Annotated in this window: 101 protein-coding genes and 1 tRNA gene (2 of these 102 running past the window's edge); 61 read left to right on the top strand and 41 right to left on the bottom strand. The window is 65.3% G+C overall.

Going from position 1 to position 114,766, the window contains the following annotated elements:
- From U8330_RS02670 to U8330_RS02660, 3 genes are all read left to right on the top strand, one after another.
- On the top strand, positions 1-1,022 hold the 3' portion of the coding sequence (locus U8330_RS02670) for an MFS transporter (RefSeq protein ID WP_323103616.1). Its footprint begins 292 nt before the window's first position; only the last 1,022 of its 1,314 coding nucleotides appear in the window; its start codon lies beyond the left edge, outside the window; it ends in the stop codon at positions 1,020-1,022.
- A complete protein-coding gene (locus U8330_RS02665; protein WP_323103615.1) occupies positions 1,019-1,207 on the top strand; it encodes a DUF1192 domain-containing protein in 189 nt (62 codons plus the stop codon). The genes U8330_RS02670 and U8330_RS02665 overlap by 4 nt, the downstream gene beginning before the upstream one ends.
- Positions 1,208-1,617: 410 nt before the next feature.
- Positions 1,618-2,136: a DUF1465 family protein gene (locus tag U8330_RS02660; protein WP_323103614.1), complete on the top strand. Its 519-nt coding sequence runs from the start codon at positions 1,618-1,620 to the stop codon at positions 2,134-2,136.
- A gap of 155 nt (positions 2,137-2,291) precedes the next feature.
- On the opposite strand, the gene rpmE is transcribed toward U8330_RS02660, so the two are convergent.
- The gene (gene rpmE, locus U8330_RS02655) at positions 2,292-2,513 is read right to left on the bottom strand and encodes a 50S ribosomal protein L31 (RefSeq protein WP_023516320.1); all 222 of its coding nucleotides are present in this window, start codon (positions 2,511-2,513) and stop codon (positions 2,292-2,294) included.
- 244 nt (positions 2,514-2,757) lie between these two features.
- On the opposite strand from rpmE, the gene U8330_RS02650 reads away from it, so the two are divergent.
- Positions 2,758-4,578: an ABC transporter transmembrane domain-containing protein gene (locus U8330_RS02650; RefSeq protein WP_416236804.1), complete on the top strand. Its 1,821-nt coding sequence runs from the start codon at positions 2,758-2,760 to the stop codon at positions 4,576-4,578.
- Between the two features lie 201 nt (positions 4,579-4,779).
- The gene (locus tag U8330_RS02645) at positions 4,780-5,745 is read left to right on the top strand and encodes a tripartite tricarboxylate transporter substrate binding protein (protein ID WP_323103612.1); all 966 of its coding nucleotides are present in this window, start codon (positions 4,780-4,782) and stop codon (positions 5,743-5,745) included.
- Between the two features lie 188 nt (positions 5,746-5,933).
- Here the strand turns inward: U8330_RS02645 and U8330_RS02640 are convergent, their stop codons facing one another.
- The 5 genes from U8330_RS02640 to U8330_RS02620 form a co-directional block, all read right to left on the bottom strand.
- Positions 5,934-6,962: a peptidoglycan -binding protein gene (locus U8330_RS02640; protein WP_323103611.1), complete on the bottom strand. Its 1,029-nt coding sequence runs from the start codon at positions 6,960-6,962 to the stop codon at positions 5,934-5,936.
- A gap of 3 nt (positions 6,963-6,965) precedes the next feature.
- On the bottom strand, positions 6,966-8,030 hold the full coding sequence (locus U8330_RS02635; RefSeq protein WP_323103610.1) for a flagellar motor protein MotA: 1,065 nt from the start codon (positions 8,028-8,030) through the stop codon (positions 6,966-6,968).
- Between the two features lie 180 nt (positions 8,031-8,210).
- Positions 8,211-9,011, bottom strand: a complete 801-nt coding sequence (locus U8330_RS02630; protein WP_323103609.1) for an inositol monophosphatase family protein — start codon at positions 9,009-9,011, stop codon at positions 8,211-8,213.
- 201 nt (positions 9,012-9,212) lie between these two features.
- Positions 9,213-10,379, bottom strand: coding sequence for a tetratricopeptide repeat protein (locus U8330_RS02625; RefSeq protein ID WP_416236896.1), 1,167 nt, complete (start codon positions 10,377-10,379; stop codon positions 9,213-9,215).
- 137 nt (positions 10,380-10,516) lie between these two features.
- Positions 10,517-11,170 (bottom strand): thiamine phosphate synthase, encoded by a 654-nt coding sequence (locus U8330_RS02620; protein WP_323103607.1) that lies wholly within the window; start codon positions 11,168-11,170, stop codon positions 10,517-10,519.
- A gap of 256 nt (positions 11,171-11,426) precedes the next feature.
- Here U8330_RS02620 and U8330_RS02615 point away from each other — a divergent pair, with 256 nt between their 5' ends.
- On the top strand, positions 11,427-11,687 hold the full coding sequence (locus U8330_RS02615; protein WP_323103606.1) for a metalloregulator ArsR/SmtB family transcription factor: 261 nt from the start codon (positions 11,427-11,429) through the stop codon (positions 11,685-11,687).
- 708 nt (positions 11,688-12,395) lie between these two features.
- Here the strand turns inward: U8330_RS02615 and U8330_RS02610 are convergent.
- A complete protein-coding gene (locus tag U8330_RS02610) occupies positions 12,396-12,569 on the bottom strand; it encodes a YdcH family protein (protein ID WP_323103605.1) in 174 nt (57 codons plus the stop codon).
- 304 nt (positions 12,570-12,873) lie between these two features.
- Here U8330_RS02610 and U8330_RS02605 point away from each other — a divergent pair, with 304 nt between their 5' ends.
- From U8330_RS02605 to U8330_RS02580, 6 genes are all read left to right on the top strand, one after another.
- Positions 12,874-13,077 carry a YdcH family protein gene (locus U8330_RS02605; RefSeq protein WP_323103604.1) on the top strand — a complete coding sequence of 68 codons (204 nt, stop codon included), beginning with the start codon at positions 12,874-12,876 and terminating at the stop codon, positions 13,075-13,077.
- 122 nt (positions 13,078-13,199) lie between these two features.
- Positions 13,200-13,700 (top strand): 5-(carboxyamino)imidazole ribonucleotide mutase, encoded by a 501-nt coding sequence (gene purE, locus U8330_RS02600; protein ID WP_416236803.1) that lies wholly within the window; start codon positions 13,200-13,202, stop codon positions 13,698-13,700.
- On the top strand, positions 13,697-14,746 hold the full coding sequence (locus U8330_RS02595) for a 5-(carboxyamino)imidazole ribonucleotide synthase (protein WP_323103603.1): 1,050 nt from the start codon (positions 13,697-13,699) through the stop codon (positions 14,744-14,746). The genes purE and U8330_RS02595 overlap by 4 nt, the downstream gene beginning before the upstream one ends.
- A gap of 180 nt (positions 14,747-14,926) precedes the next feature.
- Positions 14,927-15,052 (top strand): type B 50S ribosomal protein L36, encoded by a 126-nt coding sequence (ykgO, locus tag U8330_RS02590; RefSeq protein ID WP_034855034.1) that lies wholly within the window; start codon positions 14,927-14,929, stop codon positions 15,050-15,052.
- A gap of 94 nt (positions 15,053-15,146) precedes the next feature.
- Positions 15,147-15,767, top strand: coding sequence for a tetratricopeptide repeat protein (locus U8330_RS02585; protein WP_323103602.1), 621 nt, complete (start codon positions 15,147-15,149; stop codon positions 15,765-15,767).
- Between the two features lie 145 nt (positions 15,768-15,912).
- Entirely contained in the window at positions 15,913-16,917 is a 1,005-nt protein-coding gene (locus tag U8330_RS02580) for an alpha/beta hydrolase (protein ID WP_323103601.1), read from the top strand.
- Positions 16,918-16,985: 68 nt separating this feature from the next.
- Here U8330_RS02580 and pyk read toward each other — a convergent pair whose 3' ends face one another.
- Both pyk and U8330_RS02570 read right to left on the bottom strand, forming a co-directional pair.
- Entirely contained in the window at positions 16,986-18,425 is a 1,440-nt protein-coding gene (pyk, locus tag U8330_RS02575) for a pyruvate kinase (protein ID WP_323103600.1), read from the bottom strand.
- Complete coding sequence (locus U8330_RS02570; protein ID WP_323107113.1) at positions 18,425-18,871, bottom strand: DUF1036 domain-containing protein; 447 nt, start codon at positions 18,869-18,871, stop codon at positions 18,425-18,427. The genes pyk and U8330_RS02570 overlap by 1 nt, the downstream gene beginning before the upstream one ends.
- A 221-nt stretch (positions 18,872-19,092) precedes the next feature.
- Here U8330_RS02570 and U8330_RS02565 point away from each other — a divergent pair, with 221 nt between their 5' ends.
- The 3 genes from U8330_RS02565 to U8330_RS02555 all read left to right on the top strand — a co-directional run bounded on the left by U8330_RS02565 (position 19,093) and on the right by U8330_RS02555 (position 20,773).
- The gene (locus tag U8330_RS02565; protein ID WP_323107112.1) at positions 19,093-19,902 is read left to right on the top strand and encodes an N-formylglutamate amidohydrolase; all 810 of its coding nucleotides are present in this window, start codon (positions 19,093-19,095) and stop codon (positions 19,900-19,902) included.
- A gap of 168 nt (positions 19,903-20,070) precedes the next feature.
- Positions 20,071-20,376 carry a DUF1244 domain-containing protein gene (locus tag U8330_RS02560; RefSeq protein ID WP_323103599.1) on the top strand — a complete coding sequence of 102 codons (306 nt, stop codon included), beginning with the start codon at positions 20,071-20,073 and terminating at the stop codon, positions 20,374-20,376.
- Positions 20,377-20,509: 133 nt separating this feature from the next.
- On the top strand, positions 20,510-20,773 hold the full coding sequence (locus U8330_RS02555) for a DUF2312 domain-containing protein (RefSeq protein WP_323103598.1): 264 nt from the start codon (positions 20,510-20,512) through the stop codon (positions 20,771-20,773).
- Positions 20,774-20,866: 93 nt separating this feature from the next.
- Here U8330_RS02555 and U8330_RS02550 read toward each other — a convergent pair whose 3' ends face one another.
- The gene (locus tag U8330_RS02550; protein WP_416236802.1) at positions 20,867-22,894 is read right to left on the bottom strand and encodes a DUF882 domain-containing protein; all 2,028 of its coding nucleotides are present in this window, start codon (positions 22,892-22,894) and stop codon (positions 20,867-20,869) included.
- Positions 22,895-23,094: 200 nt separating this feature from the next.
- Positions 23,095-24,618, bottom strand: a complete 1,524-nt coding sequence (locus tag U8330_RS02545) for a sigma-54 dependent transcriptional regulator (protein WP_323103597.1) — start codon at positions 24,616-24,618, stop codon at positions 23,095-23,097.
- A 215-nt stretch (positions 24,619-24,833) separates the two neighbouring features.
- Here U8330_RS02545 and U8330_RS02540 point away from each other — a divergent pair, with 215 nt between their 5' ends.
- From U8330_RS02540 to U8330_RS02495, 10 genes are all read left to right on the top strand, one after another.
- On the top strand, positions 24,834-26,702 hold the full coding sequence (locus U8330_RS02540; RefSeq protein WP_416236801.1) for a M3 family oligoendopeptidase: 1,869 nt from the start codon (positions 24,834-24,836) through the stop codon (positions 26,700-26,702).
- Positions 26,703-26,801: 99 nt separating this feature from the next.
- Positions 26,802-27,959, top strand: coding sequence for an aminodeoxychorismate synthase component I (locus U8330_RS02535; RefSeq protein ID WP_323103596.1), 1,158 nt, complete (start codon positions 26,802-26,804; stop codon positions 27,957-27,959).
- Positions 27,956-28,648 (top strand): aminotransferase class IV family protein, encoded by a 693-nt coding sequence (locus U8330_RS02530; protein WP_323103595.1) that lies wholly within the window; start codon positions 27,956-27,958, stop codon positions 28,646-28,648. Before U8330_RS02535 ends, U8330_RS02530 begins: the two co-directional genes overlap by 4 nt.
- A 149-nt stretch (positions 28,649-28,797) precedes the next feature.
- Positions 28,798-30,249: a homospermidine synthase gene (locus U8330_RS02525; RefSeq protein ID WP_323103594.1), complete on the top strand. Its 1,452-nt coding sequence runs from the start codon at positions 28,798-28,800 to the stop codon at positions 30,247-30,249.
- A gap of 202 nt (positions 30,250-30,451) precedes the next feature.
- On the top strand, positions 30,452-30,823 hold the full coding sequence (gene omp10 / locus U8330_RS02520) for an outer membrane lipoprotein Omp10 (protein WP_323103593.1): 372 nt from the start codon (positions 30,452-30,454) through the stop codon (positions 30,821-30,823).
- Between the two features lie 153 nt (positions 30,824-30,976).
- Entirely contained in the window at positions 30,977-33,169 is a 2,193-nt protein-coding gene (locus tag U8330_RS02515; protein ID WP_323103592.1) for a 5'-nucleotidase C-terminal domain-containing protein, read from the top strand.
- 159 nt (positions 33,170-33,328) lie between these two features.
- Entirely contained in the window at positions 33,329-34,408 is a 1,080-nt protein-coding gene (gene hemH / locus U8330_RS02510; RefSeq protein ID WP_416236895.1) for a ferrochelatase, read from the top strand.
- 65 nt (positions 34,409-34,473) lie between these two features.
- A complete protein-coding gene (locus U8330_RS02505; RefSeq protein ID WP_323103590.1) occupies positions 34,474-35,472 on the top strand; it encodes an SPFH domain-containing protein in 999 nt (332 codons plus the stop codon).
- A gap of 3 nt (positions 35,473-35,475) precedes the next feature.
- Entirely contained in the window at positions 35,476-35,931 is a 456-nt protein-coding gene (locus U8330_RS02500) for an NfeD family protein (RefSeq protein ID WP_323103589.1), read from the top strand.
- Positions 35,932-36,098: 167 nt separating this feature from the next.
- Positions 36,099-37,541 (top strand): outer membrane beta-barrel protein, encoded by a 1,443-nt coding sequence (locus U8330_RS02495; RefSeq protein WP_323103588.1) that lies wholly within the window; start codon positions 36,099-36,101, stop codon positions 37,539-37,541.
- Between the two features lie 86 nt (positions 37,542-37,627).
- Here the strand turns inward: U8330_RS02495 and galU are convergent, their stop codons facing one another.
- The gene (gene galU, locus U8330_RS02490) at positions 37,628-38,509 is read right to left on the bottom strand and encodes a UTP--glucose-1-phosphate uridylyltransferase GalU (protein WP_323103587.1); all 882 of its coding nucleotides are present in this window, start codon (positions 38,507-38,509) and stop codon (positions 37,628-37,630) included.
- Between the two features lie 286 nt (positions 38,510-38,795).
- On the opposite strand from galU, the gene U8330_RS02485 reads away from it, so the two are divergent.
- Complete coding sequence (locus tag U8330_RS02485; protein ID WP_323103586.1) at positions 38,796-40,013, top strand: lytic murein transglycosylase; 1,218 nt, start codon at positions 38,796-38,798, stop codon at positions 40,011-40,013.
- Positions 40,014-40,106: 93 nt separating this feature from the next.
- Positions 40,107-41,336, top strand: coding sequence for a DUF459 domain-containing protein (locus tag U8330_RS02480; RefSeq protein ID WP_323103585.1), 1,230 nt, complete (start codon positions 40,107-40,109; stop codon positions 41,334-41,336).
- Between the two features lie 18 nt (positions 41,337-41,354).
- Here U8330_RS02480 and U8330_RS02475 read toward each other — a convergent pair whose 3' ends face one another.
- Positions 41,355-42,089, bottom strand: coding sequence for an SDR family oxidoreductase (locus U8330_RS02475; RefSeq protein WP_323103584.1), 735 nt, complete (start codon positions 42,087-42,089; stop codon positions 41,355-41,357).
- A 73-nt stretch (positions 42,090-42,162) separates the two neighbouring features.
- Between U8330_RS02475 and U8330_RS02470 the strand changes: the two genes are divergently transcribed.
- Positions 42,163-43,089 (top strand): AraC family transcriptional regulator, encoded by a 927-nt coding sequence (locus U8330_RS02470; RefSeq protein WP_323103583.1) that lies wholly within the window; start codon positions 42,163-42,165, stop codon positions 43,087-43,089.
- 113 nt (positions 43,090-43,202) lie between these two features.
- Here the strand turns inward: U8330_RS02470 and U8330_RS02465 are convergent, their stop codons facing one another.
- The 3 genes from U8330_RS02465 to gltB all read right to left on the bottom strand — a co-directional run bounded on the left by U8330_RS02465 (position 43,203) and on the right by gltB (position 50,753).
- Positions 43,203-44,657 carry a glutamate synthase subunit beta gene (locus U8330_RS02465; protein WP_323103582.1) on the bottom strand — a complete coding sequence of 485 codons (1,455 nt, stop codon included), beginning with the start codon at positions 44,655-44,657 and terminating at the stop codon, positions 43,203-43,205.
- A gap of 151 nt (positions 44,658-44,808) precedes the next feature.
- Positions 44,809-45,882 carry a polysaccharide pyruvyl transferase family protein gene (locus U8330_RS02460; RefSeq protein ID WP_323103581.1) on the bottom strand — a complete coding sequence of 358 codons (1,074 nt, stop codon included), beginning with the start codon at positions 45,880-45,882 and terminating at the stop codon, positions 44,809-44,811.
- A 149-nt stretch (positions 45,883-46,031) separates the two neighbouring features.
- Positions 46,032-50,753: a glutamate synthase large subunit gene (gltB, locus tag U8330_RS02455; protein ID WP_323103580.1), complete on the bottom strand. Its 4,722-nt coding sequence runs from the start codon at positions 50,751-50,753 to the stop codon at positions 46,032-46,034.
- A 564-nt stretch (positions 50,754-51,317) separates the two neighbouring features.
- Here gltB and U8330_RS02450 point away from each other — a divergent pair.
- Positions 51,318-52,364 (top strand): low specificity L-threonine aldolase, encoded by a 1,047-nt coding sequence (locus tag U8330_RS02450; protein WP_323107107.1) that lies wholly within the window; start codon positions 51,318-51,320, stop codon positions 52,362-52,364.
- Positions 52,365-52,470: 106 nt separating this feature from the next.
- Here the strand turns inward: U8330_RS02450 and U8330_RS02445 are convergent, their stop codons facing one another.
- Complete coding sequence (locus U8330_RS02445; RefSeq protein WP_323103579.1) at positions 52,471-52,947, bottom strand: Hsp20 family protein; 477 nt, start codon at positions 52,945-52,947, stop codon at positions 52,471-52,473.
- A 532-nt stretch (positions 52,948-53,479) separates the two neighbouring features.
- On the opposite strand from U8330_RS02445, the gene U8330_RS02440 reads away from it, so the two are divergent.
- Positions 53,480-54,514, top strand: coding sequence for an alpha/beta hydrolase (locus U8330_RS02440; RefSeq protein WP_323103578.1), 1,035 nt, complete (start codon positions 53,480-53,482; stop codon positions 54,512-54,514).
- A gap of 6 nt (positions 54,515-54,520) precedes the next feature.
- Here U8330_RS02440 and hisN read toward each other — a convergent pair whose 3' ends face one another.
- Both hisN and U8330_RS02430 read right to left on the bottom strand, forming a co-directional pair.
- The gene (hisN, locus tag U8330_RS02435) at positions 54,521-55,294 is read right to left on the bottom strand and encodes a histidinol-phosphatase (RefSeq protein ID WP_323103577.1); all 774 of its coding nucleotides are present in this window, start codon (positions 55,292-55,294) and stop codon (positions 54,521-54,523) included.
- 372 nt (positions 55,295-55,666) lie between these two features.
- A complete protein-coding gene (locus U8330_RS02430; RefSeq protein WP_323103576.1) occupies positions 55,667-56,542 on the bottom strand; it encodes an N-formylglutamate amidohydrolase in 876 nt (291 codons plus the stop codon).
- 220 nt (positions 56,543-56,762) lie between these two features.
- Here U8330_RS02430 and cpdR1 point away from each other — a divergent pair, with 220 nt between their 5' ends.
- The 5 genes from cpdR1 (at position 56,763) to U8330_RS02405 (ending at position 58,355) form a co-directional block, all read left to right on the top strand.
- A complete protein-coding gene (cpdR1, locus tag U8330_RS02425; RefSeq protein WP_323103575.1) occupies positions 56,763-57,125 on the top strand; it encodes a response regulator CpdR1 in 363 nt (120 codons plus the stop codon).
- A 96-nt stretch (positions 57,126-57,221) separates the two neighbouring features.
- Positions 57,222-57,296 (top strand) — tRNA-Val (locus U8330_RS02420).
- A gap of 230 nt (positions 57,297-57,526) precedes the next feature.
- Positions 57,527-57,709: a hypothetical protein gene (locus U8330_RS02415; protein WP_323103574.1), complete on the top strand. Its 183-nt coding sequence runs from the start codon at positions 57,527-57,529 to the stop codon at positions 57,707-57,709.
- A gap of 118 nt (positions 57,710-57,827) precedes the next feature.
- The gene (locus tag U8330_RS02410) at positions 57,828-58,016 is read left to right on the top strand and encodes a hypothetical protein (RefSeq protein WP_323103573.1); all 189 of its coding nucleotides are present in this window, start codon (positions 57,828-57,830) and stop codon (positions 58,014-58,016) included.
- Between the two features lie 114 nt (positions 58,017-58,130).
- Positions 58,131-58,355, top strand: coding sequence for a hypothetical protein (locus tag U8330_RS02405; RefSeq protein WP_323103572.1), 225 nt, complete (start codon positions 58,131-58,133; stop codon positions 58,353-58,355).
- A gap of 73 nt (positions 58,356-58,428) precedes the next feature.
- Here the strand turns inward: U8330_RS02405 and U8330_RS02400 are convergent, their stop codons facing one another.
- Both U8330_RS02400 and U8330_RS02395 read right to left on the bottom strand, forming a co-directional pair.
- Positions 58,429-58,626: a hypothetical protein gene (locus U8330_RS02400; protein ID WP_323103571.1), complete on the bottom strand. Its 198-nt coding sequence runs from the start codon at positions 58,624-58,626 to the stop codon at positions 58,429-58,431.
- Positions 58,627-58,652: 26 nt separating this feature from the next.
- On the bottom strand, positions 58,653-59,408 hold the full coding sequence (locus tag U8330_RS02395; RefSeq protein ID WP_323107106.1) for an endonuclease/exonuclease/phosphatase family protein: 756 nt from the start codon (positions 59,406-59,408) through the stop codon (positions 58,653-58,655).
- Between the two features lie 183 nt (positions 59,409-59,591).
- Between U8330_RS02395 and U8330_RS02390 the strand changes: the two genes are divergently transcribed.
- Positions 59,592-60,566: a lysylphosphatidylglycerol synthase domain-containing protein gene (locus U8330_RS02390; RefSeq protein WP_323103570.1), complete on the top strand. Its 975-nt coding sequence runs from the start codon at positions 59,592-59,594 to the stop codon at positions 60,564-60,566.
- Positions 60,567-60,664: 98 nt separating this feature from the next.
- Positions 60,665-61,078 (top strand): hypothetical protein, encoded by a 414-nt coding sequence (locus U8330_RS02385; RefSeq protein WP_323103569.1) that lies wholly within the window; start codon positions 60,665-60,667, stop codon positions 61,076-61,078.
- A 35-nt stretch (positions 61,079-61,113) separates the two neighbouring features.
- Here U8330_RS02385 and U8330_RS02380 read toward each other — a convergent pair whose 3' ends face one another.
- Positions 61,114-62,607, bottom strand: coding sequence for a phospholipase D-like domain-containing protein (locus U8330_RS02380; RefSeq protein WP_323103568.1), 1,494 nt, complete (start codon positions 62,605-62,607; stop codon positions 61,114-61,116).
- A 79-nt stretch (positions 62,608-62,686) separates the two neighbouring features.
- Positions 62,687-65,317, bottom strand: coding sequence for a malto-oligosyltrehalose synthase (gene treY / locus U8330_RS02375; protein WP_323103567.1), 2,631 nt, complete (start codon positions 65,315-65,317; stop codon positions 62,687-62,689).
- Positions 65,318-65,716: 399 nt separating this feature from the next.
- Between treY and ilvD the strand changes: the two genes are divergently transcribed.
- From ilvD to U8330_RS02330, 9 genes are all read left to right on the top strand, one after another.
- Entirely contained in the window at positions 65,717-67,555 is a 1,839-nt protein-coding gene (ilvD, locus tag U8330_RS02370) for a dihydroxy-acid dehydratase (protein WP_323103566.1), read from the top strand.
- Between the two features lie 185 nt (positions 67,556-67,740).
- Positions 67,741-71,067, top strand: a complete 3,327-nt coding sequence (locus tag U8330_RS02365) for a transglutaminase family protein (RefSeq protein ID WP_323103565.1) — start codon at positions 67,741-67,743, stop codon at positions 71,065-71,067.
- A 158-nt stretch (positions 71,068-71,225) separates the two neighbouring features.
- Positions 71,226-73,649 carry a circularly permuted type 2 ATP-grasp protein gene (locus U8330_RS02360; protein ID WP_416236800.1) on the top strand — a complete coding sequence of 808 codons (2,424 nt, stop codon included), beginning with the start codon at positions 71,226-71,228 and terminating at the stop codon, positions 73,647-73,649.
- A 1-nt stretch (position 73,650) separates the two neighbouring features.
- On the top strand, positions 73,651-74,547 hold the full coding sequence (locus U8330_RS02355; RefSeq protein ID WP_323103563.1) for a transglutaminase family protein: 897 nt from the start codon (positions 73,651-73,653) through the stop codon (positions 74,545-74,547).
- Positions 74,548-74,811: 264 nt separating this feature from the next.
- Positions 74,812-77,277, top strand: a complete 2,466-nt coding sequence (locus tag U8330_RS02350; protein ID WP_323107103.1) for a glycogen/starch/alpha-glucan phosphorylase — start codon at positions 74,812-74,814, stop codon at positions 77,275-77,277.
- A complete protein-coding gene (glgB, locus tag U8330_RS02345) occupies positions 77,274-79,481 on the top strand; it encodes a 1,4-alpha-glucan branching protein GlgB (protein WP_323103562.1) in 2,208 nt (735 codons plus the stop codon). Before U8330_RS02350 ends, glgB begins: the two co-directional genes overlap by 4 nt.
- Before the next feature lie 85 nt (positions 79,482-79,566).
- On the top strand, positions 79,567-80,826 hold the full coding sequence (glgC, locus tag U8330_RS02340) for a glucose-1-phosphate adenylyltransferase (RefSeq protein WP_323103561.1): 1,260 nt from the start codon (positions 79,567-79,569) through the stop codon (positions 80,824-80,826).
- A 4-nt stretch (positions 80,827-80,830) separates the two neighbouring features.
- Positions 80,831-82,270, top strand: a complete 1,440-nt coding sequence (gene glgA / locus U8330_RS02335; protein WP_323103560.1) for a glycogen synthase GlgA — start codon at positions 80,831-80,833, stop codon at positions 82,268-82,270.
- A 3-nt stretch (positions 82,271-82,273) separates the two neighbouring features.
- Positions 82,274-83,902: an alpha-D-glucose phosphate-specific phosphoglucomutase gene (locus U8330_RS02330; protein ID WP_323103559.1), complete on the top strand. Its 1,629-nt coding sequence runs from the start codon at positions 82,274-82,276 to the stop codon at positions 83,900-83,902.
- A 297-nt stretch (positions 83,903-84,199) separates the two neighbouring features.
- On the opposite strand, the gene U8330_RS02325 is transcribed toward U8330_RS02330, so the two are convergent.
- Entirely contained in the window at positions 84,200-84,637 is a 438-nt protein-coding gene (locus U8330_RS02325) for a MerR family DNA-binding protein (protein ID WP_323103558.1), read from the bottom strand.
- Between the two features lie 87 nt (positions 84,638-84,724).
- Here U8330_RS02325 and U8330_RS02320 point away from each other — a divergent pair, with 87 nt between their 5' ends.
- A complete protein-coding gene (locus U8330_RS02320) occupies positions 84,725-85,483 on the top strand; it encodes a glutaredoxin (RefSeq protein WP_323103557.1) in 759 nt (252 codons plus the stop codon).
- A gap of 50 nt (positions 85,484-85,533) precedes the next feature.
- Here U8330_RS02320 and U8330_RS02315 read toward each other — a convergent pair whose 3' ends face one another.
- The 3 genes from U8330_RS02315 to U8330_RS02305 all read right to left on the bottom strand — a co-directional run bounded on the left by U8330_RS02315 (position 85,534) and on the right by U8330_RS02305 (position 88,807).
- A complete protein-coding gene (locus U8330_RS02315) occupies positions 85,534-86,397 on the bottom strand; it encodes a tetratricopeptide repeat protein (RefSeq protein WP_416236894.1) in 864 nt (287 codons plus the stop codon).
- Positions 86,398-86,783: 386 nt separating this feature from the next.
- Complete coding sequence (gene rpsU / locus U8330_RS02310) at positions 86,784-87,017, bottom strand: 30S ribosomal protein S21 (protein ID WP_323107101.1); 234 nt, start codon at positions 87,015-87,017, stop codon at positions 86,784-86,786.
- Between the two features lie 176 nt (positions 87,018-87,193).
- Positions 87,194-88,807 (bottom strand): adenylate/guanylate cyclase domain-containing protein, encoded by a 1,614-nt coding sequence (locus U8330_RS02305; RefSeq protein WP_323103555.1) that lies wholly within the window; start codon positions 88,805-88,807, stop codon positions 87,194-87,196.
- 277 nt (positions 88,808-89,084) lie between these two features.
- Here U8330_RS02305 and U8330_RS02300 point away from each other — a divergent pair, with 277 nt between their 5' ends.
- From U8330_RS02300 to U8330_RS02285, 4 genes are all read left to right on the top strand, one after another.
- The gene (locus U8330_RS02300) at positions 89,085-90,338 is read left to right on the top strand and encodes a sarcosine oxidase subunit beta family protein (protein WP_323103554.1); all 1,254 of its coding nucleotides are present in this window, start codon (positions 89,085-89,087) and stop codon (positions 90,336-90,338) included.
- Between the two features lie 72 nt (positions 90,339-90,410).
- Positions 90,411-90,755 (top strand): sarcosine oxidase subunit delta, encoded by a 345-nt coding sequence (locus U8330_RS02295; RefSeq protein ID WP_323103553.1) that lies wholly within the window; start codon positions 90,411-90,413, stop codon positions 90,753-90,755.
- Positions 90,752-93,745 (top strand): sarcosine oxidase subunit alpha, encoded by a 2,994-nt coding sequence (locus tag U8330_RS02290; protein ID WP_323103552.1) that lies wholly within the window; start codon positions 90,752-90,754, stop codon positions 93,743-93,745. Before U8330_RS02295 ends, U8330_RS02290 begins: the two co-directional genes overlap by 4 nt.
- A complete protein-coding gene (locus tag U8330_RS02285; RefSeq protein WP_323103551.1) occupies positions 93,738-94,307 on the top strand; it encodes a sarcosine oxidase subunit gamma in 570 nt (189 codons plus the stop codon). The genes U8330_RS02290 and U8330_RS02285 overlap by 8 nt, the downstream gene beginning before the upstream one ends.
- A gap of 48 nt (positions 94,308-94,355) precedes the next feature.
- Here the strand turns inward: U8330_RS02285 and U8330_RS02280 are convergent, their stop codons facing one another.
- From U8330_RS02280 to U8330_RS02270, 3 genes are all read right to left on the bottom strand, one after another.
- Entirely contained in the window at positions 94,356-94,814 is a 459-nt protein-coding gene (locus tag U8330_RS02280; RefSeq protein WP_323107099.1) for a MaoC family dehydratase, read from the bottom strand.
- Positions 94,815-95,078: 264 nt separating this feature from the next.
- On the bottom strand, positions 95,079-97,049 hold the full coding sequence (gene glgX, locus U8330_RS02275; RefSeq protein WP_323103550.1) for a glycogen debranching protein GlgX: 1,971 nt from the start codon (positions 97,047-97,049) through the stop codon (positions 95,079-95,081).
- A 78-nt stretch (positions 97,050-97,127) separates the two neighbouring features.
- On the bottom strand, positions 97,128-97,352 hold the full coding sequence (locus tag U8330_RS02270) for an aa3-type cytochrome c oxidase subunit IV (RefSeq protein WP_323103549.1): 225 nt from the start codon (positions 97,350-97,352) through the stop codon (positions 97,128-97,130).
- Between the two features lie 164 nt (positions 97,353-97,516).
- Between U8330_RS02270 and U8330_RS02265 the strand changes: the two genes are divergently transcribed.
- Entirely contained in the window at positions 97,517-98,293 is a 777-nt protein-coding gene (locus U8330_RS02265; protein WP_323103548.1) for a gamma-glutamyl-gamma-aminobutyrate hydrolase family protein, read from the top strand.
- Here the strand turns inward: U8330_RS02265 and U8330_RS02260 are convergent.
- The 3 genes from U8330_RS02260 to U8330_RS02250 all read right to left on the bottom strand — a co-directional run bounded on the left by U8330_RS02260 (position 98,274) and on the right by U8330_RS02250 (position 100,934).
- Positions 98,274-99,248: a 2-hydroxyacid dehydrogenase gene (locus tag U8330_RS02260; protein ID WP_323103547.1), complete on the bottom strand. Its 975-nt coding sequence runs from the start codon at positions 99,246-99,248 to the stop codon at positions 98,274-98,276. The two genes, U8330_RS02265 and U8330_RS02260, sit on opposite strands and share 20 nt — an antisense overlap.
- A 15-nt stretch (positions 99,249-99,263) precedes the next feature.
- Positions 99,264-100,292 carry a LacI family DNA-binding transcriptional regulator gene (locus tag U8330_RS02255; RefSeq protein WP_323103546.1) on the bottom strand — a complete coding sequence of 343 codons (1,029 nt, stop codon included), beginning with the start codon at positions 100,290-100,292 and terminating at the stop codon, positions 99,264-99,266.
- A gap of 123 nt (positions 100,293-100,415) precedes the next feature.
- Positions 100,416-100,934, bottom strand: coding sequence for a MarR family winged helix-turn-helix transcriptional regulator (locus U8330_RS02250; protein ID WP_416236799.1), 519 nt, complete (start codon positions 100,932-100,934; stop codon positions 100,416-100,418).
- Between the two features lie 132 nt (positions 100,935-101,066).
- On the opposite strand from U8330_RS02250, the gene U8330_RS02245 reads away from it, so the two are divergent.
- From U8330_RS02245 to U8330_RS02225, 5 genes are all read left to right on the top strand, one after another.
- Positions 101,067-101,858, top strand: a complete 792-nt coding sequence (locus U8330_RS02245) for a creatininase family protein (RefSeq protein ID WP_323103545.1) — start codon at positions 101,067-101,069, stop codon at positions 101,856-101,858.
- Between the two features lie 66 nt (positions 101,859-101,924).
- Positions 101,925-102,221, top strand: a complete 297-nt coding sequence (locus U8330_RS02240; protein WP_323103544.1) for a type II toxin-antitoxin system prevent-host-death family antitoxin — start codon at positions 101,925-101,927, stop codon at positions 102,219-102,221.
- Positions 102,218-102,610, top strand: a complete 393-nt coding sequence (locus tag U8330_RS02235; protein WP_323103543.1) for a type II toxin-antitoxin system VapC family toxin — start codon at positions 102,218-102,220, stop codon at positions 102,608-102,610. The genes U8330_RS02240 and U8330_RS02235 overlap by 4 nt, the downstream gene beginning before the upstream one ends.
- Before the next feature lie 110 nt (positions 102,611-102,720).
- A complete protein-coding gene (locus tag U8330_RS02230; RefSeq protein ID WP_323103542.1) occupies positions 102,721-103,830 on the top strand; it encodes a GTP-binding protein in 1,110 nt (369 codons plus the stop codon).
- The gene (locus U8330_RS02225; protein ID WP_323103541.1) at positions 103,830-104,819 is read left to right on the top strand and encodes a WD40 repeat domain-containing protein; all 990 of its coding nucleotides are present in this window, start codon (positions 103,830-103,832) and stop codon (positions 104,817-104,819) included. The genes U8330_RS02230 and U8330_RS02225 overlap by 1 nt, the downstream gene beginning before the upstream one ends.
- A 3-nt stretch (positions 104,820-104,822) precedes the next feature.
- Here U8330_RS02225 and U8330_RS02220 read toward each other — a convergent pair whose 3' ends face one another.
- The 4 genes from U8330_RS02220 to odc2 form a co-directional block, all read right to left on the bottom strand.
- Positions 104,823-105,839 (bottom strand): serine hydrolase, encoded by a 1,017-nt coding sequence (locus tag U8330_RS02220; RefSeq protein ID WP_323107096.1) that lies wholly within the window; start codon positions 105,837-105,839, stop codon positions 104,823-104,825.
- Between the two features lie 102 nt (positions 105,840-105,941).
- Positions 105,942-106,385, bottom strand: a complete 444-nt coding sequence (locus U8330_RS02215) for a glyoxalase superfamily protein (protein ID WP_323103540.1) — start codon at positions 106,383-106,385, stop codon at positions 105,942-105,944.
- Between the two features lie 242 nt (positions 106,386-106,627).
- Positions 106,628-107,218, bottom strand: coding sequence for an N-acetyltransferase (locus tag U8330_RS02210; protein WP_323103539.1), 591 nt, complete (start codon positions 107,216-107,218; stop codon positions 106,628-106,630).
- An 89-nt stretch (positions 107,219-107,307) separates the two neighbouring features.
- Positions 107,308-108,441: an ornithine/lysine decarboxylase gene (gene odc2 / locus U8330_RS02205; protein WP_323103538.1), complete on the bottom strand. Its 1,134-nt coding sequence runs from the start codon at positions 108,439-108,441 to the stop codon at positions 107,308-107,310.
- A gap of 754 nt (positions 108,442-109,195) precedes the next feature.
- On the opposite strand from odc2, the gene U8330_RS02200 reads away from it, so the two are divergent.
- The 3 genes from U8330_RS02200 (at position 109,196) to U8330_RS02190 (ending at position 111,878) form a co-directional block, all read left to right on the top strand.
- A complete protein-coding gene (locus U8330_RS02200; RefSeq protein WP_323103537.1) occupies positions 109,196-110,095 on the top strand; it encodes a LysR family transcriptional regulator in 900 nt (299 codons plus the stop codon).
- Between the two features lie 89 nt (positions 110,096-110,184).
- The gene (locus U8330_RS02195) at positions 110,185-110,826 is read left to right on the top strand and encodes a DUF1007 family protein (RefSeq protein ID WP_323103536.1); all 642 of its coding nucleotides are present in this window, start codon (positions 110,185-110,187) and stop codon (positions 110,824-110,826) included.
- On the top strand, positions 110,820-111,878 hold the full coding sequence (locus U8330_RS02190; protein WP_323103535.1) for a nickel/cobalt transporter: 1,059 nt from the start codon (positions 110,820-110,822) through the stop codon (positions 111,876-111,878). Before U8330_RS02195 ends, U8330_RS02190 begins: the two co-directional genes overlap by 7 nt.
- Here the strand turns inward: U8330_RS02190 and U8330_RS02185 are convergent, their stop codons facing one another.
- The 4 genes from U8330_RS02185 to U8330_RS02170 form a co-directional block, all read right to left on the bottom strand.
- Positions 111,879-112,085, bottom strand: coding sequence for a hypothetical protein (locus U8330_RS02185; protein WP_323103534.1), 207 nt, complete (start codon positions 112,083-112,085; stop codon positions 111,879-111,881). It lies immediately after the preceding gene.
- Complete coding sequence (locus tag U8330_RS02180) at positions 112,082-112,777, bottom strand: GNAT family protein (RefSeq protein ID WP_323103532.1); 696 nt, start codon at positions 112,775-112,777, stop codon at positions 112,082-112,084. The genes U8330_RS02185 and U8330_RS02180 overlap by 4 nt, the downstream gene beginning before the upstream one ends.
- Positions 112,778-112,917: 140 nt before the next feature.
- Complete coding sequence (locus U8330_RS02175) at positions 112,918-113,778, bottom strand: tellurite resistance TerB family protein (RefSeq protein ID WP_323103531.1); 861 nt, start codon at positions 113,776-113,778, stop codon at positions 112,918-112,920.
- A 111-nt stretch (positions 113,779-113,889) separates the two neighbouring features.
- Entirely contained in the window at positions 113,890-114,528 is a 639-nt protein-coding gene (locus U8330_RS02170; protein ID WP_323103529.1) for a 2-dehydro-3-deoxy-phosphogluconate aldolase, read from the bottom strand.
- 127 nt (positions 114,529-114,655) lie between these two features.
- Between U8330_RS02170 and U8330_RS02165 the strand changes: the two genes are divergently transcribed.
- Positions 114,656-114,766: the beginning of a CYTH domain-containing protein gene (locus U8330_RS02165; protein WP_323103527.1), read on the top strand. The gene runs 363 nt beyond the window's last position; 111 of the gene's 474 nt are visible here — the first part of the coding sequence; the start codon lies at positions 114,656-114,658; the stop codon falls past the right edge of the window.

The following is a 114,766-nucleotide window of genomic DNA, read 5'->3' as shown; positions in this document are numbered from 1 at the left end:
CGTTGCGGGCCGTTACCGGGTTTTCCACGGCCGGAACGTCGATGATCATCGAAAGCTGGCTGAACGAGCGGGCGACGAACGAGAGCCGCGGGGCGATCTTCTCGCTCTATATCGCCATCACCCTGTTCGGCGTCGTCGGCGGCCAGTTGATCGTGCCTTTCGGCGATATCGGCACCACCGTGCTCTTCATGATCTGCGGCATCGTCTACTGCCTGTCGATGCTGCCGACGTTGGTTTCCACCGCCGTTTCACCCCAGCCGTTGAAGCAGGTGAAGCTCGACCTCGGCGGGCTCTATCGCAACTCGCCGGTCTCCTTCCTCGGCATCCTGATGGTGGGCATTGCCAATGGCGCCTATGGCACGCTGGCGGCGGTCTTTGCCAAGCGCGCCGGCTTGCCGGATGCCGATGTCGCGCTCATGGTCTCCGCCGTCATCTTCGTCGGCGCCATGGCGCAGTTTCCGGCCGGCCGGCTTTCCGACCGCATGGACCGGCGCTACGTGCTGGCGGCGCTGGCAAGCGTCGCTGCGCTGGCGGGCCTGTTGATCTTCTTCCTGGAACCCTCGAACACGACGATGCTCTTCACGCTCGTCTGCCTCTATGGCGCGGCAGCCAATGCGCTCTACCCGATCGCCGCCTCGCATGCGAACGACTTCGCCGCGCCTGAGGATTTCGTCAAAGTCTCCGGCGGGCTGCTGCTGCTCTATGGCGTCGGCACCATCATCGGCCCGACGCTTGGCGGCCCGATCATGAGCGCCATGGGGCCCTATTCGCTGTTCATGATTACCGCCTGCGCCCATGTGCTGGTGGCGGGCTATGCAATTTTCCGCTCGCGCCGCCGCGCGCCCGTTCCCGTCGAAGCGCGCGACAGCTATGCGACCACCATGTCCGCCACCGGCACGTTGAGCACGCCGGAGAGTCTCAAGCTTTCGCCGCGCTCCGTCACTGCGGAAACGGCCACACCGGACGACGCCGCCGCAACGACTGTTAATCCGGACGAGACCTTGGAGGATAGACGGCCATGACGCTGTTCGACGACGACCGCCAGCCCAGAAAGACCGCGCACGAGATCGGCGCCGACCTGACACTGCTCTCCGCCGACGAGCTTTCGACGCGCATCGACCTCCTCAAGGCCGAGATCGAACGGCTGAACGCGGAGCGCGAGCGGAAAGCCGGAAGCCGCGCGGCCGCCGAGCGCTTCTTCAAATAAGCAATGTCCGATTAACCGGGCGTTAAGCATTCTGCTTTATAGATGGGGACATCCAGATCGCTCTGGACGCAGACACTTCTCCTTCCGGGGAACCGTCTGATTTCTCCCTGTTTTACCTTGAGAGCCGCCTTCCAGCGGCTCTTTTTTTGCCGTAATTTGGCCCAAGAGGGAGCCCACACCTTATTAAAGGCGCCCACGGAAAGGGCCGTCGGCGCCGGGTTGCCGTTCCTGTTGGGGATCAGGAGGGAGCGGCGGACCCCGACTGTGGAGATTAACCCTTCTTTAAGAATAGACTTGCGTCATCAGGGCGAGAGGACCATTCTTCGTTCCTGCAAGGCCGCTCGTTAGAAACTTTTTATCGAGCCGTCCGTTACCTGAACAAGTCGATGCGTCTAACCAGGGAATGCGCCATGTCCGACCGCGGATTGAACACCGTCAGCTTTGCAGGCCACGCTGCCTCTTCGGCGCAGTTCAAGGCGCTCTATGCCGAAGGCATGGGCCTGGTCGAGGAAACGGCGAGCTATCTCGACGGACCGGGCCGCGCAGCCTCCAAGGTTCTGCCGCGCATGGCCTCCGTTCTCTACGCCGCTGAATCCATGCGGCTGACGACGCGGCTGATGCAGATGGCCTCCTGGCTTCTTCTGCAGCGCGCCGTCAACAATGGCGAGATGACCCGCGACCAGGTTCTCTCCGAAAAGAACAAGGTCCGTCTCGACAGTTTCAATGTCGATCGCACCGCGCCCGGCTGGAACGAATTGCCGGAAGGGTTCCGCGACCTGATCGACCGCTCGCTGCGCCTGCAGAACCGCGTCGCCCTGCTCGACCGCGAAATCTACCGCCCCCAGGAAGCGTCCACCTTCGTTCCCGACAATCAGAATGGCGTGAAGGCGCAGCTGAACCTGCTGCAGACTGCCTTCGGCGCCAACTGATCGTCCATTCAGGCCCATCTGCTTCTGCACAAGCCCGGCTTCGACCGGGCTTTTTGCTGCGCTGTTTCAGCGAGATCGGCAAGCACCAAGTAGAGCCAAAACAGCAAAAAGCCCGGTCGAAGCCGGGCTTTTCGATATGCGAACCGAAATTGGTCTTAGAGGCCGAGGCCTTCGAAGCGCTTCTTGAACTTGGAAACGCGGCCGCCGCGATCCATCAGCTGCTGGTTGCCGCCGGTCCAGGCCGGATGAGACTTCGGGTCGATCTCGAGGTTCATGGTCGCGCCTTCCGAACCCCAGGTCGAGCGGGTTTCGTATTCGGTGCCGTCGGTCATGACCACCTTGATCGTGTGGTATGCGGGATGGATATCAGCCTTCATGATGCTCTTCCTAAGAGAGTTCCTGGGTCTTCTTGTCGCAACCCGTTGCGGCAGAGGGACCGAACACGATAAGGAAGCCGCAGACCTCTTTCCGGACCGCGGCTTTTCAATGGGATGGCGTGCCTATACATGAAGGCCTCCGGGATAACAAGACCTGTCGCGGCGCCCGGCGCCGATCACACAGGCCTCGTCCTCCCCTGCCCCGCAGCCTGTGGCGCGCCGCAGGGACGGGCGAAGAAGCAGGATGGAGTTTGAGGTGGCAGACAGCGCGGAGAAGACCACACGGGAACGGGCTTCGCTTCGTCCGCTGGCGAGCCTTGGCCGCTACGTGAAGCGATACCGTGGATTGGTCGCAGGCGCCGGCATCGCCCTCGTCACGGCGGCCGTCACGACGTTGACCTTGCCGCTCGCGGTACGCCGCATGGTCGATCACGGCTTCACCGCCGCAGACGGGCAGTTCATCGATACCTATTTCTCCATGCTCGTGGTGCTGGCGATCGTGCTCGCGCTCGCCAGTGCGGCGCGCTACTACTTCGTCATCACGCTTGGCGAGCGGGTGGTGGCCGATCTCCGGCGCGAGGTCTTCGACCACGTCACGCGGCTGTCTCCTTCCTTTTTTGACGTCAACCAGTCCGGCGAGATCGTGTCGCGGCTGACGGCCGATACGACGCAGATCAAGTCCGCCGTCGGTGCAACGGCCTCGGTCGCGCTGCGCAACATGATTCTCTGTCTGGGGGCCATCGTCATGATGGTCTATACCAGCCCGAAGCTTTCCAGCCTTGTTCTGCTTGCCATCCCGCTCATCGTCTTTCCGCTGGTGGGGTTCGGCCGTTCGGTGCGCCGCCGCTCGCGCGAGGCGCAGGACCGGCTGGCCGGAGCGGCAGCCTATGCTGGCGAGGCGATCGGCGCCATGCGCACGGTCCAAGCCTTCACTGCCGAACCTCAGGCCCGCATGCGCTATGGTGCGGCGGTGGAAGAAGCCTTCGGCGCGGCCAAGGCAGCGATCACGGCGCGCTCGGCCCTTACGGCCTTTGCCATCACCATGATCTTCGGCAGCGTCGTCGCCGTTCTCTGGTTCGGCGCAAAAAGCGTGCTGGCCGGCACGCTGTCGCCGGGCACGCTCGGTCAATTCCTGCTCTACTCGGTCTTTGCCGCCGGCAGCCTCGGCGCGCTCTCCGAGGTGTGGGGTGAACTGTCGCAGGCAGCCGGCGCGGCCGAGCGTATCCGCGAACTGATGCGGGAAGAGCCGGCCATTGCCGCGCCGCCCCTGCCCGTTGCCCTGCCGGAGCCGGCCTCCGGGGCCCTCTCCTTCGAGGCCGTGCAGTTCGCCTATCCGAGCCATCCAGGCGAGAAGAGCCTGCGCGGGCTGAGCTTCACCGTCAGGCCGGGCGAGACGGTGGCGATCGTTGGTCCGTCGGGCGCCGGCAAGAGCACGGTCTTCGCGCTGCTGCTGCGCTTCTACGATCCGGTCTCGGGCAGGATCATCGTGGACGGCGCGGATCTGCGCATGCTGTCGCCCGAGGCGCTGCGCCGCCGCATCGCTATCGTCCCGCAGGACGTGACGATTTTCGCCGCCTCGATCCACGACAACATTGCCTTCGGCAGCCCCGGCGCAACCCGGACCCAGGTGGAGGCGGCCGCACGCGCCGCGCAGGCCGACGAGTTCATCCGCCGCCTTCCGCAGGGATACGAGACGCTGGCCGGCGAGCGCGGCATCACGCTGTCCGGCGGCCAGCGCCAGCGCATCGCCATTGCGCGCGCGATCCTCAAGGACGCGCCGATCCTGCTGCTCGACGAGGCGACGTCGGCGCTGGATGTCGAGAGCGAGACGCTGGTGCAGCGTGCGCTGGACGGGCTGATGGAGAACCGCACGACGCTGGTCATCGCGCATCGCCTGGCGACGGTGCTGAAAGCCGACCGCATTCTGGTCATGGAGGGCGGGCGGATCGTCGAGGAAGGCACGCATGCGACATTGAGCCGCCAGTCCGGCCTCTATGCCCGGCTGGCACGCTTGCAATTCGACCACGGTCGCGGCGAACCCGAGCGGAGCGCTGCCGGCCAATAGGCCGTCGATGGGTGGAAAGCCACCCACCGGATCTCGACACTGGGGTGGTATGGGGACATTGCCGCCCCTCGCCGTCCGGTCTTGATGCCGTGACGGACGCGCCGCCATTGTCAGGGCTGCGCCCTCACCCTCAAATCCTCCACGACGCACCGGCCATGGAGGTGGCCGGGCGTCATCCAATGACAAATGGGAGGATTTGCCATGTCATTCCTATCGCGGGTCTTTGCCGGCACCGCTTTGGCCGCTGCCCTGTTCGGGCCGGCCCATGCCGAATTTCCGGAACGCACGGTGACCATGGTCGTGCCCTTTGCCGCCGGGGGCTCCACGGATGTCGTCGCGCGGATCGTCGCGCAGAAAATGTCCGATGACCTTGGCCAGCAGGTGATCGTTCAAAACGTGGCCGGGGCCGGCGGCAATCTCGGTGCCTCGAATGTCGCCCGCGCCGAGGCGGATGGCTACACGATCCTGATGGGCACCGTCGCCACGCACGCCCTGAACCCGCTGATCCTCAAGACCAAGCCCTACGATCCCGAAAAGGACTTCGCGCCGGTCTCCCTCCTCGTGCTTGTTCCCAATGTCCTGGTCGTCAACCCGGACTTCCCGGCCAAGACGGTGGCAGAGCTGGTGACCCTGCTCAAGGCGGAGCCGGAGAAATATGCCTATGCCTCGTCCGGCAACGGCACGCCGCTGCATCTCTCCGGCGAATTGTTCAAGACGCTCGCCGGGGTCGAGATGCAGCATATCCCTTACAAGGGCGCCGGGCCGGCGCTGAACGACGTCATCGGCAACCAGGTGCCGATCATGTTCGACAACCTGCCCTCCTCCTCCGGCCATATGACCTCCGGCACGCTGCGCGCGCTGGGCGTGACCACGGCCAAGCGCGCGCCGTCCTTCCCCGATGTCCCGGCCATCGCCGAGACCATCCCCGGCTACGAGACCTACACCTGGAACGCGCTCTTTGCCCCCGCCGGGACACCGGCCGAGGTCGTGACCCGCCTCAATGCCGCCGCCAAATCGGCAATGGCCGATGCGGACGTCGTCAAGCGCATGACCGACTTCTCGGCCACCATCGTCGCCTCCTCTCCGGAGGAACTCGGCACGCATGTGAAGGCGGAGCTCGAGAAATGGACGCCGATCGTGCGCGAGGCGAATGTCAGCCTCGACTGAGGCCCCTAGAGCATTTCCGGCGATCACGGGATCACCTGCAATGCTCCATGTCTTTGTTTTGGCCGCATTGTCCGACGCCGAAGCGACCACGCTTCGGCTGGAAATGCTCTAGCGCCGGAACAGGCCAAGACGACGAAGGGCCGGTGGAGAGATCCACCGGCCCTTCGTCGTCTGACGTGGGAAGACGCCTATTTCTCGGTGAGCTTCAGCTCGATACGACGGTTCTGGTCGCGGGCTTCCTTGGTGTCGCCGGGTGCGATCGGCTGGAATTCGCCGAAGCCTGCCGCCACCAGCCGGTCAGCCGGCACGCCCTTGGAGATGAGGAACTTGACGACCGACACGGCGCGCGCGGAGGAAAGCTCCCAGTTGTCGGCATAGCGCCCTGTGCCTGAGAGCGGCACGTTGTCCGTATGCCCGTCCACCCGCAAGACCCAGTTGATCTCCGGCGGGATCTCCTTGGCGAGGTCGAGAAGGGCGGTGGCGAGCTTCTCCATCTCCTGCTGACCCTGCGGGTTCAGCTCGTTGCCGCCGGAGGGAAAGAGCACTTCCGACTGGAAGACGAAACGGTCGCCGACGATGCGGATGTTTTCGCGGTCCGAGAGGATCTCGCGCAGGCGGCCGAAGAAGTCAGAGCGATAGCGGTTCAGTTCCTGAACGCGCTGGGCGAGCGCAACGTTCAGGCGACGACCGAGATCGGCAATCTTGGTCTGCGAGGCATTGTCCTTGGCCTCGGAGGCCTGCAGCGCCGCTTCGACGGCGGCGATCTGGCTGCGAAGCGCGGAGATCTGCTGGTTGAGCAGGTCGATCTGGCTCATGGCGCGGGTGCTGACCTGGCGCTCGTTCTCCAGCTCGCCGGTAAGATCGCCGATGCGCTGGTTGGCGCTGGCGGAACTGCCGCTGCCCTGATCAAGCAGGGCCTGCAGCCGGGATCGTTCGCTTTCCGAGGAGCTGAGAGAGGCCTGGAGATTGGCAAGCGAATCCTCCAGATCCTGCTTGCCGCTCTTTTCCAGCGCCAGCAGCTGGGTCAGCTCGTTGATCTGGCTGTTCAGCCGGTTCAGCACCTCGTCCTTGCCGCTGATCTCGCGGCTGAGAATGAACTGCGCCATCACGAAGACGGAGAGCAGGAACATGATGGCGAGAAGCAGGGTCGACAGGGCGTCAACGAAGCCCGGCCAGTAATCGATCGTCCGCTGGTGGCGGCCTCGGCGGAGCGCCATGGATCAATCCTTCCGCGCGTCGTCGCCACGCTCGGGCGGCGGCAGACGGTCGGTGGCGTTGATACGCACGGCCAGCTTGTCGAGCGTGCGGCGAAGCGACTTCGCCTCCTCCTGCTGCGCCTCAATCCAGTCGCGCAGCATCTGCTGCTCGCCGCGCATGTTCTTGACCAGGCCCTGGATGCCGTCCGCGAGGCTCGCCATGGCCGCAGCCGCGCGCTGATTGCCGTTCTCCGGGTTCACGCGTGCGAGCTGCTCGGCCAGCGCCCGCAGATCATCGGCCGGCAGGCCGCGGCCGTCCGCCGCGACACCGAGATCGGAGGAAACGTCGGTGACGGAGGACAGCCAGTTCTCGAGCTCCGTATAGAAGCGATTCTGCGCCCGTCCCGCCTGCAGATCGAGAAACCCGAGGATGAGCGAGCCGGAGAGGCCGAAGAGCGAGGTGGAGAAGGCCGTGCCCATGCCCGACAGCGGCGCGGAGAGACCGGTCTTCAGCGCCGACAGCACATCCCCCGTCGAGCCCGAACCGGCATCGAGCGACTGGATCACCGTGTTGATGGAGCCGATCGTGCCGAGCAGACCCCAGAAGGTGCCGAGCAGGCCGAGAAAGACCAGCAGGCCGATCAGATAGCGCGAGGTGTCGCGCGATTCGTCCAGGCGTGCGGCGATACTGTCGAGAATGGACCGCAGGGCCGCCGTCGAGATCGCCATGGCGTGCCGCCGGCCGATCAGCGCGCGCATGGGCGCGAGCAGAACCGGATCGCGGCCCACCTTGTCGGCGCTGCCTGCCGCACGGAAGGAGTTGAACCAGCGCACCTCCGGCCGCAGGCCGAGCACATGGCTGAAAACGAGCAGAATGCCGATCAACAGCACGCCGAGGATCAGGCCATTGAGGCCTGGATTGCTGAGAAACGCCGTCTGGGCCTGGCGGAACAGGATCGCGCCGACGAAGCCGACGATGATCAGGAAGATCACCATGATCCAGAAAAACACCATCGGGCTCGAAAGCTTGTCCGGATTATACCCGTCGCCCGGCCCCGTCTCGTCGCCGGACATTGTCAGCTTCGCCATATGCCTGTTCTCTCTTCCTCAGCCGCCTGTTCGCGCGCGTGCGACACTAGCGCATTCTTTCCGATCCCGAAATCAGCCCGGCGGCCAAAATGCACAGCAGCGTGGAGCGACGACCGCCGGCTGTGGCCGGCAGGCGTCACCTTCAGGAGGCGGAGGATGTCAGCGGTTAGGAAAGGCGGATCAGCGGGTCGGCACGGGGCGGTGCAGGACCTCCTGCAGCGCCTTGCGAATATGCTCGTTGCCGGCGATGATCGAGCCATCTTCCAGCGGCTTGTTGCCGCCGTCGATATCGGCGATCCAGCCGCCGGATTCGCGAATGAGCAGAATGCCGGCCGCCATGTTCCAGGCTTCGAGATCGCGCTCCCAGAAGCCGTCATAGCGCCCGCCGGCGACATAGGCGAGATCGAGCGCCGGGGAGCCGGACCGGCGAACGCCGGCCACTTCGCCCATGACATGGCGCAGCTCGACCAGATAGCGGCCGTGATGCCCCTGCCCCAGATGCGGCGAGCCGGCGCCAATGACGGCATCGGCCAGCGAGCGCCGCGCCGCGACACGCAGGCGGCGATCGTTCAGGAAGGCGCCGCCGCCACGCTCGGCGGTGTAGAGTTCGTCGGTCGCAGGATTGAGGATGACCGCATTGACGATCTCGCCTTGGCGCTCGAGCGCGACGGAGATCGCGAAATGCGGGATGCCATGCTGGAAATTGACGAAACCGTCCAGCGGATCGACGATCCAGCGATGCGAGCCGTCCGTGCCCTCGACCTCCTCCGCGCCGTTGCCGACATAGCCGTAGGTGGGGCGCGCCTTCATGAGCTCCTCGCGGATCACCTTCTCGGCCTTGCGCTGGGCCTGGGCCACGAAATCGCCCGGGCCTTTCATCGAGACCTGGAGGTTCTGCACCTCGCCGAAATCGCGCGCCAGCGCCTTGCCCGCCTTGAAGGCGGCCTGAACCATGACGTTAAGAAGAGCGGAACGGGCCATCTCGGATTCCTGTCGAAAAAGGCCGACCCCGTGGAACGGCGCTGCTGGATGTCACAAAACGGTCGGCGCGGCGGAAAGCTCCGCTGAGAAACGCGGCCGACAAACAGCGTCTCGCCGCATCGGCGGCAAGCCTGAGCGCGCTTCAAGACCACAAACTCCGGGCAAATTCAAGGGTTGGTAACCAGAAGCCTCTGCAAGCCCCTAGCCGCGCATGGCGCGGAAGAGATTGGCCGCGGCGCGCGCCGCCCGCTGCTGGTCCTCGCCGATGCCGAGATAGAAGTCCTCCAGCGCCGCATCCTTCAGCCCCGCGCGGCGGGACAGCACATACCATTTCGCGGCCTCGACCGGATTGGGCCGGGTGCCGATGGCATTGATATAGAGATGGGCGAGCTTGTTCTGCGCCACCACATTGCCGGCATTGGCGGCGATCAGCATCCAGCGGAAGCCCTGCTCGAGATTGCGCGGGCCGGCGATCCCCTCGACCATCCAGATACCGGCATCGAGCTGGGCCGTATCGAACCCGGCGCTCGCCGCCCGCACCAGCCAGTCGCGCGCCCGCGCCCGCTTCTCCTCCGGAATGCCGTCGACATTCAGATAGATCTGCGAGATCGCATATTGCGCATCGGCAATGCCCTGAATGGCGGCATTCTCGTAATAGGGCAGCGCTGCCTTGAGCCCGGCCGGGCCCGGCTTGTCGATGGTGAGCAGCTGCGCATAGTTGAACTGGGCCGAGGCATTGCCGAGATCGGCTGCCTTGCGCATCAGCTCTTCCGAGCGCGCCTTGTCACGCGGCACCTGCCGGCCTTCCATGAGAAGGATGGCGTATTTGAACATGGCAGCCGGGTCGCCGGCATTGGCGGCCTGGCCATACCAGAAGGCCGCATCCTTGTCGTTGCGGGCGACACCGAGCCCCTGGGCAAAGATTTCCGCGACGAGCGTCTGCGCGGCACGGTCGCCGAGCTGCGCCCGCGGCAGGGCGAGATCGAGCGCAGTCAGGTAATAGCCACGCTGGTAGGCGCCATAGGCCTCGTCCGGCTTGCCGGTAAAGGGCTTTTCGGCCGGGAGGGCGGGCAGTTCCGCGCCCATCCGGTCGAGCACGTTGACGCCGCCGGAAGGCGAAAGACCGTCGGACGCGACCGGCTTGGCAGGGCCGGGTTTTTCCAGCGTCGGCACCGCGCCATCGGGAAGAACGGCTCCGTTGAACGGCGTGATGCGCCCGCGCTTCGGCAGAACATCCTCGTCCGGATCGACGGCTGCATTCGGCATGTCGGCACCATCCGGCGCCGCGCCGGGCGCCGCCGCCGCATCCTCGGCCGGAGCGTTGGACTGGTCCGCATCACCCTCGTTCAGCGCGGAACCGGGCGGCATGGGCACGACGCCGGGCAGCCCCTCCTGCGCCAGGCCCGCCGGAGCACCGCCGAGCAGACCCGCCGCTCCCAAAAGGAGAAGCGCCGCAAGGCGAAGACGGACGGGGGACAGGGCGGGATCGTGGCGCATCGCCGCTCTTAAGCTTCAAACCGTGGCGCTTTTTCGTCCAACAGCGCGTTGACGGCGGCAACGACCTGGGCGGCGTTTTCCGGCACGTCGAAGACGGCGTGCGAGAGCGCCACGAACTCCGCACCGCTTTCGGCCACCGTCAGCGCCGAGGCCGGGTCCGCCCCGCCCATGACGATGCAGGGAATCTCGATCATCGCCGCCCACCATTCGCCGAGGGCGACATTCTTCGGATGCGCTTCCGGCTTGATGTCGCCATCGAGCTTTCCGAAGAAGATATAGTCGGGCTTGGCCTCGCCGATCTCCAGCGCATGGTGGCGATCCGCGGCATTGCCGCCGCCGACGATCAGCTTGGGCGTGAAGCGCTCCACCGCCTCGGCCACGGCGGCATGATCTCCGGTAATATGGAGACCATCAGCCTTGGCTCGCCCGGCGGTGCGGGTATCGCCCGCAATCAGGGCCGCCGCGCCGGCTGCCTGGATCACCGGCACCAGCGCTTCGGCATGTTTCTGAAAGGTCTGATCGTCGAGCCCGTATTGCGGCAGGATGACGGAGGCGACATCGCCGCCGCGCAGCGCATCTTCCGTCACGCGCCGGCGCGCCGCAAGATCATCGCCCTCCGGCAGGATCAGGACCAAACGGCAACGATCATCGGTCAGGCTCATGCATTCTCTCCGCAGCATCGGCTTCACGTCACGCACCCGGCGAAACGATGGTCGAGCGTTACTCCGTCCGACGGCGCGGATCAACTCGGGCACCGCAGCGGATTGCCACCGCTGCGGGTGCGAACGGGGTTTGGCAGGCGGGAAACCGCGTGCCGCCTAAGTGCGCGGAGATTTAAATAAGGAAAGGCGCAAAAAAACTTTCCTTGCGCCGCACAAAGCTCTTGCGAACGAAACCCCTTTCTCATAGGTTTCTAATATGTCTACCACTGACCCATTCGAAGCAATTTCTGATCCGAACCGCCGCTACCTGCTGGAAGAGCTTCGCCGTGCCCCGCGCACGGTGAACGAACTGGCAGAAGGGCTCCCGATCAGCCGTCCAGCCGTCTCTCAGCACCTGAAGGCGCTGCTGGAATCGAACCTCGTGTCGGTCTCCCCGAGCGGCACGAAACGCATCTACGCCATCAACAAGCCAGGGTTCGACAAGGTCAATCTCTGGCTGGACCAGTTCTGGTCCTAGGCGATCATCTCCATAGCCCCGGCGCCGTCAACGCCGGGCTTCGTTCGCGCCTGCAGCATCTTCTCGGAGATGCGGTATCGTGCGTGCGAAGTTTCAACTTACGTAAGTAGGAGATGTCGCTTGCGGCCTCGCGGCGGGCAGACGAGAGCGGACAGTCCGATCTCCGAGCGCAACCGCCGGCACTGATTCGCCCAATCTACGGGCTCTCTGGCCGGCTGCAGGGCGCGCGGGTGGAGTGGGGAATGGCGGGGATTTCCCTCGGGAGCCTGCGCCACACCCTGGATCCGGGCGGTCTCTCGTCAACCCGGTTTCTCCACTCGTGTGAGGCGGCTCTACCGCCGCTGCATGGCTCGTGCTCGCTCTCATGCTGTCCGCTTCGCCTGGCCGCACCTCGACACTCCGATGGAGCGGGTTGATCTATTGACGGGGTTGGCTTTCTCGCTTGGCCGAAGGTGGGCCGGCTTTACGGTCTCGGCCGACCGCTTTCCCGTCGCGCCCGATGCGAAGACCAGGGCCGAAAACGAAACTGCCCGCCGCGGCAGAGCCGACGGCGGGCAGAAGAGGGGAGCGGGCGGTGAAAGCGGCCAGAGGCGTGTCACGCTACGCCTGTTACGCGGTCCGCAAAACGGTGGCTTGCCGGCTTCTCGTCCGGGCGCCTGTTGTTTCACGCCTCTCCCTTGGCTGTATCATTGCCACTCAATGTCAGACTCAATGATGCGTGGAGCGGATCTTGGCGATCTCATCCTTCAAGCGCAGCTTCCGCCGCTTGATATCGGCAATCATCGTGTCATCCGTGGATGGCTGCAGAAGCGCGGAATGCAGCTCCTGCTCCAGAACACCGTGTTTTTTCTCAAGCGTTGCGAGATGAGCCTCAATGTTCATGTGGCAGTCCCTTCCTCTTGCTTGCACCCGGTCGCGAACGCCGGGTGTTCCAGGTTCTAACCCTGAAAGTGTGCCACGCGTTCGGTGATTTGTCGAAGGTGAATTCGCGCTTAGGGGTAACTTCCCGTTACCGCCGGATCTGTGCTAGAGGAGGCGCCGCCGCTACGCGAGGCCAAGGCTTACAGGGGCTTGCGGCCGCTTCGCCTTGCGCAGGCGGGTGGTCCCGGCTAGGGATCACGCAGGGTGCACATTTTTGAGAGCGCGGCGGCTGCGGCCGCGCCGGGGCCGACAGGAACGCACGGGCATGCCAGATCAGGATCAGGCCGAACTCAGACTGAGCGTGGCGCGGCTGCGCCAGGAGCATGAGGATTACGACGTCGCCATCAACGCGATGATCCAGATCGGCTGCGACGCCCTGCGCATTCAGCGCATGAAAAAGAAGAAGCTGGCGATCAAGGACAAGATCACCAAGATCGAAGACCAGATCATTCCCGACATCATCGCCTGAAGCGGCGCGGCCAGACCGGCGCGTGGCGATCGCTGCCGCTGACCCGTTCCTTCCCAGCCTTTGCATGACCCGGGCAGCCTGGCGGATCACCGCCCCCGGGCAAGTTCGAGAGGAGCCGACCCTTGAGCCAGACGCGCGCCCCGCAGGTGGCCATCATCATGGGCAGTCAGTCCGATTGGGAAACCATGAAGAACGCTGCCGATATGCTCGAGGCGCTCGGCGTCGACTACGAGGCGCGGATCGTCTCCGCCCATCGCACACCGGAACGCCTGTTCGATTTTGCCCGCGGCGCGCGGGACGCGGGCTTCAAGGTCATCATTGCCGGTGCCGGCGGCGCGGCGCATCTGCCCGGCATGGCGGCCGCCATGACGCCGCTCCCGGTTTTCGGCGTGCCGGTCCAGTCCAAGGCGCTTTCCGGCCAGGACAGCCTGCTCTCCATCGTCCAGATGCCGGCGGGCATACCGGTCGGCACGCTGGCAATCGGCCGGGCCGGCGCCATCAATGCCGCGCTCCTCGCCGCCGCGGTGCTCGCGCTCTCCGACCCCGACCTCGCCGACCGGCTGGATATCTGGCGCGAGGAACAGAGCGCCGCCGTTGCCGAATTTCCGGTCGATGCGTCATGAAAACCATCGGCATCATCGGGGGCGGCCAGCTTGGCCGCATGCTTGCCATGGCCGCCGCGCGGCTCAACCTGCGCACCGTCATTCTGGAGCCGCAGGCGGATTGCCCCGCCGCCCAGACCGCCACGCGCCAGATCGTCGGCGCCTATGACGACGACCAGGCGCTCGACGCGCTGGCTGCAGCCTGCGATCTCGTGACCTATGAATTCGAGAACGTGCCCGTGGCCGCCGCCGCGCGCCTTGCCCGCAGCCTGCCCGTCTTCCCGCCGCCGAAGGCGCTGGAAGTGGCCCAGGACCGCGTGACCGAAAAGCGTTTCCTGAATGCCTGCGGCCTGGAAACCGCCCGCTTTCACGCCGTCGACAGTCTTGCCGATCTCAAGGCCGCGCTGGCCGCATTCGGCGGCCAAGGCGTGCTCAAGACCCGCCGCCTCGGCTATGATGGCAAGGGGCAGCATGTGTTCCGCGACGACGCGGATGATCCGGCGGCCGTCTATGCCGCTCTTGGCGCCGTGCCGCTGATCCTCGAAAGCTTCGTCCGGTTCGAGCGGGAAATCTCGATCATCGCGGCGCGCGGGCAGGATGGCAGCGTTCTCTGCTTCGATCCCGCGGAAAATGTCCACCGCAACGGCATCCTTGCCACCTCAACCGTCCCCGCCGCCCTGCCGGCCGACCTCGCCGAGAGCGCCCGCGCGGCGGCGACGGCGATCGTCGATGCGCTCGACTATGTTGGCGTCATCGGAGTGGAGTTCTTCGCTACCTCCGACGGCGGGCTCGCCGTCAACGAGATCGCGCCGCGGGTGCACAATTCCGGCCACTGGACGGAAGCAGCCTGTGTCGTCTCGCAATTCGAACAGCACATGCGCGCCGTGGCCGGCCTGCCGCTGGGCGACCCTTCGCGCCATTCGGACTGCATCATGCACAATCTGATCGGCGACGAGATCGACCAGGTCCCGGCTTGGCTGGCGAAACCGCGCACGCTCGTCCACCTCTATGGCAAGGCCGAAGCGCGGCCGGGCCGCAAGATGGGCCATGTGACGACGCTGCGCTGACCTCCTGTCAAGCGGGCGAACCGGTGAATTCCGGGCGTCCAAGGTTGACAGGAAAGAGGCGTCGCGCTATTGGCCTGCCACCCTTAAAGCGCGCTTGGGTTTTTGGAAAACCTGATGGCGCGCTTTCGATTGTTAGAGACCCGTGCGACCCTCAACTCGCCGAAACTGCGGACTAGACCCATGAAGATCAAGAATTCGCTCAAGTCGCTGAAGGCCCGTCACCGCGAAAACCGCCTGGTTCGCCGCAAGGGTCGCGTTTACATCATCAACAAGCTGAACCCGCGCTTCAAGGCCCGCCAGGGCTGAGGATCGGTGGCGCTCGCCCGGTTCGTTCTTCGGCAGACCGGTTGATGCCTCGATTTTGATTGGACGTTCGGCCATGGCGGGATAGGTTCCCGCCATGGCCGTTTTGTTGATCCGAACGCTGATTCTCGCCGCCGCCCTCGTGGCCGGCCCCGTGGCCGCGCAGCAAGGCACGCCGCCTCCCACCACGCCACAGGCTGCGCCACCCGCCGCCATGCCTGCACCGCCGCCCACGCACGCCGAGAAGCTCGACACGCTGTTTGCAGCGCTGAAACGCCAGCGCGATGCCGACAAGGCGCGTGAGATCGCTGATGCGATTCGCAGCGAATGGCAGGTTTCGGGCAGCGCCTCCGTCGATCTCCTGATGCAATGGGCCGCCAAGGCCGTCGCCGCCAGCAAGCAGCCAAGTGCGCTTGATCTCTACGACCAGGTGATCGCGCTCGACCCGACCTATGTCGAGGGCTGGAACCAGCGTGCGACACTGCATTACCAGATGGGCAATTACCGAAAGTCGATGTCCGACATCAACCAGGTGCTGGCGCTGGAGCCTCGCCACTTCGGGGCGCTGGCCGGCATGGCGGCGATCCTTTCCGCCTCCGGTGAGGATGCGTTGGCCCTCAAGGCCTGGGAGCGGTTCCTGGCGGTCTATCCGGCCGAACGCAAGGCGCAGGAGCAGCTGGGCGAGATCGAGGAGAAGCTGGCGGGCAACCGCACCTGACACCCCTCGCCCGTCCCGCTCTCCCTTGTTATCTGAACCATCGTCTCGCGCGATGCGTAGGGAGTTGGCCGCAACCTCGCGGCCTATCCTCTCGAGCCTGGTTCCCGTGCCCTTCCCTTCCCGATTTCGCCCCTTGGGTCGCCTCATGCTTTTCGTTCTCACCGGCTTCCTGGCCGCCCTTCTCGCCGCCTTCGGTTTCAGCACCTATCAGGCCTCGGCTTTCGAGCGGGAGAACGTCAATCGGGGCGAACTCATCGATGTCGGCGGTTTTCGGATGAACAGCGTGCATGTGCCGCGCCCGGCCGGCGCCGACCTGCCGCCGCTCGTCTTCATCCACGGCGCCAGTGCCAACCTGAACGATCCGATGACCGCCTTTCGCGCCAAGCTCGAAGGCCGCGCGGAAATGCTGTTTCTCGATCGGCCCGGGCTCGGCTACTCCGAGCGCGGCGGCCCTCGCAACGCCTTTCCCGATGGCCAAGCCAACGCGATTGCCGCCCTGATGACGAAGCGCGGCATCGACAAAGCGATCATCGTCGCACATTCCTTCGGCGGCGCGATCGCGGCCAGTTTCGCTCTGGAGCACAAGGAGCGGGTCGCCGGCCTCGTCTTTCTCTCGCCAGCCACGCATCCCTGGCCCGGCGGCATCGACTGGTACTATTCGGTGGCGCGCATTCCGCTGATCGGCGATCTCTTCGCGACGCTGGTTGCGCCGCCGGTGGGCCTTGCGCTGGTCGACACGGCGACCCGCAGTGTCTTCGCGCCCAATCATCGGCCGGACAACTACATTGCTGCCGCGCAGATCCGCCTCGCGCTGCGCCCGCGCCAGTTCCAGAACAATGCGATCGATATCGCCAATCTGCTCGACTATGTGAAACGCGTTTCGCCGCGCTACACGGAGATCAAAGCGCCGACCGTGATCATCACCGGCGACCGCGACAAGATCGTTCTCCCCGAGATCCACTCCAGGGGCCTTGCACGCGATATTGCCGGGAGCCGGCTTGTGACCGTGCATAACCTCGGCCACAAGCCGGATTATATCGTCACCGACCTGGCGATAGCCGCCATCGAAACTGTTGCCGGACAGCCCCGCGATCTCGACGCAATCGCCCGTGCCGACGAAGCACGGATTGCCAAAGACAACGAGAACTGAGAGCGCCAACGAAAACGCCGCCCCTGTTCAGGAGCGGCGCTATGGAGATCAGGACACAGGCACGGGGCTCAGACGCCGCTCATGCCGTCCTGGCCGATATAGGCGATGCGCAGCATGTTGGTCGCGCCGGGCGTGCCGAGCGGCACACCGGCCGAGATGATGATGCGGTCGCCCGGCTTGCCGAAGCCCTCCGCGGCCACGATACGGCAGGCGCGGTTGACCATGTCGTCGAGATCGGTCGCGTCGGAGGTGACGACGCAGTGCGTGCCCCAGACGACCGAGAGACGACGAGCCGTCTGGATGACCGGCGACAGCGCCAGGATCGGCACCTGCGGCCGCTCGCGCGCGGTGCGCAGACCGGTGTTGCCGGAGGCCGTGTAGCAAACGATGGCCGAGAGACGCAGCGTTTCGGCGATCTGATGGGCAGCCAGCGAGATCGCATCGGCGCCGGTGGCTTCCGGCGGCGTGCGCTGGGCATAGATGATGCCCGGATAATGCGGATCGGTTTCCACCTTGCTGGCGATCGAGGCCATGGTCGAAACCGCTTCGACCGGGTAGTCGCCGGAGGCGGATTCGGCCGAGAGCATGACCGCATCGGCGCCTTCGAAGACGGCGGTCGCAACGTCGGAAACTTCGGCGCGGGTGGGCACCGGCGCGGAGATCATCGATTCCAGCATCTGGGTGGCAACGACCACCGGCTTGCCGGCGCGGCGGCAGGCGCGGATCAACTGCTTCTGCAGGCCGGGCACGGCCTCGAGCGGCATTTCCACCCCAAGGTCGCCACGCGCGACCATCAACGCGTCGGAGAGTTCGATGATCTCGTCGATCCGTTCGATCGCCTGTGGCTTTTCGATCTTGGACATGAGCCCGACCCGGCCGCGGGAAACCTTGCGCACTTCCGACAGATCTTCCGGACGCTGGATGAAGGAGAGCGCCACCCAGTCGACCTCGTCCGTTTCCAGAACGGCGTCGAGATCGGCACGGTCCTTCTCGGTCAGCGCACCGACGCCGAGCAGCGTATCGGGCAGGCTGACGCCCTTGCGGTCGGAAATCTTGGTGCCGGAGACGACGGTGCAGACGATCTTCGTGCCGTCCGAACTTTCGGCGCGCAGATGCAGCTTGCCGTCATCGATCAGCAGGCGATGGCCGGCCTTGACCGATTCGAGAATTTCCGGATGGGGCAGGAAGACGCGGGTGTTGTCGCCGGGCGCCTCGTTGTTGTCGAGCGTGAAGGTCTGGCCGGGGGTCAGCTCCACCTTGCCTTCGGCAAACTTGCCGACGCGCAGCTTCGGGCCCTGAAGGTCGGCCAGGATGCCGATCGGACGACCGCAGCGCTCTTCCACCGCGCGGATGCGCTTGATCAGCGTGCGCATGACATCATGGCTGGCATGGCTCATATTGATCCGGAAGAGATCGGCGCCCGCCTCGTGCAGCTTCTGGATCATGTGCTCCTCGCTCGACGCTGGTCCGAGCGTCGCGAGGATCTTGGCTTTTCGATTCCGTCTCATCAGTTCTGGCCTTCTTGAGTCCCGGGCGTATCCGAGAGCTGAACCATCCAGCTCCCCTGACGTCCCGTGTCATATTCCTTGAAGCCAATCCGCTGGAAACCGCGTGCGAAACAGTCTTGCACGCCGGTGATCTTGAACTCGTTCTCCGCCACGCACATGTTGACATTGCCCGTCCAGCGTCCGCCGCGGGCCGCATCCTCTGCGTAGAGATAGTAGTAGCGTGATTCCAACTCGCCCTCGATCAGGGTCGCGCAGGTCGTTGCAGGCACCTGCCACCACCCTTCGGTGATCCAGCCTTCCTTGGCCCGATAGCCGATCGCCACGCCGACGAGATTCTGCGTGCCGTTGCAGACACGGAATTCCGCATGCGCTTCGCTGGGGAGGAAAAGCGGTGCGGCCAGGGAGAGCGAAAAGAACGCCACCACGCCTAGAAACGATCGACGCATGTTCGACGAGGGGAAGGAGTGTCGAGACACGGTTTCCAATGGAGCTCCATTGCGTTTGTCGAGGCACTTTCTTGCGACTTCGTGCCCGGAAAGTCAACGCGGGAGAGAGAGCCCATGTCCGGCTTTTTCTCGACGAAATTGCTGGCTGGGCTCAATGACTTGCGAAGGACGCGCCGGCGTGGCATTCCGCAGCGGCGAAGAGGGAGGGACAGCGCGTGACCCTGGCGGCCAACGAAGCCTTCGAGATCATCGACGGCGCCTATGATCGCGGGCTTCTGCTGCTCGGCGATCACGCCACTGCGCTGCTGCCGCCCGACTATGGCGACCTCGGCCTGCCGCCCGCCGCCTTTGCCCGCCACATCGCCTATGACATCGGCATCGAACCGCTGCTGCGCGCCCTTGCGGCGCGGCTGAAGGTGCCGGCAGTCATGAGCCGCTTTTCGCGCCTGCTGATCGACCCGAACCGCGGCGAGGACGATCCGACGCTGATCATGCGCATTTCCGACGGTGCGATCATCCCCGCGAACCATCCGATGTCGGCCGAAGAGCGCGAGCGCCGGCTGGCTCGCTTCCATCGGCCCTATCACCAGGCGGTCGGCGCTGCGATCGCACGCACGGCGGAGGCTTCCGGCAAGGCGCCGCTGCTTCTCTCGCTGCACTCCTTCACGCCGCATTGGAAGGGCGTGCCACGCCCGTGGGAGGTCACCGTTCTCTGGGACGGCGACGACCGGGCAATGCGCCCGCTGCTCGCGGCGCTTGCCGAAGACGGCACGCTGACCGTGGCCGACAACGAACCCTATGACGGCGCGCTGCGCGGCGACACCCTCTACCGCCACGGCATGCGCCCGGGCCTGGCGCATGCGCTGATCGAGATCCGCCAGGACCAGATCGGCGATGAAGCCGGTGTTGCCGCCTGGGCGGATCGGCTGGCTCCGATCTTCGAAAGCCTCAATGCTCGAGAGGCGTTGCATGTCCCTCTGCAGCACCCTTCGCGAACTGGGCCCTATGACGAAGAAAGCATCAGTTCGTGACAACCGGATCGCCTGACATTCGCATTCTCGCGCAGTCCGGATACAAACCCGCTGAGGCACGTTTGCTGGACATGCTCCATCTTGGCCTTGCCGCAGTCCGCACGCAAAACCGCTGACACGGTTGTGCCGGATATGCTCTCACCGCGCATCGTGACGAAAGGACAGACCATGCTCGACCTGACAGAAACCGAGAAGCGCGACCTCGAAGCCGCGGCCTTCCGCAGGCTGCTCGCCCATCTCTCCACCCGCAGCGATGTGCAGAACATCGACCTGATGAACCTCGCGGGCTTCTGCCGGAACTGCCTGTCGAACTGGTTGCGGGAAGCGGCGGAAGAAGCCGGCCTGCCGATGAGCAAGGAGGAATCGCGCGAGCGCATCTATGGCATGCCCTACGAGACCTGGCGCGATCAGCATCAGCGCGAGGCGACGGCGGAGCAGCAGGCGAGCTTTTCCGCCCGCCGCCCGCACGACTGAGCCGCGCCGCACGCCGCACCGCGACCGCAATCGCTGCGCGGCGAAGGCCGCGATGTCGCTTTGCCCCTTGACCTCGCCGACGCTTCACGGCAGGTGACGCCCACCGAAGGATCCCCCACACAAGGAGCACCCCATGTCAGATGCCCACGGCGTCGCACGCGACCAGCTTCGCTCGTTCATCGAACGCATCGAGCGCCTGGAGGAGGAAAAGAAGACGATCGCCGACGACATCAAGGATGTCTATGGCGAGGCGAAGTCCACCGGCTTCGACACCAAAATCCTGAAAAAGGTCATCCAGATCCGCAAGCAGGACAAGGACGAGCGCATGGAACAGGAAGCCATCCTCGACACCTACCTCGCCGCCCTCGGCATGATCGACCTGCCGGACGAGGAATAGGCGCCTCAGGAGATACGAAAAAGCCCGGTTTCGGCCGGGCTTTTTTGTGTCTGGCAAACCGATCGGCGAGACCGGATCGGGTGTGTCTTCGCCTCAGTTGCTGAAGCGGGTGACTTCCATGAAGTTGACGGCGGTGCCGGAGAAGCGGGCGGTGTCGACGTTGGTCGGGGCGTTGGTGAAGCCGGCGGAGTAGACTGTGGTCGGCGAAGCGCGCAGCGCAGGGCTGACGAAGCGCGGCGCCTTGACGGGCCGGGAGAGCTGCGCCATGCGGCCGGTGGTCAGGGCCCATTCGGCGATGATCTTCTGCGTCAGCTTCGGGGCCGTGCGCTTGGACAGGCGCTGGGCGGCATCGGCCTGCTGCTTCTTCGGCCGGCCGGCCTTGGGTGCTTCCGGCGGCAGGTCGAAGGTGCTGCGGAAGATATCCCGCTTGCCTTCCATCGGATCCGGAGCATAGGCCGCCATCTCAACAGGCTGGCTGGTCGGTGCGGCAAGGGCTGCCTTGGCACGGGCCTCGCCCGAGGAGCTGACAGGCGGCGCGGCACTGGCGAGCGCACGGGTCTGGGCCGGGCTGAGCGCGGCGATCTCGCTCGAGGGCGGGGCTGTCGGCGCGGTCGTTGCGGTGGTGATGGCTTCGGCGGGGCGGGCGGCGAAGACCGGCGTTGCCTTGGCCACGGCCAAGGGCTCCGCGCCGGCATCGGCCATAGCGACGGCGGCTGGCGCGGCAGCGCCCGGCTCTGGCGTGGCACCCTCTTCCGGACGCGCCACCTCGGCGGCAGCGACGGCGGCGAGCGCCTCCGCACCGGCAGGACGGAGAGCCGGAACCGGAACGAAGGCGAGCGCCTCGCCCTCTTCGGCCGCCTCCGCGGCATCGGCAAGCGCCGCACCGGCCTGCAGCTCGGTCACGCGGGCCTGCGGCACCGGAACCTTGTAGCTGCCGAGATCGGCGAATTCTTCCTGGCCTGCGGCCTGCTCCGCGGTTTGCGGCGCGGCGGCGGCCAGCGCATCCTGCGCGGCGTTCTTCGGCGGAGCCACCAAAGCGGTCTGCACGCCGCTGTCGGCGGGGAGGTCCTGGAAGGCCGGGCGCACCAGCGGCACCGGCGCCTTCACCGTTTCTTCTGCGGCGGCAACCACCGTTTCGCGGGCCGGCGCTTCCTCGGCGCCCTCGACACCGGCGAGTACCGGGGTCTCGGCCGGAGGCGGCGTGGCCTTGCCGCGCCGTGCCGTGGCAGGCGCTTCGGAATCATCGCTGTCGGCACCGGCGGAGATCGCCGTTGCATCCTCGTCCTCGTCGCCACCGCCGAACAGCATGGCCATCAGGGTCTTGCCGGGGCGCTTGGTCGCCTTGTCGCCGGGGCCGCTATAGCCGCCGCCTGCCACCTGGATCGCCGAGGCGCCGACGCGCCGCTTGTAATCGGCCACAGCCTGCTCGTAGCCCGGAAGCGGCGACCCGTCGGAGGGCAGATGCATGGTCTTGCCGTCCGGGAACAGACGGACGAGCTCGCTGCGGCTCATGCGCGGCCAGGCGCGCACGCCGCCGACGTCCATATGCACGAAGGGCGAACCGGAGGTGGGATAATAGCCGACGCCGCCGACCTGGAACTTCATGCCGATCTCGCGCAGCGTCTTCAGCTTCACATCGGGCAGGTAGAAGTCCATCGCCTTGCCGAGCATGTGCTGGCTCTTCTTGGCGACACCCTTGGTGCGCGAGCGCAGCATGCCGTTGGTGGCCGGCGAACGATAGCCGGAGACCACGTGGATATAGTCGCGAGAGCCGGACTTCTGGTAGACTTCCCAGATGAGGTCGAGAAGGCGGGGATCCATCTTCGTCGGCTCGTTGCGGCGCCAGTCGCGCAGCATCATGTTGATCTGCTGCAGACCCTTCGGATCATATTTGCCGTTCCGCTTGAAGGTGATCTGCGCCTTTTCCTGCGTATGGATGAAGTAGATCTTCAACGTGCGGGTCTGGCCGGCAGCCTCGACCGGCGGCGCCATGCCGGGGGTCACCATGGATGCGGCGATGACGAAGGAGGTCAGCACGCGGGGCAGCTTTCCCCAGATGCGGCGAAGAGTGTTGCGCAAACCGGCATCGCGGTGCGTTTTCAGTCCTGAAAAAACTTGCAAACTCAATTCCCCGTCCGACGGACACCGCGCCTCTGGCTGTCCAATGACTGTCAAATGCGGTGACAGCATGACATTTATGCCACAGTCCTCACCAATCCTTATAATATAGTGAACGGATCACTAACAAGGTCTAAACGCCGGGGAACATTTGCGATGCTGCCGGCACGGGGTCGTGCCGGCCTGGAGCGCTCGAGAAACCCTCAAGCGGCTTCGGAGAAGGGATCGTCGGGGTTGATCCCGTAATCCTTGAGCTTGCGATAGAGCGTCGACCGGCCGATGCCGAGCTTGCGCGCCACCTGGCTCATCTGACCGCGATAGAATTTCAGCGCGAATCGGATGAGCTCCTCCTCCACCTCGGCGAGCTTGCGAACATTGCCGCCGGAGTCGACGCTGGCTATCGCGCCTTCCGGCGGCGTTTTTGCGGCGGCGGGGCGCGCAAGCGCGGCGGAAACCGTCTGTGCGGCGGGCGCGGCCCGCTGCTCCTCGCGCGGGGTGGCATCGGCAAGCATGGCAGGGCGTGGCCCGCCCACACCGACTTCCGGGTGGAGATTGGCAAGCTGCGGGAAGTCGGCAAGCGTCAGCTCGTCGCGATCGGCAAGGACAACGGCGCGGAAGATCGCGCTTTCCAGCTCGCGGATGTTGCCGGGCCAGTCATAGGCGGTGAGCAGCGCCATGGCGCCGGCATCGACGCTCATCGGCGAGCCGCGCCGCTGCTCGGCGGAGAAGCGGTGGACGAAGCTGCGCACCAGCAGCGGAATATCCTCCTTGCGCCGGCGCAAGGCGGGGATGGCGATCGGGAAGACGTTCAGGCGATAATAGAGATCCTCGCGGAAGCGGCCCTCGCGCACTTCGCCGATCAGGTCCTTGTTGGTCGCCGAAATCAGCCGGACATCGACCTTCTGCGGCACGCGTGCGCCCACCGTTTCGATTTCGCCCTGCTGGACCGCGCGCAGCAGCTTCACCTGGGCGGAAAGCGGCAGGTCTCCGATTTCGTCCAGGAACAGCGTGCCGCCATCGGCCTCGCTGAACTTGCCGATATGGCGCTCGGTGGCGCCGGTGAAGGCGCCCTTCTCGTGACCGAACAGGATGCTTTCGACCAGATTGGGCGGGATCGCGCCGCAATTGACGGTGATGAACGGCTTGCCGGCCCGGTCGCTGCCGCCCTGAATGGCGCGGGCGACCATTTCCTTGCCGACGCCCGATTCACCTTCGAGAACCACGGGAATGGTGGACTGGGCGGCGCGGCGTGCCAGATCGAGCACGCGAATCATCGCGCCGCTTGCCGACACGACATCGTCGAAACGCACCGGCTCGCCCCGCACCCGCCGCGCACTGACCGTGCGCTCGCCGCGCGGGCTTTGTTTCAGCGCATTGTCGAGCGCGACCGAAAGCCGCTCCGGGGAGACCGGCTTGATGACGAAATCGAAGGCGCCGGCCTGCATGGCGAGCACCACCGTTTCGATGCCGCCCTGCCCGGTCTGCACGATGATCGGCACCGAAATGCCGCGTTCGCGCACGGCGGCGAGAACGGCGTGACCATCCATTTCCGGCATCATCAGGTCGAGCAGCACGGCGTCGATATGCTTCTGCCGGGCGATCAGAAGTTCGAGCCCGGCCCGGCCGTTTTCGGCGGCGATCACCTGATGGCCCAGCCGTTCGACTGCGTGGATCAGAAGCCGGCGTTGCACCGGATCGTCATCGATCACGAGAATCTGGGATGGCATGCGGATCGCTCCCCCTGTTGCATCGAATTCCCCGGCAGAGGCACCGGTTCACGTCATTCCTGTCACAAAGGGCTGAAGAGGGTCTTTGGCGAAAGGCTTGCATTTTAACCAATGCGGACGTTACGGTCCCGGCTCCGCCAAAGCGGCAGGCATGGCGCGCCAATCTGGATCATCGCGCTCCCTCCCCGCCTGTCCCGGCCCATCCATCGACCGGAGTGATCGCCTTGACACCCACTTTCGCAACCCTGTCCGCTCCTCGCCTGCTCGCCGCCGCCGTTGCAGGGGCTGAACCCTCACCCTCGCTGGGCACGCTTCCCGAATGGCGGTTGGACGACCTTTATCCCGGCCCGCAGTCGGACGCGTTCAAGCAGGATCTCGCCCGCGCCGAAACGGAGTGCCTGGCCTTCGAGGCACGCTGGAAGGGCCAGCTGTCAGAGGCGGCAAGAAAGACGGGAGATGAAGGGCTCGGCGCGGCGATCGAGGCCTATGAGGCGCTCGAGGACCTGATGGGCAAGGTCGGGTCCTATGCCGGGCTCACCTATTATACCGACACGAGCAAGCCGGAGAACGGCAAGTTCTATGGCGATGTCCAGGCCAAGCTGACCGATCTGTGGAGCCATCTTCTGTTCTTCGGGCTGGAGATGAACCTGATCGAGGATGCCGCGCTCGAAACCGCGTTGACGCGCGATCCGCGCGCCGCCCATTACGAGCCCTGGGTCCGCGACCTGCGCAAGGAGAAGCCCTACCAGCTCGACGACAGGCTGGAGCAGCTGTTCCTCGAAAAGTCGATGACCGGGTCCGGCGCCTTCAATCGCTTGTTCGACGAAACCATGGCGGCGCTGCGTTTCTCCATCGATGGAGAGGAGGTGCCGCTGGAAGTGGCGCTGAGCCACCTGCAGGAGGCGGATCCGGATACGCGCCGCAAGGCGGCCGAGGCACTGTCCGCCACCTTCAAGGCCAATATCCGCACCTTCACGCTGATCACCAACACGCTGGCCAAGGACAAGGAGATCTCCGACCGCTGGCGTGGCTTTGCCGACATCGCCGACAGCCGGCATCTGGCAAACCGCGTCGAGCGGGAGGTGGTTGACGCGCTGGCCGCTGCGGTAAAGGCCGCCTATCCGCGCCTGTCGCACCGCTATTACGCGATGAAAGCGAAGTGGCTCGGCATGGAGCAGCTCAACTTCTGGGACCGCAACGCGCCGCTGCCGGAAACGGCGAACCGGGCGATCCCGTGGGACGAGGCGAAGAGCACCGTGCTGGAAGCCTATCGCGGCTTCGATCCGGAAATGGCGGCGATCGCCGGCCGCTTTTTCGATGGCGGCTGGATCGATGCGCCGGTGCGCCCGGGCAAGGCGCCGGGCGCCTTCGCCCATCCGACCGTGCCCTCCGCCCACCCCTATGTGCTGGTCAACTATATGGGCAAGCCGCGCGACGTGATGACGCTTGCCCATGAGCTCGGACATGGCGTGCACCAGGTGCTGGCCGGAGAACAGGGCGCGCTGATGGCCTCGACCCCGCTGACGCTGGCGGAGACCGCCTCGGTCTTCGGCGAAATGCTGACCTTCCGGGCGCTGCTCGCCAAGACGGCGGACCGGCGGGAGCGCAAGGCCATGCTGGCCCAGAAGGTGGAGGACATGATCAACACCGTCGTGCGCCAGATCGCCTTCTACGATTTCGAGCGGCGCCTGCACACGGCCCGCAAGGCGGGCGAGCTGACGGCCGACGATATCGGCGCGCTCTGGCTCGCCGTTCAGACGGAAAGCCTCGGCTCTGCGGTGAAAATCTCCGAGGGTTACGAGACCTATTGGAGCTATATCCCCCACTTCATCCACTCGCCCTTCTACGTCTATGCCTATGCCTTCGGCGACTGCCTGGTGAACTCGCTTTATGCTGTCTACGAAAAGGCCGAGCCGGGCTTCCAGCAGAAGTATTTCGCGCTCCTCAAGGCCGGCGGATCGCAGCATCACAGCACGCTGCTCGCCCCCTTCGGCCTCGACGCGACGGACCCGGCCTTCTGGGACAAGGGCCTGTCGATGATCGAGGGGCTGATCGACGAGCTCGAGGCACTCGACGCCGCCTGAGCGTCACTGCGTCGCGACAAAAGGCCGACAGGGTCGGAGACAGAAGGGCCAAGCCATCGTAGAAGGGGCAGGACACCGCACGCTGCCAGACCGGACCCGATGACCGACACGCCCTTCATTCTCCTGCGCGACGACAAGGCCGGAACGCAAAGGCTGTTTGCCGAGCCGGACCGGCTGATCGTCGCGCGCAGGCGCACCGAGATCCTGCCGGCGCTGGCCGCGCTGGAGACGGAGCGGCGGGCCGGCCGCTGGCTGGCCGGCTTTCTCTCCTATGAAGCAGGCTACATCTTCGAACCGAAGCTCGCGCCTCTCATCGAGGACGACCGCGAGACGCCGCTTCTCTGTTTCGGGGTCTTCGACGGGCCGGCGCCGGAGGACCATCCGCTGGCCGCACCGCGCCGGCGCACCGACAATGCCCCTTTCCTCAGCGAACCGCGCGCAGCCTGGGACCTCGCCGCCTATCGCCAGCGCTTCGACCGCCTGCACCGGCACTTGCGGCAGGGCGATTGCTACCAGGCCAACCTGACCATGCCGATCGCCGCGCGCTGGAGCGGCGATCCGCTCGCCGCCTTCTGGTCCCTCATCGAACGGCAACCGGTGCACTACGGAGCGCTCGTGGCGCTGGAGGGGCCCGTCCTCCTCTCCCGCTCGCCCGAACTGTTCTTCCGCCTCGGTTCCGACGGCGTGATCGAGACCCATCCGATGAAGGGCACGGCCCCGCGCGGCAGCCATGCGGCCGAGGATGCGGCCATCGTCGCCGCTATGCTGGGAGACGAGAAATCCCAGGCCGAAAACCGGATGATCGTCGATCTGCTGCGCAACGACATTTCGCGCATCAGCACGGTCGGCACGCTGGAGGTGCCGAAGCTCTTCGACATCGAAACCTATCCGACCGTGCACCAGATGGTCAGCCATGTGCGGGCAGAGCTTGCACCCGGCCTGACCGTGACCGATATCCTGGCCGCCCTGTTCCCCTGCGGCTCGGTCACCGGCGCACCGAAGCTGCGCGCCATGGAAATCCTGCATGCGCTCGAAACCGGACCGCGCGATGCCTATTGCGGCGCGATCGGCCTCATCCGCCCGGATGGCAGCATGCAATTCAACGTGGCGATCCGGACGCTGTCGCTCTTTGCCGATGGGCGCGCCGTCTTCAATGTCGGCGGCGGCATCGTCTTCGATTCGACGGCCGAGGCCGAATATGCCGAGTGCCTGCTCAAGGCCCGCTTCGCGCTGGGCGAGACGGAGGTGGCGCAATGAACGAATTCACGCTGATCGAGACCATGCGGTTCACACCGCACCAGGGGATCTGGCGCCGCCGGCTGCATCTGGAGCGGCTGAAGCGTTCGGCCAACCGGCTGAGCTTCGCCCGGCCGGAGGATCTGGAGTCACGGCTGGATGCAGCCGTCAAGCAGGCAAGTGCGGAGGAGGACGCAGACATGCTGCGGGTGCGCCTCTCCCTATCGCGAGACGGCACGGTCAGCATCACGACGGCTCCCTTCGCGCTCCAGAACCCAGGCACCGTCTGGCAGGTCCGCATTGCCAAGGCGCGGCTCAAAAGCACCGATCCGCTGTTGCGCTACAAGACGAGCCGGCGCGGGACCTATGAGGCGGCACGTGCGGAATATGCGGGGACGGAAGCCGATGAGGTGTTGCTGCTCAACGAGGCGGGAGAGCCCTGCGAAGGCACGATCACATCGCTCTTCCTTGATGACGGCTCCGGCGTCCTGAAGACTCCGCCGATTTCGGCCGGGCTGCTGGCCGGCGTGCTGCGGACCGAACTGATCTGCGCCCGCAAGGCCCGCGTCTGTCGGCTCAGCCTTGCCGATCTGAACACCGGTGCGCTGTTCATGGGCAATTCGCTGCGTGGCCTGATCGCCTGCCGCCTCGTCGGGCACGACGATGCCGCACCGTGCAGGAAGACGGACAGGGCCGGCCCTTTATTGTGACGGGAAATTGTGCTTAGGAACCCGGACCGAAGCCCTGCGAGGCGGCGGACCCGCGGTTGCGTCAACCAAGTCAGCGCAACGCTTCAGCTTTCACGGCCGCCGGCGTGCGGCCGGCCATCCGAGACGGCCATATCCAGGAGAGTCACATTATGGCGGATACCACCTATCCGGTTCACGGCGAAATCACCGGCCCGATCGTCATGATCGGCTTCGGCTCGATCGGCCGGGGAACGCTGCCGCTGATCGAGCGGCACTTCACGTTCGACAAGAACCGGATGGTCGTCATCGACCCGCGCGAAGACGCGGCCGACATGGAGATCCTCGAGCGCCACGGCATCCGCCACATCAAGGCGCACGTCACCCGCGAGAACTACAAGGACCTGCTGAAGCCGCTGCTGACCGAAGGCAAGGGCCAGGGCTTCTGCGTCAACCTCTCAGTCGACACCTCCTCGCTCGACATCATGAAGCTCTGCCGCAAGCTCGACGTGCTCTATATCGACACGGTCGTCGAGCCCTGGCTCGGCTTCTACTTCGACAAGGACATGAAGAACTCCGAGCGCACCAACTATGCGCTGCGCGAAACCGTGCGCCATGAGAAGAAGAAGAACCCGGGCGGCGCGACCGCCGTTTCCACCTGCGGCGCCAATCCGGGCATGGTGTCCTGGTTCGTGAAGCAGGCGCTGGTCAACCTTGCCAATGACCTCGGCATGAAGTTCGACGAGCCGGACCAGCACGACCGCGAGGGCTGGGCCAAGCTGATGAAGAAGGTGGGCGTCAAGGGCATCCACATTGCCGAGCGCGACACCCAGCGCACCAAGAACCCGAAGCCGCTCGACGTCTTCTGGAACACCTGGTCGGTGGAAGGTTTCATTTCCGAAGGTCTGCAGCCGGCCGAGCTCGGCTGGGGCACGCATGAGGCGTGGATGCCGAAGAACGCCAAGAAGCACAAGAAGGGCTGCCAGGCGGCCATCTATCTGGAGCAGCCGGGCGCCAACACCCGCGTTCGCACCTGGTGCCCGACGCCGGGCCCGCAATATGGCTTCCTCGTCACCCACAACGAGTCCATCTCGATTGCCGACTTCTTCACCGTTCGCGACAAGGACGGGGACGTGACCTTCCGCCCGACCTGCCATTACGCCTATCATCCCGCCAACGACGCCGTGCTCTCGCTGCACGAAATGTTCGGCAATGGCGGCAAGCCGCAGTCGGTCTTCCATGTTCTCGACGAGAACGAGCTCGTGGACGGCGTCGACGAGCTGGGCGTCCTGCTCTATGGCCACGACAAGAACGCCTATTGGTACGGCTCGCGCCTCTCGCTGGAAGAAACCCGGCGTATCGCGCCCTACCAGAACGCCACCGGCCTGCAGGTGACCTCCGCCGTGCTTGCCGGCATGGTCTGGGCGCTGGAGAACCCGAAGGCCGGCATCGTCGAAGCCGACGAGATCGACTACAAGCGCTGCCTCGAAGTGCAGCTGCCCTATCTCGGCCCGGTCGAAGGCCACTACACCGACTGGACCCCGCTCGACGGTCGCCCGGGCCTGTTCCCGGAAGACATCGACGAGAACGACCCCTGGCAGTTCCGCAACATCCTCGTGCGCTGATCGGCTCGGTCTGACTTGCCCAGTGACGCCCGGAATGTAAGTTCCGGGCGTCATTGCGTTGCAGATGCGCCGCGCCTGCGCCGGAAACGGCGCGCAGCCCCTGTTTCGCCGCCCATGATTTCTCCGCCGGCCTTGCATTCAAGTGTCGATCGCGGCATGGTTTTTGCCGAGCCGGCCCCGGCTTCCCATACGGAGACTTGCGATGAAGCCCATATCCGCCCTGACCGTGTTCGCCCTGGCCGCAGCGCTTGCCGCCTGCCAGTCCGCGCCGCGCGAGGTGGCGATGGTCGAGCCGCGCGCCGCCGCTCCGGCCGGCGTCGATGGCGCCTGGGTCGATCCGAACGGCATCGTTTCCACCTTTGCCGGCGGCAGCTTCTCCACGCGCACCACCGACACGAACCAGCTTCTGGCCTCCGGCACCTATGTGAACGTCACGCCGCGCCTCGTCGAGATCAACATGACCTCGATGGTTCGCAAGACCCAACAGAAGGTCAATTGCGCCATGGCCTCGCCCTCGCAGCTCAACTGCACCACCGATACCGGCGCGCAGTTCTCGCTGACCCGCAAGATCTGAGCCGGCGTACGGCCTTTCTCCTCGCCTGAAATTTTGCGTGCGCGACGTGCTTTTGCCTTGCAGTCGTCATGCTGGGATGGAACTCTCCCCGAGCCGGCGGCCGTCGCACGCCCGGATGCCGGATCGCGCGTTCCGACAATGAGGAGATCCATCATGATCCGCAGCCTGAAGACGGGACTGGTCGCCGCGACCTTCGTGGCGCTTTCGACCGGTGCAGCCTTTGCCGATTACGAGCTTACCATCCTCCATATCAACGACTTCCACTCCCGCATCGAGGCGATCAACAAGTCGGACGCCACCTGCTCGCCGGAGGAGGAGGCCAAGAACGCCTGCTTCGGCGGCGCGGCGCGCATGCTGACCGCCATCAACACCACCCGCAGCGGCCTGGAAGGTACCGGCAAGTCCGTCCTGACGCTGAACGCCGGCGACAATTTCCAGGGCTCACTGTTCTACACGACCTATAAGGGCATGGCGGAAGCCGAAGTCATGAATGCCATGGCGTTCGACGCCATGACGGTCGGCAATCACGAGTTCGACGATGGCGATGCCGTTCTGGCCGGCTTCCTCGACAAGAACCGCATTCCGATGACCGCAGCCAATGTGGTGCCGACCAAGGAGGCCAAGATCGGCGATCGGCTGAAGCCCTATCTGATCGTTGAAAAGGGTGGGCAGAAGATCGGCATCGTCGGTGCCGTCACCACCGAAACGCCCGAGGTCGCCAATCCCGGGCCGACGATCGCCATTGCCGACGACGTGGCCAAGATCACCGAGGCGGTCGCCGCGCTGAAGGCGGAGGGCGTCAACAAGATCATCGCGCTCACCCATGTCGGCTATACGCGGGATGTCTCCGCCATCGCCAAGATCCCCGATGTCGATGTCGTGGTCGGCGGCCACAGCCACACCTTGCTGTCCAACACGGTCGAGGGTGCCGAAGGCCCTTATCCGACCTGGGTCGACAATCCCGGCGGCTACAAGGTGCCGGTCGTCCAGGCCTTCCAGTACAGCCGCTATCTCGGCGATCTGACAGTGGTGTTCGACGATGCCGGCGTCGTCAAGCAGGCAAGCGGCGAGCCGATCCTCGTCGATTCGACGTTCCAGCCCGACCCGGCGCTTTCGGCGCGTATTGCAGAGATGAAAGGGCCGATCGAGGATCTGAAGAAGCAGGTGGTGGGCGAATCGAGCGACGCCATCATCGGTGACCGCAAGACCTGCCGCGCCAGGGAGTGCGCCATGGGCAATCTGGTCGCCGATGCGCAGCTCGATCGCGTCAAGAGCCAGGGCATCACCATCTCGCTGCAGAATGGCGGCGGGCTGCGGGCGCCGATCGATGCCGGTCCGGTGACCATGGGCGAGGTCCTGACCGTCCTGCCCTTCCAGAACACGGTGGCCACCTTCCAGCTGACCGGCGCCGACCTGCTCGCCGCTCTCGAAAACGGCGTGAGCAAGATCGACGAAGAGGCCGGCCGTTTCCTGCAGGTGTCGGGGATGAAGTACAGCTTCGACCGCTCGAAGCCGGTCGGCAGCCGGGTCAGCGCCGTCGAGGTCAAGGAGGGCGAAGGTTTCGTGCCGCTTGATCCGGCCAAGACCTATGGCGTCGTCACCAACAACTATGTTCGCGGCGGCGGCGACGGCTTCAAGATCCTCTCCACCAATGCCAAGAATGCCTATGATTTCGGCCCGAACCTCGAACAGGCGGTGGCATCCTATCTCGGCGATCATACCCCCTACACGCCCTACACGGATGGCCGCATTACCGACCTGACGCCGGCCGACTACGTGCCGCCGGCCAAGCCGGAATCCGCTGCCCCGCCGGCCACCACGACGGCCCAGGCGACCCCGGCCCAGCAGCCCCCCGCTGCCTCGGCACCTGCCGCCACCCCGGCCCCGGCAAACCCCGCGCCCGCACCCCCCACGCCCGCTGTTCCGGCACCCGCCGACAGCACCCCCACCCTCGTCGCCCCGGCACCGGCTGCGGAGAACCCGGCCACACCTGCTGCGCCGACGGCGCAAACGCCAGCCAGCCCCGCGCCGGCCGCCCCTGCGCAGGCGGAACCGGCAACCCCTGCGCCGGCAGCCCCTGCACCGACGACCCCTGAGCCGTCCGCACCGGCCGCCGCGCCGGCAGAACCGACCACGTCTCAGCCGAGCGCCGCGGAGCCCAGCACGACGGAACCCGGCACGACGGAACAAAAGACGCATGTGATTGCGCCCGGCGATACGCTGTGGGATCTGGCGGAAGCCGCCTATGGCGCGGGCACGGCCTGGAAGCGGATTGCGGAAGCCAACGGCAACCCGCCGCCGCGCCGGCTGATGGTTGGCGAGACGCTGACCATTCCGGCCCGCTGATCGCCGACGAAATGCCCACTGGGACGATTGGTCCCAGACGATGTACCGGTCCGGAGATTGTCCGGGCCGGTTTTTCTTTTACATGATGGCTGAACCGCCATGCCTCGTCTCCGTATAGGAGCCGAACCAGCCCGCAGGATGAAACCCGTGACATCCCCCATGACCTTGACCGATTCGTCGTCCGCCGCCGTAGCGCCGCCCGCCGTCGGACCCTCCGCCCCGCTGCCGACCGGCCATCCGCCGGTCAATTTCGGCAAGATCGGCGTTCTGCTCGTCAATCTCGGTACCCCCGATGGCACCGACAAGGTGTCGATGCGGCGCTATCTCAAGCAGTTCCTTTCCGACAAGCGGGTGATCGAGTGGTCGCGGGTCTTCTGGTATCCGATCCTCTACGGCATCGTGCTCAACACCCGGCCCGCAAAGGTCGGCAAGGCCTATGCCGCGATCTGGAATAATGATCTCAACGAAAGCTTCCTGCGCACCTACACGCGCAACCAGGCAGAGAAGATGGCGGCGTCCTATGCCGACCGACCGCAGGTGGTGGTGGACTGGGCCATGCGCTACGGCCAGCCCTCGATCCCCTCGCGCATGGAGGCGCTTCAGAAGGCCGGCTGCGAGCGGATCCTGCTCTTTCCGCTCTATCCGCAATATGCCGCCGCCACCACCGCGACGGTGAACGACGAAGCCTTCAAGTCGCTGCTCGGCATGCGCTGGCAGCCGGCGCTGCGCACCGTTCCGCCCTATCACGACGACCCGGTCTATATCGAGGCGCTCGCCAACTCGATCACGCGCCACCTTTCCACGCTCGACTGGGAGCCGGAGGTGGTGCTGACCTCCTTCCACGGCATTCCGCAGAGCTATTTCAAGAAGGGCGATCCCTACCACTGCCAGTGCTACAAGACCGCGCGGCTGCTGCGCGAGAAACTGGGCTGGTCCAAGGAGAAGCTGCGCGTCACCTTCCAGTCGCGGTTCGGACCGGAGGAATGGCTGCAGCCCTATACGGACAAGACGGTGGAAGCGCTGGCCAAGGAAGGGGTCAAGAGGATCGCCGTCATCAATCCCGGCTTCGTTTCGGACTGTCTGGAAACGCTGGAGGAAATCGCCGGTGAAGCCGGCGAGATCTTCCACCACAATGGCGGTGAGCACTTCACCCATATTCCCTGCCTGAACGACAGCGAGGACGGCATGCGCGTGCTCGACCACGTGGTGGCGCGGGAATTGAAGGGCTGGGTCGGATAAGCGTTCCGCCAGCCCTTGCGGCGTGCTAGATCCTTTAGCCAAGCCAAATGGAAAAGGGGTGCAGCATGCTCGGTGGATTGGATATCATCGTCGTGGCTCTCGTCGCCTTCGTGGTGCTGGTGCTGGTCGCCGGCATCAAGACAGTGCCGCAGGGCTATCGCCATACGGTGGAGCGCTTCGGCCGCTATACCCGCACGCTGGAGCCTGGCCTCAACCTCATCGTTCCCTTCATCGACCGCATCGGCGCGAAGATGAATGTGATGGAGCAGGTGCTGGACGTGCCCACCCAGGAGGTGATCACCAAGGACAATGCCTCCGTTTCCGCCGATGCCGTTGCCTTCTACCAGGTTCTCAATGCGGCAGAGGCTGCCTACCAGGTCGCCAATCTCGAAAGCGCCATCCTCAACCTGACCATGACCAATATTCGCTCGGTCATGGGCTCGATGGATCTCGACGAGCTGCTTTCCAACCGCGACACGATCAATGACCGGCTGCTGCGGGTCGTGGACGAGGCCGTGGGACCCTGGGGCATCAAGGTCACGCGGGTGGAGATCAAGGACATCCAGCCGCCGAAGGACCTGGTCGATGCCATGGCGCGACAGATGAAGGCGGAGCGCGAGAAGCGGGCCCTGGTGCTCGAAGCGGAAGGCGCGCGCAACGCCCAGATCCTGCGGGCCGAGGGCTCGAAGCAATCGGCCATCCTGCAGGCGGAAGGCCAGCGCGAGGCGGCGTTCCGCGATGCCGAGGCACGCGAGCGACTGGCAGAGGCCGAAGCGAAGGCGACCCATATGGTCTCGGAAGCGATTGCCGCCGGCGATGTCCAGGCCATCAACTACTTCGTCGCCCAGAAATATACGGAAGCGGTGACCGCGATCGGCACCGCCAGCAATTCGAAGATCGTGCTGATGCCGATGGAAGCCTCGGCGCTGATCGGCTCGCTCGGCGGCATCGGCGCGATCGCGCGCGAGGTGTTCGGCGAGGCTGGCGCGGTGGCATCGCCCCGGCCGCGCCCGTCCGGCCCCTCGGTCGGCCAGCGCCCGCAGCCGCCGGCGGAGCGCGTCTGAGCCATGGTCGCCCGCATTGTCGAAGAGCTCGGGCCCTGGGCCTGGTGGGTGGTCGGCCTGGCACTCCTGGCGCTCGAGGTCGTTGTGCCCGGCGTCTTCCTCGTCTGGTTCGGTCTCGCGGCGATCCTGACCGGGTCGCTGGCCCTTCTGTTCTGGAACGCGGCCTTCTTCGAATGGCATATCCAGCTGCTGCTGTTCGCGCTGTTCTCCGTGGCGACCGTGCTTTCCGGCCGGCGCTGGATGAGTGGCAAGGGTGCAGGCGACCAACCGCTGCTTAACCGGCGCAGCGAAGGCCTGGTCGGGCGCACGGCGGTGCTGGAAGAGCCGATTGCCGAAGGGGTCGGGCGGGTCCGGCTGGGGGATACGCTCTGGCGGGTGGAAGGCCCGGACCTGCCGGCCGGCGCGCGCGTCCGCGTCGTCGCGGCCTTCGACAGCCGGCTGCGGGTCGACGCTGCCTGAGTGGGCACGCGCGGGCGACCCGTACCGCCATCTGCCCGCCGCCCCTGCCGGCAAGGAATGGTTAACCATGCTCCTTTACTGTCGCGCAAGAACTGTACTTCCTCCCGCGCGGACAGGCCATGGCGCCCCATCGATTTCCTGGACATTGCCGGCCTCCCCGTCCGCAGATGCGTTTGCGCCTCGGTGCCGCGCTTCTGCTGACAGGCGTCGCGCTTGTCCCGGCGGCGCGCCCCGCTCTGGCCCAGACTGTGGCGGGAGCACCCGGCGGCGCTCTGCCCTTTTCGGCCGCCGCACGCCCCACCCTGCCCGGCAGCGTGGCGGACGAGGCCACACCGGATCCGGCAGCGACCGCCGCCATCAACGGCCTTGGCGATGACGAGGCCTTGCAGGGCGCGCTGTCGCTCGACGATGACCGCGTGCGGGAAAACCTGCGCGAGGGAACGGTCGACGGGTTGAAGGCGACGCTCGACACCACCCGCAACGACGCCCAGGGCATCCCGCTCGGCACCTTCACGCTCAAGCCCTCGCTGGGCCAGACGCTGAACCACGAGAGCACCCGCAACGGCGATGGCAGCCGGGAAAGCCGCACCTATACCGAAACGGGCCTCAAGGGCACGCTGACCTCCGACTGGTCCCGTCATCAGCTTACCGTCACCGGCGAGGGATACTGGCAGAAGAACATTTCCGGCAGCGGCGAAACGGAACCGCGCGCCTCGATCGACGCGGATCTGCGCCTCGACATCACGCGTGCCACGACCGCGACCTTGCGTGCCGGCTATGCCTTCGATCGCGAGGATGCCACCGATCCGAACGCGATCGAAAACGCGACCACCCAGGCCGGTGTCAACCGCTATAGCCTCGGCGCAGGACTGGAGCATGATTTCGGCATCCTGCGCGGTGCAGCGCGGGTCGATCTCGAGCGTTATGCCTATTCCGACGCGCGTCTTTCCAATGGCGGCCGCCTTTCGACCGCGGACCGCGACCGCGATGTCGCCACGGTGACCGGCCGGATCGGCTACGAGCTGTCCCCTGCCCTGGTTCCCTTCATCGAAGCATCGCTCGGCCGCGGCCGCTACGATCTGCGGCTCGACAGCAACGGCTATGCCCGCTCCTATGACACGCTGTCCGGGCGTGGCGGCGTGGAGCTCGATCTTGGCGAAAAGCTGAACGGCGAGCTGTCGCTTGGCTATGCGCGCTACCGCTTCGACGATGCGCGGCTGAAGGACCTGAACGGCGTAACCGTCGAGGGGCTGATCAACTGGTCGCCGCTGCGGGGCACCGACGTGACCTACGGTCTTTCCACCACCCTCGAACCCTCGACCACGTCGGGAGAGAGCGGTGCGCTCGCCTATACGCTGTCGAGCAGGCTTACGCACGCGCTGCGCTCCGCTTTGGTCGCGCGGCTTTCCAGCAGCCTGACGTTGCGCAATTACCCGAGCGGCGCAGCCTCGAATGACCAGAAAGTCTGGCTGGCCGGCGCCGGCCTGACCTACGACATCAACCGCTATCTGGCGCTGACAGGCGATGTCAGCTACGAGCGGACGATGAACGAGGGCGGCAACAGCACGAATGTGGCCCGCATCGGCGTCGGACTGACGCTGCGTCGCTGAGCATTGACACAAGCAACCGAAACGAAGAAGGCCGCACCGTCTTCCCGACGATGCGGCCCAAGTTTTGTGATCGAACGCCGCTTCGCCTAGCGGGCGAGAAGCGCCTTCAGCGGGCCTTCGACCGAACCGCGAATGTCGCCACGGGCCAGAGCGAAGGCGACGTTGGCGAGGATGAAGCCATCCTTGGCGCCGCAGTCATAGGTTTCGCCCTTGAAGTGGTAACCGGCGAAGGGCTGCTCCTTGAGCAGCTTGAGCATGCCGTCGGTCAGCTGGATTTCGTTGCCGGCGCCCCGCTCCTGGGTTTCCAGGATGCCGAAGATCTCCGGCTGGAGGATGTAGCGGCCGTTGATGAAGAAGTTCGACGGCGCCGTGCCGGCGGCCGGCTTCTCGACCATCTGGTTGATGGCGAAGCCTTCGCCGATCGCATCACCCACGCCGACGATGCCATATTTGTGAGCCTGGTCGGGAGCGCACTCCTCGACAGCCAGGACATTGCCGCCGCTCTGCTCGTAGAGATCGACCATGCCCTTGAGGCAGCCCTTCTCGCCGCGCATGATCATGTCGGGCAGGAGAACCGCGAAGGGCTCGTCGCCGACGATATCGCGGGCGCACCAGACGGCATGGCCGAGGCCGAGCGGGGCCTGCTGGCGGGTGAAGCTCGTCATGCCGGCCTGCGGCAGGATATCGGCGAGCAGGGTGAGCTCGGCGTTCTTGTTGCGCTCGCGGAGCGTCTGCTCCAGCTCGGTGTTGATGTCGAAATAGTCTTCGATGACCGCTTTGCCGCGGCCGGTGACGAAGACGAGATGTTCGATGCCGGCCTCCAGGGCCTCCTCGACGACATATTGGATGACGGGCTTGTCGACCACCGTCAGCATTTCCTTCGGAACCGCCTTGGTTGCCGGCAGGAACCGTGTTCCGAGTCCGGCTACGGGGAAGACGGCCTTGCGGACCTTACGCTTGTCACTCATCGAAATCTCCGGATTGTAAAAACTGATGTCAATGTGGCACGGCGCCGATCACGCGTTCATGTAGCAGGCACAATGAACGAATGGCTATTTTTTTGGGAGAAGAAGACGCAGGCGCCGGATGATGGTAAAGAATTTGTTGACCTCATTTCCTTAAACTGACGGGATGCCGGCTTCGGGTCGGTGAACCGTTAGACCTTCGAACGGCGTATGCCTGAAGGTCTTGTGCCTTTGAACATGCCTTGCCAGCCGAAAGGCTGCGAGCCTGCGATACGGAAACGACAGTCCGATGACCAACACCCGTCTGACCTTCCGCCGTCTCTCCGCCGCCTTGATCGCGGCAGCAACTCTTTGCGCGGCGGTGCCCGCCCATGCGGATGCCGGCTTCCAGAACTGGATCAATTCCTTCTACACGACAGCCGCGCGGGAAGGTATCACGCAATCCACGTATCGCAAGGCCTTTGCCGGTGTAAAATCTCCTGACCCTGAGGTTGTGGAGAAGGCGAATTATCAACCGGAATTCAAGCACAAGATCTGGGAATATATTGACAGCCGGGTCAATCCCTACACGCAGCGGATCGGCCAGGAGATGGCTGCCAAACACAAGCGCACGCTTGATGCGCTGGAGCGGCATTTCGGCGTTGATCGCACCATCCTGCTCGCCATCTGGTCGATGGAGTCCAATTACGGCGCCGTTCTGGAGAAGGACGAGCGGCTGCATTACGTGCCGCGCGCCCTGGCGACGCTCGCCTATGCCGACCCCAAGCGGGCAAAATATGCCCGCACCCAGCTGATCGCGGCGCTGAAGATCCTGCAGGCGGGCGATATCAGCCCGCGCGAGCTGAACGGCTCCTGGGCAGGCGCCATGGGCCATACCCAGTTCATCCCCACCAGCTATCTGCTCTATGCGATCGACGCGGACGGCAATGGTCATCGCGACATCTGGAACTCCGTGCCGGACGCGCTCGCGACCGCGGCCAACCTTCTGAAGAAGAACGGCTGGCAGGCCGGCCAGACCTGGGGGTATGAGGTGGCGGTGCCCAATGGCGGCACGCAATATTCCGGCCAGACCAAGACGCTGAAACAATGGGCGGCCCTCGGCTTCCAGCGCCCGAGCGGCAAGGGCTTCCGTGACGGCAGCCAGCGCGCGACGCTGAAGGCGCCCGGCGGTCCGGGCAGCCCCGGCTTCCTGATGACGAAGAACTTCTTCGTGCTGAAGCGCTACAACGCGTCCGATTCCTACGCGCTCGGTGTTGGCCTGCTGGCGGATGAGATCGCCGGCTATGGCGGGCTTCAGCAAGCCTGGTCGCGGCCGGACGGCACGCTCGACATCAAGCAGAAGTTCGAGCTGCAATCGCGCCTGAAAGAACTCGGCTATTACGACGGCGAAGTGGACGGCAACTTCGGCTCCGGTTCCAAGGCCGCAATCCAGGCCTTCCAGAACCGCAACGGCATGGCTCCGGACGGCCAGCCGACCCAGAACCTGCTGCGCGCCCTGCGCAATTGATGCCGACTTGCGGACCCGCAGCACCTGCTGCGGGTCCGCGCGGTCGCCACGCGCCTGTTCCCCCCGGTCGCATCCTCCCCTATGATACGGCCCATGATGCACCGCCTGTTCCGCCGCTCCGTTGTCCGCGCACTCGCCCTGCTGCTCGTCGTGCTGCTGGCCGTCCCCTTTGCCGCCACGCTTCCTCCCGTCGCGCCGGTGGAGGCGCAGGAGCGACGCAGCATCGTCGATTTCTTCTTCGGCCGGCCCCGGGCGCGCGATCCCGTTTATGAAACCTACGGCGATGGCGACAGCTTTGCTCCTGCCCCGCGCCGAGCGCCAGCCAAGCCGCGCGTCAAGCGCACCAAGGCCAAGCCAGCCGCAGCCCCCGCGCCGGCGGCCGAGCCGGTGGTGGTCGAGAAGCGACCAGATGCCAAGACCGTGCTCGTCGTCGGCGATTTCATCGCCGGCGGTCTGGCCAGCGGCTTGGCGCAGGCCTTTGCCGAAACACCCGGCATCAAGGTGGAAGACCGCAGCGAAGTGTCGTCCGGCCTCGTGCGCGAGGATTATTTCGACTGGCCGGACATGCTGCCCGCCTTCGCGGACGATGTGAAGCCGGCGCTGATAGTCATCAGCCTCGGGGCGAACGACCGGCAGCAGATCAATCTTGCCGGCAGCCGCGAGAAGTTCCGCAGCGAGGCCTGGACCAGTGCCTATACCGACCGGGTCAAGGCGTTCGCCGAGCAGGCACGCGGGCGTGGCGTGCCGCTGCTCTGGGTCGGCATGCCCTCCTTCCAGTCCGCCTCCATGAGCGCGGATATGGTGGTGCTGAACGGCATCTACCGGGCGGAAGCCGAAAAGGCCGGCGGCCAGTTCATCGATATCTGGGATGGCTTCGTCGATGAGGACGGCAAGTTCATCACCACCGGGTCGGACGTGAACGGACAGCAGGTGCGCCTGCGCGGCGCAGACGGCATCAACCTGACGGCCGCCGGCAAGCGCAAGATGGCCTTTTATGTCGAGAAGGATATTCGCCGGCTGCTCGGGGAAAATGCCGGCGCCGAGGGGGGCATTCCGGCTGCGAGCGGCATGAAGGATCTTCTCGTCTCGGCGCCGACCAGCGACAGCATTCTGCGCACGCCGCCGATCAGTCTCACAGACCCGGAACTCGACGGCGCCGCCGGCCTTCTCAATCCGCAGGCGATCGGCAAGGGCAACGGCCTCAGCCTGCGTGACCGACTGATCGAGAAAGGCGACGTCGCCGCGGCGCCGGCCGGGCGTGTCGACGACTTCCGTCTCGCCAAGCCGAGCACGGTGATCAGCAATCCGGTCATGCGGAACTGACCTGGCCGAGCGGCCGTCTTACCCTTGAGCGGTTGGCCGGATGACGAGGCTGCCGATCTCGACCTCGGCCGGCTGCTCGATCGCAAAGCAGACGGCGCGGGCGACAGCCTCGGCCGGCATGGCGAGCGAGGCCGCCTGGCTTTCCATCTCGCGGCGCAGCGTTGCATCGGTGATCGATGTCAGGAAGTCGCTCTGGGTCATGCCCGGCGAGATTTCGGTGACACGCAGATGAGGCCCGGCCTCCTGTCGGAGGGCTTCCATGACCGTGCGGACGGCGTTCTTCGTCGCGGCGTAGACCCCCATGGTCGGCACGATGCGCAGCCCGGCCGTCGAGACGATCGTGATCACATGGCCGCTTTGCTGGCGGGCGAAGATCGGCAAGACGGCGGCGATGCCGTGCAACACGCCGCGCAGATTGACATCGATCATCGCATCCCACTCGTCGACGCGCAGGGCATCGAAACGCGAGAGCGGCGCGATGCCGGCATTGTTGACGATGACATCCACGCGCCCGAAGGCCCGGCAGCCCTCCGCGACCAGATCCTCCACAGAAGCCCGCGAGGTAACATCGGTTGCGCGGTAGACGGCGCGCCCGCCGGCAGCGCCGATCTCTCCGGCAACCGCAGCGAGCGCTTCGTTGCGTCTCCCGCCGAGAACGACGGACGCACCGCGCGCAGCGAGCATCAGCGCGGTGGCGCGGCCCATGCCGCGGCCTGCACCGGTGATGACGACAACCTTTGAGATGTTGGACATGGGATCCTCCTTGGCTCGATCGTGTCCCCCAAGGCTAGATCGTGATGTCAGGACGAGCTATGCTCGATACACCATGATGTCGTCGCAATCGTCCAGGTCTGGCGGTGATCCGCTCTCTGCCGTGCTGCTGACGCTCGGAATCCGGGTCGGTGGACAGAACCGCCTGGAGGCAGCCGGCGCGTGGGGGCTCGCCTTTCCGCATCGCCCCCGCTTCAAGATCGTCGCGTGCCTCAAGGGCGCGTGCTGGATCACTCTGCCGGAGCAAGCCCCGATCGGCCTGACGGACGGCGACGTCGTCCTGCTCGGTGACAGTGCCTATGGCATTGCCGGCGCGCCGGATGCCCCGCTTCAGGACGGCGACCCGTTTTTCACCGATCCATCGGTCAGCCTCGTCCGGCTGAATGGCGAGGACACAATTCTTCTCGGGGTAAGCATCGGCTTTGCGCAGGAGGGGATCGAGCGCCTGACCCAGGCGCTGCCCCGCTTTCTGAAGATCAGGGCCGGCGCTCCGGCGGCAGAGGCGGTCGGCCGTATCCTCGGCCTGCTCGAGCAGGAGGCCGGGCGCGAGGCCATGGGAACCGCGCTTGTTTCCGCCCGGCTGGCCGAAGTGCTCTTCGTCGAGGCGCTGCGCGCCGCCGTTCATGATCCGGACGGACGGGTCCAGGGGTGGATTGCCGCGCTTGCCGATCCGCAGATCGGCGCAGCGCTCGCCCTGATGCACGCCGATCCCGCCCGCCGCTGGAGCGTTGCGGCTTTGGCGCGCGAGGTCGGCATGTCGCGCTCGGCCTTTGCCGCCCGGTTTCAGGGGCGTGTCGGGCAGCCGCCGCTCGCTTACCTCACCCAGTGGCGGCTTGCCCTTGCCCGCAAGCTGCTGGAGCAGCCAGGATCGACGGTCGCCGCCGTCTCGGCCGAGGTCGGCTACGAGTCGCCGAGCGCCTTCAGCCACGCCTTTAAGCGCGCCTTCCACCACAGCCCGCGCGTGACGCCGCCCAGCCGATAGCCTGACCCCTGAAGGGGGCATCCGCGCGACTTGAAGCGGATTGAGGACGCAGAACGCGACGACAGCCCGTCCAAGCCTCGACAGGGACGGGCACGCGGCGCAGCCGAGGACCTTCAGCGCGGAAGGACGGTCGAGCCCATCAGCGCCTCGTCGATGGCACGCGCGGCCTGACGGCCTTCGCGGATCGCCCAGACGACCAGCGACTGGCCGCGGCGCACGTCACCGGCTGCCCAGAGCTTGTCCATTGAGGTGCGGTAATCGCTGTCATTGGCGATCACATTGCTCGACCCGCGCTTGTCGGTGTTGATGGCCAGACGGTCGCCCAGATCCTTCAGCACGCCATCCGTTGCCGGGCCGCGGAAGCCGATGGCGATGAAGGCGAGATCCGCCTTGATGACGAATTCGGTGCCGGCGATCGGCTTGCGGCGCTCATCGACCTGGCAGCACTTGACGCCGGTCAGCGCCCCGTCTTCCCCGACGAATTCGAGCGTGGCGACCTGGAACTCCCGCACGGCGCCTTCGGCCTGCGAGGAGGAGGTCCGCATCTTGGTGGCCCAGAAGGGCCAGACGGCCAGCTTGTCTTCCTTTTCCGGCGGCTGGGGACGGATGTCGAGCTGGGTGACCTTGACGGCACCCTGGCGGAAGGCGGTGCCGACGCAGTCGGACGCCGTATCGCCGCCGCCGACGACCACGACATGCTTGCCACCGGCCAGGATCGGATCGGACGGCCAGCCGACGCTGTCGATGTTTTCGCGGCCGACCCGGCGATTCTGCTGGACGAGGTAGGGCATGGCATCGTGGACGCCGAAGAACTCGACGCCCGGAATGCCGGCATCCCGCGGGGTTTCCGAGCCGCCGCAATAGAGCACGGCGTCATGCTCTTCCATCAGGCTGTCCATCGTGCGGTCGACGCCGACATGAACGCCGCAATGGAAGACAACGCCTTCGCCGCGCATCTGCTCGACACGGCGATCGATGAAGTTCTTCTCCATCTTGAAGTCTGGAATGCCGTAGCGCAGCAGGCCGCCGGGCTTGCTTTCGCGCTCATAGACGGCGACCGCGTGGCCGGCGCGGGCAAGCTGCTGGGCGGCAGCCATGCCGGCCGGGCCGGACCCGATGATGCCGATCGACTTGCCGGTCTTGGTCACGGCCGGCTTCGGCACGATATAGCCCATCTCATAGGCCTTGTCGGCGATTGCCTGCTCGACGGTCTTGATGGTGACCGGCGCATCTTCGAGGTTGAGCGTGCAGGCTTCCTCGCAGGGCGCGGGGCAGATGCGGCCCGTGAACTCCGGGAAGTTGTTGGTCGAATGCAGGTTGCGAATCGCCTCTTCCCAGTTGCCGCTGTAAACGAGGTCGTTCCAGTCCGGGATCTGGTTGTGGACCGGACAGCCGGTCGGACCATGGCAGAAGGGGATGCCGCAATCCATGCAGCGCGCAGCCTGCTTCTGGATCTCGGCGTCCGACATCGGAATGACGAATTCGCGGAAATGACGAATGCGATCCGAGGCCGGCTGGTACTTGGCCAGCTGCCGGTCGATCTCCATGAAACCCGTTACCTTGCCCATAATCTTGCCCTCACGCTCGTGCTTCGTTCGCAGCCGGCCCGTGCCACCCAGCCTGCCGCTTCATCATTCATCCGGCTGGCCCATGCGCGCGGCATGGCCTGCCCTTCTGCCTCATTGTCCCCGGTTTTTCCGGCTTCTCAAGCGGGTTTGATTACCGCCGTTTGAGAAACTTCGCCGCCATCGCCTCGAGCGAGGAGAGGATCGGCATCTGCCGTCGTCGTGTCGGCAGGCCGGCGATCAGCGGATCGTCGAAGGCGCTCGCGCCGGCGGCCGGGATCATCATGTCGAGCGGAAGAGGGAAGGCTTCGATCAACGGCTCTGCATTGAACGGCTTCGGCTCCCAGACCCGGTCGATGGCGTCGATGACCGCGCCCCAATCGGTCTTCTCGCCGCGCGGCTGGTACCAGACATCGAGATGGGTTTTCCCAAGCCCGCGATAAAGGTCGACGAAGCGCAGGTCGATCACGCCGCTTTCATCGGAAAGATCGATGCGGCCGAGACCGGACTTCTTGGCCCGCGGCGAAAAATAGAGGCAGGGAATGCCATAGCTCTCGGCGAAGACCATTCCGTGCAAGCTGGTCGAAACGATCCGCTTGCAGGCAAGGATCTCATCCAGGCGCGTTCGCAATGCTGCGATCGAGACCGGTGTCACCGTGTTGAGCATGCGGATCCGGCCGCGGTCGGCCGGGTCGATGCTGTGGCGGCCGTTCGCATCCTTTGCCCGCGCGTCGAAGCTGCGCTCGGAAAGCTCGGCCAGATGCAGGATGACGCCGAGCTCGGCGGTCTTCTCGCTCGGCGCCGGATGAAAGCGCGGCAGCAGCCAGAGCGGATCGCCGTAGACGGCCGGGCCCGACATATCGCCGCCGAGCACGCGGCGGCTGAACGGCCCGCGCGTGGCGTGAAAGGTCAGTTCGGTGCCGGCCGGGCGGCGATAGGCCACTTTCTGGTCGCGGGCGTCCCCCGGATTGAGATGGGGCGACGTTCCCGTTCCCCAGAGATGCACATGGCCGCCTGCCATCATGTGGCCGATGGTGCCGACGGCCGCCAGCCGTGTTCCCTTCGACTTGCTCGGCCGATGCACGACGCCGCGACGCGCCATCATCGCAACGATGACCGGCGAGAGGGCATCACCGAGATTGAGATAGTCCTCCCCCGCCGGCGGGGTGACCCAGGAAAGCGGGATCGGCGCCGAGGAGGAGACGATATCGGAAAGCGAAGAAGCCAAGCGTTTCAGACCTGTTGCAGCATCGGCGCTGGAGCGCGCCCGGAAAGGAGAGAAGGCCACCGGCCTTCCCCCTCGGCAGGCGATCCGCGTCCTGGAGACACGGTCGCGCGGAGCAGAGCGGCGGTCGTTTGCCCGCCGCAGGGCGGATGTTACTCCGCTGCCTCCGCCATCTTCATCCGCTCCATGTCCTCGAGCGCGCGGCGATATTCGACCGGCATGACCTTGCGGAACTTCGGCCGGAACTCTGCCCAGTTGTCGAGGATCTCCTTGGCACGGGGCGAGCCCGTATAGTGGAGATGGTTGGAGATCAGCTGGACCAGCCGCTCCTCGTCATGCCGCGTCATGTCGCCGGAAACGTCGACCATGCCCTTGTGCATGAGGTCGCCGCCATGGTGATGCAGCTTCTCCAGCATGTCGTCTTCTTCCGGCACCGGCTGCAGCTCGACCATGGCCATGTTGCAGCGCTGCGGGAAGTCCGAGCTCTCGTCCAGCACATAGGCGACGCCGCCCGACATGCCGGCCGCGAAGTTGCGCCCTGTCTGGCCGAGCACGACGACCACGCCGCCGGTCATGTATTCGCAGCCATGATCGCCCACGCCTTCCACCACCGCAATGGCGCCGGAGTTGCGAACCGCGAAACGCTCGCCGGCCACGCCGTTGAAGTAGCATTCGCCGGAGATGGCGCCGTAGAGCACCGTATTGCCGACGATGATCGACTGCGCGGCGACGATCCGGGAATTCTCCGGCGGACGCACGATGATCCGGCCGCCCGAAAGACCCTTGCCGACATAGTCGTTGCCATCGCCGATGAGATCGAAGGTCACGCCGCGCGCCAGGAAGGCACCGAAGGACTGGCCGGCCGTGCCGGTCAGCGTCACATGGATCGTGTCGTCCTTCAGCCCCTTGTGGCGGTGACGCTTGGCCACCTGGCCGGAGAGCATGGCGCCGGCCGAGCGGTCGACGTTCTTGATCGCCGTCTCGATCTTCACGGGCTGCTTGTGCTCGAGCGCCGGCATGGCCTGCTCGATCAGCCTGCGGTCGAGAATATCGTCGATCGGGTGCTTCTGCCGCTCGGTCCAGTAGGTCGCTTCCTTCGGAGCCTCCACCTTGTAGAAGATGTTGGTGAAGTCGAGCCCATTGGCCTTCCAATGCGAGATCAGCGCGTCCTTTTCCAGGAGTTCGGAGGCACCGATGATCTCGTCGAACGAGGCGACGCCGAGCGAAGCCAGGATTTCGCGCACCTCTTCGGCAACGAAGAAGAAGTAGTTGACCACATGTTCGGGCGTGCCCTTGAAGCGCTTGCGCAGCACCGGGTCCTGGGTGGCGACGCCGACCGGACAGGTGTTGAGATGGCACTTGCGCATCATGATGCAGCCGGCCGCGATCAGCGGCGCGGTCGAGAAGCCGAACTCGTCGGCACCGAGCAACGCGCCGATGACGACATCGCGCCCGGTCTTCAGACCGCCATCCACCTGCAGCGCAACGCGCGAGCGCAGGCCGTTCAGCACCAGGGTCTGGTGCGTTTCCGCCAGGCCGATTTCCCACGGGCTGCCGGCATGCTTGAGCGAGGTCAGCGGCGAGGCGCCGGTTCCGCCGTCATAGCCGGAGACGGTGATATGGTCGGCGCGCGCCTTGGCAACGCCGGCCGCGACCGTGCCGACACCGACTTCCGAGACGAGCTTGACCGAGACATCGGCGTCCGGGTTGACGTTCTTCAGATCGTAGATCAGCTGGGCCAGATCCTCGATCGAATAGATGTCATGGTGCGGCGGTGGCGAGATGAGGCCGACGCCGGGCGTGGAATGCCGGGTCTTGGCCACCGTCGCATCGACCTTGTGGCCGGGCAACTGGCCGCCTTCGCCGGGCTTGGCACCCTGCGCCACCTTGATCTGCAGCATATCGGCATTGACGAGATATTCCGTCGTGACGCCGAAGCGGCCCGAGGCCACCTGCTTGATCGCCGAACGCTCGGGATTGGGCGAGCCATCGTGGAGCGGGAAGTAGCGATCGCTCTCCTCGCCGCCTTCGCCGGTGTTCGACTTGCCGCCGATCCGGTTCATGGCGATGGCGAGCGTGGTGTGCGCCTCGCGCGAGATGGAGCCGAAGGACATGGCGCCGGTCGAGAAGCGCTTGACGATCGCTGCCGCCGGCTCGACCTCCGAGATCGGAATCGGCGTGCGGCCGAGCGCCTCGGCGCCGCGGATCTTGAAGAGACCGCGGATCGTGTTCATGCGCAGCGCATCGCCATTCACCATGGCGGCGAATTCGCGGTAGCGGTCATCGGCCTTGCCGCGGACGGCATGCTGCAGCGAGGCGATCGAGTCAGGCGACCAGGCATGGCCTTCGCCGCGGATGCGGTAGGCATATTCGCCGCCGACATCGAGCGTGTTGGTCAAGACCGGATCCGGCCCGAAGGCTGCCTGATGGCGCAGGAAGGTTTCCTCCGCGATCTCCTTGAGGCCCACACCTTCGATCTGCGTGGCGGTGCCGAAGAAATAGCGGGCGACGAACTCGCTGGACAGGCCGACGGCGTCGAAGATCTGGCCGCCGCAATAGGACTGGTAGGTGGAAATGCCCATCTTGGACATGACCTTGAGAATGCCCTTCCCGACCGCCTTGATGTAGCGGTAGACGACCTCGTCCTCCGAGACCTCCTTCGGGAACTCGCCGCGCTTGTGCATGTCGATCAGCGTGTCGAAAGCGAGATAGGGGTTGATCGCCTCCGCGCCATAGCCGGCCAGCAGCGCGAAGTGATGCACCTCGCGCGGTTCGCCCGATTCGACCACGAGACCGACCGAGGTGCGCAGGCCCTTGCGGATCAGGTGATGGTGAACGGCAGCGGTGGCGAGAAGCGCGGGAATGGCGATGCGGTCCGGGCCCATCTGCCGGTCGGAGAGCACGATGATGTTGTAGCCGCCCTTGACCGCAGCCTCCGCACGCTCGCAGAGACGATCGAGGATTTCCGGCATGCCTTCGGCACCGCGCGCCACGTCATAGGTGAAGTCGAGCGTCTTGGTGTCGAAGCGGTCTTCCGTATGCCCAATGGAGCGGATCTTTTCGAGATCGCCATTGGTCAGGATCGGCTGTCGCACCTCGAGCCGCTTGGCATGCGAGGCGCCGACATGATCGAGAATGTTCGGCCGCGGCCCGATGAAGGAGACGAGGCTCATCACCAGCTCCTCGCGGATCGGGTCGATCGGCGGGTTGGTGACCTGGGCGAAGTTCTGCTTGAAATAGGTGTAGAGCAGCTTCGCCTTGGACGACATGGCCGAGATCGGCGTGTCGGTGCCCATGGAGCCGATCGCTTCCTGGCCGGTGGTGGCCATCGGCGACATCAGGATCTTCGTGTCTTCCAGCGTGTAGCCATAGGCCTGCTGGCGGTCGAGCAGGGACACATCACGGCGCAGCGCGCGCGGCTCCACCGGCTTCAGCTCTTCGAGGATGAGCTGGGTGTTGTCGAGCCACTGGCGATAGGGGTGCTTGCCGGCAAGCGACGACTTGACCTCCTCGTCGGAGATGATCCGGCCTTCTTCCATGTCGATCAGCAGCATCTTGCCGGGCTGCAGGCGCCACTTCTTGACGATCTTTTCCTCAGGCACCGGCAGCGTGCCGGCCTCCGAGGCGAGGATGACCCGGTCGTCGTCGGTGACGAGATAGCGGGCCGGGCGCAGACCGTTGCGGTCGAGCGTGGCGCCGATCTGGCGGCCATCGGTGAAGCAGACAGCCGCCGGCCCGTCCCACGGCTCCATGAGAGCGGCATGGTACTCATAGAACGCCTTGCGTTCCGGGCTCATCAGCTGGTTGCCGGCCCAGGCCTCGGGGATCAGCATCATCACCGCATGGGCGAGCGAATAGCCGCCCTGGACCAGAAACTCGAGCGCATTGTCGAAGCAGGCGGTATCGGACTGGCCTTCGTAGGAAATCGGCCAGAGCTTGGAAATATCGTCGCCGAACAGCGGCGAGGAAACGGAGGCCTGGCGCGCCGCCATCCAGTTGACGTTGGAGCGCAGCGTGTTGATTTCGCCGTTGTGCGCCACCATGCGGTAGGGGTGGGCGAGCTTCCAGGAAGGGAAGGTGTTGGTCGAGAAGCGCTGGTGCACGAGCGCGACCGCGCTTTCGAAGCGCGGATCGGCGAGATCCTTGTAATAGGCCCCAACCTGATAGGCCAGGAACATGCCCTTGTAGATGATGGTCTTGGACGAGAGGGAAACCGGGTAGAAACCGGTCTCCGCGCCCTTGAAGGCATCATAGATGCGGTTGGAAATCACCTTGCGAAGGGTGAAGAGCCGGCGCTCGAACTCGGCATTGGTCGCCGCATCGCGGCCGGTACCAATAAAGACCTGGACATGGCGCGGCTCGGTGGCGGCAATGTGCGGCGCCTTGGAGAGCGAGGCATTGTCGACCGGCACGTCACGGAAGCCGAGCAGGACCTGGCCTTCCTCGGCCACGACATCGGCGATCACCTGCTTGAAATGTGCGACCTGCGCCTCGTCCTGCGGCATGAAGAGATAGCCGACGGCATATTCGCCGGCCTTGGGCAGGATCACACCCTGCGCGGCCATTTCCTCGCGGAAGAAGCGGTCGGGAATTTGGACCAGAATGCCGGCGCCATCGCCCATCAGCGGATCCGCGCCGACGGCGCCGCGATGGGTGAGGTTTTCCAGGATGAACAGGCCGTCGCGCACGATCTGGTGCGACTTGACGCCCTTCATATGGGCGACGAAGCCGACGCCGCAGGCATCATGCTCGTTGCGCGGATCGTAAAGACCCTGTTTGGCCGGAATGCCCGCAGGAATGGTCGCCGTCGCCACGGCGCGCGTTGCCGTGTCGGCCGAAAGGCCGGCGTCGAAAGATGGCGTGGTCTGCGTCATCGCTTTCCCTCCTGTTGGCCGTTCCGGCCTGCCGTCGTCAGGCGCCAGCCGCGGGTCTCGCACCCGCCGGTTCCGCCCGGTTATCGTCGCATGATCCTGGTGTGCTCGCAAATGATGCGTGGCGCAGCCCGGCAAGAACATCGTCCGACCGCTCGCTTGGATCAGGGCCTGCTGGATGCGGGACGACACGGCGTCCGCATGGCGTTTCCTCACCCGGCCCTGCGCCTCTCGTCGGGTCGCTTCAGCCAAACCGGTCTTCAGACCGAAATAGGACAGCAAGACTGTCCTATTTCACTGGCTCTATGCCAGAAAGCCCGCTGGCCCGCAAGGGATCAGGCAAAAATAATGAAGCGATCCGTTCCGAAACGATCCTTTTCCACGCCGCTCTTGTATTTTAATTTCAATCCTCTGCGCCTCTCCATGCCGATTATGTCGCACCCGCGTTCATCTGCGGCTGCCGATGAGGCGAAGGTCCTGGGAGAGGGTTGATCGCAGGCGGAGGAGGACTATGGTCGCGCTTCCCCCAATCCGGCCGACAAGGCCGGGCGCATGATGGTGTCCCTGATGATCTTTTCTTCCGACAACTGGGCGGGCGCCCACCCCGCAATCGCCGAAAGCCTGGTCAAGGCTGCTCCCGGCTTCGCCGCCGCCTACGGCACGAGCGCGCTCGATCGCAAGGTCGAGGGGCTGTTCTCCGAGATCTTCGAGCGGGACGTGGCCGTGTTCTTCGTGGCGACCGGCACCGCCGCCAATTCGCTTGGGCTTGCCAGCGTCACGCGGCCGGGCGGCCATGTCTTCTGCCACACGGAAGCGCATGTGAACGCGGATGAATGCGGCGCGCCGGAGTTCTTCTCGCTCGGCGCGCGCATGGCCGCGGTGGACGGCGCCTTCGGCAAAATGGATCCGCAGAAGCTCGCAGCCCAGATCGCGCGCTTCCAGCCCGGCAATGTCCATGCCGGCCAGCCCATGGCGGTCACGCTGACCCAGGCGACGGAAGCCGGAACGGTCTATTCGCTTGACGAGATCGCGGCGATCTCCGAGGTAGCCAAGGCGCGCGACCTGCCGCTGCACATGGATGGGGCGCGCTTTGCCAATGCGCTCGTCGCGCTCGGCGCAACCCCTGCCGAGATGACCTGGAAGCGCGGCGTCGACATGCTCTCCTTCGGCGGCACGAAGAACGGCTGCTGGTGCGCGGAAGCGCTGGTCTTCTTCCATCCCGGCGAGATCGGCGATTTTGCCTATTTGCGCAAACGCTCGGCCCAGCTCTTCTCCAAGACCCGCTTCGTTTCCGCCCAGCTTGAAGCCTATCTGGAAGGGGATCTCTGGCTTGATCTCGCCCGCCACGCCAATGCGATGGCCTCTCGGCTCGCAACCGGGATCGGCGCCAGCAATTCCGCTCGCCTCGCCTGGCAGGGCGATGCCAACGAGCTCTTCGTGATCCTGAAATCCGACACCGCCGAGGCGCTGCGCGCGAAAGGCGCCGTCTTTTACGACTGGCCGGTACCATCCTCGCTGATGCTGGACAGCGACGAGGGCCTTTATCGCCTCGTCACCAGCTTTGCGACCGCGCCCGAAGAGGTGGACGGATTCCTGCAGGCCATCGCCGCCTGATCATCGACCTTGCCTGGCGAGGGCGTGCCCTCCGGTCACGGGCGCACAAACGAAAAGCGGCGCCCACATGGGGCGCCGCAACGTCAGAGCCGTTCGAGCGGCCGCCTTAGTTGGCGGCGGCTTCGACCTGGGTGGCCTCGATCTGCTTGGGAGCAGCCGGGGCGGCCGAGATTTCGATCCGGCGCGGCTTGGCGGCTTCCGGGATCTCGCGGACGAGATCGATATGCAGAAGGCCGTTCTTCAACGAAGCGGCACGAATTTCCACATGGTCGGCAAGCTGGAAGCGGCGCTCGAAGGCGCGCTTGGCGATGCCGCGATAGAGGAAATTGTTTTCGGCCGTCTGCTCGTCGCTCTTCTCGCCCTTGACGGTCAGCGTGTGTTCGCGGGCTTCGATGGAGAGTTCGGTCTCATCGAAACCGGCCACGGCCATCGTGATGCGATAGGCGTTCTCGCCGGTGCGCTCGATATTGTAGGGCGGGTAGCTCTGCGCCTGTTCGGGCTGGCCGAGGCTGTCCAGCATGGTGAACAGACGATCGAAGCCGACGGTGGAGCGATAGAGCGGAGAAAAATCAACGTGACGCATGGTGTCCTCACTTCTTGAGCAACGGTTGTGCGATCAAGGTCCCTCCCACCCCTTCAAGCGGCGATGGCGGGACCGGTGAACGGGCCCTGTCTGGCACCCGTGACCGAAAGATGGGAATGACGAAATCGCGGTTCAAGAGCGTCCAAACCCGTGCCGAGATTTTTTCCAGGTCGACATTTTTTTCCTGATGAAACAGACGCTTGGCGCGAAAGACCGCCTGCTTGTTCCCCAGGTGAACCGGCGATGAACATGCGGTTCCGCCTGTGTTCAGCCGCAGGTGACTAGAACGGCCTCATCGGATCGCAGCGTGACACAGGCGGGCATGTCCCTTCCGCCAATCCCCGTTGAAACGCGGCGCATCCCGGTGTCATCTTTGAGGCCGGAAGCGTCTCCCCCGTCGCGCCCGGCCTCTTTTTTTCCATGCATGCGCGCGTTCCGCCTCGTTGCGCTTTTGCTTTGACCCGCGTCGGCTGCACTTCTACATCAAGGCGCAGACGGAGCAGGCGCGCCCACGCGACGAGAGGGGATGAGGATGAAGATCGACCTTTTCAACCGCAAGCCGGCGATCCGTCCGGAGCCGCCGCCGGCCCTTCTCTTTCCCACCGCCGACAACCCGCTGCCTGGCCGCCACACGGTCGGCTATTTCACCGGCGCGGCCGGACGGCGGCTGCGCTATGCCATTTTCCGGCCGGATGAAGGCGCTGCCAAGGGCACGGTCGTGCTGCTGCATGGCCGCAACGAATCGATCGAGAAATATTTCGAGACCATTGCCAGCTTCCTTGCCCGCGGCCTGTGGGTCGCCACCTTCGACTGGCGTGGCCAAGCGGGGTCGGAGCGGCTGCTGAAAGATTTGCGCCGCGGCCATGTCCGCCGTTTTGCCGATTACGAGGCCGACCTGTCGCTGTTCCTCGAACAGATCGTGCTGCCGGATACGCGGCTACCCTTCTTCCTTGTCGCCCATTCCATGGGCGCGCTCGTGGCGCTGTCCCAGGCGCCGGCCCTTTCCACACGCATCGACCGCATGGTGCTGGCCGCGCCCTTCGTGGCGCTCGGCAACCAGAGCCTCAGCCATGGCAAGATCGGCTTCATTGCCGGCGTGATCAGCCTGTTCGGGCTCGGCGCCATGGCGCTGAACCGCGATGGCGGCCCCCGCCCCTTCGCCAACAATATCTTAACGGCCGACGAGCGCCGCTTCCAGCGCAACCAGGGGATCGCCGAAGCGCATCCCGACCTGTTTCTTGGTCCGCCCAGCGCCCGCTGGCTTGCGGAGACCTTCCGCGCCGTTCGCAGGGTAACGCGACGGGAGCATCTGACGCGCATCACCGTACCAACGCTGATCCTCGCGCCGACGCGGGATCTCCTTGTGCCGCATGCGGCGGTGGAGGCACTGGCGCGCAATTTCCGCGCGGCGACACTGATCCCGATCGACGGCGCCCGCCACGAGCTCTTCCAGGAAGACGACCGCTACCGGGCGCAGGCCATGGCGGCGGTCGAGGCCTTCATCCCGGGCACGGTGTCGGAGGAGATTCCCGCGCCCGTGATCGAGGACAAGGCGCTGGCGCTCTGAGGCGGCTCAGCCCTGCAGGATTGCCAAGGCCTCGGCATGCAGGGCCGGGGTCGCGGCAGCCAGAACCTCGCCGCCCATCTCGGCGCGCCCGCCGGCCCAGTCGGTCACCACGCCACCTGCCTGCTCGATGATCGGAATGAGGGCGCCGATATCATAGGGCTTCAAGCCACATTCAATGACGAGATCGATATGACCGGCAGCGAGCAGCGCGAAGGCATAGCAATCGCAGCCATAGCGCGCGAGCTTCACCCGCTCCTGCACCGCCTCGAACCGCGCCTTGATGGTGCCCCGATAGAGATGGGGCGAGGTGGTGAAGAGCGTGGCATTGCCAAGGCCGCCGCACTCCCGCGTTGCCAAGGTCTGCGGGCCACCCGGACCGGCATAGGACGAGGTCGTGCCATCGGCGAAATAGCGCTCGCCGGTAAAGGGCTGGTCCATGACGCCCATCACCGCACGTCCCTTGTGGTAAAGTCCGATCAGCGTGCCCCAGACCGGCAGGCCGGAAATGAAGGCGCGCGTGCCGTCGATCGGATCGATGACCCAGACATAGTCGCGGTCGGCCCCGACCGTGCCGAACTCCTCGCCCAGAATGCCATGGTCCGGAAACTCCGTTTCGATCAGCGCGCGAATAGCGGCCTCGGCTGCCCGATCCCCCTCCGTCACCGGGTCGAACCCACCCGCCTCCTTGTTCACCACGCTTGTGCCGGTCCGAAAACGCGGCAAAGTTTCCGCGGCAGCGGCGTCGGCAAGGCGGTCGAAAAACGCTCGGTCGGGCAACATGAATGGCTCCTCAAGGCAGAACAGCTCGCTCTTAACGCATTCCCCAGTCGCCGCCAAACTGATGCGTAAACAGGCAGAACTTCGTTTAAGAGCTGAGAATGATGATCAAAAAACAGTCTTTAGCATTTTTCTGCCCAAATCCGAGGCGGAGTGCGAAAAGCTGTTTGACTGCCGATACTTACGCGATGCGATTTCGGGCGAAACGGTGTTTTTTTCTTGACAATCCCGCAATGCAACATTAGGGTCTTCGTACAGTCACTCGTGGCTGCAGATACCCTCCTTGGGTGTTTCCTCCCTAGACTCAGACCGCGCGCAAGCGCGGTTTTTTTTCGCCGCCGCTTTGCGGAGGAGTATTTGCGGGGATTGAGAGCCTTACTCGGCGGCGAGTGGCAGCCCGAGCGAGGATTTGCGGACATAGCCGGAGAAGGTGGCAAGGAAGCTGCCGATCGCCTGCATCAGCCAGGGAAATTCCGGCTTCTTCTTCAGCGTCGCTTCATCGACATAGAGCGCGCGATTGACCTCGATCTGCAGCGCGTGCAGCCCGCGGGCCGGGCGGCCGTAATGCTCGGTGATGAAGCCGCCTGCATAGGGTTTGTTGCGCGCGACGGAGAATCCCATCTCCTCGAGCAGCGTCACGGCGATGCGGGTCATTTCGCCGGAGGCGCTGGTGCCGTAGCGGTCGCCGATGATGAAGTCCGGACGCAGGCTGCTGCCGGCCACGCGGATATTGCCAGGCATGGAGTGGCAATCGATGAGCAGCGCCATGCCGAAGCGCACATGGGTCCGCGCGATCAACCGCCGCAAGGCCGCATGATAGGGCTTGTAGATCGTTTCTACCCGCTCCAGCGCTTCGTCCACCGGCATGCGGCCACGGTAGATTTCCATGTTTTCCGCCACGAGCCGCGGCACGGTGCCAAGCCCGCCGGCCACCCGCATCGACGTGGTGTTGGCATGGGCCGGCAGAGGGCCTTCGAACATGCGCGGATCGAGCTCATAGGGCTCGCGGTTCACATCCAGGAACGCCCGGGGAAAATGGGCGAGCAGCATCGGCGCGCCGAGCCCGATGCCCGCTGAAAACAACTCTTCCACATAATGATCCTCCGACCGGCGGATCGCCAGCGGGTCGAGACGGGACTGGGCCAGGAAGGCGGGGCTGTAGATACGGCCGGAATGCGGGGAGTTCAGAACGAAGGGAATGGTCTGGTTCAAGGGTTCGCGGATTTCGAACAGATCGGGACTCTCCTCCATTGCGAACCTTTTACCATCCCGTCATATGCTGCGTCGGAGCATGTTGCCAGCCGTGCTCCTTTGTGTCCATAGTCTGTGCAAGAACGGGAAGGCGCGAAGGCTCGAGCCATCAGGCCTTGACCTGCCGTCTTCACGGGATATTTACGCCGAGGCGGTTTCATGATGCGACCGACCTCCCCCGGCAGTATGATAAGACTTAGACAGCAACGGCTGGAAATCCATGAATCCGAAAATTCTCCTCGCAGAAGACGATAATGATATGCGCCGCTTCCTCGTGAAGGCGCTCGAAAAGGCAGGCTACAAGGTCCTGTCCTTCGACAACGGGGCCAGCGCCTATGACCGGCTGCGTGAAGAACCCTTCTCGCTTCTCCTGACCGATATCGTCATGCCGGAAATGGACGGGATCGAGCTGGCGCGGCGTGCCACCGAACTCGACCCCGACCTCAAGGTCATGTTCATCACCGGTTTCGCCGCCGTGGCGCTCAACCCGGACTCCAAGGCGCCGAAGGATGCCAAGGTGCTCTCCAAGCCCTTCCACCTGCGCGATCTGGTGGACGAAGTGAACAAGATGCTGGCCGCCTGAGGCTCGCCGGCAGGACCACGCCCGGGGCCGTCAAAAAAGCATCACGATGCCTATTGACGCCTCAAAGGGTTTTGTGGTCTATGCGCCGCATCGGATGGGCGTGTAGCTCAGCGGGAGAGCACTACGTTGACATCGTAGGGGTCACAGGTTCAATCCCTGTCACGCCCACCATCCGAACCTCTTCATTTCATTGTCGAAACTGCGCTGCTACTCGAAGAGGCAGTGGGCAGGAAGCGCGTAGCTGCGAGCCCGCGCTTCGCCTCCATCTCGTCTCCAAAAATCCGTAAGCCGCTCCTGTGAGCTTCGGTCGATCGCATCTTGCGCGGAACATCCCTCCGCCCCGTCGGTTGTCTGCGTGAGGATGCCATCGCGCATCCGCAGTTTGAATGCGGAGACCGATCATGAGCAGCAGATTACCGCCCGTTCCTTCCAGCAACCGCAGCCCCAAGGGCTCCGGCGATGGCGCACCGGCGAAGACCGGCGAGCAGCAGGCCTCGAGCCCGACCGACAACCCCGACAAGATGGGGCAGCAGGGCAACAGCAAGGTCAACACCACCCACCAGGGCTACCAGCAGGACCGCTGAGGCGGCGCGACGGCAGCATGCGGCTGCGCCTGCCTCTTTTGGCGCTGCCCTTCCTGCGCGCCCTGCCGCATTGTCCATGCAGCACGCGGGGGGCGCCTGACAGCCAAAAGGAGAGACAATGTCCACGTCCACCAAACATCCGAACACGATTCGCCAAGGCGGCCCCGGCTCCTCGCACGAAAATGCGAAAGCACCGCTCGACCCCCATAAGCCGGGCGCAGAGTCCGACCAGCGCGCCCACAGCAAGGTCTCGGGCGGCGGCGGCGAGCACGATACGCACCACACGCATGATCCGGACCGCAAATAGGCGGCATTCGATCGGACGCTTCCCGGGAACGGTGACGATTTTTAAGCGTTGAGAGCGGAGAGAGTGGAGACCGGGCGGCAATCGACGCCCGCGCCTCCTAGCGAGGAGCCCCTGATGACGTCTTTTCCCGATGATCTCGAACAGGCGCTTCAGGCGCTGTGCGCGCGCCGCGGCATCGACCGTGAAACCGCGATCCGCTCGATCTTGAGAGAATGGATGCGCACCCATGGCTTTCTTGACGGCGGCGATGAGGGCGAAGACGTGCCCTCGGAGCCGCGAAAGCCTGACCCTGAGGTCGTGCAGTATCCAAGCTACTTCGAGGGGAGCGGGAGCCTTTAGAAACCCGGACGCCCCTCACAAGAAAAGCCGCCCCGGTCGCCCGGAGCGGCTTTTTCAAATAGTGTCGACAGACTTACGCCATCGAGGCCGGGTCGCCGATCGGCAGAAGTGCCGGATTGAGCACCGGATCGTTCGGATTCTTCGTGTCACCGGGCTCGATCACCGGGGGTACGGCCGGCTTGTCCTGGCCGCGGTCCGGAATGCCGGGCGTCGAAATCGGGCCGCGCGGCGTTTCGCTGTCGGGCGTGGGAAGCGGATCACGATTGGGCATGGTGGTCTCCTTTCCTGGTATCAGGGTCAACGGCCGGGCGCCGGGATGGTTCCGGTGGTAAGGCGCAGCTGCGCCTGCAGCGGCAGATGGTCCGACGCCAGGCCCGTCAGCGGCGTGCGAACCGGGGCGGCGGAGACAACCGTCACCCCCTCCGACACGAAGAGATGGTCGAGCCTGAGGAGCGGGAAGCGGGACGGAAAAGTCGGCGCAAGCAGCCGCCCGTCATGCTGCGTAATCGGGCGAAGGGCTGCCGCCAGACGGCGATAGCCGGGCGAGGAGGGAATAGCGTTGAAATCCCCGGCGAGCACGATCGGCCCCCCGATCTGCTGCGCGGCGCCGATCCAGTCCGGCCCGGTCAGGGCTTCCGCCTGGCGGATCCGCTCGGTGCGGCGAAGGCCGAAATGCGTGTTGAAGATGTGAACCGGCTGTTCGCCGACCATCACTTCAAGCCATAGCGCACCCCGCGGCTCACCGACCGAAGGCAGCGGACCGGCTTTCACCAGCCGCGAAGGCAGGCTGGTCAGGATCGCATCGCCATATTTTTCCTCCCGGACCAGAAGGGCGGGATGGAAATGCGACGCCATCTTCATCGCCTCGGCGATTGCAAACGCCTGGTCGATGCCGCCCGTCCGCCGGCGCCCGACATCGAGCTCCTGCAGGGCGACGACATCCGGCTCAAGGCTTGCGAGCACATCCGCGATCCGCGCCGGGTCGAGGCGGCGATCCGTGCCGATGCAGCTGTGGACATTGTAGGTGACGATGCGCAGCTCGGCCGCAGGCAAGAAGGCGGCGCCGGCAGGAGCGGTTGACAGAGAGGGCGGAAGGCTCATGGGGCTCGGAACCCTTCGGCCCTTCATTTCGTTCCATCATCTCGCCGGCATTCGTCGGGGAAAGGACGCAGGCGCTCTCGCCCCCCTGCCCTTGCCTTGTCAGCCCGCCGGCTTTCCGCAGTCGAGATCCCGCTCATGAACCTCCGCCTCCTTCTCCGCGTCGTTGTTGTGGCTGCCGTCATCGGCGCCGGCTACCTGCTGTTCCAGACATTGCGGCAATATACGCTGGACGAGATCTGGAGCGCCATGCGCGCCATTCCGCTAAGCCATCTGCTGCTCGGTCTCGCCTTCGCTTTCGCCTCCTATGCCTGCCTGTCCTGCTTCGATGCGCTGGGCGTGCGCTATACGGGCAAGCGGCTGCCGCTCTACAAGACGGCGCTCGCCTCGTTTGTCAGCCTGTCCATCGGCCACAATGTCGGCATTGCCGCGCTGAGCAGCGGCGCCGTCCGCTACCGGTATTACGCGCGCTGGGGCCTGACGACCGAGGATGTCACCAAGATCGTGCTGTTTTGCGGCGTCACGGTGGCGCTGGGTCTGATGACGCTCGGCGGCGCCAGCCTGCTGCTGCGCCCGCAGGATGCCGCTGACATGACCGGCCTGTCGCGCAGCGCCATCTTCATGATCGGCATTGTCTCGCTGATTGCACCGGTCGTCTATCTCGTGCTGGCAGCCGTGGTGAAGGCGCCGCTGAAGCTGCGCAGTTGGAGCTTCGAAATGCCGAGCCTGCCGATCGCGGCCGCGCAGATCCTGGTCGGCACGATCAACTTCGCCTTCGTGGCCGCCAGCCTGCACCAGATGCTTTCGGCCTTTGCCGAAGCCAGCTATCTGAAGGTCGCCTCCGTCTCGATCATCGCCAATGTCGCGGCGATCATCAGCCATGTGCCGGGCGGCATCGGCGTGCTGGAAGCGACCGTCGCCCATATCCTCCCCGGTGCCGAATCGGTGGCCGCGGTGATCGCTTTCCGCGTCATCTACTATTTCATCCCGCTCGCAATCGGCCTGCCGACCTTCCTCATCAGCGAGATGGTGATGAAGGGAAAGCCGGGTCAGGACCGGAAGAGCGAGACCCGCCAAACGATCGAACCCGATGCACTCCCCTCACGCTCCTGAGTTGATCATCGAGACCGGAGCGAAAACAGCGCGCGCATAAGCACTTCCTCAACAAATTGTCCGCATCCTCCTCCGTGACCGATTTCTGGAGGGCCAAGATGCGGAGCATCGCCATCAGGACAGCCACACGACTTGGCTCTTTTCTCGAGAGCCTGGATGCTTGGATGGGCAAGCGTAGCGCGACCAATGCGCGCGCGGAACAGGCCTGTCTCCCGCATCATCCAGATGCCGCCTCCTACACCACGGAAAGGCTTGCCGCCTTCCGAGACCGGGTTCGGGCACAACGCCTATCATCGCGGGCAGATCGGGCCGCAGCGGTCAGGGCGCATGGCATGGATGCGGCCTGCGACAGATCGGTGGCGCAGCTGCGCGATGCGCTGCGGGCCTTGCAGCAGTCGATTGCGGTGCACGCCACGGGCGCCGATCCGGTGCAGCCATCCGACAACAACGGGGCCCCGGTCGCTGCTCATGACGCGAACGGCGAAGGGAAGCTCCTCTCCCGGGCCGGATGAGCAAGCGCGATAGCGAGAGACGCGCCTTTTGACGCCTAGAACAGGCTGCGGACTCGGCTGGCGAGAGCACCGGCGCCGCGTCGCAGGCGGTTGAGGGTTCGCACCGGGCTCGGCGGATCGACGAGATCGGTGCCGATCAGCGGATCTTGCGCGCCTTCCGCCAGATCGATCTCGAAATGGCAGAGCCGGCGTGGGCCGCCGTTTAAGGATTCGAGCCCGTCATGCATGGATTTGAGCTGCAGGATCGCTGCCTCGACGGCCTGCGGCGTCGCGCCGATATGTTCGGCGATCAGCTGCATGCGCATCGCGCGGAAGGCGCGGATCTCCTCCGCATTGCGCGCCTCGACGGCGATGTCCGCCTCCGTATCGAAGCCTTCGGAGCGATTGTTGAGATTGGACGAGCCGAGACGCAGGAAGCTGTCATCGACGAGCACCAGCTTGGAATGAACGAGGATTTCCTGACGGCCGTCCTCATCCTCCGGATTGTCGGAGGGCACGGTGGCATACATGACCCGCAGCCGATCATAGGGATCGGCCCGCTTGAGGCGCCGGATCAGCCGGTCGCGATTGTTGCCCATCATCACCTTCTCCACGAAGCCGTGAGAGATGCGGGTCACCACGATCAGCACCTCCGGCCCCTCCGGGTCGGCCAGGCGCTCGATCAGGATGTCGGCGATGCCGAAGGCGGCGAGATACTGCGCCTCGATATAGACGGTCTTCCTGGCAGCCTTCAGGGCATCCACAAGGAGGTGGATCGACTCGCGGCGGCCCTCGCCGTCTTCCATTTCCGGCTTGGTCAGGGCGAGTGCCACCGGGCAGTCGGTGACCATCGGCTCGACGCCTTCAGGCCAGATGGGTGCGGCCCCCTCGGTCACCGGCATGAGGGTGCTGGTGGCGGCTTCCCAACGGTCGCGGCACAGATCGCCGAGCATGCGCGCCGCCGGACCGGAGAGCACGGCCTGCATATCGTGAACCGGCTCATAGGCTTCGCCATCCGGCGTTCGCCGCAAGGGGTTGGTTGCCGCATGGCGGCTGTCGTCCCAGCGCCGTGCCGTCAGGTCGATCCCGCCGATGAAGCCGAGGACATCGTCGATGCAGACGACCTTCTGATGGTGCGAGCCGCGCAGGGGATGATGGGTATCGAACTGCAGGTCGATCTGCGGATGGGCAGCCCAGCCGGTCTTGCGGAACAGCTTCAGCGACTTGCCGGAATAAAGCGGCCCCATCGCCCAGACGAGGACACGCACGGTGAGATCGGGGTTGGCTTCCACCAGGGAGAGAAGCAGATCGCCGAGCGTCGGGCTCTCGGGCTCGGCCGGTCGCAGCCGGATGTCGGGATTGAAATCCCAACCGAGAATGGTGATCGCGTGGCGCGCCTGGCGGAGCGCCTGATCGAGAACGTGAAAATAGGCCTCGCCATCGACAAGCAGCGCCAGTCGCTCGGCCTTTTCCTGCTTCCAGGCATTCTCGCCCACCCGGATGATCGAAGGCGTTGCCGTGCCCAGTCCGTCTGCGTGAAACAAATCCATTCCCCTGCCTCGCGACCGCAGCACAAGCCCCGCGGCGCGATTAAACGCCGCGGGTCGGGCAAAGGTTCCGGCATGACGATCAGGCGCGAATCAACACTGCGTAGGGGGCGAGCGGCAGGTCGGACAAAGGCAGCTCTGCAGACAATGTCACTTCCGCACCGCTGACCGCATCGCGGTAGCGGCGACCGGCCAAGACTTCGGGAAGACGCAGCGTCACCCCGCTGAAGGCCTCTTCCGGCATCGTCCCCTCGCTCACCAGTCGCGCGACGCGGCAAGGCGCGACGGCGAGAACCGCCTCGCCCTCCGCCATGCGGGCGAAGGCGACCAGCTTCTCGGCGCATGCTCCCGAGAGGGTCAGCGGCTCGTAGCGGCCGGTCTCGAAGAGTGCGCGTGCCGCCTTGCGCGCGGCGATCAGCCGCGCCGTCAGCGCCACCTTGGCTTGGCCGGAAGAGAGCGCAGCCGGGTCGAGCGACACGGTGTCCGAGCGCGTGAGGAAGGCTGCGATCGTCTCATAATCCGGCATGCGGCGATTGTCGGGATCGACGAGGCTGAAATCCGCCCGCTCCGACCCCTGATAGACATCCGGGACGCCGGGTGCGGCCATCTTCACCACAGTCTGGCTGAGGCTGTTGTAGAGACCGGCCAGTCGGATCGGCGCCAGCGTCCTGGAAAAATCGCTGAGGAAGGCCGCATTGTCCGGCGAGAGCAGCGCCGCGGCAAAATCCTTGACAGCGGATTCGTAGTCTTCGTTGACGTCCGACCAGTCGCTGCGCAGCTTGGCCTCGCGGATCGTCTTTTCCACATAGGCGGCAAAACGCTCGGACAAAGCGGCGAGCCCGTCGCGATCAGAAATCTCCAGCTCCTCCGGCCAGCAGCCGGCGAGCGCCTGATAGAGCGCCCATTCCAGCGCCGGCTCCGGTGCCGGGCCGTCCGACAAGGTCCGGACATGGCCGGCATTGATCTCATGCCAGCGCTCCACGGCCTTGCTCCAGATGTCGGGGATCTCGCTCAGCGCATAGAGCCGGGCGCGGCTATCTTCGCCCCGCTTCGTATCATGGGTCGAGGTGGTGGAAAGCCCGAGCGGCTGTTCCTCAAGCCGGCGCGCCATCAGGTGATGGAACGCCTCGATCGACATTTCCGCCTCGTCGGGATGCCCTCCCACTTCGTTGAGGGCCAGGAACCGGTTGTAGCGGTAGAAGGCGGTATCCTCCATCGCCTTGGCCATCACCGGGCCGGAAAGCTGCTGGAAGCGGCTGCGGAACTCGAAGGCCGGCCCGTCCACGGTGCCGGAGAGCAGGGAGACAAGGGCGGAGAGCGCCTGCTTCCCCTCCGCGTCGAGCCGCTCCGCCGCCTGGCTCGCAGAGCGATCGAGGACAGCCTTGTCGGCCGAGGAGAGGACCTCTCTGGTGCCGTAGGTGCGATAGACCGGAAAGGCGGAGATCAGCGCCTTCAGCGCCTGACCGAACGCCGCCTCCGAAACATCCGGCAGAGCCTGACGGCCGAGCGAGACGAGACGGCGAACTTCGCCTTCGAAATTGCGGTCGAGCATCAGCTGCTTGGCCTCGAGCAGCATGGCCTCATAGGCAGTGTCGGAGCCGATGAAGCGCCGATAGGCCGCATCGAGTACCGGCATCTGGCCATGGTCGACATAAAGATGGGTCAGTGCGGCAATGAATTCGTAGCCCGTCGTCCCTTCGATCGGCCAGTCGGCCGGAAGGGTCTCCTCACCTTCGATGATCTTTTCGACGACCAGATAGACATCCGGGCCGATCGCCGCCCGCAGGCGCTGCAGATAGGCGGCGGGATCGGCGAGCCCGTCGACATGGTCGATGCGCAGCCCGTCGATCGTGCCGTCGCGCACGAGATCGAGAACGAGCCGATGAGCGGCTTGAAACACATCCTCATCCTCCACGCGCAACCCGGCCAGGCCCGCCACCTCGAAGAAGCGGCGATAGCTGAGCCCGCTCGCCGCCACCTTCCAGTGCACGAGCCGATAGGGCTGGGCCTCGTGCAGCGCACGGACGCGCGTGGCGTCGAGGCTCTTCAGATAGGCGTCGAGCGCCTCGCGGCCCTTTTCATCCTCGGCAATCAAGCCCTTTGCGGTCTTTACCCGCACCGCCTCGTCTTCCGGCGTCGCGGATGCGGCAAGCGCGGCGAGCTTGGCAGAAAGCGCGCCCGGCGCGCCTTCGAGGGCTGCGGCCTGCGACGGCGGTGTCAGCGGGAACCGGTTTTCGTAATAGGCGAGCGCCGGCCCGCCCTCTTCATCGAGCGCCAGCGTGATCTCGCCTGCCTCCACCGCCGCGTCGAAATCCTGGCCGAGCACGGCCAGGGTCAGAGGCCGGCTCCAGTCGACGTCGAAGAAGGCCGCATGCGGGCTCTCTTCGCCCCAGGTAACGATGCTGCGCCACCAGGCATTTTCGAGCGAGGCCGCCATGTGGTTGGGGACGATGTCGAGGATGAGCCCGATCCCGGCCTGCTTCAGCGCCTTGGACAGCCGATCGAAGCCTTCGCGCCCACCCAGCGCCGGATCGAAGGCATTGGCATCCGTGACATCATAGCCGTGCGTGGAGGCTTCGGTCGCCGAAAAGATCGGCGAGGCGTAGAGATGGCTGATGCCGAGCGACTGCCAGTAGGGCACGAGGGTAAGGGCACGATCGAAGGTCATGCCGTCCCGGAACTGGAGACGGTAGGTCGCGAGCGGTGTGGTCATCGGGGCGGACGGAGCCTTTTTCGGGTTGGTGATCGGAGCGATCACGGGAGAGGGCGAGAGCCGCCCCCTCAACAGGCAAGCCCCGGCCTTGGTTCCTCTTGACCCGGCGCTTCCATCAGGTGCCGAAACAAAAACCCCTCTCCAAACCGGAGAGGGGCCAAGGCGGCCGGCTTTAGCAAAGTGTCCGACACGGCCAGAGAGCACAAGGCAGGCGTGTCGCGCATCACCCAAATGGGTGAGATCGCGCGTGTCGAGGTCCGTTTCGCCCCGGATTTCACGGCGATGTGCGATAAGGAAAGCCGTGACTGCGCAGGACTTTTGCGCTAGGAAGCGCCGCAATCGACGGCAGAGACGCGATTTCGCGCCGCCTGTCCGCCTCCCCATACGAGGATGACACCCATGCCCGCTTATCGTTCCCGGACCACCACCCACGGCCGCAACATGGCCGGCGCGCGCGGCCTCTGGCGCGCGACGGGCATGAAGGACAGCGATTTCGGCAAGCCGATCATTGCGGTGGTCAATTCCTTCACCCAGTTCGTGCCCGGTCACGTGCATCTGAAGGATCTCGGACAGCTGGTCGCGCGCGAGATCGAGGCTTCCGGTGGCGTCGCCAAGGAATTCAACACGATCGCCGTCGATGACGGCATCGCGATGGGTCATGACGGCATGCTCTACTCGCTGCCCTCGCGCGAGCTGATCGCCGACTCGGTCGAATATATGGTCAATGCGCATTGCGCCGACGCCATGGTCTGCATCTCCAACTGCGACAAGATCACCCCCGGCATGCTGATGGCGGCGCTCAGGCTGAACATTCCGGCGATCTTCGTGTCCGGCGGGCCGATGGAGGCCGGCAAGGTGCTCTTGTCCGACGGCAAGATCCATGCGCTCGACTTGGTCGACGCCATGGTGGCCGCCGCCGACGAGCGCGTGTCCGAAGAAGACGTCAAGACCATCGAGCGCTCCGCCTGCCCGACCTGCGGCTCCTGCTCCGGCATGTTCACGGCCAATTCCATGAACTGTCTGACGGAAGCGCTCGGCCTGTCGCTGCCCGGCAACGGCTCCACGCTCGCCACCCATTCCGACCGCGAAAAGCTGTTCCTCAAGGCCGGGCGCGACATCGTCTCGCTCGCCCGCCGCTACTATGAACAGGATGACACCACCGCCCTGCCGCGCACCATCGCCTCCAAGGGCGCGTTCGAGAATGCCATGGCGCTCGATATCGCCATGGGCGGCTCGACCAACACGGTTCTGCACATCCTCGCCGCCGCGCATGAGGCCGAGCTCGACTTCACCATGGACGACATCGATCGTCTGTCGCGCAAGGTGCCCTGCCTCTCCAAGGTCGCGCCCGCGAAATCGGACGTGCATATGGAAGACGTGCACCGGGCCGGTGGCATCATGGCAATCCTCGGCGAACTCAACCGGGCCGGGCTGATCAATGCCGATCTGCCGACTGTTCATTCGAAGACGCTGGGCGAGGCGCTGTCCCAGTGGGATATCGCCGTGACCGACAACCCGGCCGCACTCGAGCTCTTCAGCGCCGCACCCGGCGGCGTCCCGACCCAGGTCGCCTTCTCCCAGAGCGCCCGCTGGAAGGAGCTCGACCTCGACCGCGAAGGCGGGGTGATCCGCGACGCGCAGCATCCCTTCTCGAAGGATGGCGGCCTTGCCGTGCTCAAGGGCAACCTGGCGGTCGATGGCTGCATCGTGAAGACGGCCGGCGTCGATGAATCGATCCTGAAGTTTTCCGGTCCCGCCAAGGTCTTCGAAAGCCAGGATGCGGCGGTGAAGGGCATTCTTTCCAACGAGGTCGTGGCCGGCGATGTCGTCGTCATCCGCTACGAAGGCCCGAAGGGCGGACCGGGCATGCAGGAAATGCTCTATCCGACCAGCTATCTGAAGTCGAAGGGCCTCGGCAAGGCCTGCGCGCTCATCACCGACGGCCGATTCTCGGGCGGCACCTCGGGCCTGTCGATCGGCCATGTCTCGCCGGAAGCGGCCAATGGCGGCCTGATCGCGCTCGTGCGCCCCGGCGACATGATCGACATCGATATCCCGAACCGGACGATCTCGTTGCGCGTGCCGGAGGATGAATTGGCAGTACGCCGCACCGAGCAGGACCAGAGGGGTTGGAAGCCGGCGGAGGAGCGCAAGCGCAAAGTAACGACGGCCCTCAAGGCCTATGCCGCCTTCGCCACCTCGGCCGACCGCGGCGCCGTCCGCATCCTCCCGGAATAAGGCTCGTTTCGAACCTCTAAGCGTCGCCCCTGCCTTGCGCAGGCGGCGGCGTTTTGCTGTCTGCGCATCGTCCGACATTCAAGCAGCGGCTGACATGCCGCTTTTTTCAGCCTTGCTTTATTTGCGTGCATTGCACACAGTCTGGCCTGGACGGAGAGAGCCGTCACGGACAGACCGGGACCTGCATGTCGATCAAAGCCAGCATCTATCACCTGACCCATTACACCTATGATCGGCCGGTCCGGCTCGGTCCCCAGGTCATCAGGCTCAAGCCGGCGCCGCATTCCAAGACCAAGGTTCTCAGCCACTCGCTGAAGGTCACGCCCGCCAATCATTTCGTGACGCTGCAGCAGGACCCCTACGGCAATTACCTCGCCCGCTACGTCTTTCCCGATCCGGTGCGCGAACTGAAGATCGAGGTCGATCTCGTCGCCGATATGACTGTCTACAATCCCTTCGACTTTTTCGTCGAGGAAAGTGCGGAAACCTGGCCCTTCGACTATGCGGAGGAGATCCGTGAGGATCTCTCCATCTACCGCACGCCGGAGCCGGCAGGGCCGGCGCTGCAGGCCTATCTCGACACCATTCCGCGCGATCCGGTCAATACGGTCGATTTCGTCGTCGCGATCAATCTCAAGCTCCAGCAGGCGGTCAACTATGTCATCCGCATGGAGCCCGGCGTGCAGACGCCCGAGGAAACGCTGACCAAGGCGCTCGGCTCCTGCCGCGATTCCTCCTGGCTGCTGGTGCAGATCCTGCGCCATCTGGGCCTCGCCGCCCGCTTCGTCTCCGGCTATCTGATCCAGCTCGCGCCCGATCTCAAGGCACTCGACGGCCCCTCCGGCACGGAGGTGGATTTCACCGATCTCCATGCCTGGTGCGAGGTCTATATTCCGGGGGCCGGCTGGGTTGGCCTGGACCCGACCTCGGGCCTGCTGACGGGCGAAAGCCATATTCCCCTTTCGGCAACCCCGCACTATCGCAATGCCGCGCCGATCTCGGGCGGCTTCTCCGGCGATCCGGAGACGAAGACCGACTTCGCCTTCGAGATGACGGTCACCCGCGTTGCCGAACATCCGCGCATCACCAAGCCCTTTTCGGACGAAAGCTGGGAGGCGCTGAACCGGCTGGGCGCCGAGGTGGACGAGGTTCTGACACGCAACGACGTGCGGCTGACCATGGGCGGCGAGCCGACCTTCGTCTCGATCGACGACTTCGAATCCGGCGAATGGAACACGGATGCCGTCGGCCCGACCAAGCGGGCCCGCGCCGACATGCTGATCCGCCGCCTGCGCGATCGCTTCGCCCCCGGCGGCTTCCTGCATTATGGCCAGGGCAAATGGTATCCGGGCGAGAGCCTGCCGCGCTGGACCTTCTCGCTCTACTGGCGAAAGGACGGCGTGCCGATCTGGTCCGATCCGGACCTGATTGCCCGGGAGACGGCGAGCGACGACGCGACCCCTGAAAAAGCCGAAGCGCTATTGAAGGGCATCGCCGCCGCGCTGGAAATCGAGCCCGATCTCGTACTCCCGGCCTATGAGGATCCGGCCGAGTGGATCATCAAGGAAGCGAGCCTGCCGGACAATGTCGATCCCTCCAATTCCAAGCTCAAGGACCCGGAGGAGCGAACGCGGCTTGCGCGCGTCTTCGACCGGGGACTGACGGTGCCGACCGGCTTCGTCCTGCCTGTCCAGGCCTGGAACAGCAGATCCTCCGGGCGCAAATGGATGAGCGAGCGCTGGCGCACGCGGCGTGGCAAGATCTTCCTCGTGCCCGGAGATTCCCCCGTCGGCTACCGCATTCCGCTCGGCGCCCTGCCCTATATTCCGCCGTCGCGCTTCCCCTATATCCACGAGGCCGATCCGACCATCCCCCGCGATCCGCTGCCGCACTATGATGCCAACCCCGCCCGCGCCATGGCGGAAGCCTCGTTCCGCGCGGCCGAGCCGCAGCAGATGCGCAATGAACAGGTGCTGGGCGAAATCAGCGGCTCCGTGCGCACCGCCATGACGGTGGAGCCGCAGAATGGACGGCTCTGCGTGTTCATGCCGCCGGTGGAGCGGATCGAGGACTATCTCGATCTAATTGCCGCCGCTGAATCCGCGGCCGCCGCACTCGGCGTCGCGGTTCATATCGAGGGCTATGCGCCGCCGCAGGACGAGCGCATCAATGTGATGCGCGTCGCGCCGGATCCGGGCGTCATCGAGGTCAACGTGCATCCGGCCGCCACCTGGCAGGATTGCGTCGACATCACCACCGCGATCTACGAAGAGGCGCGCCAGTCACGGCTCGGTGCCGACAAGTTCATGATCGATGGCCGCCATACCGGCACCGGGGGCGGCAATCATGTGGTGGTCGGCGGGCAGAACCCGAACGACAGTCCCTTCCTGCGCCGGCCGGATCTTCTCAAAAGCCTGATCCTGCACTGGCAGCGCCATCCCTCGCTCTCCTACCTGTTCTCGGGCATGTTCATCGGCCCGACCAGCCAGGCGCCGCGCATCGACGAGGCGCGCCATGACAGTCTTTATGAGCTCGAGATCGCCATGGCGCAGGTGCCGGCGCCGGGCCGTGGGTCCGCGCCTCTGCCCTGGCTGACCGATCGGCTGTTCCGCAACCTGCTGACCGATGTCACCGGCAATACCCATCGCTCCGAGATCTGCATCGACAAGCTGTTTTCGCCGGACGGGCCGACGGGGCGGCTTGGGCTGGTGGAATTCCGCGGCTTCGAAATGCCGCCGAACGCCCGCATGTCGCTTGCCCAGCAGCTCCTGGTGCGCGCGCTCATCGCCCGCTTCTGGCTGAACCCCGCCGAAGGCGGACTGACGCGCTGGGGCACGGTCCTGCATGATCGCTTCATGCTGCCGCATCATGTCTGGGCCGATTTCCTCGACGTGCTGGCCGACCTCAGGCAGAATGGGTTCGACCTGCGCCCGGAATGGTTCGAGGCGCAGCTCGAATTCCGCTTCCCCTTTTGCGGCGAGGTTCAGTACGAAGGCACGAAGCTGGAACTGCGCCAGGCCCTGGAGCCCTGGCATGTCATGGGCGAGCAGGGCGCGATCGGCGGCACGGTTCGCTATGTCGACAGCTCGGTCGAGCGGCTGCAGGTGCGCTTCGAGGCCGCCAATCCGGACCGCTACACGGTGGCCTGCAACGGCCGGTCGGTGCCGCTGAGCGCCACCGGCCAGGGCGGAGTTTCGGTTGCCGGCGTGCGCTACAAGGCCTGGCAGCCAGCCGCCGGCCTTCACCCGGTCCTGCCGGTCAATACGCCGCTGACTTTCGACATTTACGACACATGGTCGCGCCGTTCGATCGGCGGCTGCATCTACCATGTTGCCCATCCCGGCGGCCGCAACTACGATACGTTCCCGGTCAACGGCAACGAAGCCGAGGCCCGGCGCCTGGCGCGGTTCGAACCATGGGGGCACACGGCCGGCAGCTTCGGCCTCGTTCCTGAACCGCCAACCGCGGAATTCCCGATGACGCTCGACCTGCGACGTCCGGCCGGCCTCTGACAAGCGGAGGCGCGGTTCGCGGCACCGGGCCTCATCCGGACTGCGCTTCGGCTGAAGCGAAGGGCGGGCGCGGCTTGCGGGCCCGGTTCTCGACATGGGGTGCCCAGCCTGGCCTGGGCGCGTGACGGACAAGGGGAATACCGGTCGCAAGACCGGACATGGGCGGCGGAATGGCGAAGCAGGGAACAGCGGACGCAGACATGATCGGCAAGCGGAACGCGACGGACGCGGTCTCCGGCTATGCCGCCCTGCCCGGCATTGCCGACGAGATGGTCGATCCCTCCGGCGCGGTGCGGCCTGTCTGGCAGCATCTCCTGTCCACGCTTGGGCGCATGGACGCCTCCGAACTCGCCAACCGCTTCGCCCGCGCCGACCGCTATCTGCGCGACGCCGGCGTGTTCTACCGAGCTTACGGAAGCAAGGAGACCTCGGAGCGCAACTGGCCGCTTTCCCATATCCCGGTGCTGATCGACGATCGCGAGTGGCAGACGCTGTCGCGCGGCCTTATCCAGCGTGTCGAGCTTCTGGAGCGGATTTGCGCCGATATCTATGGCGAGAACAGGCTGGTGGCGCAGGGGCTCTTGCCGCCGGCCCTGGTGGCCGGCAATCCCGAATTCCTGCGCCCGATGGTCGGCATCCGCCCGGCCGATGGCCATTTCCTGCATTTCTGTTCCTTCGAGATCGGCCGGGGGCCGGACGGGAACTGGTGGGTGCTGGCCGACCGCACGGAGGCGCCCTCGGGCGCCGGCTTCGCGCTCGAAAACCGCGTGGCGACCACGCGCGCCTTCTCCGACCTTTACGCGGAAAGCCATGTGCATCGCCTGGCGGGCTTTTTCGGCGCCTTCCGGGATGCGCTGCAGAGCCGCAAGCGCACCCCGGAAGACCGCATCGCGATCCTGACCCCAGGCCTCAACAACGAAACCTATTTCGAACATGCCTATATCGCCCGCTATCTCGGCTTCATGCTGCTCGAAGGCGAGGATCTGACAGTCGTCAACGGCCGCGTCATGGTGCGGACCGTGGCCGGGTTGAAGCCGGTCGGCATTCTCTGGCGGCGGCTCGATTCGAGCTTTGCCGATCCGCTGGAATTGAACCAGCGCTCGCATATCGGCACGCCCGGCATGGTGGACGCCTTGCGCTCCGCCTCCGTGTCGATCGTCAATGCGCTCGGCTCGGGCATTCTGGAAACGCGCGCCTTCCTGGCCTTCATGCCGAAGATCTGTCGTCATCTGCTCGGCGAAGACCAGATCCTGCCCAGCATCGCCACCTGGTGGTGCGGGCAGAAGCCGGAGCGTGAGGAGGTCGCCGCCGCGATCGGCAAGATGGTCGTCGGCCCGGCCTATTCCACCCGCCCCTTCTTCGACGACAATGGCCAATCCGTGCTGGGCTCCAGCCGCAGCACCGCCAAGGGGAAGATCGCCGACTGGCTGGAGGCGGATGGGGCCAGGCTGGTCGGTCAGGAGCTGGTGACGCTCTCCACCACGCCGGCCTGGGTCAACGGCCGTCTGACGCCGCGGCCGATGAGCCTGCGGGTCTATGTCGCCCGCACGCGCGAGGGCTGGCAGGTCATGCCGGGCGGCTTTGCACGCATCTCGAGCGGCGAGGACGCGGCGGCGATCACCATGCAGGCGGGCGGCTCTGCGGCCGATGTCTGGATCGTCAGCGACAGGCCGGTGGAGCGCACCACCCTGCTGCCGGCCGAAGAAACCTTCATCCGCACCATGCCCGGCAGCCTGCCCAGCCGCGCGGCCGACAATCTCTTCTGGCTCGGCCGCTATATCGAGCGGGCGGAAGGGGCGCTCCGGGTGCTGCGTGCCTGGCACGGCCGCTTTGCCGAATCCGCCGACAGCAGCCTGCCGCTGCTCAAGGACATCACCGACTATCTCGCCGCGCTCGACATCGACACGCGACAGGCCGTGCCCGACAGCCTGGTTGCCAATGTCGACAGCGCGCTGTTTTCAGCCGGAAACATCCGCGATCGATTTTCCGCCGATGGCTGGCTGGCGCTTAACGATCTCGCCAAAACCGTGCGCAAGTTCCAGTCGACGGTGGAGGGAGGCGATGATGCCACCCATGCCATGACCATCCTGCTGCGCAAGCTCGCCGGATTTGCCGGTCTCGTGCACGAAAACATGTATCGCTTCACCGGCTGGCGCTTCCTGTCGATCGGGCGCTATCTGGAGCGCGGGCTGCACATGACGCGGCTGCTCGGCCACATGTCCGGCCCGAAGGCGCCGGATGGCGCGCTCGACATGCTGCTGGAGATCGGCGACAGCGTGATGACCCACCGCCGGCGCTACAATGTGAACACCGCACCGTTGACGGTGACCGATCTTCTGGCGCTCGACCCGCTCAATCCCCGCTCGGTTCTCTACCAGCTGAACGAGATCCGCACCGAAGTCGAGCAATTGCCCAACGCACTCGTCAACGGGCAGATGTCACCCTTCTACCGCGAGGCGGTGCGCCTGCAGTCCGGGCTGGCGGTGATGACGCCGGACGGCATGACACCGGCCGTCTATCAACGGCTGGAACAGGAGCTGGAGCGCTTTTCCGACATTCTCGCCCAGACCTATCTCAACTGACATGCTCTACGATATCAGCCTCACCATCACCTACGACTATGAAGTGCCGGTCTCCGGCGGGCGGCATCTGGTGCGCGTGCTGCCGCTGTCTATCCCAGGTCGGCAAAGGCTGATTGCCGGCAGCGTGACCTGCTCGCCGGCCCCCGACGAGCGCAGCGACCTCACCGATTTCTTCGCCAATCCCGCCACTGCCATCCTGTTTCGCAAGGCGCATGATCGGCTGGCGATTCGCATGCAGGCCCGCGTGCAGCTGGAGGCCGCCGATCCCGGCGTCGACCTTTCGCCACAGCTCGACCGGCTACCCGCCGAAATCGCCGCGCTCTGGTCGGTCGCGCCCGATGCGCCGCATCATTTCCTCGGCGCCAGTCCGCGTCTGACGGAAGATGCGGCGATCAGCGCCTATGCCCGCGACATCGCCAAGCCCGGCATGACCGTGCACCAGATTGCCACGGCGCTCTGTCATGCGATCTACACCGATTTCACTTACGACCCGGAGGCCACCACGGTCGACTCGACGCCGCGCCAGGCCTTCCGCCTGCGCAGCGGCGTGTGCCAGGATTTCGCCCATGTGATGATCCTGTCGCTGCGCGCGCTGGGCATACCGGCCGGCTATGTCAGCGGCTTCCTGCGCACGCTGCCGCCACCCGGCAAGGAGCGGCTGGAAGGCGCGGACGCCATGCATGCCTGGGTGCGTGTCTGGTGTGGGGCGACCATGGGCTGGGTCGAGCTGGACCCGACCAACGACATTCCGACCGGGCTCGACCATATCGTCGTCGGCCATGGCCGCGACTATTCCGACGTCGCGCCGGTGGTAGGCGTGCTCAAGAGCTATGGCAGCCATGAAACCGCCCAGGCCGTGGATGTCGTTCCCGTCGCGGAGCGCGCACCGGCGGAATAAACGGCTCTTTAAGGCAGGAGAGGCGGGCGAGACGGTGCGCAATGCGCAACCCCGTGCCGCGGGAGAGCGGCCGCGCCGATCTGTCAGGACGGACAGGCCACCCTGAATCCGCCGCTCTGCTCAGCCACTTGCGATTTTTCCGTTCGTTCAAAAGCTTTGTTGCAAGTCTCTGATAAAGTTGCATAGAGTGCCACATGCCCGCGGGTGTTCTGCCCGATGGCCTCCCGGTCCAAGGCCCTGTTCGAGAGAGGTGCGATCGTCGCCATGGTCAAGCATCAGCCCAACGAAAGCATCCCCCACGCCCTGCCACGTGCCTCCAATGCGCAGGTGCTGGCGCAGGAAATCATCGAGCGTCTCACCTACCGGATCGGCAAGGACCCCAAGGTGGCCAAGCCGCATGACTGGCTGACGGCGGCGATCCTGGTCGTGCGCGACCGCATCACCGACAACTGGATGGAATCGACCCGCAAAACCTATGCCGAAGGGCAGAAGCGCGTCTATTACCTCTCGCTCGAATTCCTGATCGGCCGCCTGATGCGCGATGCCGTGACCAATATCGGGCTGATGGATGAGCTCAAGGAGGCGCTCGCCTCCTTCGGTGTGGACATCGACATCATCGCCGAACTCGAGCCGGATGCCGCACTCGGCAATGGCGGTCTCGGGCGGCTGGCCGCCTGTTTCATGGAGAGCATGGCGAGCGTCGGCATTCCGGCCTATGGCTATGGCATCCGCTATGTACACGGCCTGTTCCGCCAGCAGATGTCGGACGGCTGGCAGGTGGAACTGCCGGAAACCTGGCTTGCCCACGGCAATCCCTGGGAATTCGAGCGGCGCGAAAGCTCCTACGAGATCGGCTTCGGCGGCGCGGTGGAAACCGTCAATATCGACGAGGAAATGACGCGTTACGTCTGGAAGCCGGCGGAACGGGTCATCGCCACGGCCTGCGACACGCCGATCGTCGGCTGGCGCGGCGCCCGCACCAACACGCTGCGCCTGTGGACCGCAAATCCCATCGACCCGATCCTGCTTGATGCCTTCAATGCCGGCGACCACATCGGCGCGCTGCGCGAAAGCAACAAGGCCGAGAGCCTGGCGCGCGTTCTCTACCCCGCCGATGCGACGCCGGCCGGCCAGGAGCTGCGGTTGCGCCAGGAGTTCTTCTTCTCCTCCGCCTCGCTGCAGGACATTCTGCGCCGCCACCTGCAGCAATATCCGGACTTCACCTCCCTGCCCGAGAAGGTGTCGATCCAGCTGAACGACACCCACCCCGCCGTCTCCGTCGCCGAGCTGATCCGCCTGCTCACCGACGTGCACGGCATGGACTTCGACACGGCCTGGGACATTGCCCGCCACACCTTCTCCTACACCAACCACACCCTGCTGCCCGAAGCGCTGGAGACCTGGCCGGTGCCGCTCTTCGAGCGCCTGCTGCCGCGGCATATGCAGATCATCTATGCGATCAACGCCAAGGTGCTTCTCGAGGCCCGCAAGCACCAGGATTACGACGACCAGCAGATCCGCACGATCTCGCTGATCGACGAAAGCGGCGACCGGCGCGTGCGCATGGGCAATCTGGCCTTCGTCGGCTCGCATTCGATCAACGGCGTTTCGGCCCTGCATACGGAGCTGATGAAGGAGACGGTGTTTGCCGATCTCCACAAGCTCTATCCCACCCGCATCAACAACAAGACGAACGGCATTACCCCCCGTCGCTGGCTGATGCAGTGCAACCCCAAGCTCTTCTCGCTGGTGCGCGAGGCGATCGGCGATGCCTTCCTGGACGATGCCGAGGCACTGAAGGCATTGGATGCCTATGCCGACGAATCGGGCTTCCAGGAACAGTTCGCGGCGATCAAGCGGCAGAACAAGGTCCGGCTCGCGCAGCTGGTGCAGAGCCGCATGGGCGTGCGCCTCGACCCCTCCGCCATGTTCGACATCCAGATCAAGCGCATCCACGAATACAAGCGCCAGCTCCTCAACATCATCGAGGCGATCGCGCTCTACGACCAGATGCGCTCGCACCCGGAGCTCGACTGGGTGCCGCGCGTCAAGCTGTTCGCGGGCAAGGCGGCGCCGAGCTACCACAATGCCAAGCTGATCATCAAACTCGCCAACGACGTCGCCCGCGTGATCAACCACGACCCGGCCGTGCGCGGCCTGCTCAAGGTGGTCTTCGTGCCGAACTACAACGTGTCGCTGGCCGAGATCATGGTGCCCGCTGCGGACCTTTCCGAGCAGATTTCGACCGCCGGCATGGAAGCGTCCGGTACCGGCAACATGAAGTTCGCGTTGAACGGCGCGCTGACCATCGGCACGCTGGACGGCGCCAATGTCGAGATGCGCGACTGCGTCGGCGCGGAGAACATCAAGATCTTCGGCATGACGGCCGAGGAAGTGGCCAAGGTTCGCCAGGAAGGGCACAATCCGCGCGCGGTCATCGAACAGTCGCGCGAGCTCGCCCAGGCCCTGCAGGCCATTGCTTCCGGCGTCTTCTCGCCCGACGACCGCAACCGCTTCACCGGGCTGGTGGACGGCATCTACAATCACGACTGGTTCATGGTGGCGGCCGATTTCGACGCCTATGCCAAGGCCCAGCGCGAGGTGGACGAGATCTGGACGGATCCGAGAAGCTGGTACGGCAAGACGATCCGCAACACCGCCCGGATGGGCTGGTTCTCGTCCGACCGCACCATCCGGCAATATGCAAAAGACATTTGGAGAGCCGGATGACATTCCTGCCGCAGGACGATGCCCCCATGATCAAGGCTGCGATTTCGAAGGAGGAAGTCGAAGCGTTCGTGACGGGCACGCATGGCGATCCCTTCGCCGTGCTCGGCGTCCATGCGGTGGAGAAGGAAATGATCGCCCGCTGCTTCGTTCCGGGTGCCGAAACGGTCAGCGTCGAAACGCTGGCCGGCAAGGAGATCGGCACGCTCAAGCGGCGCCACGAGGCCGGCGTCTTCGAAGGCGTGGTGGCGCTGAAGAAGCCGCAGCCGGTGCGCTACCGCGCCCGCAATACGGGCGGCGAATGGGTGGTGGTCGACCCCTACTCCTTCGGGCCGGTGCTCGGGCCGATGGACGATTATTACATCCGCGAGGGCTCGCACCTGCGGCTGTTCGACAAGCTCGGCGCCCATCCCCTGAAGCATGAGGGTGCGGAGGGATTCCACTTCGCGGTCTGGGCCCCCAATGCCCGGCGGGTCTCCGTCGTCGGCGATTTCAACGGCTGGGATGGCCGGCGCCATGTGATGCGCCTGCGCCGGGACACCGGGATCTGGGAAATCTTCCTGCCCGGCATCGGCGCCGGCGAGGTCTATAAATACGAAATCCTCGGCCCGCAGGGCGATGTGCAGCCGCTGAAAGCCGACCCCTTCGCTCGCCGCTCCGAACTGCGGCCGAAGAACGCCTCCGTCACGACACCGGAAATCGCCCAGGCTTGGGAAGACGAAGCGCACCGGGCGCATTGGGCAAATGTCGATGCCCGCCGCCAGCCGATCTCCATCTATGAGGTGCATGCCGGCTCCTGGGCCAAGCGCGACGACGGCACTTTCCTTTCCTGGGACGAGCTGGCCGCCCGGCTGATCCCCTATTGCGTCGACATGGGCTTCACCCATATCGAATTTCTGCCGGTCACCGAATTCCCCTATGACCCATCCTGGGGCTACCAGACCACCGGGCTCTATTCGCCGACCGCGCGTTTCGGCGAGCCGGAAGGTTTCGCCCGATTCGTCAACGGCGCCCACAAGGTCGGCCTCGGCGTCATTCTCGACTGGGTGCCGGCGCATTTCCCGACCGACGCCCACGGCTTGCGCGAATTCGACGGCACGGCCCTCTACGAACATGCCGATCCGCGCCAGGGCTATCACCCGGATTGGAACACGGCGATCTACAATTTCGGCCGCGCCGAGGTCATGGCCTATCTGGTCAACAATGCCCTCTATTGGGCCGAGAAGTTCCATCTCGACGGACTGCGGGTCGATGCCGTCGCCTCGATGCTCTACCTCGACTATTCGCGCAAGCACGGCGAATGGGTGCCGAACGAGTATGGCGGCAATGAAAATCTCGAGGCGGTGCGCTTCCTGCAGGAAATGAACAAGGCGGTCTACGGCACCCATCCGGGCATCCTGACCATTGCCGAGGAAAGCACCTCCTGGCCGAAGGTCTCCGCCCCGGTCCATGCCGGCGGGCTGGGCTTCGGCTTCAAGTGGAACATGGGCTTCATGCACGACACGCTCAAATATCTCGAGCGCGAGCCGGTGCACCGCAAGTACCACCACCACGACCTCACCTTCGGCCTGGTCTATGCCTTCAGCGAAAACTTCGTGCTGCCCTTGTCCCACGACGAGGTGGTGCATGGAAAGGGCTCGCTGATCGCCAAAATGGCCGGCGACGACTGGCAGAAATTCGCCAATCTGCGCGCCTATTACGGCTTCATGTGGGGCTATCCCGGCAAGAAGCTCTTGTTCATGGGCCAGGAATTCGCCCAGTGGAGCGAATGGTCGGAGGAGCGCGGGCTTGATTGGAACCTGCTCGAATATCCGATCCACGAGGGCATGCGCCGGCTGGTACGCGACCTGAACGGCACCTACCGCAACAAGCCGGCGCTGCATGCCCGCGATTGCGAGGGCGAGGGTTTCGAGTGGCTGCTGGCCGACGAACGCGAGACCTCGGTCTTCGCCTGGCTGCGCAAGGCGCCGGGGGAGAAGATGGTGGCGGTCGTTTCCAACTTCACGCCGGTCTATCGCGAAAGCTATAGCCTGCCACTGCCGGCGGAGGGGCGCTGGCGCGAGATCCTGAACACGGATGCGGAGATTTACGGCGGCAGCGGCAAGGGCAATGGCGGCATGGTGCGGGCGGCGCGGACCGGCTCCGGCGCCATCATGGCCACCGTGACCCTGCCGCCGCTCGCCACCTTGATGCTTGAGTTCGACTGAGCGCCGACGAGGCATATGTAGTGAGGAGAGGTGTCGCTGTCCGGACAGGACGATCCGGAACCGGCACCCGTTATGGGAGGTACCTATGGAGAAAAGACACCAACCGCTCGCTCGCGATGCCATGGCCTATGTGCTGGCCGGGGGACGGGGCAGCCGGCTGAAGGAACTGACCGACCGTCGCGCCAAGCCGGCGGTGCATTTCGGCGGCAAGGCGCGCATCATCGATTTCGCGCTGTCCAATGCGCTCAATTCGGGCATTCGGCGTATCGGCGTCGCCACGCAGTACAAGGCGCATTCGCTGATCCGGCACCTGCAGCGCGGCTGGAACTTCTTCCGCCCCGAGCGCAACGAAAGCTTCGACATTCTGCCCGCCTCCCAGCGCGTCTCCGAAACGCAGTGGTATGAAGGCACGGCCGACGCGGTCTACCAGAACATCGACATCATCGAGGATTACGGCGTCGAATACATGGTCATCCTGGCGGGCGACCATATCTACAAAATGGACTACGAGCTCATGCTGCAGCAGCATGTGGACTCGGGCGCGGACGTGACGATCGGCTGCCTCGAAGTGCCGCGCATGGAAGCCACCGGCTTCGGCGTCATGCATGTGGACGAGAAGGACCAGATCATCGCCTTCATCGAGAAGCCGTCCGACCCGCCGGGCATCCCGTCCAATCCGGACATGGCGCTCGCCTCGATGGGCATCTATGTCTTCCACACCAAGTTCCTGATGGACATGCTGCGCCGCGATGCGGCGGACGACAAGTCGAGCCGGGACTTCGGCAAGGACATCATCCCCTATATCGTCGAGCACGGAAAGGCGATCGCCCATCGCTTCGCCGAATCCTGCGTGCGCTCCGATTTCGAACGCGAGGCCTATTGGCGCGATGTCGGCACGATCGACGCCTACTGGCAGGCCAATATCGACCTGACCCACGTGACGCCGGAGCTCGATATCTACGACAGCACCTGGCCAATCTGGACCTTCGCCGAGATCAAGCCGCCGGCAAAGTTCGTGCATGACGACGAGAACCGCCGCGGGTCGGCCATTTCCTCTCTGGTCTCCGGCGACTGCATCATCTCCGGCGCCACGCTGAACCGCTCTCTGCTGTTCACCGGCGTGCGGATCAACTCCTATTCGCGGCTCGAAAACTGCGTGGTGCTGCCGGATGTGAAGGTCGGTCGGCATGCGCAGCTGAAGAATGTGGTGATCGACAGCCGCGTGATCATTCCCGAAGGCTTGATCGTCGGCGAGGATCCGGAGGTCGATGCGCGCCGCTTCCGCCGCTCCGAAGGCGGTATCTGCCTGATCACCCAGGCCATGCTCGACAAGCTGGATCTCTAAGCCGATGCAGGTCCTTTCGGTCGCCTCCGAGGTCTTTCCGCTGATCAAGACCGGCGGCCTCGCCGATGTCGCGGGCGCGCTCCCCGGCGCGCTCGCCCCCCTGGGCATCCGCATGCGCACGCTGATGCCCGGCTATCCCGCCGTGATGGCCAAGCTCGGGGAAACCCGCCGCGTCGGCGGGTTCGACAGCCTGTTCGGCCACCCGGCCTCCGTGCTGGAAGCAAGCCATGCCGGTCTCGACCTTCTGATCCTCGATGCGCCCGCGCTCTTCGACCGGGCGGGCGGCCCCTATCTTGACCGCGACGGCCTCGATTATCCGGATAATTTTCGCCGCTTCGCCGGCCTGTCGCTCGCCGCCGCCGAGATTGCGGCGGGGCTGATCGACGGCTGGGTCCCGGATCTTGTCCATGTGCATGACTGGCAGGCGGCGCTGACCCCGCTCTACATGCGCTATGACCGGGCGCCACAGACGCCGAGCGTCTTCACCATCCACAACATCGCCTTCCAGGGGCGCTACGGGGCGCAGGTCTTCCCGGAACTCGCCCTTCCCCCGCAGGCCTTCGCGATCGACGGCGTCGAGTTCTACGGCGATGTCTCCTTCATGAAGGCGGGTCTTGCAGCGTCAACGGCCATCACCACGGTGAGCCCGTCCTACGCTCAGGAAATTCTGACGCCGGAGTTCGGCATGGGCTTCGAAGGCGTGCTTTCGGCCCGGGTCGACGCGCTGTCCGGTATCGTCAACGGCATCGACACCGATATCTGGAACCCGGCGACCGATGCGCAGATCGTCAGACCCTACGATCCGACCGGGCTCGCCGAACGGGCACGCAACAAGGCCGCACTCCGCACGCGCTTCGGACTTGTTGAGAGCGATGGGCCGCTCTTCTGCGTCATCAGCCGGCTGACCCTGCAGAAGGGCATGGACGTGCTGGCCGAGGAGATCGCGACGCTGGTGTCCGGCGGCGGCCAGCTTGCCGTGCTCGGATCGGGAGATCCGGCCCTGGAAGCCGCCTTCCGCACGGCCGCGGCCGCTTCTCCCGGTCAGGTCGGTCTCGTGCTCGGCTATGACGAGCCGCTCTCGCACCTGATGCAGGCGGGTGCCGATGCGATCCTCATCCCGTCCCGCTTCGAACCCTGCGGGCTGACCCAGCTCTACGGCCTGCGCTATGGCTGCGTGCCTGTCGTGGCGCGGACCGGCGGACTGGCGGATACGGTCATCGATGCCAACGAGGCCGCCCTTGCCGCCGGTGTCGCCACCGGGCTACAGTTTTCCCCGGTGAGCCGCGACGGACTGCGGCTCGCACTCCGTCGCGTCTTTTCCCTCTGGCGTCAGCCGCCGCTTTGGGAAAGTCTTCAGCGGCAGGGCATGGCGTCCGATGTCTCCTGGGACCGGAGCGCCAGAGCCTATGCTGCGCTTTATTCCCGTCTTCTCACCAAAGGTTGAATCATGACGAAAACCGTGCAGACAACACCCTACACCGATCAGAAGCCCGGAACCTCCGGCCTTCGCAAGAAGGTGCCGGTGTTCCAGCAGACCAACTATGCCGAGAACTTCATCCAGTCGATCTTCGACAGCCTGGAGGGGTTTGAAGGCAAGACGCTGGTCATCGGTGGGGATGGCCGCTTCTACAATCGGGAGGTCATCCAGATCGCGATCAAGATGGCGGCGGCAAACGGGTTCGGCCGCGTCCTCGTCGGGCGCGGCGGCATCCTCTCGACGCCTGCGGCCTCGCATGTCATCCGCAAGTACCAGGCCTTCGGCGGCATCGTCCTGTCCGCCAGCCACAATCCCGGCGGCCCGACCGAAGATTTCGGCATCAAGTACAACATCGGCAATGGCGGCCCGGCACCGGAAAAGGTGACGGATGCGATCTTCGCACGCACCAAGAGCATTTCCGAATACAAGATCGCCGATGTGGCCGACATCAACCTCGACGTCGAAGGCGAGCAGGATGTGTCCGGCATGGTCGTCCAGGTCATCAACCCGGTCAGCGACTATGCTGAGCTGATGGAAAGCCTGTTCGATTTCAAGGCGATCCGGGCCCTGCTGCAAGGCGGCTTCCGCATCGTCTTCGATGCGATGAGCGCCGTCACCGGCCCCTATGCCAAGGAAATTCTTGAAAACCGCCTCGGCGCCACCAAGGGTTCGGTGCTGAATTTCGTCCCGTTGCCGGATTTCGGCGGCCACCATCCGGATCCGAACCTCGTGCATGCCCGCGCGCTCTACGAGGAGATGATGGGCGACAACGCCCCGGACTTCGGCGCCGCGTCCGATGGCGACGGCGACCGCAACCTGATCATCGGCAAGGGTATCTTCATCACCCCGTCGGACAGCCTTGCCATGCTCGCGGCGAATGCGCAGCTGGCACCCGGCTATGAAAAGGGTCTCGCCGGCATCGCCCGCTCCATGCCGACCTCGGGCGCCGCGGACCGCGTGGCGGAAAAGCTCGGCATCGGCATCTACGAGACGCCGACCGGCTGGAAGTTCTTCGGCAACCTGCTCGATGCCGGGCTCGCCACCATCTGCGGCGAGGAAAGCGCCGGCACCGGCTCCAACCATGTACGCGAGAAGGATGGCCTGTGGGCCGTGCTGCTCTGGCTGAACATTCTTGCCGTGCGCCAGGAAAGCGTGCTCGACATCGCCCGCCAGCACTGGACGACCTATGGCCGCAACTACTATTCGCGCCATGACTATGAAGAGGTCGATTCGGCCGCGGCGAACGGGCTGATGCAGGCCCTGCGCGACCAGCTTGCCACCCTGCCCGGCAAGACCTTCGGCGACCTGACGGTCGAGAAGGCCGACGACTTCTCCTACCACGATCCGGTCGATCAGTCGGTCAGCAGCAATCAGGGCATCCGCGTGCTGTTCGAAGGCGGATCGCGCGTCGTCTACCGCCTGTCCGGCACCGGCACCTCGGGCGCGACACTGCGCGTCTATATCGAGCGTTTCGAACCGGATGCGGCCAAGCACGACGTCGAGACCCAGACCGCGCTTGCCGATCTGATCGAGGCCGCCGATGCGATCGCCGGCATCAAGGCCCGCACCGGCCGCACCGAACCGAGCGTCATCACCTGAGGTGAGGCGCTCCGGGCCGGGCGGTGCTGTCACCCGGTTCGTGAAGATCCTCTGATGGCCAGAGGGACAAAGACCCCCTCTGGCCTGCCGGCCATCTCCCCCACAAGGGGGGAGAGACCGTGGGGTCGGCTCCTCGTTCCATATCGCGCGGTAGAGTGCTGAGAGGCGTCTGTCGTCTAAGAGTAGAGGCCGCGACTCAGAAGGCCCTCATTAAGAGGGACCGAGCGCGTGCGGCTGGGTCTCTCCCCCCTTGTGGGGGAGATGGGCGGCAGCCCAGAGGGGGGCTTTCGCCACCGCTCAGCGCTGGACCTGATGCCCGCACTCCCCACCATGCTCGAAAGCATCGAGGATCGGGCAAGGGCCGCTGCTGCCGGATCCGCATTGCTGCGCCAGACGGGCAAGGGACGCGCGTGCCGCCGAAAGCTCGGCGATCTTGCGGTCGAGCACGGCGATCTGTTCGCGCGCCAGCGCCCGGGCGCGGGGTCGATCCTCGCTCGCGTCCAGCGCCAGCAGCTCGCGGATCTGCTCGAGCGTGAAGCCGGCTGCCTGTGCGGTGCGGATGAAGCGCAGCTGGCGCAGCGCCTCCGGGCCATAGCGGCGCACCTGTTCACGCCCGCCCTTCACGCCTGCGGGCGGGACAGCCAGCAGGCCGCGGCGCTGATAATAACGCACCGTCTCCACGCCCACGCCGCCTGCCCGGGCAAGGCCGGCGATGGTCACGTCCTGTTTCGCCATGCGCTTGACTCCGTACCATGGTCCGCACCCTATATAGGGATTCTCCACACAGGGCTGAAGACGCGAACCCGGAAAGAGGATTGCACCATGCTCGCCAAGGCACCGAAAAAGGCCGTTCTCTACAGAATGGTCATGGACAAGCACATCTGCCCCTATGGTCTAAAGGCTAAACATCTCCTGAAGACGGAGGGCTACGTGGTCGAGGACCACTGGCTGCGGACACGGGAGGAGACGGACGCCTTCAAGGCGGAGCAGGGGGTCAAGACCACGCCGCAGGTGTTTATCGACGACACGCGCATCGGCGGCTATGACGACACGCGCCGCTTCTTCGGCAAGCCCGTCCCCGATCCGAAGGCCACATCCTATCGACCGGTCATCGCCGTCTTTGCCGTGACCGCGCTGATGGCGCTCGCCTCGAGCCAGGCGGCCTACGACTCGCCGTTCACGCTCCGCGCGGCCGAATGGTTCATCGCCTTTTCGATGGCGGTTCTGGCGCTGTTGAAGCTGCAGAACATCGAGACCTTCTCGACCATGTTCCTGAACTACGACCTTCTGGCGCGCCGCTTTGTGCCCTATGGCCGCATCTACCCCTTTGCGGAAGCAGGGGCCGGCATCCTGATGATCGCCGGCGTGGCGAACTGGATTTCGATCCCCATCGCGCTGTTCATCGGCACGATCGGCGCGGTCTCGGTGTTCAAGGCCGTCTATCTCGACAAGCGGGAGCTGAAATGCGCCTGCGTCGGCGGCGGCAGCAATGTGCCGCTCGGCTTCCTGTCGCTGACCGAGAACCTGATGATGATCGCCATGTCGATCTGGATGCTCGTGACCCACGGACTGACGATGTAGCCGCTGATGCCAGGCAGCCGGCCTCACATCGAGGCCGGACCGCACGAGGCTTAGGATGCGGCCTTGACGCGAGCGAGACCAGCGCGTGCCGGCTCGTACTTCGGATCGAGCTTCAGCGCATGCGAATAGGAGCGAATCGCCTTCTGATATTCCTGACGGCGCTCATAGACGAGAGCCTGGTTCGCCCAGCTCTCGGCCAGATTGCCGTTGAGGTTGATCGCCGTGTTGAAGTCGGAAAAGGCGTTGTCATCGTCGCCCATCGCCAGATAGGAGATGCCACGGCCGTTATAGGGCTCGGGAGAGGTCGAGGAGAGCGAGATTGCGGTCGAGAAATCTTCGATCGCCTGGGCGTGCTGGTTGCGGGCCTGATAGATCAGGCCGCGATTGTGATAGGCGCGCGGGTCGGTGGTGTCGTTCTCGATCGCCTGGTTGAAATCGGCGAAGGCGCGGTCGAGCTGGCCGGCCTGGCGGTAGAGGTTGCCGCGGCCGATGAAGGCGACGTCGTAGCGCGGGTTGAGCTGCAGCGCCGCGTTGTAGTCCTGCAGCGCCTGCGTCTGGTCGCCCATGTTGCGCTGAACGAGCGCGCGGTTGGCATAGGCCTGGTAGAAGCGCGGGTTGAGCTGGATGGCCATGTTGAAGTCCGACAGGGCGCGGCGGAATTCGCCGGCGCGGCCATAGGCCGAACCGCGGACGTTATAGCCTTCCGGATCGTTCGGGTTCGCAGCAATGACGCTCGACAGCGACGCGATGTTCTGCTCGGAGCCCTGGGCGCGGTCGACACGGAAGGTATCGTTGGTCGGGTCGGTCTGGCAGCCGGCCAGACACAGCGCACCTGCCAGCACAAGGGCGGATACGCCGTTGGAGACGAAGCCTGCCCGCGCGCTTCGGGAAAGACGGCCGGCGGAAAGGGCAATGCTGTCGGTCGATGTCAAGCTCGGTCCCTCTGGTCAAAGATGCGGGTGCGCATGTGGCCCGTGAGGCAGTTCCATACGCAAGGTCAATCCCGGCCGAATTGAGTCCGGCCGGGATGCGGGCGTAAGATTCACCCGGCCATTTCGTTCCGTGCTGCCGCGCGAATTCCCGCGGCGCTCTGGCGACACCCGCGCCACGCCCCCCGCGTCCAAACGCGAGCGGTATGGGCCCGGACTTGCGGCCTTAAGCCCTGATCCGCAGCCTGCTGCGGGGCCCTGCCGAATGGCGAAACGTCCCTTCGAGCCGGCCGACCATCCGCCAACAGAGAAACGGCGGCGGCGCATATGTCGCCACCGCCGATCAATTCGGTGCTAGGCCGAGCGCGCGATCAGCGCGCTGCTGCGGTGCGGCCGCCGCTGATCAGGCCTTCGCGCTGGGCGCGCTTGCGAGCCAGCTTGCGAACACGGCGAACGGCTTCCGCCTTTTCACGCGCACGCTTCTGCGACGGCTTTTCGTAGTAGTCGCGCATCTTCATTTCGCGGAAAATACCTTCGCGCTGCATCTTCTTCTTCAGAGCGCGGAGAGCCTGGTCGACATTGTTATCGCGGACGAGTACCTGCACGAGAATCACGTTCCTTTGGTTTGGGCCCGATCCAGCGGGCCGTTGTCTAGCTTCATTGCCGGCAGCGGCACAGCAAAGAAATAACGTTCGCTCGGCAGACGCCTTGCGATTGGTGAAGCGAGATAGCAGATCAGACCCTGCAAGTCCAGCCACGCGCCCCGCCCTCCGGCAGATTCTCACGACCCCGCGGTGCGCATGCCAGCATCGGCCTTCTCCAGCGCCGCCATAGCCTCTGCCAGGGCCCTGTGCACGCGTGGATGCTCATGCGGCTCGAGCCGGCCGATATCGAGGTGTAGATCAAGTCCGGGCAGATGCTCGCTGAGGACGCGTACCGCATGCGAGTTGGCGTCGATCAGGCCTTCCACGACATAAGGAATGATGTCCCGCGCGATGCCCTTCATGCGAATCGGGGGTCGCTCCTGCGCAATGACGATATCCTTGACCAGGGCATAGGTCTCGAAACTCATGACGATCTGGCCGCCTTCGGCGATCGACTGCAGGCGCGCGGCGAGATTGGCCTCAGCGCCGATGATCGTATAATCCATCCGGTCGCTGCTGCCGAAATTGCCGACATTGCAATATCCGGTGTTGATGCCCATGCGGACGATGAAGGGCTCTTCGGTGCCGTTCCAGCGCCAGCGCTCCTTCAGCGCGCCCAATCGCGTCTGCATCTCCACGGCCATGCGCAGACAGGCCTTGGCATCCTCCTGCGCCCCGTGGCTTTCCGGATCTCCGAAGAAGACCAGGATCGCATCGCCGATGAACTTGTCGATCGTCCCGCCATGCGCGAGCGCGATCTCCGACATCTCGGTCAGATATTCGTTGAGCATGTGGGTCAGGGCTTCGGGCTGCAGACGCTCGGTCGTGGCGGTGAAATCCTTGATGTCGGAGAAGAAGATCGTCAGCCGCTTCCGCTCGGTGTGGACGACCACGTCCTTCTGGCCGCTGAAGATGCTCTTGTAGATCTGCGGCGACAGATAGCGCGAGATCTTGAGCGAGACCGCGGCCAGGAACTCGTTGGCCTGCTCCAGCTCGCGGTTGAAGGCCTGGATGACGCGGCTCTGGCGTTGCTGCAGGGCGATGAAGCCGATGCCGATTGCCGCAACGAAGGCGAAATAGGCGATCAGGAACTTGAAGGCGAACAGGCTTCCAGCCAAGGGCTGGCGGATGATCACCTCCTGAATGCCGCGCACATCGCCGACCTTCCAGTCGTGCTTCGGGCTTTCCGGGTGGGAATTGTGGCAGTTGACGCAGGCCTGTCCCATGACGACGGGCGTCACCAGTCTCAACGTGTCGGTGAGGCCCGTGCGCGAGAGATCGGTGACCGTGCGCGCAGGATCAGCCCGCAGGGCAGCCAGCGCCCGCGTTTCGAAGGCATCGAGCTGATGCGAAGCGCGGTTCTTGAAGGGCAGATCGGACACGAAGCGATAGGCGATATTGGCCTGCTGCTCGCGGATGACATCACCGAGTTCAAGGGACAGCGTGGCGGGAATGGGGATGGCGCCGGGGATGGTGGCATAGGCGTGGGAAACAATGGTGTGGCCACCTGCACCCGACGTCTGCGCAGAAAGAACGCGGCCGACGACGTTGCTGGCATAGTAGGCGCGGATCGAGGTCACCAAAGACGCAAGATCCCGCGCTTGCCGGTCGAGCGAGGCCCGCGACAGCACGCTGACATCCGACCAGACCGCAAGGGGCAGACCCGCGAGCATGGCAAGAACGACGAGCCACAGGAGATAGCCGCGCTTGCGGGCTTCCTCCGCCACGCTGTCGTCCAGTCTCTCCGCCATCGTCGCGCCGTCCTGTTGATCGAATAGTACGCTACACAGCCTGAAACGCAATTCAAGATTAGACAGGCCTAATGTTTCAGGATGATTGCAGCGGGCCGGCTGGACCTGCGACACCCCGTCGCCCACGTGTCGAAACAAGGCCGCACGGGCGTCGCAAAAGAACCGTTGCGTCGCAGATCGATTTGCGATGTGTAGCGACACGAACGCGGCCGGGGCATGGCCGCCGGGCGTTCCTTCAAGGAGCACGCCCGAACCCTCATGCAAGGAGACGGGGCGGATGCGCAAATATTCGGTTTTTGCCGTGGCCCGAGAGGCGATGCGCGCGCACAAGGGCTGGGAGGCGCAATGGGCCTCGCCCGAGCCGCGGGCGAGCTATGATGCGATCATCATCGGCGGCGGCGGCCATGGGCTGGGCGCGGCCTATTACCTTGCCAAGGAACACGGCATCACCAATGTCGCGGTTCTGGAAAAGGGCTGGATCGGCGGCGGCAACACCGGCCGCAACACGACGATCATCCGCTCCAACTATCTCTATGACGAAAGCATGGACATCTACGAGCATTCGCTCAAGCTGTGGGAAACGCTGTCGCAGGAGCTCAATTACAACGTCATGTACTCGCCGCGCGGCGTGATGATGCTCTCGCACAACATCCACGACCAGCAGGTGTTCAAGCGCCATATCCACGCCAACCGGCTTTACGGCATCGACAATGAATGGCTGAGCCCGGAAGAGGCCAAGGCCTATTGCCCGCCGCTCGACATTTCCGCCGCCGCCCGCTTCCCGATCAACGGCGCTGCACTGCAGCGGCGCGGCGGCACGGCGCGCCACGATGCGGTTGCCTGGGGCTATGCGCGTGCCGCCTCCGACCGCGGCGTGCACATCATCCAGAACTGCGAGGTCAAGGGCATTCGCCGCGGACCGGACGGCGCCGTGACGGGCGTCGAGACGACGCGCGGCTTCATCGGCGCCACGAAGATCGGCGTTTCCGCCTCCGGCCACAATTCGGTGATCCTCGGCATGGCCGATGTCCGCCTGCCGCTCCATTCCGTGCCGCTGCAGGCGCTGGTCTCCGAGCCGATGAAGCCGATCTTCCCCTGCGTGGTCATGTCCAACACGGTGCATGCCTATATTTCACAGTCGGACAAGGGCGAGCTCGTGATCGGCGCCGGCACCGACCAGTACAATTCCTATTCCCAGACCGGCGGCCTGCAGATCATCACCCACACGCTGGATGCGATCTGCGAGCTGTTCCCGATCTTCCGCAGGGTGAAGATGCTGCGCCAATGGGGCGGGATTACCGACAATACGCCGGACCGTTCCGCCATCCAGGGCGTCACGCCGGTCAAGAACCTGTTCGTCAATTGCGGCTGGGGCACCGGCGGCTTCAAGGCCACGCCCGGCTCGGCTCATCTCTTCGCGCATCTGATCGCCAAGGGCGAGCCGCACCGCCTGGCCGCCGGCCTGACGCTCGACCGCTTCCGCTCCGGCCGCCTGATCGACGAGGCGGCGGCCGCCGCCGTCGCGCATTGAGGCCGCGATGCGCTCGGTGACCATGACCCATTCCGGCGCCGCCGGCGCCACCCTGATCTCGGGATTTCACCCATGCTGCTGATCCATTGCCCCTATTGCCGGGAAGAGCGCTCCGAGCTCGAATTCCGTGCGGCCGGCGATGCCCATATCGCCCGGCCCGATCCGATCGCCGAAATTTCGGATGAAGCCTTCGAGGCCTATTTCTTCCTGCGCGACAACCCCAAGGGCGTGATCTACGAGCGCTGGCGGCATGTGGCCGGCTGCGGCCGGTTCTTCAACGCGGCGCGCGACACGGTCAGCGACAAGTTCATCCTGACCTACAAGGCCGGCGAGCCGAAGCCGGCCTTGCCGCTGGCCGCCACGCCGGACGAAACCGTCGTCGAAACCTATGAAGCCACGGAAGGACGCGCGGAATGAGCGGCGCCAACAGGATTCCCGGCAAAGGCCGACTGACCCCGGCCCGAACCGCCCGGTTCACCTTCGACGGCCGCAGCTACACCGCGCTTCAGGGCGACACGGTGGCCTCGGCGCTTCTCGCCCATGGCGTGCACCTGATCGGCCGCTCGTTCAAATATCACCGGCCGCGCGGCATCCTCTCCGCCGGTCCGGAAGAGCCGAATGCGCTGATCAATGTCAGCCGCGATACGGCCCGCCGGCAGCCGAACGTGCGCGCAACGGTGCAGGAAGTCTTCGACGGGATGAAGACGGCCTCGCAGAACCGCTGGCCCTCGCTCGCCTTCGACATGGGCGGCATCAACCAGGTTCTTGCCCCCTTCTTCGCGGCCGGCTTCTACTACAAGACCTTCATGTGGCCGAAGCAAGCCTGGAAGAGCCTCTACGAGCCCCGCATCCGCGCAGCCGCCGGTCTTGGTGTCTCGCCGACCGAGGAGGATCCCGATCACTATGCCAGCCGCTATGCCCATTGCGACGTGCTGGTGGTGGGCGGCGGCGCCGCGGGCCTTTCGGCGGCGCTTGCCGCGGCAGAGACGGGCGCCCGCGTCATCCTGTGCGACGAACAGCCGGAGATGGGCGGCGCGCTGCACCACGACACCGGCGTGACGATCGACGGCGTGGAGGGGTTTGCCTGGGCGCAGGCGACAGCCGCCCGTCTTGCGGCGATGGACAACGTGACCCTGCTCACGCGCACGACCGCCTTCGGCTATTATGCCCAGAACTTCCTGGCGCTTGCCGAGCGGGTGACCGACCATCTGGCCCGTCCCGCCGCCGGCCAGCCGCGCGAGCGGCTTTGGCAGGTGCGCGCCAAGCGGGTTGTGCTGGCCACCGGCGCCATCGAGCGCCACATGGTATTCGCCAACAACGACCGGCCGGGTATCCTGCTTGCCTCGGCAGCGCGGACCTTCCTCAATCATCACGGCGTGGCCGTCGGCCGCAAGGTCGGCGTCTACACCGCCAGCGATTCGGCCTATGAGGCGGCCTTCGACCTTCACCGCGCCGGCATCGCCATTCCCGCCATCGTCGACAGCCGGACCACGCCGGGCGCGGCGGTGCTGGAGGAGGCGCGCCGTCTGGGCATCGAAGTCCTGACCGGCCACGCCGTGGTCGACACCAGCGGCAAGCTGCGCATCGCCTCCATGAGCGTCGCCCGCCAGGACGGCAGCGCCCGGCGCAGGATCGCGGTCGATGCGCTGATCACCTCGTCCGGCTGGACGCCCTCCGTTCACCTCTTCTCGCAGTCGCGCGGCAAGGTCGCCTTCGATGCGGAGAGCCAGCGGTTCCTGCCGGGCATCTACGCCCAGGACTGCGCCTGCGTCGGCGCCTGCAACGGGACCAATGCAATCCAGGCAACGATCGACGAAGCATTGACGGCGGGCCGGCTGGCCGCGGCGGCGGCCGGCCACTCCGGCGGCTCGACCCCGGCCCTGACTGCACAGGCCGCCTATGACTGGACGGGCGGCATGGCCGGTGCAGCCTATGGCGCGGGGCCGGACGACAATGTGAAGGCCTTCGTCGATTTCCAGAACGACGTCTGCGCCAAGGACATCCGGCTTGCCGTGCGTGAAGGCATGCATTCGATCGAGCATATCAAGCGCTTCACCACCAACGGCATGGCGACGGACCAGGGCAAGCTCTCCAACATCCATGGCCTGGCGATCGCCGCCGAAACGCTTGGCCGCGGCATTCCGGAGGTTGGTCTCACCACCTTCCGCGCGCCCTACACGCCGGTGACCTTCGGCACGCTGATCGGCCATTCGCGCGGCGACCTCTTCGATCCGACCCGCAAGACGCCGATCCACGCCGTGGAAGAGGCGATGGGAGCAGCTTTCGAGGATGTGGGCCAGTGGAAGCGCGCCTGGTACTATCCTCGCCCCGGCGAGGACATGCACCAGGCCGTCAACCGCGAATGCCGGACGGTGCGCGAAAGCGTCGGCCTCTTCGATGCCTCGACGCTCGGCAAGATCGAGGTGGTGGGCCCGGATGCCGCCGCCTTCCTCAACCTCCTCTATACGAACAGCTGGGACAGCCTGAAGCCTGGCCGCTGCCGCTATGGCATCATGCTGCGCGAGGACGGCTTCGTCTATGACGACGGCGTCGTCGGCCGCATCGCCGAGGACCGCTTCCATGTGACGACGACCACGGGCGGTGCCGCCCGCGTCATGCACCATATGGAAGACTATCTGCAGACCGAATTCCCGCATCTCGACGTCTGGCTGACCTCGGCCACCGAGCAATGGGCCGTCATCGCGGTTCAGGGCCCGAAGGCGCGGGAGGTGATTGCACCGCTCATCGAGGGCGTCGATCTCTCCAACGAGAGCTTCCCGCATATGAGCGTCGCGCAGGCCTCGATCTGCGGCGTCAAGGGCCGGCTGTTCCGCGTCTCCTTTACCGGCGAGCTCGGCTATGAACTCAACGTCCCCGCCGATTTCGGTCCGGATGTCTGGCAGGCGGTGCGCGCACGGGCGGAGGCGCTGGGCGGTTGCGCCTATGGCACCGAGGCCATGCATATCCTGCGCGCCGAGAAGGGCTATATCATCGTCGGCCAGGACACCGACGGCACGGTGACGCCCGACGATGCCTCGCTCGGCTGGGCTGTGGCGAAGAAGAAGGCGGACTTCGTCGGCATCCGCGGCATGAAGCGGCCGGACCTGGTGCGGGAGGGCCGCAAGCAGCTGGTGGGCCTGCTCACCAAGGACCCTCTGGTCGTGCTGGAGGAAGGGGCGCAGATCGTTGCCGATCCGAACCAGCCGAAGCCGATGACCATGCTCGGCCATGTCACCTCCGCCTACTGGTCGGAGAATTGCGGCCGCTCGATCGCAATGGCGCTTGTCGCCGGCGGCAAGGCACGCCTCGGCCAGACGCTTTATGTGCCGATGGCCGACCGGACCATTCCGGTCGAGGTGAGCGACATGGTGTTTTTCGACAAGGAAGGAGGCCGCATCCATGGCTGATGCTGAACGAGCCGAGCCCGTATCCGCCCGGCGGCAGGCGCCGCTCGCGGGCCTGCATGGCGGCTCCGGCGTGGCGCGGCTGACGCCCGCCGCCCCCGCCACGCGCCTCTCGCTGCGGGCCCGCCCGGACATGGTCGCAGCGCTCGGCGCCGCGCTCGGCCTGGCGCTCCCCATTGAGCCGAAATCCTCGGCCTCGGCCGGCGGCCGGCACGCGCTCTGGCTCGGGCCGGATGAGTGGCTGGTGATCGACGAGACGGAGGCCGACCTCATGGGCGCGCTCGACGCCGTCACCGGCCTCTACAGCGCCACCGACATTTCCCACCGCAACACGGCGATCCTGATCGAAGGGCCGGGCGCGGCCAATGCGCTCAATGCCGGCTGCCCGCAGGATCTGTCGCTGACGGTTTTCCCCGTCGGCGCCTGCTCGCGCACGGTCTTCGGAAAGTCGGAAGTGGTTCTCTATCGCACCAGTGATGCCGCCTTTCGGGTGGAATGCTGGCGCTCCTTCTCCCCCTATGTCTTCGGCCTGCTCGCCGAAGGCGCGGAGGATGCGGGGGTTTAAGATCCTGTTCTTGGAGTGGCCGGCAACAGGCCGGCCGCTCGACGAGCCCTAAACATCGTCCGGCCGGTCCTTCGGATCGAACTGGATGATCGTCAGCCATTTGGCCGTCAGGGCCGGCTTGCGCTCGTTTTCGATCTCGACCGAGACATCATAGGTCACCATCAGCATGCCGCCGCCGCGAAAACGCGCCTCTTCGAGAACGAAGCGGCCGCGCACGCGGGCGCCGGCCTTGACGGGGGCGAGGAACCGGACCTTGTCGAACCCGTAATTGATGCCCATGGTCTGCTCACGCACCTTGGGCAGGCCGTTGTAGTTCATCGCCGACAGCAGCGAGAGCGACAGGAAGCCATGGGCGATCGTGCCGCCGAACGGCGTTTCGGCCGCCGCGCGCTCAGGGTCGGTGTGGATGAACTGGTGGTCGTCGGTCGCATCGGCAAAGCCGTCGATCGTATCCTGGGACACGGTGATCCACTCGGAAACACCGATCTCCTGGCCGACAAGGCTCATGACTTCGCCAAGCGAGATCTCCCGCTGGGCGTGAGGCCCTGTATCGGGCTCCGCGGTATCGCGTCGTGCAGTCGTGTCGCTCATGCTCTCAGCTCATGCGCTTCGAATGCGGCCGCGCCGTGTTCCGCAAGCCGCGCGGCGGATCAAGCCAGCCGAAGACGCGTTGCGAAAGAGGCAGCCGGTGCCGGCGGGTTCCGGCAGTTCACCCATATAGACACGGATGCTGCGGCGCGGCAACAAGCGGCGCGTGGCGCTCGATAAGCGTTAGTATTCGGTTACGAAAAAGCCGACGCTGCGGGCCGGAAGGCGCCCATCGACACGCTCGGCGGTCGGCGCAACCGCTTGCCAGCCGCTGGAGCTTGCGGGCAGGCTGAGCGGCGCATCGTCCGGGGACCGATTGATCGCAACGGCCAGCCGCGCTGCCGCGTCGGTCTGCGCATCGTGGCTCTTGAGCACCATCAAGAGATGCTCCGTGCGCTCGCCGTCCCAGTCATGCGCCTGCATCGGGGCGCCCGCGAAGGTGAGCCAGGCAACATCGCCTTCGCCGGTCCAGGCATGATCCTCGGCGAAAATCGAGAAGCGGCGGCGAAGCGCCGCCAGCGCTTCCGTATGGGCCAGCAATGCAGGGGAGAGCGCAGCCCAATCGACCCAGGTGATCGCATTGTCCTGGCAGTAGGCATTGTTATTGCCGACCTGGCTGCGCCCGGCCTCGTCGCCGGCGGTGAGCATGATCGCGCCGCGGCTGGCGAAGAGTGTCGCCAGCAGCGCCTTGATGTCGCGCTCGCGCGCAGCGAGGATGGCCGGATCCGTGGTCGCCCCCTCCACGCCGTTGTTCCAGGAATGGTTCTCGCCATGCCCGTCGCGATTGTCCTCGCCATTGGCCTCGTTGTGCTTGTGGCGGTGGGCCGTGAGGTCGGCAAGCGTGAACCCGTCATGGGCGGCAATGAAGGTGACGCCGCGGCACTTCGAGGCGCCGTCGCGCGCGAAGACGGGGGCTGATCCCGCCAGCGCCGTCGCGAGCGCCCCCACCATCCATCCATCGCCCCGCCAGAAGCGGCGCAGATCGTCCCGCGCCCGGTCGTTCCACTCGAGAAAGGCATCCGGAAACTGCCCGAGCTGGTAGCCGCCGGGGCCGATGTCCCAAGGCTCGGCAATCAGGATCCGGTCGTGCAGAAGCGGATCGGCCAGCATCTCGGTCAGGAGGGCTGCATCCCGCCGAAAGCCGTGGGCGTCCCGCCCGAGGATGGAGCCGAGATCGAAGCGAAAGCCATCGACGCCGGCTGCCCGGACGAAGCTGCGCAGGGTTTTGAGGATGAGGGCGCGCATGGCAGGATGGTCGCAGGCGATCGTGTTGCCACATCCGGTATCGTTGATCAGCGTGCCGTCCGGCGCATGTCGGTAGGAGACGCGATTGTCGAGGCCGCGGAGCGAAAGCGTCGTGCCGAAGCGATCGCTCTCTCCCGAATGGTTGAAGACGAGATCGAGAATGACTCCGATTCCGGCGGCATGCAGGGCCGCCACCGTGTCCCGCAGCTCCACCCAGCCGCCGGGCACGAGGCGCGGGTCCAGGGCCTGGAAGGCGATCGGGTTGTATCCCCAGCCATTGACCAGGCCGAGCGGCGGAAGATGGCGCTCATCGATCCAGGCGGTGATCGGCATCAGCTCGACCGCGGCGACGCCGAGGCGGGTGAGATGGGCAAGGACTGCGGGATGGGCCAACGCGCCGACCGTGCCGCGCTGCGCCTTCGGCACCTGCGGATGCAGCATGGTGAAGGGGCGAACCGCCACCTCGTAGATCAGCCCCTGGCGCGAGAAGAGCGGCGGTGCGGCCGCCGCCTCGGGAAGGTCCGTCACGATGGCCTTCGGCACGAGGTCGGCGGTCTCCGCGCCATAGGTCATCAGCTTGGCATCGTGGCGGAAGGGACGGTCGAGAAGGAGCGCATAGGGATCGACCAGAAGTTTCGCCGGATCGAACCAGAGCCCGCGGTCGGGGTCATGGGGCCCGTGCGCCCGCAGGCCGTAGCGCGTGCCGACCGGCGTATCCGGCAGGCTGATCCGGTGAACATGGTCTTCGCCACGGGCGAGCAGGACACGCCCGGTCTCGCGATCGCCGGTCTTGTCGTAGAGGCAAAGCGAGATCCGCTCGGCGGTTTCCGACCGAACGGCAAATGTGGTGGAAGACGGACCGGGCGTGGCCCCCAGCGTCGCCCCCTGCTCGGACATGTCTCTGCGCATCGGATCTTCCCCGCCGTCACCCATGCTGCAAGCCTTGTCGCGCGCGCGGGCGGCGAAGCCGCCGCGCCCGGCGCCGCATCACCGCGTCAGGGTGATGCCGGCTACGAGCAGAACGACGAAGAGGATCAGGCTGACGAAGGCGCCGGCATTGGTGAAGAACAGGGCGGCCATGGCGATCAGCAGCACGACGCAGAAGACCGTCAGGAACTTCGCGCCTTCGAGGAACATCGAATAGGTCTTCTCGTGTTCCTTGTAATCCATCTCTGCGCCGGTTTCGGCCGGACCGGTGTGATGTTCCGCCATCGTCTCTCTCCCCTTCCCACATGCCGTGAACCACGGCCTGCCCACACATGCCTTGGGGTTGGGTGCCGGTCAAGAGGCAGGCGCAGCCGGCCGGCCAGCAGATTGACGCAGAGGCGCAAAAACGGCTAGTCCAGCGTCTCGATCCAGCAGCCCCGGAGTGCCGCATGCCGAAGCCGATCGTCGCCATTCCCGCCGATTTCCGCGAGCTCGACGGCAATGTCTGGCATGCGACACCGCATCAATATGTACGCGCGGCGCTGGAAGGTGCCGGCGTCATGTCGCTGTTGGTTCCGGCCCTCGAGAACGGCAACGAGGCGGATGAGATTCTCGACCGGGTGGACGGCCTGCTCGTCTCCGGCTCGCGCTCCAATGTGCATCCGACGCTCTATGGGCGCGAAGCGAGCGAGGCGGATGGCCCCTTCGACCATGGCCGGGATGCGACCAGCCTGGCGTTGATCCGCCGCGCGCTCGACCGCGCCATTCCCGTGCTCGCGATCTGCCGCGGCATCCAGGAGCTCAACGTCGCGCTGGGCGGCACGCTGGCGAGCGAGATCCAGACATTGCCCGGCCGCAACGACCACCGCAAGCCGGAAGGAACAACGCTCGACATCGCCTATGGCATCCGCCAGACGGTGATGGTCGAACCCGGCAGCTGCCTTGCCGGCGTGCTCGGCGCCGGCGTGGTCCATGTCAACTCGCTCCACCGCCAGGCAATCTCGGACCTTGCTCCGAACCTCGCCGTCGAGGCCGTAGCCGATGACGGCACGGTCGAGGCGGTGTCCGTCATCGGTGCCAAGGCCTTTGCCGTCGGCGTCCAGTGGCATCCGGAATATTGGGTCGGCCGCGACACGCCCTCGAACGACCTCTTCGCCGCTTTCGGCGAGGCCGTCCGCCGCTATCGCGACCGGGATCGCAAGGCGATCAGCGCGCCTGCCGCTTGAACGGCGTTTCTTCAACGGGCGTGATGGCCTCGCCCGTTTCGAACCAGGCGATCAGATTGTCGGCAACCAGGTCCGCCATGGCATTGCGCGTGGCGACCGAGGCCGAGCCGACATGCGGCAGCAGAGAGACGGTCGGCAGGTCGATCAGCGCCTGCGGCACATGCGGCTCGTTCTCGAACACATCGAGCCCGGCAGCCGCGATCGTGCCGGATTGAAGGGCTTCGACCAGCGCCGCCTCATCGACCGTGATGCCGCGACCGATGCTGATGACGACGCCGTTCTTGCCGAGCGCCTTGAAGATCTCGGCATTGACCGTGTGGCGCGTGCTGTCGCTTCCGGGCACGATGACGACCAGCGTATCCACCGCTTCGGCGAGCGAGGCAAGTGACGTGTGGTGACGATAAGGAACGTCGCTGCGCGGGGTGCGGGTGTGGTAGGCCAGCTCCACGCCAAAGGCCTCGAGGCGGCGGGCGATCGCAAGGCCGATGCGACCAAGCCCGTAAAGCCCGACGCTTCTGCCTCGCAGCGTCAGCGGGCTCAGCGGAAAGGGACCCTCGCTCACCCACTTGCCGGCTCTGAGATAGGCCTCGGCGGCCGGAAGCCGGCGCAGCGTGTTCAGCAGAAGGCCGATCGTGGTATCCGCCACCTCGTCGTCGAGCACGTTCGGCGTGTTGGTGACGACGACGCCGCGCGTTGCGGCATGGGCGGCATCGACACCGTCATAGCCGACGCCGAAATTGGCGACGATCTCCAGCCGGTCGAGCGCATCCATCAGCCCGGCCGGGACCTTGTTGAAGGTGGCTATCCCGCGGACCTTCGCGGCGATGTCCGGCGTGATGCAGGAAGGGTCGGCGCTGTCGACATGCAGGATCTCGAAGCGGTTCCCGAGCCGGTCCAGAACGCGCGGATTCATCTTCCCCGCAACGAGAATGGCGGGGCGGGTGTCGTCGGACATGGCGGATCTCCGTGCTTAGTCGCCGGGCGCGGGGCGCAGTGGGCCGGTCGACTGGCGGATGCGCATTTCCGGCTTGATCAGGTGAATGCCGTCCGGCTCGTGGCTGCCGTTCAGCTTGTCGAGCAGCGCGCGCGCGGCGCTGCGGCCCACATCGGACTGACCGTTCCAGACGGTGGTCAGTGCCGGTGTCGAGAGAGAGGCTTCCTCGAGATCGTCATAGCCCGTGACGGAAATATCCTTGCCGACCACAAGACCGGCGCGGGCGATGCCGTTCATCATGCCGATGGCGACCAGATCGTTCCAGCAGACCACGGCCGTCGGCCGCTGCGGCAGGGAGAGAAGATGCACCGCCGCCTCGAAACCGCCCTGCATGGAGCGGGGTCCCGGGATCCGCAGATTGGGATCGACCTCGATCTCGGCCTTGCGCAGGGCCTGGACATAACCCTGGTAGCGGTCGCGGCCGGTGGAGGTCTGGTCGGTGCCGCCGACCATGGCGATGCAGCGGTGGCCGAGCCCGATCAGATGATTGGTGGCGAGCGAGATCCCATAGGCGTCGTCGCCGCGAAAGATCGGCACGTCGAGACCTTCGATCGACCGGGCAACGAGGATCGCCGGCATGCCATTGTCTTCGGCAAGCTGGATATCTTCCGGCGGGGTGCCGATGGCAGGCGACATGATGACGCCATCGCCGCCGAGCTGCAGCAGCGTTTCGATGAAGGCGCGTTGCTTTTCCACCGAGTCGTAGTGATTGGAGAGAATGAAGGTCTGGCGATCACGGTCGAGCTCGGCCTCGATCGCCTTCAGGATCTCGCCATAGAACGGGTTCATGATGTCGTGCACCACGACCCCGACGATGCCCGAACGCGACGTGCGAAGGCTGGCGGCGCGACGATTGTAGATATAGCCGAGCGCCCGCGCCTGATCCTTGATCTTGTCCCGCGTTGTCGTGGCCACGAGCGGGCTGTCGCGCAGGGCAAGGGAGACAGTGGCAGTGGAAACGCCGAGCGTCTCCGCAATCGTCGACAGCTTGATCTTCTGTGCCACGTCTCCTCCGGTTCCAATAAGCCCGACCCAGCCCCCACCAGGTTTAAATTCCATTTAAAGACTTTAAGGAAAAGATGCAACCCAATTGCGGCAGAACCGCACGGCGGTTGTGCCAAGACGTCGTCACGCCGGCTTTGCGGGCTGCAGGTTCTCGTCCAGCGCCCGGAGAAGCTTGGCAAGCGTGCGCACCTGCTTGTCGCTGAAGCCCTGCAACGCCACTGTCTCGCTCATCCGCCCCGCTTCGGAGATCGCCTCGAGCCGGCCTCGGCCTGCGTCCGTCAGATAGACCTTGGTCAGGCGCGCATCGTCCGGGTCCGGCCGTCGTTCGAGGAAGCCCTGGGCCTCCATGCGGCCGATCGTGCGCGTCATCGTCGGAGCCTTGACGCCGAGCCGGGCCGCAAGCGCTCCGGCCGTCATCCCGTCGGTTTCCTGCAGCGCCAGCATCACGCCGTCCTGACCGGCATAAAGGCCGCTCTCGGCGAGATTGCGGGAGGACAGCGTGCGCATGCCACGGGCGGCCTGCACGAGCAGCATCGCCACATCCGCTTCCGGACGATCGGACACGGTGAGCTCCTCGCCCTCCCGCTCCTTGCGCGCCTTCGCCTTTCTTTCCAGCTTTTCCAGCTTGTCTTTCTTGCCCAACTCGCTCTCCCTGCGGCCTTTTCTTCACCATCGCTCATTTGTATGACTCATGTGACAATCCGGCTGCAAGAGCCGGCAAACCATCGCGGATGCGCAAGGGCGCAGCCGTCAGGATGAAGGCCGAACCCCGCCATGCGCTCCCCCTCCCCCTTCTGGCAGGACACTGATTTTTCCGGCGCGCCCGAAACGCGGTCCGGCTGGATCGCGGTTCTGCCGCTCGGCGCGCATGAACAGCACGGGCCGCACCTGCCTTTCGAAACCGACACACTGATTGCCGATGGCATTGCGCGGCGCCTGGCTTCCGCCCTGCCCGCCGACCTGCCGGTGACGATCCTGCCGGCAGAGCCGGTCGGCTACTCGATCGAGCACAGCGACAGCGAGGGCACCCGCTCCCTCTCCTATGGCGAGGCCATCGAGCGATGGATCGGCGTGGCGCAGGACCTGCGCGCGCGCGGCATTCGCAAGCTGATGCTGCTCAACGCCCATGGCGGCAACTCGCCCCTGATGACGATCGTCGCCACGGAACTGCGCGTCCGGTTCAAGATGCTCGTGGTCGCAACCAGCTGGACCCGGTTCGGGCAGCCGCAGGGCTGGATGGCGCCGGAGGCCAAGGCGATCGATATTCACGGCGGCGAGATCGAAACCTCGGTCATGCTGGCGCTCCATCCCGAACGGGTCGACATGCCCCGCGCGCGTGACTTTCCCTCCCGCCAGACGGACTATGCCGCGCGTTTTACCCATCTGCGCGCCTATGGCCCGCATGCCTTCGGCTGGATGATGCGCGACCTTAACCCCGACGGCGCCGCCGGCAACGCCGCCGCCGCCAGTGCGGCGCGCGGCGAAGCCCTGGTCGCCCATGCGGTCGATGGCCTTCGGGTCTTGCTCCAGGATATGCACGCCTTCGACCTGCGCAGCTTCGACTGATCCACCGCTTGCATGCGCGCCCGCGCCACCGCATATTAGCATTTTGCATCACCAAGGAGCCGCCCCATGCGCATCTCCATCACGGAAGCCGCCGACCGCCTGCCCGAACTCGTCCGCCGCGTGGAAGCGGGCGAGGATGTGGTGCTGACCGACAATGGCGTCGAGGCGGCACGGCTGCGGCCGGTCGAGCCTGCAATCGTGCAGGCGGCGCGGTCGATCCACGACCCGGAAGAACGGCTGCGGTTCCTCGACGAACTCTTGGCACGCGTACGACAGAAGACCGGCGGGACGAACGCCTCCTTCCCCGACGCAGCCCACAGTCAGGACTTCCTCTACGATGACGAGACCGGTTTGCCGGCGTGATCGCCCTCGACACTTCGGCCTTGATCGCGATCCTTGCCGGAGAACCAGCCGCTGAAGCCTGCGCCAGTGTTCTTCATCGTGCTCGCGTCGTTCTGCTATCTGCCGCCAGCCTGACGGAAGCGATGATTGTTGCGTCCCGTCGCAGCCTCGATGCCCCGCTCGCTGCCTACCTGGATGGTCTCGCCCCAACCATTCTCCCCCTGACGAAAGAACGGGCAGAGCGCGCGGCGGCGGCCTATCGGCGGTTCGGAAAGGGGTTCCACCCGGCCGGGCTGAACTTCGGCGATTGCTTTGCCTATGCCGCGGCGGAGGAATTCGCGTGTCCGCTTCTCTTCATCGGCGGAGATTTTGCCCGGACGGACTTGTCCGCGGCCCTGCCGCCACATTGATCGGTGCGCGCCGCTGTTGCGCCTTTGAACTCGCACCATCTGGTCTTATATGGAGGCGACGCCCGCCGCCCTTGACGCGGCGGCCCTTTAAAAGTCCCTGCGAGGCCACCATGACCGCATCCGCTTCCGACGCTGCAAAGCCTATCCCCGTGACCGTGCTGACCGGCTATCTCGGCGCCGGCAAGACGACGCTTCTCAACCGGATCCTGTCCGAGAACCATGGTCGGAAATATGCGGTCATCGTCAACGAATTCGGCGAGATCGGCATCGACAATGATCTGATCGTCGAGTCCGACGAAGAGATCTACGAGATGAACAATGGCTGTGTCTGCTGCACGGTGCGTGGCGACCTCATCCGCGTCGTCGAAGGCCTGATGCGCCGGCCGGGGCGCTTCGACGCGATCATCGTCGAGACCACAGGCCTTGCCGATCCGGTTCCCGTGGCCCAGACCTTCTTCATGGATGACGATGTGCGTGCCAAGACCGAGCTCGATGCCGTCATCGCGCTGGTCGATGCAAAGCACCTGCCGCTGCGGCTGAAGGACAGCCGCGAGGCGGAGGACCAGATCGCGTTTGCCGATGTCGTGCTCTTGAACAAGACCGACCTGGTGACGCCGGAGGAGCTTGCCCGCGTCGAGGCGACGATCCGCGTCATCAACCCCTCCGCCCGCATCCACCGCACCCAGCGCTCCGAGATCGACCTGACCAAGGTGCTCGACCAGGGCGCCTTCAACCTGGAGCGCGCGCTCGAAAACGAGCCGCATTTCCTCGACCACGATCATCACGATCACGACCATGTCTGCGGCCCCGACTGCGGCCACGATCACCATCATCACGGCCATGGCCACCACCATGATCATCATCATGATCACGACCATCATCACCATGACCACGCCGCCCCTTCGGCCATCCATGACGTGACGGTCCAGTCGGTCTCGCTGCGCGGCGGCCTGATGAACCCGGACCGGTTCTTCCCCTGGATCCAGAAGATCACCCAGACCGACGGGCCGAACATTCTGCGTTTGAAGGGCATCATCGCCTTTGCGGGTGACGAGGAGCGCTATGTCGTCCAGGGCGTGCACATGATCATCGAAGGGGATCATCAGCGTCCCTGGAAAGAGGGTGAGGCGCGGGAAAGCCGTCTGGTGTTCATCGGTCGCGATCTCGACCGGGAGAAGCTGGAGCGGACGTTCAAGGCCTGCGAGGCGCAGCCGAACTGATGCCCACCATCGCGCCGCTCGACCTCGACGCCCATATCGTGACCGTCGCCTATCTGGGCGACGTTCCGTTTTTTGCCGATGCCACCGGCCGCATTCATCGTCTCGATGAAGGACACAAGGTGACGGAGGCGCATGACGGCCTGCTTGCCGCCGTCGTCGATGATGCGAGCGGCACGCTGCTCACCGGCGGCGAAGATGGCAAGGTGCTCCGCATCGCCCGCGATGGCAGCGCGAGCGAACTTGCCCATCACCCGCGCAAATGGATCTCGCAGGTCGCGCCGGGTCCGCAAGGGGCCATCGGCTATGCGATCGGCCGCAGCGCCTTCGTGCGCATGGCCGACGGGACGACCAAGGAATTTACCGAGCAGCGGACCGTCGAGGGCCTGGCCTTTGCGCCCAAGGGCCTTCGGGTCGCGCTGGCCCGGTACAATGGTGTCTCGCTGCATTGGGTGGCGATGGCGGGCCAGCCGGTCGATCTCGACTGGAAGGGCGCGCATACCGGCGTCACCTTCTCGCCCGATGGCCGCTTCCTGGTAACGCAGATGCAGGAAAATGCGCTGCATGGCTGGAAGATGGACGTGAAGCCCGGCTCGGAGACGCGGCATATGCGCATGACCGGCTACCCGGCCAAGGTCAAATCGCGCTCCTGGTCGGTGAAAGGCAAGTGGCTCGCCTCCTCCGGTGCGCCGGCCGCCATCGTCTGGCCCTTCCAGGGCAAGGACGGGCCGATGGGCCGGGCCCCGCTCGAGCTCGGCACGCGCGGCGATGTCATGGTGACCCAGGTCGCTTGCCATCCGACGGACGAGATCGCCGCCATCGGCTATTCCGATGGCATGGTGATGGCCGTTCGCTTCGCCGATTCAAGGGAGGTGCTGCTGCGCCGGCCCGGCAAGGGGGCGATCAGCGGCTTTGCCTGGGCACGCTCCGGCCGGCAGCTCGCCTTCGGATCGGAAAGCGGCGAAGCCGGCATTATCGACCTGACGGCCTGATCCTCAAGCACCGGCCGTGGCGATGATGCGGGCAAGCAGCGCATGCAGATCGTCGCGATAGCCGGTGCGGGCGGACGGGCTCGTCTCATCCGACGTCATGACCACCGTGAGGCCGAGATCGGGCACGATGTAGAGCATCTGGCCACCGAAGCCCCAGGCGAAATTGACCCGGTGGCCGCCGATCTCGCGGATGAACCAGCTATAACCATAGCCATCGCCCGAGAATCGGGAATTGGTCCGCGATGTCCAGGATTCACCGATCCAAGCTTCCGGCACGATCTGCCGCCCGTCCTTCGTTCGCCCGCCATTGCGGTAGAGCTCGCCGAAGGCCAAGAGCGAGCGGGCGCTCATCGCCATCTGGTTGCCGCCCAAATAGATGCCCTGCGGATCGCGCTCCCAGGCACTGATACGAAACCCATCGACCGGTCCCAGCCAATCCCGCGCCAGAGCGAGCGTGGATTGTCCCGAAACCTTGGTAAGAATGGCGGACAGGAGATGGGTCGAGGCGGTGGAATACAGCATCGGCCCGCCGGGCTCGGCAACGATGTCGGCAGAGAGCGCGGTGCGGACCCAATTGCGTGACGAGACCCAGCGACCGTAATTTGCCCCCGACATGCGATCGAGCCCCGCCTGCATGGACAGGAGATGGCCGATGGTGATGGCCTTGAGACGCGGATCGGGATCGGCCGGCAGATCGGCAGCCAGAATCGGCGCGATCGCCTGATCGACACCGGTCAAGAGCCTCTTCTCGATCGCGATCCCCACCAGCGCCGAGATGATCGATTTCGAAGCCGACTTGATGTTGGCGGATTCGCCGACCCGATGACCGTTGAAGCCCCGCTCCACGACCACCGCCCCGTTGCGGGAAACAATGACCGTCTTGAGCGCGGACAGCCGCGCCGCATCGTCCATGATGCGGGACAGCTCCATTTCCTGGCTGATGGCCGGAACAGGCGCCGCGGTTTCGGCGGCGCCCGTTCCGGAAAGGGAGAGCGAGGCGGCCAGGGCCACGGCGGTCATGCGCAAGCGAAAGGTCATGACCGCGAGATAGGCGCCGCATTCCCGACCAGCAAGACGAAGACCGGCCGGCTCACGTCAACGTGACGCAGGAGATGGCAGGCATCACCACATCAATTCCACCTGCGGCCGGCCGTCGGAGGTCCGGGCCGGGCTGCAGCCGGACGCATCGACCGTGCAGGTGACCCGCTTGCGGAAGGCGGAGAAGCTTTCGAAGCGAACCACGTCAACCGGCTCGTCGAAATCGAGCACCAGCCGGTGGAGATCGGGCCGGGACAGGACCGCCTGCACGCCGATGACCCGGCCTTCGAAGGGCTGGCCGAGATAGGAGCCGCGTACCCGGCTGCCGAGCGCGTAAGGATCGAAATCCGGCCTGTTGCGGAGCGCGGCGTGAAGCGTGTTCCAGTCGCGGAACCCGTATTGCTTGGCGAGGCGCTCGAGCGCATGCCCGTGGGAAAGAGTACCGCCGCGGGCGTTCAGGGCCGTTCGCAGGCGCTTGGCCTGGTCTTTCAGCGCTTGCAGAGAGGGAAGAAGGGGTCGTGTCGACATCAGGGATCGTTCCAGCATCGGCATGCCGTCTTGTCCCATGGTGTCCGCATTGCCATCGGTCGCATGCCGAGGGAAGGATCGAGCGAGATCGCGAAGAGGCTTCACCAACGCTATGGGGCGCGCGGACGGCGGGGGCTCTTCACCCGTTGGGATGAGCTGTATCGCCGCTGCGCAACCGCGTCAACCTGGCGCGAGCGAAGCGAGTCCCGTCCGGCTCCGACGGGATTCGCAAGGGTCGATCCTCAAGCCGCGCGGCGCGCCGGGGCGTGGGAGAGCTTGGCGCCGGTCGGCGTCAGCATGCCGGCCGCCCCGTCGAGCCAGCCTGCCTTGAGCTCGAGCGCCAGAAAGCGCGCCCGCTCGAACGGACCCGGCATGACCAAGTGGCAGGTCTTGTGGGCAAAGAAGCCGAAGCGCTCGTAATAGGGCGCATCGCCGACCAGCAGGATCGCACCGTGGCCGCGACGGCACGCCTCGGCGATCGCCGCCCGCATCAGCTGCCCGCCGATGCCCTTGCCCTCATGCGCCTGATCGACCGCCAGTGGCCCGAGCAGCAAGGCCGGAACGCCGCGCCCTTCCGCGTCGATGCCGGCATCGACGTTCCAGAGGCGCACGCTGCCGATCACATGGCCGGCGTCGTCGCGGGCCACCAGCGCCAGGCCTTCGGCAGGAACGCGGCCGCGACGCAGCGCTTCCGAGGACTTGCGACGGCGGTTCGGACCCATGGCACGATCGAGCAGGCGCTCGCGCGCCACGACATCGCCGGCATTCTCGGCGTCGATGGTGAAGGTGGACTGCGCGAAGAAGGCGCGGACAGACTCAAGAACAGCGGCCATGGCACGGCCTCCCGAACTCAAAACCGTTTCAGACGGCGACGATTGAAGCGATGGGTGGGGCGGCTCCCGATCCGGGAGCCGCGAGATCGTCAGATGACGTAGGCCTTGAGCGGCTCGAAGCCGTTGAAGGCGACGGCCGAATAGGTCGTCGTGTAGGCACCGGTGCCCTCGATCAGAACTTCGTCGCCGATCGAAAGCGAGAGCGGCAGCGGGTACATGTTCTTCTCATACAGCACGTCGGCCGAATCACAGGTCGGGCCGGCGAGCACGCAGGGCTCCATCGCATCGCCATCATGCGCGGTGCGGATCGGGTAGCGGATCGCCTCATCCATCGTCTCGGCGAGACCGCCGAACTTGCCGATGTCGAGGAAGACCCAGCGGTGGTTGTCGTTGTCCGACTTCTTGGAAATCAGCACGACTTCCGCCTTGATCACGCCGGCATTGCCGACCATGCCGCGGCCGGGCTCGATGATGGTCTCCGGCAGCTGGTTGCCGAAGTGCTTGCGCAGGCTCCCGAAGATTGCCTTGCCATAGGCTTCGGCAGAGGGAACGTCGCGCAGGTACTTGGTCGGGAAGCCCCCGCCCATATTGACCATCTTGAGCTCGATGCCCTGCTTGGCGAGCTGCACGAAGACGCGCTTGGCATCGGCGAGTGCCGAATCCCAGGCGTCGACCTTCGTCATCTGCGAGCCGACATGGAAGGACACGCCGTAGGAGACGAGGCCCAGCTGATGGGCATAGACCAGCACGTCGACGGCCATCTGCGGCACGCAGCCGAACTTGCGCGACAGTGGCCATTCCGCACCCTCGCCATCCGTCAGCACGCGGCAGAAGACGCGGGCACCGGGGGCGGCACGGGCGATCTTCTCGACTTCCTCATGGCTGTCGACCGCGAAGAGATTGACGCCGAGCGCGTAGGCGCGCGCGACGTCCCGCTCCTTCTTGATCGTGTTGCCGAAGGAGATGCGGCGGGCGGTGGCACCGGCATCGAGCGCCATTTCGATTTCGGCGACGGACGCGCAATCGAAGTTGGAGCCGAGACCGGCGAGCAGGCGCAGCACTTCCGGCGCCGGGTTGGCCTTGACGGCATAGTAGATGGCGCTGTCCGGCAGAGCATGGCGGAAGGCCTTGAAATTGTCGCGCACGACATCGAGATCCACGACGAGGCAGGGACCTTCCGGACGGCGGGTGTTCAGAAATTCGGTGATGCGGGCAGTCGTCATGGTCGTTCCCCAATCCTTTAGGCTCCGCCGCAAGGCAGAGGGCCACAAGACCCCGACGCACGAAGCGACGGAGACGCGAAAGACTTCACCGAACCGGTGAAGGACAAAGGGCGTACGGGACCATGCAGGAGACCAGCCGGTGGAGACCCCGGAATCCTTACATGCGCCTGTACAGCGCGGTGGTTGGACGAAGCCTGCCAAGGCTTTCATCCGGCTTTGTCTGCCATGGATTGGAGGGGGGACCCGACCGCACGTCCGGCAATGAAGGTGTGCCTCTTCAGTAACCCCGGCTGATGGAAAGCCGGCAGAGAACAAAAAGGCCCGCACCGTCGTTGCTTCAAGATGTCCTCGCAATTCCGGTTGGCCGGAAGAGCGACTGGAGCGGTTAGGTCCAGGTACCTTACCGATTTCCTCACCAAACGAGGGATCGGCGGACACCCACAGGCACGTGCGACTTTGGGCAAGGGGTAGGTAAGAAAAATCACTGTCGTAATCAAGCGGTTTTTGCGGGTGCGCGCGAATTTTTTAGCAAGTCGAGAGAGGCCTGTCCTCTGCGCCATTCAAGGGTATCATTGCTGCCTGCCGACGTTGGCTTGCCTTGCATGTCCTGAGGCTGATTGAGCCCCTCTTTTGCAGCAATGATTGACTGACGCGATGTCACCTCCCGCTTGCGAAGAGCGGGCGGTTGATGTTTGTGGAGGGGTAGGGATCGGCGGGCGGGCAGCGATGCGTCGCCGCGGCGCGAGGGGCGAGCATGGACACGTTGACCCGGATCCGGGCCTTTATCGATGTGGTGGATGCGGAAGGCTTTTCGGCCGCCGGACGGCGGGTCGGCCGCTCCAAGGCACTGCTTTCCAAATATGTGCGCGAGTTGGAGGACGAGCTGGGAGCGCTGCTTCTGAACCGCACCACGCGACAGTTCTCTCTGACCGAAGCCGGCCACCTCTATTACCGCACCGCCTCCGACATTCTCAAGGAGATCGACAATCTCGCCGATCTTGTGCGGGCCGGCAATGCCGACCTCAAGGGTCGTCTGCGCATCTCGGTCCCGCGCACCTTCGTCGATGCCGAGATCGGGCAATCGCTGATCGATTTCACGCTGGCCCATCCCGACATGTCTCTGGAGATCATCTCGGACGACCGCTTCGTCGATCTGGTCGAAGAGGGTTTCGATGTCGCGATCCGCATCACCAAGCTCGAGGATTCGACGCTGATTGCCCGCAAGCTCGACGATTTCGACATTCGGTTCTGCGCGACACCCGCCTATCTCGCCCGCTACGGCCCCTTTGCCCATCCCTCCGATCTTGCGCGCGTGCCCTGCATTCTGGATACCAACGGCCGTTCCTACAGCAATTGGCGGTTCGTTGATGGCGAGGGCCAGGGGTTTTCCGTGCCGGTTAGCGGTCCGATCGAGGTGAACAGCCCGCTGGCTGCGCTGCGGGCGGCGGAAGCCGGGCTCGGCGTCACCGGCCTGCCGGATTTCATCGCCCGGGCGAAGATCGAGGCGGGAATCCTCGTGCCGCTCTTCGATGCCTTCACCCCGCGCGACCGTGGCATCTATGCCATCTATCCGCACCGGCGCTATCTGCCCGCCAAGGTCCGCACCTTCGTCGACTTCCTGCATGGATGGTTTCGCAAAAGGGCGGAGCGCTAGACCGGTGGAATGAACGGTCCCAATTCCGTCCCATTTTCGCTCGAAAAGCGCGATCGTCGCCTTTCGGCCCGACCAAGGATTCCTCGCTCATGACCGCGTCGCGTTTTGCCCTGGCGGCTGCCCTGTCACTTCTGCCGCTTCCGGCCCTCGCCCATCCGCATATCTTTGCCGAAGCGCGGCTGGAGATCGTCTCCGACGACAGTGCCACGGTGACCGAGCTGCGCAATGTCTGGCGCTTCGACGACCTGTTTTCCGCAAGCGTGCTCCTGGACTTCGACAAGAATTCCAACGGCACGCTGGACCCGGACGAACTGGCCGAAGTCGGCCAGACGGTCTTGGACTCGCTGGCGGAATACAATTACTACACGACGATCTCCGACAACGGAAAACAGGTGAAGGTTGCCAAACCGTCGGAGATCACGGCCGACTTCAAGGACAACCAGCTGCTGCTGATCTTTGCCGCCAAACCGGCAGAGCCGCTGCCGCTCAAGGGCCGGCTCTCCTTCGGCGTCTATGACCCCACGCTCTACACCGCGATCGATTTCCCGACCGATGGCGACCTTGCGGTGGTCGGCAACGGCCTCAGCGCCTGCAGCCACAAGGTGGTGCGGCCGGACCCGGACGAGGTGATCGCCCAGAACCAGTCGAGCCTGACCGACGCCTTCTTCAACGATCCGACGGGGACCGACATGTCGAAGCTATTTGCCACCCGGATCGAGTTCACATGCTGAGCCGGGTGAAAGCGCCGGCGGCATTCGCTCTCATCCTGCTTCTCGGAACGGCACTCGCCGCCCATGCACAATCGCCGCTCGGCATCGGCACGGCCGAGCCGGGTTTTAGGATCGGCGGGCCTCTCGGCCCGCTCTTTGCCTGGATCAACATGGAGCAGCAGGGCTTCTACCGCACGCTGACCGGCGCCCTGAAGGGCATGCGCGACAATCCCTGGCATCTCTGGTCGCTGATCGGCCTCTCCTTTGCCTATGGCGTGTTCCACGCCGCCGGGCCCGGCCACGGCAAGGCGGTCATTTCTTCCTACATGATCGCCAACGAGACGGAGCTGAAGCGCGGCGTGCTGCTCTCCTTCCTGTCCTCGATGCTGCAGGGCGTGGTCGCCATTCTCCTGGTCGGCGCGGCCTATCTGGTGCTGCGTGGCTCGTCGATCTCGATGACGCAGGCCACCACCTTCCTCGAACGGGTCAGCTTCGCGCTGGTGGCCGCCTTCGGCGCCTATCTTCTCGTGCGCAAGCTGCGGGCGCTCGCTGCGGCTCGCCCGGCGCAAAGCGAGGCGCTGGCGCTGGCCGGCGGTCCCGGGCTCCCGCTGCATCACGATCACGCCCATTCCCACCATGGCCATTCTCACCATGGCCACGACCATCATCACGGCCATGCCCATGCCGCGGGCGAGGTCTGCGCGACCTGCGGCCATGCGCATGCGCCCGATCCGGCGCTCCTGCGGGCCGAGCGGTTCGACTGGCGGGAGGCCTGGTCGGCCGTGCTTGCCGTTGGCCTGCGGCCCTGTTCCGGCGCGCTGATCGTTCTCAGCTTCGCGCTGTTGAACGGCCTCTATCTCGGCGGCGTGCTGTCGGTCTTCGCCATGGCGGTCGGCACGGCCATCACGGTTTCCGTGCTCGCAACGCTGGCGGTCACCGCAAAGGATCTCGCCGTGCGCTATGCCTCGTCCGCCGGCACGGCAATGCGGGTCACGCACGGGATCGAAATTTTTGGCGCGCTCCTGGTGCTGGTTCTGGGGCTCGCGCTGCTCGGCGCCTCGCTCCAGGGCTGATCAATCCGGATGCCGGCGCTGATAGCGCGCCCGCAGCCAGAAGATCACGAAGAACCCGAGAATGAACAATCCGCCCGCGGTGGCGGCAAGCAGCGGCGAGGTCTGGCCGAGAAAGAGCACGACCGTCGGCAGGAAGAGCAGCCCAAGGGCGAACAGGATCAGGATGATGGCTGCGGCAATGGCCGCATTGCGGTCCTTCGGCGTCACGACCGCGCCTCCCCTGCCCCGTCCAGCCTGGACCGGATGGCTTCCAGGCGGCGGTGCTGACGTCCCTCGGCATCGAAGTTCTCCGGCGCGAGCCAGGCTTCGAAGGCTGCCTTCAGACGCGGCCATTCACCGTCGATCATCGAGAACCAGGCCGTATCGCGGTTGGCGCCCTTGGAGACCATGTGCTGGCGGAAGACGCCTTCGAAGGTGAAGCCCAGCCGCGCCGCCGCCACCTTGCTCGGCCCGTTTTCATTGTGGCACTTCCACTCGTAGCGACGATAGCCGAGATCGTCGAAAACATGGCGGGCCATGAGGTAGTGAAGCTCGGTCGACAGGGGCGATCGCGCCATGGCCGCGCCATGCGCCACGGACCCTACCTCGATGACGCCATTGGCAGGGTCCGGCCGCATGAAGCTCGCCATGCCGACCACGGCACCGCTTCCCTTCTCGCGCGCCACGAGCGTGATGAGGCTTGCCTGCGCAGCGTCCAGCCAGGCGCCGAAGGCCTGCGCATCGGCGAAGTGCGCCTGCGGGAAATATTTGAGCAGATCATTGACGGCAGGCCCGCCGAACGCGTCCCAGAGCGGCTGCAGATGCGCATCATGGGCATAGGGTTCGAGCACGAGCCGCGCGCCTTCGAGCCTGACCGGCTGCGGCGCCGGACAGCCGGCCCAGGTGGTCAGATCGCGCATGATGTTCTCCTCAGCCCCTCGTCGCGGGGCCATCAGGCCCCGTTTCCTCTGGCTTAGGCGAAGTTCCGGTTCACCACAAATGCAAACTGGTGATCGCTCCATCACCGGCCCCGATGCGAGGCCGGTGAAGGACGCGCCGGCTAGATGACCGAGGCGGAGGGCGCCTGCTGGCTGCCGGCCGGGACCTTGGCGGCCGAGACGGTGGCTTCGATATGGTCGACCAGCCTGTCGTCGAGACCAAGCCGCCCGGCGAGCAGATCGAGATAGCCGCGCTCGGTGCGCGTATCGGGGTCGATCGTCAGGCGGGAGGCAGTGTAGAGCTCGACCTTTTCCTCCTCGGTCCGCGCAGCAGCGATGATGCCGTCGAGATCGACCGGGCTCGCCAGCTCCTGACGCAGGAAGGCCTCCGCCTCCTCATCCAGCCCGCTTTCGCCGACCCGCTCCATGATGTGGGCGCGTTCGGCCTCGTCGATATGGCCATCGGCGCGCGCAGCGGCGATCATGGCGCGGATGAGCACGAGCACGAAATCATTGCGGATGACGCCCGGCGCGATGCTGAAGCCGGACTCGTCCGGTGGAACTGTCACCTCGGGCGCCGCGCCGGAAAATCCGGCGCCGGGCTTCTGGCCGGACTGATAGTTCTTGTAGGCCTGGTAGCCGAGGCCGGCGATAACCGCGAGGCCCCCGAGCTTGAGCGCCGTGCCGGCGATCTCGCGCCCCTTGCCGGAGCCGAGCAGGACGGCGGCGAGCGCGCCGGTCTTCAGCGGATTGCTGCGGGCGATCGAGCCCAGTTGGCCGGCCTTGTCGGAAAGGGAGCCGCCCCCGAGCACGCTGCCGACCAGGCCGCCGAGACCGCCGCCGCCGAGCGCGCCACCCAGGCCGCCGCCCGAGGAAAAGCCGCCGGACGCCGGGCGTCCGTCACGCGCGACGTCGGGATTCCGGTTTCCGGACAATCCCTGGGATCCAAGAAACTGATCCAGCAACTTCTTCGCGTCGAACATCGGTGACCTCGTCCTTCTCGTGGCGTTGAGCACACGAGATAGGACGAGACCACGGGAAGACAAACCGGCTGACGTGAACGTGACCGGCCTGCGAAGGAGATCGCTTCGCCATCAGCCCTTCAGCGCTGCGGCTTCGCTGGCAAGCGCGGTGATGCCGGCCCAGTCGCCGGAGGCGACGAGATTGGCCGGCGCAACCCAGGAGCCGCCGACGCAGATGACATTCGGCAGGCTCAGATAATCGCGGGCGTTCTTCAGCGAGATGCCACCCGTCGGGCAGAAGGTGACGCCGGCAAGCGGCGAGGAGAGCGACTTGAGATAGGAGGCGCCGCCGGCCTGCTCGGCCGGGAAGAACTTCATCACCTCGTAGCCGGCATCGAGCAGCGTCATGGCCTCCGTCGCCGTGGCGGCACCCGGAAGGAAGGAGGCGGCATGATCCTTCTCCGCCTCGATCAGCGCCGGCGTGGTGCCGGGGCTGACGATGAACTGCGAGCCGGCCTTGACCGCCTGCTCATACTGCGCCGGATTGAGAATGGTGCCGGCACCCGGCACGGCGCCTTCGACCTCCTTGGCCACCGCCTCGATGGCGGCAAGGGCTGCCGGCGTGCGCAGCGTGATTTCGATTGCCTTGAGGCCACCGGCCACCAGCGCGCGGGCGAGCGGCACGGCATGGGCCGCATCCTCGATAATGAGAACGGGGACCACCGGCTGCAGCTTGAGAACGCTCAGCAGTTTTTCGGTCTTCTCGCGCATCGGCCTTGTTCCTCAATCGATTGAAACGGTGGCACTGGCATAGCGCCGGGCCGGTGCGATGTCGAGTTCTTCTGGACTTCCAACCGGCATCTCTTAACTAATGGCACGGCAGCGAGCGGGGACAGGCATGGCCAAGGAAATCGAACGCAAGTTTCTGGTGGCAGGCGACGGCTGGCGGGCAACCGCCGGCACCGGCGTGCGCATGCGCCAGTTCTATATTGCCGCCATGCCGGACCGC

Source organism: Rhizobium sp. CC-YZS058, from assembly GCF_034720595.1.
GTDB lineage: Bacteria > Pseudomonadota > Alphaproteobacteria > Rhizobiales > Rhizobiaceae > Ferranicluibacter.
This window is presented reverse-complemented; position numbering and strand designations above follow the sequence as displayed.

What these genes read in the sequence shown, in the direction of transcription:
- U8330_RS02665 (WP_323103615.1), top strand. Translation starts at nt 1,019, where the DNA reads ATGACGCTGTTCGACGACGACCGCCAGCCCAGAAAGACCGCGCACGAG.
- U8330_RS02660 (WP_323103614.1), top strand. Translation starts at nt 1,618, where the DNA reads ATGTCCGACCGCGGATTGAACACCGTCAGCTTTGCAGGCCACGCTGCC.
- rpmE (WP_023516320.1), bottom strand. Translation starts at nt 2,513, where the DNA reads ATGAAGGCTGATATCCATCCCGCATACCACACGATCAAGGTGGTCATG.
- U8330_RS02650 (WP_416236804.1), top strand. Translation starts at nt 2,758, where the DNA reads ATGGAGTTTGAGGTGGCAGACAGCGCGGAGAAGACCACACGGGAACGG.
- U8330_RS02645 (WP_323103612.1), top strand. Translation starts at nt 4,780, where the DNA reads ATGTCATTCCTATCGCGGGTCTTTGCCGGCACCGCTTTGGCCGCTGCC.
- U8330_RS02640 (WP_323103611.1), bottom strand. Translation starts at nt 6,962, where the DNA reads ATGGCGCTCCGCCGAGGCCGCCACCAGCGGACGATCGATTACTGGCCG.
- U8330_RS02635 (WP_323103610.1), bottom strand. Translation starts at nt 8,030, where the DNA reads ATGGCGAAGCTGACAATGTCCGGCGACGAGACGGGGCCGGGCGACGGG.
- U8330_RS02630 (WP_323103609.1), bottom strand. Translation starts at nt 9,011, where the DNA reads ATGGCCCGTTCCGCTCTTCTTAACGTCATGGTTCAGGCCGCCTTCAAG.
- U8330_RS02625 (WP_416236896.1), bottom strand. Translation starts at nt 10,379, where the DNA reads ATGCCGCCCGGTTCCGCGCTGAACGAGGGTGATGCGGACCAGTCCAAC.
- U8330_RS02620 (WP_323103607.1), bottom strand. Translation starts at nt 11,170, where the DNA reads ATGAGCCTGACCGATGATCGTTGCCGTTTGGTCCTGATCCTGCCGGAG.
- U8330_RS02615 (WP_323103606.1), top strand. Translation starts at nt 11,427, where the DNA reads ATGTCTACCACTGACCCATTCGAAGCAATTTCTGATCCGAACCGCCGC.
- U8330_RS02610 (WP_323103605.1), bottom strand. Translation starts at nt 12,569, where the DNA reads ATGAACATTGAGGCTCATCTCGCAACGCTTGAGAAAAAACACGGTGTT.
- U8330_RS02605 (WP_323103604.1), top strand. Translation starts at nt 12,874, where the DNA reads ATGCCAGATCAGGATCAGGCCGAACTCAGACTGAGCGTGGCGCGGCTG.
- U8330_RS02595 (WP_323103603.1), top strand. Translation starts at nt 13,697, where the DNA reads ATGAAAACCATCGGCATCATCGGGGGCGGCCAGCTTGGCCGCATGCTT.
- ykgO (WP_034855034.1), top strand. Translation starts at nt 14,927, where the DNA reads ATGAAGATCAAGAATTCGCTCAAGTCGCTGAAGGCCCGTCACCGCGAA.
- U8330_RS02585 (WP_323103602.1), top strand. Translation starts at nt 15,147, where the DNA reads ATGGCCGTTTTGTTGATCCGAACGCTGATTCTCGCCGCCGCCCTCGTG.
- U8330_RS02580 (WP_323103601.1), top strand. Translation starts at nt 15,913, where the DNA reads ATGCTTTTCGTTCTCACCGGCTTCCTGGCCGCCCTTCTCGCCGCCTTC.
- pyk (WP_323103600.1), bottom strand. Translation starts at nt 18,425, where the DNA reads ATGAGACGGAATCGAAAAGCCAAGATCCTCGCGACGCTCGGACCAGCG.
- U8330_RS02570 (WP_323107113.1), bottom strand. Translation starts at nt 18,871, where the DNA reads ATGCGTCGATCGTTTCTAGGCGTGGTGGCGTTCTTTTCGCTCTCCCTG.
- U8330_RS02560 (WP_323103599.1), top strand. Translation starts at nt 20,071, where the DNA reads ATGCTCGACCTGACAGAAACCGAGAAGCGCGACCTCGAAGCCGCGGCC.
- U8330_RS02555 (WP_323103598.1), top strand. Translation starts at nt 20,510, where the DNA reads ATGTCAGATGCCCACGGCGTCGCACGCGACCAGCTTCGCTCGTTCATC.
- U8330_RS02545 (WP_323103597.1), bottom strand. Translation starts at nt 24,618, where the DNA reads ATGCCATCCCAGATTCTCGTGATCGATGACGATCCGGTGCAACGCCGG.
- U8330_RS02535 (WP_323103596.1), top strand. Translation starts at nt 26,802, where the DNA reads ATGACCGACACGCCCTTCATTCTCCTGCGCGACGACAAGGCCGGAACG.
- U8330_RS02530 (WP_323103595.1), top strand. Translation starts at nt 27,956, where the DNA reads ATGAACGAATTCACGCTGATCGAGACCATGCGGTTCACACCGCACCAG.
- U8330_RS02525 (WP_323103594.1), top strand. Translation starts at nt 28,798, where the DNA reads ATGGCGGATACCACCTATCCGGTTCACGGCGAAATCACCGGCCCGATC.
- omp10 (WP_323103593.1), top strand. Translation starts at nt 30,452, where the DNA reads ATGAAGCCCATATCCGCCCTGACCGTGTTCGCCCTGGCCGCAGCGCTT.
- U8330_RS02515 (WP_323103592.1), top strand. Translation starts at nt 30,977, where the DNA reads ATGATCCGCAGCCTGAAGACGGGACTGGTCGCCGCGACCTTCGTGGCG.
- hemH (WP_416236895.1), top strand. Translation starts at nt 33,329, where the DNA reads ATGACCTTGACCGATTCGTCGTCCGCCGCCGTAGCGCCGCCCGCCGTC.
- U8330_RS02505 (WP_323103590.1), top strand. Translation starts at nt 34,474, where the DNA reads ATGCTCGGTGGATTGGATATCATCGTCGTGGCTCTCGTCGCCTTCGTG.
- U8330_RS02500 (WP_323103589.1), top strand. Translation starts at nt 35,476, where the DNA reads ATGGTCGCCCGCATTGTCGAAGAGCTCGGGCCCTGGGCCTGGTGGGTG.
- U8330_RS02495 (WP_323103588.1), top strand. Translation starts at nt 36,099, where the DNA reads ATGCGTTTGCGCCTCGGTGCCGCGCTTCTGCTGACAGGCGTCGCGCTT.
- galU (WP_323103587.1), bottom strand. Translation starts at nt 38,509, where the DNA reads ATGAGTGACAAGCGTAAGGTCCGCAAGGCCGTCTTCCCCGTAGCCGGA.
- U8330_RS02485 (WP_323103586.1), top strand. Translation starts at nt 38,796, where the DNA reads ATGACCAACACCCGTCTGACCTTCCGCCGTCTCTCCGCCGCCTTGATC.
- U8330_RS02480 (WP_323103585.1), top strand. Translation starts at nt 40,107, where the DNA reads ATGATGCACCGCCTGTTCCGCCGCTCCGTTGTCCGCGCACTCGCCCTG.
- U8330_RS02475 (WP_323103584.1), bottom strand. Translation starts at nt 42,089, where the DNA reads ATGTCCAACATCTCAAAGGTTGTCGTCATCACCGGTGCAGGCCGCGGC.
- U8330_RS02470 (WP_323103583.1), top strand. Translation starts at nt 42,163, where the DNA reads ATGATGTCGTCGCAATCGTCCAGGTCTGGCGGTGATCCGCTCTCTGCC.
- U8330_RS02465 (WP_323103582.1), bottom strand. Translation starts at nt 44,657, where the DNA reads ATGGGCAAGGTAACGGGTTTCATGGAGATCGACCGGCAGCTGGCCAAG.
- gltB (WP_323103580.1), bottom strand. Translation starts at nt 50,753, where the DNA reads ATGACGCAGACCACGCCATCTTTCGACGCCGGCCTTTCGGCCGACACG.
- U8330_RS02450 (WP_323107107.1), top strand. Translation starts at nt 51,318, where the DNA reads ATGATCTTTTCTTCCGACAACTGGGCGGGCGCCCACCCCGCAATCGCC.
- U8330_RS02445 (WP_323103579.1), bottom strand. Translation starts at nt 52,947, where the DNA reads ATGCGTCACGTTGATTTTTCTCCGCTCTATCGCTCCACCGTCGGCTTC.
- U8330_RS02440 (WP_323103578.1), top strand. Translation starts at nt 53,480, where the DNA reads ATGAAGATCGACCTTTTCAACCGCAAGCCGGCGATCCGTCCGGAGCCG.
- hisN (WP_323103577.1), bottom strand. Translation starts at nt 55,294, where the DNA reads ATGTTGCCCGACCGAGCGTTTTTCGACCGCCTTGCCGACGCCGCTGCC.
- U8330_RS02430 (WP_323103576.1), bottom strand. Translation starts at nt 56,542, where the DNA reads ATGGAGGAGAGTCCCGATCTGTTCGAAATCCGCGAACCCTTGAACCAG.
- cpdR1 (WP_323103575.1), top strand. Translation starts at nt 56,763, where the DNA reads ATGAATCCGAAAATTCTCCTCGCAGAAGACGATAATGATATGCGCCGC.
- U8330_RS02415 (WP_323103574.1), top strand. Translation starts at nt 57,527, where the DNA reads ATGAGCAGCAGATTACCGCCCGTTCCTTCCAGCAACCGCAGCCCCAAG.
- U8330_RS02410 (WP_323103573.1), top strand. Translation starts at nt 57,828, where the DNA reads ATGTCCACGTCCACCAAACATCCGAACACGATTCGCCAAGGCGGCCCC.
- U8330_RS02405 (WP_323103572.1), top strand. Translation starts at nt 58,131, where the DNA reads ATGACGTCTTTTCCCGATGATCTCGAACAGGCGCTTCAGGCGCTGTGC.
- U8330_RS02400 (WP_323103571.1), bottom strand. Translation starts at nt 58,626, where the DNA reads ATGCCCAATCGTGATCCGCTTCCCACGCCCGACAGCGAAACGCCGCGC.
- U8330_RS02390 (WP_323103570.1), top strand. Translation starts at nt 59,592, where the DNA reads ATGAACCTCCGCCTCCTTCTCCGCGTCGTTGTTGTGGCTGCCGTCATC.
- U8330_RS02385 (WP_323103569.1), top strand. Translation starts at nt 60,665, where the DNA reads ATGCGGAGCATCGCCATCAGGACAGCCACACGACTTGGCTCTTTTCTC.
- U8330_RS02380 (WP_323103568.1), bottom strand. Translation starts at nt 62,607, where the DNA reads ATGGATTTGTTTCACGCAGACGGACTGGGCACGGCAACGCCTTCGATC.
- treY (WP_323103567.1), bottom strand. Translation starts at nt 65,317, where the DNA reads ATGACCACACCGCTCGCGACCTACCGTCTCCAGTTCCGGGACGGCATG.
- ilvD (WP_323103566.1), top strand. Translation starts at nt 65,717, where the DNA reads ATGCCCGCTTATCGTTCCCGGACCACCACCCACGGCCGCAACATGGCC.
- U8330_RS02365 (WP_323103565.1), top strand. Translation starts at nt 67,741, where the DNA reads ATGTCGATCAAAGCCAGCATCTATCACCTGACCCATTACACCTATGAT.
- U8330_RS02360 (WP_416236800.1), top strand. Translation starts at nt 71,226, where the DNA reads ATGGGCGGCGGAATGGCGAAGCAGGGAACAGCGGACGCAGACATGATC.
- U8330_RS02355 (WP_323103563.1), top strand. Translation starts at nt 73,651, where the DNA reads ATGCTCTACGATATCAGCCTCACCATCACCTACGACTATGAAGTGCCG.
- U8330_RS02350 (WP_323107103.1), top strand. Translation starts at nt 74,812, where the DNA reads ATGGTCAAGCATCAGCCCAACGAAAGCATCCCCCACGCCCTGCCACGT.
- glgB (WP_323103562.1), top strand. Translation starts at nt 77,274, where the DNA reads ATGACATTCCTGCCGCAGGACGATGCCCCCATGATCAAGGCTGCGATT.
- glgC (WP_323103561.1), top strand. Translation starts at nt 79,567, where the DNA reads ATGGAGAAAAGACACCAACCGCTCGCTCGCGATGCCATGGCCTATGTG.
- glgA (WP_323103560.1), top strand. Translation starts at nt 80,831, where the DNA reads ATGCAGGTCCTTTCGGTCGCCTCCGAGGTCTTTCCGCTGATCAAGACC.
- U8330_RS02330 (WP_323103559.1), top strand. Translation starts at nt 82,274, where the DNA reads ATGACGAAAACCGTGCAGACAACACCCTACACCGATCAGAAGCCCGGA.
- U8330_RS02325 (WP_323103558.1), bottom strand. Translation starts at nt 84,637, where the DNA reads ATGGCGAAACAGGACGTGACCATCGCCGGCCTTGCCCGGGCAGGCGGC.
- U8330_RS02320 (WP_323103557.1), top strand. Translation starts at nt 84,725, where the DNA reads ATGCTCGCCAAGGCACCGAAAAAGGCCGTTCTCTACAGAATGGTCATG.
- U8330_RS02305 (WP_323103555.1), bottom strand. Translation starts at nt 88,807, where the DNA reads ATGGCGGAGAGACTGGACGACAGCGTGGCGGAGGAAGCCCGCAAGCGC.
- U8330_RS02300 (WP_323103554.1), top strand. Translation starts at nt 89,085, where the DNA reads ATGCGCAAATATTCGGTTTTTGCCGTGGCCCGAGAGGCGATGCGCGCG.
- U8330_RS02295 (WP_323103553.1), top strand. Translation starts at nt 90,411, where the DNA reads ATGCTGCTGATCCATTGCCCCTATTGCCGGGAAGAGCGCTCCGAGCTC.
- U8330_RS02290 (WP_323103552.1), top strand. Translation starts at nt 90,752, where the DNA reads ATGAGCGGCGCCAACAGGATTCCCGGCAAAGGCCGACTGACCCCGGCC.
- U8330_RS02285 (WP_323103551.1), top strand. Translation starts at nt 93,738, where the DNA reads ATGGCTGATGCTGAACGAGCCGAGCCCGTATCCGCCCGGCGGCAGGCG.
- U8330_RS02280 (WP_323107099.1), bottom strand. Translation starts at nt 94,814, where the DNA reads ATGAGCCTTGTCGGCCAGGAGATCGGTGTTTCCGAGTGGATCACCGTG.
- glgX (WP_323103550.1), bottom strand. Translation starts at nt 97,049, where the DNA reads ATGCGCAGAGACATGTCCGAGCAGGGGGCGACGCTGGGGGCCACGCCC.
- U8330_RS02270 (WP_323103549.1), bottom strand. Translation starts at nt 97,352, where the DNA reads ATGGCGGAACATCACACCGGTCCGGCCGAAACCGGCGCAGAGATGGAT.
- U8330_RS02265 (WP_323103548.1), top strand. Translation starts at nt 97,517, where the DNA reads ATGCCGAAGCCGATCGTCGCCATTCCCGCCGATTTCCGCGAGCTCGAC.
- U8330_RS02260 (WP_323103547.1), bottom strand. Translation starts at nt 99,248, where the DNA reads ATGTCCGACGACACCCGCCCCGCCATTCTCGTTGCGGGGAAGATGAAT.
- U8330_RS02245 (WP_323103545.1), top strand. Translation starts at nt 101,067, where the DNA reads ATGCGCTCCCCCTCCCCCTTCTGGCAGGACACTGATTTTTCCGGCGCG.
- U8330_RS02240 (WP_323103544.1), top strand. Translation starts at nt 101,925, where the DNA reads ATGCGCATCTCCATCACGGAAGCCGCCGACCGCCTGCCCGAACTCGTC.
- U8330_RS02230 (WP_323103542.1), top strand. Translation starts at nt 102,721, where the DNA reads ATGACCGCATCCGCTTCCGACGCTGCAAAGCCTATCCCCGTGACCGTG.
- U8330_RS02225 (WP_323103541.1), top strand. Translation starts at nt 103,830, where the DNA reads ATGCCCACCATCGCGCCGCTCGACCTCGACGCCCATATCGTGACCGTC.
- U8330_RS02220 (WP_323107096.1), bottom strand. Translation starts at nt 105,839, where the DNA reads ATGACCGCCGTGGCCCTGGCCGCCTCGCTCTCCCTTTCCGGAACGGGC.
- U8330_RS02215 (WP_323103540.1), bottom strand. Translation starts at nt 106,385, where the DNA reads ATGTCGACACGACCCCTTCTTCCCTCTCTGCAAGCGCTGAAAGACCAG.
- U8330_RS02210 (WP_323103539.1), bottom strand. Translation starts at nt 107,218, where the DNA reads ATGGCCGCTGTTCTTGAGTCTGTCCGCGCCTTCTTCGCGCAGTCCACC.
- odc2 (WP_323103538.1), bottom strand. Translation starts at nt 108,441, where the DNA reads ATGACGACTGCCCGCATCACCGAATTTCTGAACACCCGCCGTCCGGAA.
- U8330_RS02200 (WP_323103537.1), top strand. Translation starts at nt 109,196, where the DNA reads ATGGACACGTTGACCCGGATCCGGGCCTTTATCGATGTGGTGGATGCG.
- U8330_RS02195 (WP_323103536.1), top strand. Translation starts at nt 110,185, where the DNA reads ATGACCGCGTCGCGTTTTGCCCTGGCGGCTGCCCTGTCACTTCTGCCG.
- U8330_RS02190 (WP_323103535.1), top strand. Translation starts at nt 110,820, where the DNA reads ATGCTGAGCCGGGTGAAAGCGCCGGCGGCATTCGCTCTCATCCTGCTT.
- U8330_RS02180 (WP_323103532.1), bottom strand. Translation starts at nt 112,777, where the DNA reads ATGCGCGATCTGACCACCTGGGCCGGCTGTCCGGCGCCGCAGCCGGTC.
- U8330_RS02175 (WP_323103531.1), bottom strand. Translation starts at nt 113,778, where the DNA reads ATGTTCGACGCGAAGAAGTTGCTGGATCAGTTTCTTGGATCCCAGGGA.
- U8330_RS02170 (WP_323103529.1), bottom strand. Translation starts at nt 114,528, where the DNA reads ATGCGCGAGAAGACCGAAAAACTGCTGAGCGTTCTCAAGCTGCAGCCG.